The organism is Pseudomonas sp. PS1(2021) (assembly GCF_020405165.1).
GTDB lineage: Bacteria > Pseudomonadota > Gammaproteobacteria > Pseudomonadales > Pseudomonadaceae > Pseudomonas > Pseudomonas aeruginosa.
Genome location: NZ_CP084484.1, coordinates 2,707,593 through 2,817,760, shown reverse-complemented (window position 1 = coordinate 2,817,760; position 110,168 = coordinate 2,707,593). Strand labels below are relative to the sequence as shown.

The following is a 110,168-nucleotide window of genomic DNA, read 5'->3' as shown; positions in this document are numbered from 1 at the left end:
CTACAGGAGGTCCCGGTCGCGCGCGGATGCCTGCGGCCGGGCTGGTTGCTGGTGCGCGAACGCGCCGCGCAGCTGGAACTGCTCGCGGTCCCCCACGAGCCGGCAGAGCTGCAGGTGCCGGGAGAAGAGGCGAGCTGGGTGGAGCAGGCGCATCAGGATCGCCTGGAGCGTTCCGGCTGTGCCTGCCTGGGCCTGGAGCAGGTGCTCACCTGGCACCTGTCCCATGTGCTGCGGGAGTACGCCGAGGATTTCATCGGCATCCAGGAGACGCGCTACCTGCTGGAGCAGATGGAGCAGGGTTACGGCGAGCTGGTGAAGGAGGCGCAGCGGATCGTTCCCCTGCAGCGGATGACCGAGATTCTCCAGCGCCTGGTCGGCGAGGACATCTCGATCCGCAACATGCGGGCGATCCTCGAGGCGATGGTGGAGTGGGGGCAGAAGGAGAAGGACGTGGTGCAGCTCACCGAGTACATCCGCAGCAGCCTCAAGCGCTACATCTGCTACAAGTACTCCAGCGGCAACAATATCCTTCCCGCCTATCTGCTGGACCAGGCGGTGGAGGAGCAGATCCGCGGTGGCATCCGCCAGACCAGCGCCGGCAGCTACCTGGCCCTCGACCCGGCGATAACCCAGGCCTTCCTCGAGCGCGTGCGGCAGACCGTCGGCGATCTCGCGCAGATGCAGAACCGGCCGGTGCTGATCGTTTCCATGGATATCCGCCGCTACGTGCGCAAGTTGGTGGAGAGCGACTATGCCGGGCTGCCGGTGCTGTCCTACCAGGAGCTGACCCAGCAGATCAACATCCAGCCGCTTGGCAGGATCGTGTTGTGAGCGCCGATCCGCTGATTCCCTGGTTTCTCGCCCGCGGCCTGGCGGTGCGTCCGCATTGCCTGCGCGACACCTCGATCGCGCTCGGCTGGCAGGTCCTGGCCCATGGCTGCGAACTGGCCTGGCGCTGCGACGGCGAGCGGGTCTGGATCGTGATGTTGCGTCGGCGGCAGGCGCGCAGCGGATTGGCCAATCCATTCGCCGCGCTGTACCTGCTGGCGGAGGCCACGCTCGATACGCTGGGGCCGCGCCAGCGTCTCTACGGCAAGGTCCTGGCGCTGGCCGGCAGCCCACTGCCTGGCGAGCGCATGGCGCGCTTCTATCGCCGCTGGACCGGCGCCGCCGAGCCCGCCGACGGCTGGTTCGAGCTGGAGGCCGGGCGGGTGGTGACGCAGCGAAGCCTGCGAAAACGACAAAAACCCGACCGTGCCTGACAGGCTCCGGCAACGTCGATCCCTACCATGGGCGACATGAACGAATACACCGAAGACACCCTGCGGGCGACCGTCCAGGCCGCCGAACTGGCGATTCGCGACAGCGAGGAACGCGGCCGCCTGCTGGCGGAAATGTGGCAAGGCCTGGGGCTTGCCGCGGACGCCGGCGAGCTGCTGTTCCAGGCGCCGGAGCGAGAGCTGGCGCGAGCTGCCGAAGAGGAGCTGCTGGCCGAACTGCGGCGCATGCGCAGTTCCCAGCCGACGCAGGGCGAGCAGGGTACCCGGCCGCGGCGTCCGACGCCGATGCGTGGCTTGTTGATCTGAGGAATCACGATGGAAGTCAGAAACCTTAATGCCGCTCGCGAGCTGTTCCTGGACGAGCTCCTGGCCGCGTCGGCGGCGCCTGCCAGTGCCGAGCAGGAGGAACTGCTGGCCCTGTTGCGCAGCGAGCGGATCGTGCTGGCCCACGCCGGCCAGCCGCTGAGCGAGGCGCAAGTGCTCAAGGCGCTCGCCTGGTTGCTCGCGGCCAATCCGTCCGCGCCTCCGGGGCAGGGCCTCGAGGTACTCCGCGAAGTCCTGCAGGCACGTCGGCAGCCCGGTGCGCAGTGGGATCTGCGCGAGTTCCTGGTGTCGGCCTATTTCAGCCTGCACGGGCGTCTCGACGAGGATGTCATCGGTGTCTACAAGGATGTCCTGCAGACCCAGGACGGCAAGCGCAAGGCGCTGCTCGACGAGCTCAAGGCGCTGACCGCGGAGTTGAAGGTCTACAGCGTGATCCAGTCGCAGATCAACGCCGCGCTGTCGGCCAAGCAGGGCATCAGGATCGACGCTGGCGGTATCGATCTGGTCGACCCCACGCTCTATGGCTATGCCGTCGGCGATCCCAGGTGGAAGGACAGCCCCGAGTATGCGCTGCTGAGCAATCTGGATACCTTCAGCGGCAAGCTGTCGATCAAGGATTTTCTCAGCGGCTCGCCGAAGCAGAGCGGGGAGCTCAAGGGCCTCAGCGATGAGTACCCCTTCGAGAAGGACAACAACCCGGTCGGCAATTTCGCCACCACGGTGAGCGACCGCTCGCGTCCGCTGAACGACAAGGTCAACGAGAAGACCACCCTGCTCAACGACACCAGCTCCCGCTACAACTCGGCGGTCGAGGCGCTCAACCGCTTCATCCAGAAATACGACAGCGTCCTGCGCGACATTCTCAGCGCGATCTAGAGGTATCCATGAACCAGCAAGCGACCCCTTCCGACACCGACCAGCAACAGGCGCTGGAGGCCTTCCTGCGCGACGGCGGCACCCTGGCGATGCTTCGCGGACTCAGCGAGGACACCCTGGAGCAGCTCTATGCGCTGGGCTTCAACCAGTACCAGGCGGGCAAGTGGGACGACGCGCAGAAGATCTTCCAGGCACTGTGCATGCTCGACCACTACGACGCCCGCTACTTTCTCGGTCTGGGCGCCTGCCGCCAGTCCCTCGGTCTCTATGAGCAGGCCCTGCAGAGCTACAGCTACGGCGCGCTGATGGACATCAACGAGCCGCGCTTTCCCTTCCATGCCGCCGAGTGCCACCTGCAACTGGGTGATCTCGACGGAGCCGAGAGTGGCTTCTACTCGGCCCGGGCCCTGGCCGCGGCACAGCCGGTGCACGAGGCCCTGGCCGCGCGTGCCGGCGCCATGTTGGAAGCCGTAACCGCGAGAAAGGATCGAACATATGAATCCGATAACGCTTGAACGCGCCGGACTGCCCTACGGGGTGGCCGACGCCGGGGATATCCCGGCGCTCGGCAGGCCGGTCGCGAGGGATGTCGAGAGTCTGCGGGTGGAGCGCCTGGCGGCGCCGGCTGCGGCTTCCGCGAGCGGCACGGGGGTGGCGCTGACGCCGCCGTCCGCAGCCAGCCAGCAGCGCCTGGAGGTCGCCAATCGTGCGGAGATCGCCAGCCTGGTGCAAGCAGTGGGCGAGGATGTCGGACTGGCGCGGCAGGTTGTGCTGGCCGGCGCTTCGACGCTGTTGTCCGCCGGCCTGATGTCGCCGCAGGCGTTCGAGATCGAGCTGGCGAAAATCACCGGCGAAGTCGAGAACCAGCAGAAGAAACTCAAGCTGACCGAAATCGAGCAGGCGCGAAAGCAGAACCTGCAGAAGATGGAGGACAACCAGCAGAAGATCAGGGAATCGGAAGAAGCCGCGAAAGAAGCCCAGAAGTCCGGTCTGGCAGCCAAAATCTTTGGTTGGATCAGTGCAATAGCTTCGATCATCGTCGGCGCAATCATGGTGGCAACCGGCGTCGGCGCGGCCGCGGGTGCACTGATGATCGCGGGCGGTGTCATGGGAGTGGTCTCCCAGTCGGTACAGCAGGCAGCCGCGGACGGATTGATCAGCAAGGAAGTGATGGAAAAGCTCGGCCCGGCACTGATGGGTATCGAGATCGCCGTCGCGCTGCTGGCGGCGGTGGTCAGCTTCGGCGGCTCAGCGGTCGGCGGGCTGGCCAGACTGGGAGCGAAGATCGGCGGCAAGGCGGCCGAGATGACCGCCAGCCTGGCGAGCAAGGTCGCCGACCTGGGCGGCAAGTTCGGCAGTTTGGCCGGCCAATCGCTGTCGCACTCGCTGAAACTCGGCGTGCAGGTTTCCGACCTGACCCTGGACGTCGCCAACGGCGCGGCCCAGGCCACTCATTCGGGATTCCAGGCGAAGGCCGCGAACCGCCAGGCCGACGTGCAGGAATCGCGTGCCGACCTGACCACCCTGCAGGGCGTGATCGAGCGCCTGAAGGAAGAGCTGAGCCGCATGCTGGAAGCATTCCAGGAAATCATGGAGCGGATCTTCGCCATGCTCCAGGCCAAGGGTGAAACCCTGCACAACCTGTCCAGCCGACCGGCAGCGATCTGAGGAGACGTCACATGATCGACACGCAATATTCCCTGGCGGCTACCCAGGCCGCGATCCCCTCCGAGCCGATCGCTCCCGGCGCCGCCGGGCGTTCCGTCGGCACGCCGCAAGCGGCTGCGGACCTGCCGCAGGTGCCGGCCGCGCGGGCCGACCGGGTCGAACTGAACGCTCCGCGCCAGGTGCTCGACCCGGTGCGCATGGAAGCGGCCGGCAGCGAGCTGGACAGCAGCGTCGAGCTTCTGCTGATTCTCTTCCGCATCGCGCAGAAAGCGCGCGAGCTGGGCGTGCTCCAGCGCGACAACGAGAACCAGTCGATCATCCACGCGCAGAAGGCGCAGGTGGACGAGATGCGCAGCGGCGCCACGCTGATGATCGCCATGGCGGTGATCGCTGGCGTCGGCGCATTGGCCTCGGCGGTGGTCGGCAGCCTCGGCGCGTTGAAGAACGGCAAGGCCATCAGTCAGGAGAAGACCCTGCAGAAGAACATCGATGGGCGCAACGAACTGATCGACGCGAAGATGCAGGCGCTTGGCAAGACCTCCGACGAGGATCGCAAGATCGTCGGCAAGGTCTGGGCGGCGGACCAGGTGCAGGACAGTGTGGCTTTGCGTGCGGCGGGCCGTGCCTTCGAGAGCCGCAACGGCGCCCTGCAGGTGGCCAACACGGTGATCCAGTCCTTCGTCCAGATGGCCAACGCCTCGGTCCAGGTGCGCCAGGGCGAATCGCAGGCGAGCGCCCGGGAAGGAGAGGTCAACGCCACCATCGGGCAGAGCCAGAAGCAGAAGGTCGAGGACCAGATGAGCTTCGATGCCGGCTTCATGAAGGACGTCCTGCAGCTCATCCAGCAGTACACCCAGAGCCATAACCAGGCCTGGCGTGCGGCGGCCGGAGTGGTCTGAGCCGTCTCCGCGCGGGAGGAAAAGGCCACAGCGATGTGGCTTTTTTCTTAAAAGAAAAGTCTCTCAGTGACAAAAGCGATGCATAGCCCGGTGCTAGCATGCGCTGAGCTTTAGGAGGCGCCCCCATGGATTTAACGAGCAAGGTCAACCGACTGCTTGCCGAGTTCGCAGGCCGTATCGGTTTGCCTTCCCTGTCCCTCGACGAGGAGGGCATGGCGAGCCTCCTGTTCGACGAACAGGTGGGCGTCACCCTGTTGCTGCTCGCCGAGCGCGAGCGTCTGTTGCTGGAGGCCGATGTGGCGGGCATCGATGTGCTGGGCGAGGGGATCTTTCGCCAGCTCGCCAGCTTCAACCGCCATTGGCACCGTTTCGATCTGCATTTCGGCTTCGACGAGCTGACCGGGAAGGTCCAGTTGTATGCGCAGATTCTCGCAGCGCAACTGACCCTCGAATGCTTCGAGGCGACCCTGGCCAACCTGCTCGACCACGCCGAGTTCTGGCAACGCCTGCTGCCGTGCGACAGCGATCGCGAGGCGGTCGCTGCGGTCGGCATGAGGGTTTGAGTGGCCCCATGAAAATCGAATCGATTTCGCCGGTGCAGCCGTCCCAAGACGCAGGAGCCGAGACGGTGGGGCATTTCGAGGGGCGTTCGGTGACCCGCGCGGCCGTTCGCGGCGACGACCGTTCCAGCGTGGCCGGGCTGGCGCGCTGGCTGGCGCGCAACGTGGCTGGCGATCCGCGCAGCGAGCAGGCCTTGCAGCGCCTCGCCGACGGCGACGGCACGCCGCTGGAGGCGCGCACGGTCCGGCGCAGGTGAGGTGCTGGATGCTGTTGCCGCTGGCGTTGCTGCTCGGCGGTTGCGTCAGCCAGCCCGCGCCGATGTCGCCGAAGGTGACGGTGGGCGGTTCGGTGGGCGGCGTTTCCCTGCAGGCGCGCCAGGCGCAACTCAGGCTGCACCTGTATGCCGTCGTTCAGGGAAGGATGCAAACGATTGCCGAGCGGCGCTACCGGGTGTCCGGGTTGCCGTTGCGCTATGCGTTCGATCTGGAGGTCGACAGGTTGGAGGGCGAGGCATTGTACCTACGCACCGAGCTTTCCTGGGTGGGCGTCGCGGCGGTCCAGGCGAGCGCCTGGCAGCGGGTGGCGGCGGGCGTCGATGAGCGGGTCCGGCTGGTTCGGCGCGACTGTTTTCCGAATTGTACGGCCGCTCGCCCGGAAGAAAGATCTGGCAACGATTGATACATTGCCTGCTGTTTCGGAAAGTGCGTATGGAGATTAAAGAAGTGCAAGTCTCGTTCGTTGTCAGGGAAGGTCTCGAATAATAAAACTGGTACTTTTGTTCCGCTTCTAAAGAAGGCTGGATTAATTGGCGGAAGCCGACTCGCTCTGCGAATCAGCGCACGTCGGATAATCCTGATTATTATAAAATCGACTCCGTGCTCATGGCTTTGAAAATCAATAAAACGGAGCGTATTCATGCCTCTCCGCTAGGCGGGGCATTCAAGGTACGACGGGAAGTGTTGGGGTTCTTATAATATGCAAGGAGCCAAATCTCTTGGCCGAAAGCAGATAACGTCTTGTCATTGGAACATTCCAACTTTCGAATACAGGGTAAACAAGGAAGAGGGCGTATATGTTCTGCTCGAGGGCGAACTGACCGTCCAGGACATCGATTCCACTTTTTGCCTGGCGCCTGGCGAGTTGCTTTTCGTCCGCCGCGGAAGCTATGTCGTAAGTACCAAGGGAAAGGACAGCCGAATACTCTGGATTCCATTATCTGCCCAGTTTCTACAAGGCTTCGTCCAGCGCTTCGGCGCGCTGTTGAGTGAAGTCGAGCGTTGCGACGAGCCCGTGCCGGGCATCATCGCGTTCGCTGCCACGCCTCTGCTGGCCGGTTGCGTCAAGGGGTTGAAGGAATTGCTTGTGCATGAGCATCCGCCGATGCTCGCCTGCCTGAAGATCGAGGAGTTGCTGATGCTCTTCGCGTTCAGTCCGCAGGGGCCGCTGCTGATGTCGGTCCTGCGGCAACTGAGCAACCGGCATGTCGAGCGTCTGCAGCTATTCATGGAGAAGCACTACCTCAACGAGTGGAAGCTGTCCGACTTCTCCCGCGAGTTCGGCATGGGGCTGACCACCTTCAAGGAGCTGTTCGGCAGTGTCTACGGGGTTTCGCCGCGCGCCTGGATCAGCGAGCGGAGAATCCTCTATGCCCATCAGTTGCTGCTCAACAGCGACATGAGCATCGTCGACATCGCCATGGAGGCGGGCTTTTCCAGCCAGTCCTATTTCACCCAGAGCTATCGCCGCCGTTTCGGCTGCACACCGAGCCGCTCGCGGCAGGGGAAGGACGAATGCCGGGCTAAAAATAACTGACGTTTTTTGAAAGCCCGGTAGCGGCTGCATGAGTAGAATCGGCCCAAATTGCAGGCTCTGACGAGCGCGCAATGTAGTGAGGAAGCCAAGGCAGAGAATGGAGCAGGAAGACGATAAGCAGTACTCCCGAGAAGCGGTGTTCGCCGGCAGGCGGGTATCCGTGGTGGGCTCGGACGCCCGCTCGCGGGGTCGGGTGCCGGGTTACGCATCGAGCAGTTTGTATCGTGAGTCCGGAATCATCAGTGCGCGGCAACTGGCGTTGCTGCAGCGGATGCTGCCGCGCCTGCGGCTGGAGCAACTGTTCCGCTGCGAGTGGTTGCAGCAGCGCCTGGCGCGCGGCCTGGCGCTGGGGCGCGAAGAGGTGCGGCAGATTCTCCTCTGCGCGGCGCAGGACGACGACGGCTGGTGCGCCGAACTGGGCGACCGGGTCAACCTCGCCGTGCCGCAGTCGATGATCGATTGGGTCCTGCTGCCGGTCTATGGCTGGTGGGAAAGCCTGCTCGACCAGGCGATCCCCGGCTGGCGCCTGTCGCTGGTGGAGCTGGAGACCCAGTCCCGGCAACTGCGAGTCAAGTCCGAATTCTGGTCCCGCGTGGCCGAGCTGGAGCCGGAGCAGGCCCGCGAGGAACTGGCCAGGGTCGCCAAGTGCCAGGCGCGCACCCAGGAACAGGTGGCCGAACTGGCCGGCAAGCTGGAGACGGCTTCGGCACTGGCGAAGAGCGCCTGGCCGAACTGGCAGCGGGGCATGGCGACGCTGCTCGCCAGCGGCGGGCTGGCCGGCTTCGAGCCGATCCCCGAGGTCCTCGAATGCCTCTGGCAACCTCTCTGCCGGCTGGACGACGACGTCGGCGCGGCGGACGCCGTCCAGGCCTGGCTGCACGAACGCAACCTGTGCCAGGCACAGGATCACTTCTACTGGCAGAGCTGAGCGGCCGGCGAAAGCCGGCCCTACCGAGGAATCATGGATCATCTGTTGAGCGGATTGGCCACTCGCCTGGGCCAAGGGCCCTTTGTTGCCGATCGGACGGGTTCGTACCACCTGCGCATCGACGGACAGAGCGTCCTGTTGCTGCGCCAGGGCGACGACCTGCTGCTGGAAAGCCCGCTGGAGCACGCCCCCCTGGACCCGCAGCGCGACCAGCAGGGGTTGCTGCGGGCGCTGTTGTCGCGGGTCGCCAGTTGGAGTCGGCGCTATCCCCAGGCCATTGTCCTGACGCGGACGGGCGCCTGCTGTTGCAGGCGCGGCTGGGCCTCGACGGCCTCGATCCCGAGCGACTCGAACGGGCCCTGGCCGCCCAGGTGGGGCTGCTCGAGGCGCTGGCGCCGGAGCTGGAACCGCTGCCCCGCGGGTTGCCGCCGCAGGCTCCGGTGTGGCGTCCCTGATGCGCCGCCTGCTGATCGGCGGACTGCTGGCGCTGCTGCCTGGCGCGGTCTTGCGCGCGCAGCCGCTGGACTGGCCCAGCCTGCCTTACGACTATGTGGCGCAGGGCGAAAGCCTGCGCGACGTGCTGGCCAACTTCGGCGCCAACTACGATGCCTCGGTGATCGTCAGCGACAAGGTCAACGACCAGGTCAGCGGTCGCTTCGACCTGGAAAGCCCGCAGGCCTTCCTGCAGTTGATGGCCTCCCTCTACAACCTCGGCTGGTACTACGACGGCACCGTGCTGTACGTATTCAAGACCACCGAGATGCAATCGCGGCTGGTGAGGCTGGAGCAGGTCGGCGAGGCCGAGCTGAAGCGCGCGCTGACCGCCGCCGGTATCTGGGAGGCGCGCTTCGGCTGGCGTGCCGACCCTTCCGGGCGGCTGGTGCACGTGTCCGGTCCGGGGCGCTATCTCGAACTGGTCGAGCAGACCGCCCAGGTGCTGGAGCAGCAATACACCCTGCGCAGCGAAAAGACCGGCGACCTCAGCGTGGAGATCTTCCCGCTGCGCTATGCGGTCGCCGAGGACCGCAAGATCGAGTACCGCGACGACGAGATCGAGGCGCCGGGCATCGCCAGCATCCTCTCGCGGGTGCTCAGCGATGCCAACGTGGTTGCGGTGGGCGACGAGCCGGGCAAGCTGCGCCCGGGACCGCAATCGAGCCATGCGGTGGTCCAGGCGGAACCGTCGCTGAACGCGGTGGTGGTGCGCGACCACAAGGACCGGTTGCCCATGTATCGCCGCCTGATCGAAGCCCTCGACCGGCCCTCGGCGCGGATCGAGGTCGGCTTGTCGATCATCGACATCAATGCCGAGAACCTCGCCCAGCTGGGCGTCGACTGGAGCGCCGGGATTCGCCTGGGCAACAACAAGTCGATCCAGATCCGCACCACCGGCCAGGATAGCGAGGAGGGCGGCGGCGCCGGTAACGGGGCGGTCGGCAGCCTGGTGGACAGTCGCGGGCTGGATTTCCTGCTGGCCAAGGTCACCCTGTTGCAGAGCCAGGGACAGGCGCAGATCGGATCCCGGCCGACCCTGCTGACCCAGGAGAATACCCAGGCGGTGCTCGACCAGAGCGAAACCTACTATGTGCGGGTCACGGGCGAGCGGGTGGCCGAGCTGAAGGCGATCACCTACGGCACCATGCTGAAAATGACGCCGCGAGTGGTGACTCTCGGCGATACGCCGGAGATCAGCCTCAGCCTGCACATCGAGGACGGCAGCCAGAAACCCAATAGCGCCGGCCTGGACAAGATCCCCACGATCAACCGCACGGTGATCGATACCATCGCCCGCGTGGGCCATGGCCAGAGCCTGCTGATCGGCGGCATCTACCGCGACGAACTGAGCCAGAGCCAGCGCAAGGTACCCTGGCTCGGCGACATTCCCTATCTCGGCGCGCTGTTCCGCACTACCGCGGACACCGTGCGCCGCTCGGTGCGGCTGTTCCTCATCGAGCCGCGGCTGATCGACGATGGCGTCGGCCATTACCTGGCGCTGAACAACCGTCGCGACCTGCGCGGCGGCCTGCTTGAAATCGACGAGTTGTCGAACCAGAGCCTGTCGTTGCGCAAGCTGCTCGGTAGCGCCCGCTGCCAGGCGCTGGCGCCGGCCAGGGCCGAACAGGAGCGCTTGCGCCAGGCCGGCCAGGGTTCGTTCCTCACGCCCTGCCGGATGGGTGCGCAGGAGGGCTGGCGGGTGACCGACGGCGCCTGTCCCAAGGACGGCGCCTGGTGCGTCGGCGCGGAGCGCGGGAATTAGCATGGCCTGGAAGATCCGCTTCTACAGCGGGCTGAACCAGGGCGCCGAAGTCTCGCTCGGAGAGGGCCGGGTGGCGCTTGGCAGCGATCCGTTGCAGGCCGACCTGGTGTTGCTCGACGAGGGCATCGCGGCAGTCCACCTGGTGCTCGAGGTCGATGCCCAGGGCGTGCGCCTGCTGGAGTGGGCGGAGGGCTGCGAGCCTCGCCAGGACGGCCAGGCGCAAGTCGCCGGAGCGATCCTGCAGGCGCTTGCCGGGCAGACCTGCGGCCCGCTGCGCTGGGCATTCTGCGACCCGCAGCGGAGTTTTCCCGAGCGTTTCCCCGAAGCCGAGGTGCAGACCGCGCCAGTGCGCCGCAAGTCGTCCGCCCGTGCCGGCGGGGCCTGGCTGCTCGGCGTCAGCCTGGCGCTGGCGCTGTGTCTGCTGGGCATGCTCGTCGAACCCTGGTCGGCCCGCCAGCACGGCATGGCCGGCGAGGAGCCCCTGGCGAAGGTGCGCGCCTACCTGCGCGAGCAGGGCATGAGCGAGGTGGATGTGCAGCGCCAGGGCGACAGTCTCCTGCTCGGTGGCTACCTGGAGGACAACGCCCGGCGCCTGGCGCTACAGCGCTACCTCGATGGCAGCGGCGTGGACTACCGACTAGAAGCACGGAGCATGGAAGACATTCGCCAGGGCGTGGATTTCATCCTGCAGAAATTCGGCTATCGGCAGATCCTCAGCAGCAACGCGGACAAGCCTGGCTGGGTCCGGCTCAACGGCGAACTGGCGGAACAGGACGAACGCTGGGCGCGGATCGACGCATTGCTGGAGTCCGAGGTGCCGGGCCTGCTCGGGGTGGAAAACCAGGTCCGGGTGGCCGGCTCGCACCTGCGCCGCCTCGAGCGCCTGCTGGCGGACGCCGGCCTCGACCGGCAACTGAGTTTCCGCGAGCGCGGCGAGCGCATCGAGTTGAGCGGCACGCTCGACGAGGTCCAGCTCAGCGCCTTCTACCGCCTGCAGCGCGAGTTCCAGCAGGAATTCGGCAACCGCCCGAGCCTGGAGCTGCTCAGTCGCGGCAAGCGCGCCAGCGGCGACGAACTGGAGTTCACGATTCGCTCGGTGTCGCTGGGGCGGGTGCCCTATGTAGTGCTTGGCGACGGCCAGAAATACCCGGTGGGCGCCTCGACATCCCGCGGTGTGCGAATCCTCGCCATCGAGCCGGAGTCGATCCTGGTGGCCCGCGGCAAGCAGCGTTTCATCATCAATCTCAAAGGGGAGGTGCTCCATGATGACAGCCTTGGAAACGCGACTGTCGGTCGCTGACGGCACGCATGCCGCAGCGCTCCGGCAGCGTCTGCAGGCGGCGCTGGCGGAGTGTCGCCGGGAACTGGCCAGAGGCGCCGGCCCGGAGCGCTTCCAGTTCCTGCAACAGCAGGCCCGGGCCCTCGAAGGCGGTCTCGGCATTCTTTCGCAGCTCACAGAGGACTAAGCATGGCGCAGATATTCAACCCCAACCCGGGGAATACCCTCGATACCGTGGCCAATGCCCTGAAGGAGCAGGCCAACGCAGCGAACAAGGACGTCAACGAAGCGATCAAGGCCTTGCAGGGGACCGACAATGCCGATAACCCGGCGCTGCTGGCCGAGCTGCAACACAAGATCAACAAGTGGTCGGTCATCTACAACATCAACTCGACGGTGACCCGTGCGCTGCGCGACCTGATGCAAGGCATCCTGCAGAAGATCTGAACATGGACACTTCACTGATACGCGAATTGGCGGAACTGGCGCTGGCCGGCAGCGGGCAGCACTGCCACGAAGAGGCGCTGTGCATCGCCGAGTGGCTGGAGCGCCTCGGACAGGACGAAGCGGCGCGGCTGATCCGGATTTCCAGCCTGGCCAACCAGGGGCGCTATCAGGAAGCCCTGGCCTTCGCCCATGGCAATCCCTGGCCGGCGCTGGAGCCCTGGTTCGCCTTGTGCGAGTGGCACCTGGGGCTGGGCGCCGCGCTGGACCGCAGGCTGGCCGGGCTGGGCGGCAGCAGCGATCCTGCCCTGGCCGACTTCGCCGCCGGCATGCGCGCCCAGGTGCGGACATGAGCCGCATCGACACGCCGCCGGGATTCGCCGTCTATCCGTCGGCCAGTCCAAAGGCGGCGAACCTGCCGGCTGTCGATCAGGTGCTGGCTTTCGAGCAGGCCCTCGGCGGCGAGCCGCCGGCGGCCGGACGCCGCCTGGCCGGGTTGGAGAACGGCGCTCTCGGCGAGCGCCTGCTGCAGCGCTTTGCCCAGCCGCTGCAAGGGTTGGAGGCGGACCGCCTGGAGCTGAAGGCGATGCTCCGTGCGGAACTGCCGCTGGGACGCCAGCAGCAAACCTTTCTCCTCCAGTTGCTCGGTGCAGTCGAGCATGCGCCGGGCGGCGAATACCTGGCGCAACTGGCGCGTCGAGAATTGCAGGTGCTGATCCCGCTCAACGGCATGCTCGACAACCTCGTGCGCAACAGCCACAAACTCGACCTGGAGTCATGATGGATATCTCTCGGATGGGCGCCCAGGCGCAGATCACCAGTCTCGAAGAACTCTCCGGCGGCCCGGCCGGCGCGGCCCACGTCGCCGAGTTCGAACGGGCGATGGGCGGTGCCGGCAGCCTGGGCGGCGACCTGCTCAGCGAACTGGGGCAGATCAGGGAGCGTTTCAGCCAGGCCAAGCAGGAGTTGCAGGTGGAGCTGTCGACGCCCGGCGACGATCCCAACAGCCTGATGCAGATGCAGTGGTCGCTGATGCGCATCACCATGCAGGAAGAGCTGATCGCCAAGACCGTCGGGCGCATGAGCCAGAACGTCGAAACCCTGATGAAGACCCAATGAGGCGAACGGTGAAAGGTCTGTCGCGCATGGCGCTCCTGGCGCTGGTCCTGGCGTTGGGCGGGTGCAAGGTCGAACTCTATACCGGGATCAGCCAGAAGGAAGGTAACGAGATGCTGGCGCTGTTGCGTTCGGAGGGTGTTTCCGCGGACAAGCAGGCGGACAAGGATGGCACCGTGCGCCTGCTGGTGGAGGAATCGGATATCGCCGAGGCGGTGGAGGTGCTCAAGCGCAAGGGCTATCCGCGGGAGAACTTCTCCACACTGAAGGATGTGTTTCCCAAGGACGGGCTGATTTCCTCGCCCATCGAAGAGCGCGCGCGGCTCAACTACGCCAAGGCCCAGGAGATTTCCCATACCCTTTCCGAGATCGATGGCGTGCTGGTGGCGCGGGTCCATGTGGTGCTGCCCGAGGAGCGCGACGGACTGGGCAGGAAGTCCTCGCCGGCATCGGCCTCGGTGTTCATCAAGCACGCCGCCGACGTGCAACTGGATGCCTACGTGCCGCAGATCAAGCAACTGGTGAACAACGGCATCGAAGGACTCAGCTACGACCGCATCAGCGTGGTGCTGGTGCCGTCGGCCGGGGTCCGCCAGGTCCCGCTGGCGCCACGCTTCGAGAGTGTCTTCTCGATCCAGGTGGCGGAGCACTCGCGCGGACGCCTGCTCGGTCTGTTCGGCCTGCTGCTGGCGTTGCTGCTGGCGAGCAACCTGGCGCAGTTCTTCTGGCGCCGGCAACGGGGCTGAGCGGCGCGATGCCATTGACGGCCTACCAGTTGCGCTTCTGCCCGGCCCGCTACATCCACGAGTCGCACCTGCCCGCGGTATTGCTGCGGTTGCTGCCGGCGCTGCCGGACTGGCGGCGACAGAGCGTTCTCAACGCCTGGCTGCTGGAGCAACTGGAATTGGACTGCGCGTTCCGCATGCCCGCGCAACTGGGCGGGCTGGCCCTTTACCCGCAGGCGGCGCTGGAACGGACCCTGGGCTGGCTCGGCGCGTTGCTGCACGGCCAGGCCTTGCGGCAGGTGCTGGACGGTGCGCGGGTACGGCGCATCCGCGCGCAGATCGGCGAACAGGGCCAGCGTTTCTGCCTGGAGCAGCTCGACCTGCTCATCGGTCGCTGGCCACCCGGCTGGCAGCGGGCCTTGCCGGAAAACCCGGAAGAAGGCTATTTCCGGCGCTGCGGCCTGGCTTTCTGGCTGGCCGCCTGTAGCGATGCCGACTGCGGTTTCTCGCGGCGCCTGCGCCTGCGCCTGGAGGCCATGCCGGCCCCGGCGGACTGGACCTTCGACGAACAACGGCGATCCCTGGCGCGGACCCTGTGCCTGAAGGTCGCCCGACAAGCGAGCGATGAATGCTTCCATTTGTTGAACTAGACGCCAGTCGCGTACGGCTGGCCCCCGGGCAGGCCCTGTTGCGCGCCCGCGACTACCAGGACTACCTCAGCGCCAACCGCCTGGTGGAAGCGGCCCGCGAGCGTGCCGCCGAAATCGAGCGCGAGGCCCACGAGGTTTACCAGGAGCAGAAGCGCCTGGGCTGGGAGGCCGGACTGGAGGAGGCGCGTCTGCGCCAGGCCGGGCTGATCCAGGAAACGCTACTGCGCTGCAATCGCTACTACCGGCAGGTCGATCGCCAGCTTGGCGAGGTGGTGCTGCAGGCGGTGCGCAAGGTGTTGCGCCACTACGACGCTGTCGAGCTGACCCTGGCGGCCACGCGCGAGGCACTGGCATTGGTGAGCAACCAGAAGCAGGTGATCCTGCACGTCCAGCCGGAACAACTGGCCGCGGTGCGCGAGCAGGTCGCCCGGGTGCTCAAGGATTTCCCCGAGGTGGGCTACCTGGAAGTGGTCGGCGATGCCCGGCTGGACCAGGGCGGTTGCATCCTGGAAACCGAGATCGGGATCATCGACGCTTCGCTCGACAGCCAGTTGGCGGCGTTGCAGGCCGCATTGACGGAGAGCGTGGCGCGGAGCGGCGAGGAGGAAGGGGACGCCGGTTGAGGGAACCAGGCGCCGCCCCCGGCCCGGGCGTTGGCTCCGGGCCGAGGGCTGAGACGCTGCCGTTCGCCCGCGGCGGCGACGCTGGCGGTGCGGTCGGCGCCTTCAGAGCAGGGTGAAGCTGCGGCTTTCGGTTTGCGCCGAATCCAGGCCGACGAAGACCTTGAACTCGCCCGGCTCGGCCGTGTGCCTGAGCTGACTGTCGTAGAACTTCAGGTCTGCCTCGCCGAGGCGGAAGACGATCTCCCGCGATTCGCCGGGCTCCAGCATCACCTTGCGGAACCCGCGCAGTTCCTTCACCGGACGGCTGAGGCTGGCGACCGGGTCCTGCAGATAAAGCTGGACCACCGTGGCGCCGGCGCGCTTGCCGCTGTTACTGAGCGTGACCCGCGCTTCCAGGGTAGCGCCGCGGGCCAGCCGTTCGCTGGACAGGCGCAGGGGCGAGAGACTGAACTCGGTGTAGCTGAGGCCGTAGCCGAACGGGTAGAGCGGGCCGTTGGCTTCGTCGAAATAGCGCGAGGTGTATTTGCCGGGGTTGTCGTGGTCCATCGGCCGGCCGGTGTTCAGGTGGTTGTAGTAGACCGGAACCTGGCCCACCGAGCGCGGGAAGGACATGGTCAGCTTGCCGCTGGGGTTGTGCTCGCCGAACAGCACGTCGGCGATGGCGTTGCCGCCTTCGGTGCCACTGAACCAGGTTTCCAGGATCGCGTCGGCGTTTTCCTGCTCCCAGCCCAGCGACAGCGGTCGGCCGTTCATCAGCACCAGCACCAGCGGCTTGCCGGTGGCCTTCAGTGCCTTCAGCAGCCGCCGCTGGCTGGCCGGGATGCGCAGGTCGGTGCGACTGGAGGCCTCGTGGGCCATGCCCTGCGATTCGCCGACCACGGCGACCACCAGGTCGGCGTCGCGCGCGGTGCGCAAGGCCTCCTCGAGCATCGCCTCGGCGGAGCGCGGATCGACCTCGACTTCCGGGTTGTAGCTGTTCAGGTAGTCGAGGATCGCCTGGTCGCCACTGACGTTGGCACCCTTGGCGTAGAGCAGGGTGGCACGCTCGCCGACGGCATTGGCCAGGCCCTGGTAGACGGTTACCGCCTGGCGTGGCACGCCGGCTGCCGACCAACTGCCGATGACGTCGCGCTGGCTCTTGGCCAGGGGGCCGATCACGGCGATCCGCCCCTGTTTCTTCAGCGGCAGCAGACCGTCGCGGTTCTTCAGCAGGACCAGTCCTTCGCGAGCCACCTCGCGGGCGGCCTGGCGGTGCAGGCGGCTCTCGGCGTTGGTGTCGAACGGCGGGTCGTCCGGCTTGCCCAGGCGCCGGTAGGGATCGGCGAACAGGCCGAGGTCGTACTTCGCCGCCAGCACGTCGCGGCAGGCGCGATCGATGTCGGCCTGGTCGATCTCGCCGGCCGCCAGCAGCTTCGGTAGCCAGGTCGAGTAGAGATCGTCGTTCATGTTCATGTCGACACCGGCCTGGATCGCCAGGCGCGTGGCGTCCCGCTCGTTGCCGGCGAGGCCGTGCTTGATCAGTTCCTTCACCGCGCCGTGGTCACTGATGGTCAGCCCCTTGAAGCCCCACTGCTGGCGCAACAGGTCGGTCAGCAGCCAGCGGTTGGCGGTGGCGGGCACGCCGTTGATGGTGTTCAGCGAGACCATCACCGCGCCGGCGCCGGCGTCCACCGCGGCCTTGTAGGGCGGCAGGTAGTCCTGGAACATGCGCGGCAGGCTCATGTCCACGGTGTTGTAGTCGCGGCCGCCTTCGGCCGCGCCGTACAGGGCGAAGTGCTTGACCGCCGCCATGATGCTGTCCGGGGCGGCCAGGTTGGAGCCCTGGTAGGCACGGACCATCACGCCGGACAGCAGCGAGGTCAGGTAGGTGTCTTCGCCGAAGCCTTCCGAGACCCGCCCCCAGCGCGCGTCGCGGGTGATGTCGACCATCGGCGAGAAGCTCATGTCGAGCCCGTCGGCGCTGGCTTCCAGGGCGGAGATCCGCGCGCTGCGGGCGACCACCTCGGGGTCCCAGCTGGCGGCGAGGCCGAGGCTGATGGGAAAGATGGTGCGGTGGCCGTGGGCCACGTCGTAGGCATGGAACAGCGGGATCTTCAGGCGGCTATGGCGGACCTGGTCCTGCATGGCGCGAATGTCCGGGCGGGTCACGGTATTGAATATGGCGCCGACCTTGCCGGCGCGGATATCCGCCATCAGCGCTTCCTTGGGATGGTCGGCGCCGACGCTGACCAGGCGTAGCTGGCCGATCTTTTCCGCGTTGCTCATGCGAGCCATCAGGCTGGCGATGAAACGCTCCTTGTCGGTGGCCGGCGGATTGCCGGATTCGCCCTGGCCAGCCGCCAGTGCCGGGCTCCCGCTCAGCCCGATGAGAAGCCCCAGTACACACAGCCTGTTCATGCATGTTTTCTCGTTATTGGATAGACGCTCGTCGTGGCGGCGTGACATGTCGCGGCATGCCGCCCGGCGGGCGCGACATAAGGTGTTCGCAGCGCGGGCGGAAGTCAACGAGACGGCGATGGGCGAATCTGCCGGTTCTGACAGGTCCCGTGGCGCGCCGCTGGCGGCGCTCAGGCGACGCTGGCGAGCAACTGCTCGGCCGGCATCGGCCTGCCGAGCAGGAAGCCTTGCAGCGAATTGCAGCCGAGGCGGGTCAGGAACTCCTGCTGGGCCTCGGTTTCCACGCCCTCGGCGACGATCTTCAGGTTCAGCGTGCGGCCGAGGGCGACGATCGCCGAGACGATCGCGGCGTCGTCGCTGTCGTGGGCCAGCTCGTTGATGAAGCCACGGTCGATCTTCAGTTCGCTCGCCGGCAGGCGTTTGAGATACAGCAGGCTGGAGTAGCCGGTGCCGAAGTCGTCGATGGAGATGCCGACGCCCATCGCCGACAACTGCTCGAGGATCACCAGGCTGGCATCGGCATCGCGCATGGCGGTCGATTCGGTCACCTCGAGGATCAGGTGGCTGGGCTCCAGGCTGTGGCGCAGGAGTGCGTTGCGTACCGAGTCGACCAGGCCGGCATGGGCGAACTGCAGGGCCGAAAGGTTCACCGCGATGTTCCAGTCCGCATGTCCGCCGTCCAGCCAGAGGCGCATCTGCCGACAGGCTTCGTCGAGCACCCACTCGCCGATCTGCACGATCAGGCCGGTCTTTTCCGCCAGCGGCAGGAACTGGCCGGGGGTGATCAGCCCGTGTTGCGGATGCTCCCAGCGCAGCAGCGCTTCCACGCCGATCATCGGTCCGTTCGGCGCCAGTACCTTGGGCTGGTAGTGCAAGACCAGTTGCCGGCGCTCCAGGGCCTGGCGCAGGTCATGCAGTAGTTGCAACTGTTCCTGGGCGTTGGCGTTCATCGAACTCTCGAAGAAGCAGTAGCCGTTCCGTCCCTGGTCCTTGGCGTGATACATCGCCGCGTCGGCATTGATCATCAGCTCGTGGCGGGTCTGCCCGTCGCCGGGGTAGAGCGCGATGCCGATGCTCGCCGAGATCCGCACCTCGTGGCGGGATATCTGGTACGGCTGGCTGATCCGCTTCACCAGCTTCTCGGCCAGGGTCGCGGCGTCGGCGGGCTCTCGGGCCTCGATCAGCAGGACGAACTCGTCGCCGCCGAGGCGGGCGATGGTGTCCTGGGCGCGGACGTTGGCGCGGATACGCTCGGCGACTTCGATCAGCAACAGGTCGCCGAGGTGATGGCCGTAGGCATCGTTGACCGCCTTGAAGCCGTCCAGGTCCATGAACAGCACGGCGAACCGGCGATCGTCGCGGATCGCCTGCTGGATCGCCTGCTCCAGGCGGTCGTCGAGGAGCATGCGGTTGGGCAGCTTGGTCAGGTTGTCGTGCAGGGCCAACTGGATCAGCTCGCGGTTGGCTCGTGCGAGGGAGGTGGCGAGCACCGAGGTACGTGCCTCGAGGCGCGAGTCCAGCACCGAGACGATCAGGGCGATGGCGATCACCGCCAGGGTGATCACGATGACCAGCACCGCCAGCCAGCCGTTGTCGATGCCTCGGCCGGCGGCGCCGCAGAAGCTGCCCAGGGGGAACTGCGCGGCGGCCATCCCGGTGTAGTGCATGCCGACGATGGCGCAGCCCATCACCAGGGCGGCGCCGGCGCGGACCAGGACGATGCGCCGGCTGCCATGGCGCAGGCGGAAGGCGATCCACAGCGCGGCGCCGGAGGCGATCACCGCGATCAGGATGGAGAGGCCGAGCCACAGCGGGTCGTAGACGATCCCCGGCATCATCAGCAGGGCGGCCATCCCGGTGTAGTGCATGGCGGCGATGCCGCTGCCCATCAGCAGGGCGCCCAGCGCCAGGCGTTGCCAGGGGAGTTCCGCCTGGCACACCAGCCAGAGGGCGAAGGCCGAACTGCCGACGGCCAGCAGCAGCGACAGCAGGGTCAGGCCCAGGTCGTAGCCGAGCGGGATCGGCAGGCTGAAGGCGAGCATTCCGACGAAATGCATCGACCAGATGCCGAAGCCCATGGCGAAAGCGCCGCCGATCAGCCAGGAGAGCGCCTCGCGGCCTTTCGCCAGGGTCACCCGGCCGGCCATGTCGAGAGCGGTGTAGGACGCCAGGATGGCCACAATCAGGGAAAAGGCGACAAGAACCTGGTTGTAGCTGCTGATAAGCATGAAAGCGTCCGAACGGGATAGCGGGAGAGAAGTGGTTGATATCAACCTGATATTATTGCACGAGTCGCTTTCGCCAATGCCATCGGGCAGGACCAACGGTCGCCGGCGCAGGCGGAATCTTGCTCAACGGCCGGGCCTTTTGTACAGCGCTTTGTCTGCCGCCGGTCGCCGCCCGCCGGGGCAGGCGGCGGAAAGCTCGGCAGCGCTGGCAGGTTGACGCTACCCTGAAAGAAGCCATGGTCGTCCGATCTTCCTCTGGCTTGATCAAAAAACTCTCATGATCGCCGACGATGGCTTCAGCTGAATGGGGAATCGGTGAACTTTCTGAATGTCTCGACAGGAGGTGCGTCTCATGGAAAAGCCCTTCTCGGATGATGTCAGCGTGAATGTCCTGCGTCGCATGAAAGAAGGCGGCTTCGACTTCGCGCGCATCCATCCCATCGACTTCTTCGCCATCTTTCCCAGTGAGCGGGAGGCCCGCCAGGCCGCGGGCCAGTTTCGCGGCGAGTCGCTCAGGGCCCAGGTCGTCGCTCGCGACGATGGCTCCTGGAACCTGCAGGTCAGCAAGGTGATGTACGCCACCCATGCCGCCATCGGTGCCTTCGAACACGACCTGGAGGAAGTCGTGGTGCCGCTGGGCGGCGTGCTGGACGGGTGGGGCGTGACCCAGGAGGTCACTTCGCTGCGTCCGTGACGGCGGCGGGACCCCGGCCGCGATCCCGGGCCGGGGCTCCTGCGTCGGGCTTTCCTTCCTCGAAGGCTTTCCTTCAGACTGGGGAAGGAGGTAAGCCATGAGCGATATTCTGATCCTGACCCATGCCGAGTTCTGTCCGCCAGGCCATCTGGGTGCCGTGCTGGCGGAGCGCGGCCTGGACTTCCGCGTGATCCGCGCCGACCTCGGCGAACTCGCCGGTCTCGACGCCGAACGCCCGCGAGCGGTGGCGATCATGGGTGGGCCGATGAGCGTCAACGACGACCTGCCCTGGTTGCGCGACGAACTGGCGCTGCTGCGTCGCTTCATCGAGCGGCGCATCCCGCTGATCGGCCATTGCCTCGGCGGCCAGTTGCTGGCCCGCGCCCTGGGCGCGACGGTGCGGCAACAGCCCTACACCGAAATGGGCTGGCAGCCCATGCAGCGGGAAAGCCGCGACAGTCCATGGCTGGCCGGGCTGCCGGAGCGCTTCTCGATCTTCCAGTGGCATGGCGATGCCTTCGACCTGCCGCAGGGCGCCGAGCGCCTGCTGTCCAGCCCGTGGTGCGAGAACCAGGGGTTTTCCTGGGGTGGTCACGTACTCGGCCTGCAAGGCCATCCGGAAATGACCGAGGAACTGGTGCGGCGCTGGATCGCCGGCTGGCCGCACCTGCTCGATCCCTCCCAGCCCAGCCAGCAATCCGCCGAGGACATGCTGGCCGGGTTGCCTGCCAGGATTGCCGGGCTGAATCGGGTGGCCGAGGGTTTCTACCGTCATTGGCTGTCGCTGATCGATTGACCTTCCCGGCCGCGGGCGCCCCCCTGGCACTACCGCCGGTCCGCTTTATCGCTCGTTCGAGCGAGACGGCTGTCTGCATGGAAGGGAGGGGATAAGCCGTCTCCCTTCCGGGTCTGTTCTAGACTTATCGGTCCCACAGGTCGCTTCGCGATCGGCAGGTCGATGCCGGTCCGTGGCCGCGGGGCGCGCATGCCGTCGAACGGGGCGCCCTTCCTCTCCTTGTGGGCAGGATGCACCAGACTGGGGCGAACCCGCCGCGCCGACCCTGCGAATCGCCGACGAGCCGTGATCCGCGCGCTGGCACGGGCTTTGCGAGTTCCCCATCGTTCGTGACGACAAGGAGTCCGGCATGGCACGCATGTTTTACGACGAGATGCACGATGCTGGCGGCGAATGCCGCTCGCATTATCGGGAATTCGCTCGCTGGCTGGCCGACACCCCTGAAGAGCAACTGCTGCAACGCCGGCGTGAAGCCGACCTGCTGTTCCACCGCGCCGGCATCACCTTCACTCTGTACGGCGACGAGCAGGGCACCGAGCGCCTGATCCCCTTCGACACCATCCCGCGCAGCATTCCCGCGGCGGAGTGGGCGCACATCGAGGCCGGCTGCATCCAGCGCGTCCAGGCGCTGAACCTGTTCCTCGCCGACCTCTACCACGAACAGCGCATCCTCAAGGCCGGGGTGATTCCTGCCGAGCAGGTCCTGGCCAACGACCAGTACCAACTGGCGATGCAGGGACTGGACCTGCCGGGCAACGTCTACGCGCACATTGCCGGGGTCGACCTGGTCCGCGACGGCAGCGGCAACTACTACGTGCTGGAGGACAACCTGCGCACGCCCAGCGGTGTTTCCTACATGCTGGAAAACCGCAAGATGATGATGCGCCTGTTCCCCGAGCTGTTCGTCCGCCAGCGCGTGGCGCCGATCGACCACTACCCGGACCTGCTGCTCGACACCCTAAAGCGGGCCAGTGACGTCGAATCGCCGAGCGTGGTGGTATTGACGCCGGGACGTTTCAACAGCGCCTACTTCGAACACGCCTTCCTCGCCCGCGAGATGGGCGTGGAACTGGTCGAAGGCGCCGATCTGTTCGTCCGCGACGAGCGGGTCTACATGCGCACGACGGCCGGACCGCAACCGGTGGACGTGATCTACCGAAGGATCGACGACGCTTTCCTCGACCCGCTGGCGTTCAACCCGGATTCGCTGCTCGGCGTGCCCGGCCTGCTGGCCGCCTACCGGGCCGGCAACCTGGTGCTGGCCAACGCGATCGGTACCGGGGTGGCCGACGACAAGTCGATCTATCCCTACGTGCCGGACATGATCCGCTTCTACCTCGGCGAAGACCCGCTACTGCACAACGTGCCGACCTGGCAATGTCGCAAGCCGAAGGAACTGGCGCACGTCCTGGCGCACCTGCCGGAGCTGGTGGTGAAGGAGACCCAGGGTTCCGGCGGCTACGGCATGCTGGTCGGACCGGCGGCCAGCCGGGAGGAAATCGAGCTGTTCCGCGAGCGCCTGAAGGCTCGCCCGGAGGCCTATATCGCGCAACCGACGCTGTCCCTGTCGACCTGCCCGACCTTCGTCGAGAGCGGCGTCGCGCCGCGCCATATCGACCTGCGGCCGTTCGTCCTGTCGGCGCCGGATCGGGTTCGCCTGGTGCCTGGCGGGTTGACCCGGGTGGCGTTGCGCGAAGGCTCGCTGGTGGTCAATTCGTCCCAGGGCGGCGGCACCAAGGACACCTGGGTGGTGGAGGAATAAGCATGCTCAGCCGGACCGCTTCCGACCTGTACTGGATGTCGCGCTACCTGGAACGCGCGGAGAACCTCGCCCGCATGCTCGACGTCAGCTACTCGCTGTCGCTGTTGCCGCAGGACCGCAACGGCGGCGGCCTGGACGAACTGGCCATGCCGCTGCTGATCACCGGCACCCTCGACGCCTACCTGGAGCGCCACGGCGAACTGGCCGCCGAGCGCCTGCTGAGTTTCTTCGCCCTCGACCCGGACAACCCGGTGAGCATCTACAGCTGCCTGGCCGCAGCGCGCGCCAGTGCCCATGCGGTACGCGGGCGGATCACCCTGGACATGTGGGAGAACATCAACGCCACCTGGCTGGAAATGCGCGGCATCGCCGCCGAGGGCATCCTGCGCTATGGCATCAGTCGTTTCTGCGAATGGGTGAAGGACCGCTCGCACCTGTTCCGCGGCGCGACCTTCGCCACCAGCATGCGCAACGATGCGTTCCGCTTCATCCGTCTCGGAACCTTCATCGAACGCGCCGACAATACCTTGCGCCTGCTCGATGCGCGCTACCAGACCCAGGGCGAAGCGGCGCTCGCCGGGGCGGACGAGGGCACCGCGCGCGGCTACTACCAGTGGAGCGCGCTGCTGCGGGCGCTATCCGCCTTCGAGGGCTACACCGAGCTGTACCGCGCCTCGCCCAACGCGCGCAACATCGCCGAATTGCTGCTGTTGCGCGAGGACGTGCCACGTTCGCTGCTGTCCTGCATCGAGGAACTGAGCGAGATCCTTTCCGGCCTGCCCGGCGTCAACGGCCGGCCGGCGCAGCGCCTGGCCGCCGAGCTGGAGGCACGGGTGCGCTACACCGGCATCGACGAGGTGCTGGAACAGGGCCTGCATACCTGGATCACCGACTACATCCTGCTGGTTCGCCAGTTGGCCAACGCCATTCACAGCTCCTACCTGGAGGCCGCATGAGACTCTCGATCACCCACGACACCACCTATCGCTACGAAGACCGGGTGCGCGCCAGCATCCAGTACCTGCGCCTGACCCCGCAGGACAGCGAGCGCCAGCACGTGGTCGATTGGCGCCTGGACCTGCCGCGCCCGGCGCGGCCGCTGCGCGATCCGTACGGCAACATCCTGCACGTCCTGACCCTGGACGAACCGCATGAGTCGGTCCTGATCGCCGCCCACGGCCTGGTCGAGATCGACGAGGAGCGCGAGGTGGAGCACGATCGCCAGTCGCCGTTGCCGTTCCTGCGCAGCACCCGCCTGACCGGCGCCGATGCCGAGATGCGCGCCTTCGCCGAACGCGCCATGGGCGGCCGCAAGGACCGCGGCGGCCTGCTCGACCTGATGCATGCGCTGCACGAGCATATCCTCTACCAGCCGGGGGCGACCCGCGTCGACAGCACCGCCATCGAGGCTTTCGGCGCACGCGCCGGGGTCTGCCAGGACCATGCGCATGCCTTCCTCGCCTGCGTCCGCAGCCAGGGCGTGCCGGGGCGCTACGTCTCCGGCTACCTCTACACCGAGGACGATACGCACCTGGCCAGCCATGCCTGGGCCGAGGCCTGGCTCGGCGACGGCTGGTACAGCTTCGACGTGACCAACCGGCTCGGCCGTCCGGAGCGCCATCTCAAGCTGGCCGTCGGCCTCGACTACCTCGATGCCTGCCCGGTGCGCGGCTTGCGCCGTGGCGGCGGTTGCGAGCAGATGCATGCGAGGGTGCTGGTCAGCGCGCCGCTGCTGCAGGTGCAGCAACAGTGACGATCCATTGCGCGCCTGGCGTTATCGGCGATTGCCTTTACGCTTGAGGGGCGGGGACGGACGGAATAAGGAAGATTCGAGATGACCTACTGTGTCGCGATGCACCTGGCCGATGGGTTGGTGTTCGCCTCCGATTCGCGGACCAACGCCGGGATCGACCATATCGCCACCTTCCGCAAGCTGTTCACCTTCGGCACGCCCGGCGAGCGCCTGCTGGTGGTGCAGACGGCCGGCAACCTGGCGACCTCGCAATCGGTGATCAACCTGCTGCAGCAGCGCATCCGCCGGGACGGCGCCAGCCTGCTCAACGTGCCCTCGGTCTACGACGCCACGGCGCTGGTCGCCGAGACCACCCGCGAGGTGCTGGCCCGCGACAGCGGCAATCTGGCCGGCAATACCGACCTGAGCTGTTCCTTCCTGGTCGGCGGGCAGATCGCCGGCGGACCGCCGGCGCTGTACAGCATCTATCCCCAGGGCAACTTCATCCAGGCCACGCCGGACACGCCTTTCCTGCAACTGGGCGAAAGCAAGTACGGCAAGCCGATCCTCGACCGCAACCTGACTTTCGACACGCCGCTGGAGCAGGCCCTGCGCTGCGCGCTGGTGTCGTTCGACTCGACCATCCGCAGCAACCTCTCGGTGGGCATGCCGCTGGACCTGCTGGTCTACCACCGCGACAGCCTGATCCTGCCGGAGGGCTACCGGGTCACCGAGGACGACGCCTATTTCAGCGCCATCCGCCGCCAGTGGAGCGCCGGCCTGCACGACTTGCTGGAGCGCCTGCCGTCGCCGCCCTCGGCGTACAACATCTGACGCCGCTTCAGCCGGCCGCGCCCGCCTTGCGGCCGGCCATGTGGCGCAGGTAGCCGATCAACTGGCGCAACTCCTGGTCGTCGATCACCCGTTCCGGGAACGCCGGCATCTTCGCCTGCGGCCATTGCCGCAGCGCCTGCGGGTCGCGGATGTAGCGGGCGAGGAATTGCGGCTGGAAGTACTCGGTGGGGTTGTACGGCAGGTTCAGGTCCGGGCCGAACTGGGCGTCGCCGGCACCGTTGAGACGGTGGCAGGCCAGGCAGTTCTTCTGGAACACGGCGAAGCCGGCGCGCACCTCCGCGCTGGCGTCAGCGGCCGGCAGCAGGGCCGGGAAGCGTTCGGCCAGAGGGGACTGGTAGCGGATGCGGACGACCTGGAAGGGCCATTGCTCCGGACCGATGCGTTTTTCCTCGGGTTTGCTCCAGACCAGATAGAACGGCCCGGCGGACGGCTTGCCCGCGCCCAGCGGCGGCCAGGGGCGCTGCGGATCCTCTATCGCCAGCCAGGCTTGCGAGCCCTGTTCGGCGAGCAGCGGGGCGGCCGGCAACTCGGCGGCGAAGCCGTCGCTGGCCACGGCCTGCAAATGGTCTTCGGGATGCACGCCTTTCAACAACGCCGCCAGTGGCACGGCGCGGTAGCGCATGTTCCGGCGGTAGGCGACGTCGGCCGGGATGTCCAGGTCGCGGGCCTGCGGATGCCTGAGCAGTTCTTCGCTGCTCCAGGTCTGCGTGCCCCCCGGCAGTTCCAGGCGGAGCTCGGCGGCCCAGGCGGCAGCCACAGGGAAGAGCAGGGCACCTAGCAACGCCAGGCGCGGGAGAGTGACAGGCATGCGGGTTCCTCGTGCATCCGCCGGTTATGGCATGGAGCGAGAGATTGGCACGGAACGGGGGCCTCGCGGTAGCATGCGGGCCATTGCATAGCTGGCTAACCAAGGGGTTCCCGTGCTCGCCGAGTTGTTCGCCGTGATGGCGCCCGTGCTGTTCGGCGCCGGTGTCGGTTACGTCTGGGTCCGTCTCGGACACGCCTATCCGACCGAGTTCGTTTCGCGCATCGTGTTCAACATCGGTTCGCCATGCCTGATCCTCGCCACCCTGGCGCATACCCGGGTGAACCTGCACAGTTTCGGCCGGATGGCCCTGGCCAGCGCGCTGATCTGCGTCTGCATGGCTGCGCTGGGCTGGGCGGCGGCGCGCCTCGGGCGCCAGGAGTGGCAGGTGCTGGTGCCGGCCTACAGCTTCCCGAATGTCGGCAACATGGGCCTGCCGGTGTGCCTGTATGCGTTCGGCGAGGCGGGGATGACCCTGGCGGTGGCGTTCTACCTGATCATGTCGATCGGCAACTTCAGCCTCGGCGTGTTCTGGATGAGCGGCGAGCGCTCCTGGCGCTCGCTGCTGGGCAATCCGATCCTGCTCAGCGTGCTGCTGGCCTTGTTGTTGATGGGGCTCGACCTGCAACTGCCACGCTGGATGGCGAATACCGTCGACCTGATGGCCGGGCTGACCATTCCGCTGATGCTGATCACCCTCGGCGTGTCCCTGGCCAGCATCCGCCCGCGGCAACTGGGCAATGGCTTCTTCTATGGCGGCCTGCGTCTTCTGCTGGGGGCGCTGGTGGGCTGGTCGGTGGCGCTGGCGTTGCAATTGCCGCCGCTGGCGCAGGGGGTGCTGGTGGTGCAGTCGTCGATGCCGGTGGCGGTGTTCAACTATCTCTACGCCTTGCGCGGCAATCGTTCGCCGGATCAGGTCGCCAGCCTGGTGCTGTGTTCGACCCTGCTGTCGTTCGCCTTCATTCCGCTGCTGCTGACCTGGTGGCTGCCTGCGCTGCGCTGACCGCGAGGCGGTGCGCAGCGTGCAGGCAGCGGGTGCCCTAGCGGATCAGACTGTTAAGGTTGGGAAGGATCAGGATGACTGTGGTGGCGAAGACGATGAGGCTCGCTTGCCGCCATCTTTTTGGCTGCTCGTTCAACATGGCCTGTCTGCCTTTCTTGTTGTCGGGTGGCTGCCTGCTCCGCGCTACGGCCCGGCGGAACGGCTTGCCACGCAGTGGCGTACTCTTCGGTCGGCCCGGCATCCCCGGCGTCGACCTCCCTTTCGAACGCTTGCATGAATCAGTCTAAGCCCCGGCCTGCGCGGGCTTAGACCACTTGGATACAAGCTGCTGCGGTCTAGACATATTCCCTCTATATGACAGCGTGGTGACGGCTCTGGCGTGCGTCTCGACCGTTCGTCCGGTGTCCGGGTTTCCGGTCGAAAGATGGCACGGTGCTATCTTCCCGGCGTTGCAGGCTGAGCTGGGCGGTCAATCAGCCTGAGCGGTTCGGTCATTGTCCCGCCGGCGAGCCTGTTTAAGGTAGGCGGAGGCCCGCTCGGCCGGACGAGAACAGGATAAGAGAGACCGCCATGACCGACGCATTCATTTACGACGCCGTGCGTACTCCCCGCGGCAAGGGCAAGAAGGATGGCGCGCTGCACAGCGTCAAGCCGGTGAACCTGATGGCCGGGCTGTTGCGCGCGGTCCAGCGGCGCAACGACCTGGATACCGCCCAGGTCGACGATATCGTGCTCGGCTGCGTGACGCCGGTGGGCGACCAGGGCGCCGATATCGCCAAGACCGCGGCGCTGGTGGCCGACTGGGACGAACAGGTTGCCGGCGTGCAGATCAACCGTTTCTGCGCCTCCGGCCTGGAGGCGGTGAACCTGGGGGCGATGAAGGTACGCTCCGGCTTCGAGGACCTGGTCCTGGTCGGCGGCGTCGAGTCCATGTCACGCGTGCCGATGGGCTCCGACGGCGGCGCCTGGGCACTGGATCCGGAAACCAACCTGCACACCAGCTTCGTCCCGCAAGGGATCGGCGCCGACCTGATCGCCACCCTGGAAGGCTTCAGTCGCGCCGATGTCGATGCCTTCGCCCTGCGCTCCCAGCAGAAGGCCGCCAAGGCCCGCGCCGAAGGGCTGTTCGGCAAGTCGCTGGTGCCGGTCGCCGACCAGAATGGCATCGTCCTGCTCGACCACGATGAGTTCATTCGCGCCGACTCCACCCTGGAAGGGCTCGCCGCGCTCAAACCGAGTTTCGAGATGATGGGGCAGATGGGCTTCGACGCCACCGCGCTGCGCAAGTACAGCCAGGTCGAGCGCATCGAGCACGTGCATACGCCGGGCAACAGCTCGGGGATCGTCGACGGCGCCAGCGCCATGCTCATTGGCTCCGAGGCCAAGGGCCGCGAACTGGGCCTGAAGGCGCGGGCGCGGATCGTCGCTACCGCGGTGACCTCCACCGACCCCACCATCATGCTTACCGGCCCCGCGCCGGCGACCCGCAAGGCCCTGGCCAAGGCCGGTCTGAAGGTGGAAGACATCGACCTGTTCGAAGTCAACGAGGCGTTCGCTTCGGTGGTGATGAAGTTCATGAAGGACATGGGCGTGGCGGAAAGCAAGGTCAACGTCAACGGCGGCGCCATCGCCATGGGCCACCCGCTCGGCGCCACCGGCTGCATCATCCTCGGCACGCTGCTCGACGAACTGGAGCGGCGCAACCTGCGCTACGGCCTGGCCACCCTCTGCGTAGGCGGTGGCATGGGCATCGCCACCATCATCGAGCGCGTGTGAAGGGAGAACCGGAATGACTGACGCTATCCGTTACGAAAAAGGCCAGGACAACGTCGTCGTCCTGACCATGGACATGCCCGGGCAGAGCGCCAACACCATGAACGGTGTCTACCGCGAGGCGATGGCGAAGACCATCGCGCGGCTGGAGGCGGAGAAAGAGGGGATCGCCGGCGTGGTGCTGACCTCGGCGAAGAAGACCTTCTTCGCCGGCGGCGATCTCAACGAGCTGATCAAGGTCACCAAGGCCGACGCCCCGGCCTTCTACCAGGGCATCCTCGAACTCAAGGGCCAACTGCGGCGCCTGGAGACCCTCGGCAAGCCGGTGGTCGCCGCGATCAACGGCGCTGCGCTGGGCGGCGGCTGGGAGATCTGCCTGGCCTGCCACCACCGCATCGCCCTGGACAATCCCGGCGTGCAGCTCGGCCTGCCGGAGGTGACTCTCGGCCTGTTGCCGGGCGGCGGCGGGATCGTGCGCATGGTGCGACTGCTTGGCCTGGAGAAAGCCCTGCCGTACCTCGCCGAAGGCAAGAAGGTGCGTCCGGCGGAAGCGCTCAAGGCCGGGCTGATCCACGAACTGGCCGACAGCCCCGAGGAAATGCTGGAGAAGGCCCGCGCCTGGATCCTCGCCAACCCGGCGGCGAAGCAGCCCTGGGACAGCGCCGGCTACAAGATTCCCGGCGGTACGCCTGCCAGTCCCAACGTGGCGCAGATGCTGGCCATCGCACCGTCGGTGCTGCGCGACAAGACCAAGGGTTGCTTCCCGGCGCCCGAGAAGATCATGTGCGCGGCAGTGGAGGGCGCCCAGGTCGATTTCGACACCGCGCAACTGATCGAGGCGCGCTATTTCACCGAGCTGACCACCGGCCAGGTGGCGAAGAACATGATCGGCACCTTCTGGTTCCAGCTCAACGAGATCAACGCCGGCAAGTCGCGGCCGCAGGGGTATCCGGTGCGGGCGACGAAAAAGGTCGGCGTGCTCGGCGCCGGGATGATGGGCGCGGGCATCGCCTACGTATCGGCGGCGGCCGGCATCGAGGTGGTGCTCAAGGACGTCTCGCTGGAAGCGGCGGAGAAGGGCAAGGCTTATTCGGCCAGGCTGCTGGACAAGAAAGTTGCGCGCGGGCACCTGTCCGCCGAGAAGCGCGACGCCTTCCTCGCGCGGGTCGTGCCGAGCGTCAGCGAAGCCGACTTCGAAGGCTGCGACCTGATCATCGAGGCGGTCTTCGAGGACCGCGCGCTGAAAGGCAAGGTCACCGCCGAGGCCGAGAAGCATGCCCTGGCCGATGCGGTAGTGGCGTCCAATACCTCGACCCTGCCGATCACCGGTCTGGCCCAGGCGGTGGCGCGGCCGGAGAAGTTCATCGGCCTGCACTTCTTCAGCCCGGTGGACAAGATGCCGCTGGTGGAGATCATCCGCGGCGAAAAGACCAGCGACGAAACCCTGGCGCGCGGTTTCGACTACGTACTGCAGATCAAGAAAACGCCGATCGTGGTCAACGACAGCCGCGGCTTCTTCACCTCGCGGGTATTCGGCACCTTCACCAACGAAGGCATCGCCATGCTCGGCGAAGGCGTGAGCGCCGCGATGATCGACAACCAGGCGCGCCAGGCCGGTATGCCGGTGGGGCCGCTGGCGATTTCCGACGAAGTCTCCCTGAGCCTGATGACCCACATCCGCAACCAGACCGCCCGCGACCTCGAGGCCGAGGGCAAGGCTCTGCCGACGCACCCTGCGTTCGCCGTGATCGACCTGATGGTCAATGAGTACAAGCGCCCGGGCAAGGCGGCCGGCGCCGGCTTCTACGACTACCCGGCGAACGGCAGGAAACATCTCTGGGCGGAACTCAAGAGCCGCTTCGAGAAGCCCGATGCGCAAATATCCGCCGAGGACGTACGCGACCGCCTGCTGTTCATCCAGGCCATCGAGACCGTGCGTTGCGTGGAGGAGGGGGTATTGCACTCCACCGCCGACGCGAACATCGGCTCGATCTTCGGTATCGGTTTCGCCGCCTGGAGCGGGGGCGCCTTGCAGTTCATCAACCAGTACGGCCTGAAGGACTTCATCGCCCGCGCCCAATACCTGGTCGAACAGTACGGCGAGCGCTTCGAGCCGCCGGCGCTGTTGCTGGAGAAGGCGGCGAAGGGCGAGCTGTTCTGAGTCCTGGCGTCGCATGGAGAGCCGGCCTTCGGGCCGGCTTTCTCGTGGTCGTGTACCGCGGCGGATGACGCCACCCCGGTATCCCCTGGTTCTTGCCAGCCAGGCCGCCAGGGGTAGGGCGAATAGCGCCATGGGCGCTATCCGCCGATATGCCGAGGTTCGGCGGATAACCGCGATGCGGTTATCCGCCCTACGCCGCGCGTCGGTACAGGCCCTTGCCTCCAGCCGCCATTGGTAGGGCGAATAGCGCCACAGGCGCTATCCGCCGATATACCGAGATTCGGCGGATAACCGCGATGCGGTTATCCGCCCTACGCCGTGCGTCGATACAGGCCAGCCTCCATGCTTGCCTCCAGGCCGCCACGGGCGCTTCCGCCGATGTGCCTACGCGGGACCTGGGTGTTCCTCGCCGGGGTAGCGCAGCAGGTCGATCACGGCGCTCAACGCCGCCGGGTGGTTGCGGCGGTTCGGATAATAGAGATGGAAACCGGGAAAGGGGGCGCACCAATCCGCCAGGACCCGTTCCAGGCGGCCGGCGGCGAGGTGCTCGGCGACTTCCTCCTCGATGGCGAAGGCAATCCCGACATCGGCCAGCGCCGCCTGTAGCATCAGGCGCGGGTCGTCGAGGACCAGCGGTCCGCTCACGGCCACCGAAAGCGCTTTCGTGCCCTTGCTGAATTGCCATTTGTAAAGCTCTCCGGAAGACACCTTGCGCCAGCCGATGCAACGGTGGCCGAGCAATTCCTCCGGGCTACCCGGCCTGCCTTTCCGTCGGAAGTAGGCCGGGGTCGCGACGATGGCCAAGCGCAGGTCCGGGCCGACCCGCACGGCGCGCATGCCGTGCTGGAGGTCTTCGCCGAGGCGGATGCCGGCGTCGAAACCGGCTTCGACGATATTGGCGAAACCCTCGTCCGCCACCACTTCCAGGGTGATGCCGGGATAGTCGCGGGCCAGTTCGCCGAAACGTGGCGCGAGGACGAGACCGATGGCGTTTCGCGGTGCGTTGATTCGTACCAGGCCGTGAGGCGTTTCCCGAAAGCGGTTAAGGCTGTCCAGCGCGGCGGCGATGTCTTCGAACGCCGGGTCCAGGTGTGCCAGCAGGTGCTCGCCGGCCTCGGTCGGCGAGACGTTGCGAGTGGTGCGGTTGAGCAGGCGGATACCGACCTGGGTTTCCAGTTCGCGCAGGGTGTGGCTGAGCGTCGGCGGGGTTACGCCGAGGGTGGCGGCGGCGCGGCGGAAACTGCGTTCGCGAGCGATGGCGACGAAGGCGGCGAGACCGGCGAGATCGGGCTTTTTCATTGGATTATTAAAATAACTCGATCAGTGAAAGAGATTTTTCCAGGATAGTTAGCTATTCGGCAGCAATATAGCATCGTCGGGAAACCTGGCTCATGAACAGGGTGGACCGGGGAAACCGCTCTTTTCAGAGCCTTCCGACGAGGTCGTACGATGCAGCATGTCCGTCTTGGCAATAGCGGCCTGAAAGTCTCCCGGCTCTGCCTGGGGTGCATGACCTATGGCGATCCGGCGTGGCGTCCATGGGTGCTGGACGAGGAACGGGCGCGTCCGTTCATTCGCGAGGCGCTGGAAGCCGGGATCGACTTCTTCGACAGTGCCGATATCTATTCCACCGGCGAGAGTGAGCGGATCCTCGGACGCGCGCTCAGGGACTTCGCGCAGCGCGAGGACCTGGTAATCGCCACCAAGGCGTTCTTTCCCATGAGCGACAGGCCCAACGCCTGCGGCTTGTCGCGCAAGCATCTGCTTGCCAGCGTGGATGCCTCGCTGCGGCGGTTGGGTACGGACTACCTGGATCTCTTCGTGATCCATCGCTTCGATCCGGAAACCCCGATCGAGGAAACCTGCGAAACCCTCGACAGCCTGGTGCGTGCCGGCAAGGTCCGTTACCTCGGCGCCTCGTCGATGCCGGCCTGGCGCTTCATGAAGATGCTCGCCTTCCAGCGCCACCACGGCCTGGCGCAATTCATCTCGATGCAGAGCCAGTACAACCTGATCGTTCGCGAGGACGAGGAGGACCTCGTGCCGCTGTGCCGGGAAGAGGGGATCGCGTTGACGCCCTGGTCGCCGCTGGCGCGTGGGCTGCTGGCCGGAGCGCGAAGCGCCGGCACGCTGCGGACCCGGACGGACGAACAGGCCCCGCGCTGGTACGGCGGCAGGGAGGAAGTCGAGTCGACCCTTGGCGCGTTGGAGAAACTCGCCGCTGCCCGCGGGCTTCCACCGGCGCAACTCGCCCTGGCCTGGCTGCTTGGCCGGAACGGTGTCGCCGCGCCGATCGTCGGCCTGTCCAGGCCGCATCACCTCGAGGATGCCCTCGCGGCGCTGACGCTGGACCTCGCCGAAGAGGAGTGCGCCACGCTGGAGGCGCCGCTCACGGTGCGCGCCCGGACCCCGCGCTGGTAGGGCGCACATCGACGGAGAAAGCATGATGAGACGACAGGCTTCCGTGTTGCTGCTGGTATCCATGGTATCGGCGACCGTCTTGCCGGTTTTCGCCCGTGCGCCGGGCGAGCGCGAGCCGTCCTGCGCCGCGACGAGCATCGTCCTGCCAGCGGGGGCCCGGTATCCCAACGGCATCGCCCATGCCGCCGATGGAACGCTGTACGTCGGCCTGGTCACCAGCGGGCGCATCCTGCGCAAGCCTCCCGGGGGCGAGTGGGAAACCTTCTTCGCCGGCAGCCTGGCGATCTTCGCTGCCACCGCGCTGCGGCTGGACGAGCCGCGTGGCCTGCTCTGGGGCAATTCGCCGGACTTCCTACCCGCTGGCCGGCGCCGGCCGCATGGGGTGTTCGCCCTGGATCTCGCGACCGGTGCCGTGCGCCGATATCTGACCCTGCCCGGCGACGGGATGGGCAACGATCTCGCGGTGGCGCCCGACGGAACGGTCTACCTGAGCGAAACCCGGGATGGCAGCCTGATGCGGTTGCGGCCCGGGGAACCGGCGTTCCAGGTGTTGCTGCGCGACAGCCGCCTGGCCGGCCCCGGCGGCCTGGGCGCGGCGGGCATCGTCCGGGTGGACGACGACACCCTGCTGGTCGGCAACTTCGGTAGCGGGGCGATCCATGTCGTCGAAGGGGTCGCCTCGCGTCCGCGGCTGCGCGAGATGGAGCTGCCCCGAACGCTGGAGAATCCGGACGGCATGGCGCTGGCTCCGGACGGCTCGCTGATCGTGCTGGAGAACGCCATCCGCAGCGGCGCCGGCAAGGTGCTGCGGATCGCCGAGCCGCTCGCTCCAGGGCGGCGCGGCATCGAAGTGATACGCGAGGGCCTGGAGTCGCCGGTCAACCTGACCGTCACCGGACAGGGTTGCGCCTATGTCAGCGAGTCCCGCATTCGCCACCGCCTGTTGCCGGGGCGCGAGGGCGAGGTGCCGGCGCGTTTCCTGATCCACCGGCTGCCCCTGGACGCGGCCGGGGGCCGTTGATCGGCCGCTCAGGCGTTGGCGAAACGACCTTCCAGATAGGCGATGATCTCGCTGGATTCGTACATCCAGCGCACCTGGCCGTTTTCCTCGATGCGCAGGCACGGCACCTTGACCTTGCCGCCGCCTTCCAGCAAAGCCTGGCGGGCCTGCGGATCGTTCATTGCGTCCTTGAGTTGCATCGGCAGGTTCAGCCGGTGCATGGCGCGGCGTGTCTTCACGCAGAACGGACAGGCGCGGAACTGGTAGAGCGACAGGTTCCGCAGCGCCCGCTCGACCTCGGCCTGAGCCTCGGCGCTGCGCTGCAGCTTGCGGGGGCGGCTGACGAAGTCGGCGAGGATAATCGCCTGACCCAGTCCGTTACGTACTGCCTTGAGCAACATGGCGTGTGCCTCGCGGGAAAACCGCCAGTTTACGTGGCGGTTCCGGGCATGGGGAGTCCTTCCGTCTCCTGTGCAGATTTCTTTACGGCTGGGCGTCTCGGGAATCTTTCTGCCGGCTGCTTGTTTTTTGGCGAATCGTCCGGATATTCCTTTCGAGGCCAGGGCGACGGTTCCCTTGCCCGCGCTCCTGTGTTAATTAAATCAAACGAAAACGACAATAACCCCACTTCTTCAGAGAGTCTTTATGTCGCTCCGCATCTGTATCCTGGAAACCGATATCCTTCGTCCCGAGCTGATCGAGCGCTACGAAGGCTACGGCCGGATGTTCCAGCAACTGTTCGCCAAGCAACCGATCGCCGCTGAATTCGTCATCTACAACGTGGTGGAGGGGCGCTATCCGGCGGACGACGAGCGCTTCGACGCCTACCTGGTGACCGGCAGCAAGGCCGACTCCTTCGGTCCCGACCCGTGGATCCAGACCCTGAAGACCTTCCTCCTGGACCGCTACGAGCGCGGCGACAAGCTCCTCGGCGTGTGTTTCGGCCACCAGTTGCTGGCCCTGCTGCTCGGTGGCAAGGCCGAGCGCGCCAGCCAGGGCTGGGGCATGGGCATCCACCAGTACCAGTTGAACGAACGGGCCGACTGGATGAGCCCGGCGCTGCCGGACCTGACCCTGTTGATCAGCCACCAGGACCAGGTCACCCGGCTGCCGGAAAACGCGCGGGTGATCGCTTCCAGCGACTTCTGTCCCTATGCCGCCTACGCCATCGGCGACCAGGTGCTGTGCTTCCAGGGGCATCCCGAGTTCGTCCACGACTATTCCCGCGAACTGCTCGAACTGCGCCAGCAGCACCTGGGCGAGGAACTCTATCGCAAGGGGGTCGATAGCCTGGCGAGGGATCACCAGGGCACCGTCGTCGCCGAATGGATGATGCGTTTCGTCGCGCGCCAGCCGACCGGCGCCTGAGCCGGCCCCGCGCCATGCGAGCGCCGCCAGCCTCCCGGGGTTGGCGGCGTTTTCGTTTCAGGCCGGGCAGTCGAGGATGAAGCGCTCCGGGATCCAGCGCTGCGGGCGTGCCGGCGGGGTGCCGCTCTGCAGCTTCAGCGCCAGGTTGGCCGCCAGCGCGCGGACCATCGCCTGGTTGCATTCGATGGTGCGCGCCAGTGCGCCTGCCGAGCCTTGGGCGAGGCCGAGTAGCGAGTAGCCATTGGTCAATATCGCCAGGGCGGCGACGATCCAGAATTTCCGTGTTTGCCTTCTCATGCTGTTTCCCGGGAAAGAAGCCGGCGTTCAACCGGCGCGTCGACTGTTCAACCCCGAGAGCAGGCCTGGCAGGGCCTGGCCGATCTGGTTGGAGAAGGTCGTGGCGGTGTCGTTGTCCGGTGTGGCGTTCCTGGCGCTTTCGGCGCCGGCGACGAGGCTCAGCACGACCAGCATGAGGATGGCGTACAGACCCAGGGTGGCCAGGGCGGTGTTGCGGGCGTAATGGCGTGGGCTGCGACGTTTCATGGCGGCTTCCGTGATCGATACCTCGGATGGGCATAGGATCGCGGAGAAGAATTCGATTGGATAACGAATTGTCGCGCTATTAACTATCGACAGAAATGATGCTTTGGCCGAACGACCGGTACGGGTTGCGGGGCCCGGGTTCGGGCCCGATGGATCAGGACGAAGTCGGCGCGAGCAGGCGATCGACCACCTGCCGGGCTCGCTCGAAGGAGGGGTAGCCGCTGCGCGCGACCGGCAGCTCGGCGTAGGCCTGGCGATAGGTCTCGGCCTTGGGAATATCGGCGCGCGGCAACAGGAAGGGCTCGGCGTAGATCTTGTAGAGCATCGCGTTGGCCAGCGGGTAGCGTCGCTCGGCGGAACGTTCGAGGAGGCGGGTGATGCGCTCGCAATCGCTGGCCTGGCCGTCGCGGCGAGCGATCAGCACGGCCTGGTAGAAGTCCGCCTCGCCGCTGCGGTCGTCGCGCGCTGCGCGCTCCAGCAGGGCCTGGGCCAGCGGCAGGCGATCGCGGTCGTTGGCGACGATGATCAGTTTCGCCTGCAGCATGTCGTTCTCGTACAGCAGTTTTTCCCTGTCGCTGTCCTGGCGGCAGGTGGCGCAGCTTGCCAACAGCGGGATCAGGCAAAGTGCAATCCATTTCGGCATGGCGGTTGTTTCCTTGTCATGGATGAGACGGCACGAGGCTGGAATCCAATGGAGAGGCGAGGCGCCTCCAAGGTTCCCTCGCATGCAGTCTAGTCGGCCCGTAGCGGATGGGACCGGCCGTTCTTGATACGCATCAACTGGCGCCGGCGGGCAAGGCGTACGGTGAAAGATGCAGGGCGGCGCACGAAGCGCCTGTCCCGAAGCCAAGAAGGAAACGCTCATGATTCGTGAAGTTGAAGGTGACATTCTGCTTTCCGGGGCCCAGGTGATAGCCCACGGCATCGCGCCCCAGGACCATTTCGACAGCGGCCTGGCCCTCGCCTTGCGCGAACGCTGGCCGTCGATGGTTCGCGACTACCGGCATGCCGCCCATGCCAGAGCGCCCGAGCCGGGCGGCATCTGGGTCTGGGCCGGGGTCGACGAGCAGGGCAAGACCCAGTGCATCGTCAACCTGATCACCCAGGGCATGCTGCACAGCGGTCGCAGCGCCAAGCCGGGCAAGGCGAGCCTGGAGGATGTCGGCCATGCCCTGCGCGAGCTGGCCCGCTATGTGCGCAGCGAAGGGGTGAGCAGCCTGGCTCTGCCCTGCGTGGCGACGGGAGTGGGCGGGCTGGACTGGTCCGAGGTCAAGCCGCTGGTGGTTCGCCACCTGGGCGACCTGGAGATCCCGGTGATTCTCTACGAGGTCTATCGCAAGGGCGTGGCGGCCGAGGAAAAGCTGGCCTGAACGAAAAGCCCGGCGTGAGCCGGGCTTTTCAGGGTTGCGGGGAAAAGAAAAACGTTCCTGGCAGGCGGCGTTCAACCCTGCGCATCGGTGTCGCTCGCGGTTGGCGCCGTAGCCTGTTGCTGCTGGGCCTGCTCGATGGCGTGCTGGTTCAGTTGGACCATGCGGTTTTCCATCAGGCTGGATTCGTCGGCGAAGCTGGCTTGCACTGCGAGGGTGGTAGCCATGCCGAGGAGAATGGCGGCGAAGACGTTGCGTTTCATGATGACCTCCGGTTTTCCTTGGGAATGTCATCAGGATAATTCGTAATAATTTTTTAAAAATAGCAGTTATGGAGAGTTACCTTTGCGTAATAAGTAATTATTGGGCGCAAAAAAAGCCCGGTATCAACCGGGCTTTCGCTGGAGCGGGCCTTAGCCCAGGTGCTTCTTGTCCAGCTCGATCGCCTGGTCGAGGGTTTCCAGCAGTGCCTTGCGCACCTTGAGCTTGGTATTGCGGTGCGCGGTCATGTTGAGTTTCTTCAACTGCTGGGCCGCTGCACGCGCGCTTTCCTGCAACTGGTCGGCGCTGACCAGGGTGTCGAGGAAGCCGGCATCCACCGCAGCGGCCGGACTGAACATCTCGGCATTGATGACCGAGCGGGTGAACGCCGACTTGCGCAGGCGATCGCGGGCCAGTTCGATGCCGACATGGTGCATGGTCATGCCGATGGCGACTTCGTTCAGGCCGATCTGGAACGGCCCGTCGACGCCGATCCGGTAGTCGGCCGAGAGCAGCAGGAAGGCGCCCTTGGCTACCGCGTGCCCGGGGCAGGCGACGATCACCGGATAGGGATGGGAGAGCAGGCGGCGAGCCAGGGTCGAGCCGGCGGCGACCAGGTTGACGGCATTCTCCGGGCCGGAGGTCATGACCTTCAGGTCGTAGCCACCGGAGAGGATGCCCGGCTGGCCGGTGACGATGACCACGGCCTTGTCCTGCAGGGCCTGGTCGAGAGCCTGGTTGAAGGCGTCGATCACCGCCGGGGAGATGGCGTTCACCTTGCCGTTGTTGAGGGTCAGGGTGGCGATGCCGTCTTCGAACTGGTAGCTGATCAACTCGCTCATGGCAGGATTCCTTTTGGTGGAGTGGCGCAGACCTTACTGATGGGCGTCGTCGGCGTAAAGCGCTTTGGCTGACCCGCGGGTCATGCGCGATTGTGCTTGCGCGGGCCTCCCGAGCAGGGCTCCAGTGACGCCTGCGCGTTCCTGGCAGAAGAAACGGTTGAGTCTGGCCGGGGAAGACAGCAATATGGGCCCTATCGTTAGTCCGGCCTTGCATGCGGTGCAGGTCACCCGTTTCGAGGATGTCCGCCAGGCGCGCTCAGCCGCCGGGACGAGAACGGACGAAGTTATCCGGCGGCCTGCTGAAGGCCGGTACGCGGGGGCATCCTCGCGAGGAACCCTATCAATCAGGCGCGGGTCGGGTTACGAACCCGTTGAGGAGATCCAAAGTGAGCGAGTCCCTGTCCATCCATCATGACGTGGGCGGCCATCAGTTCGAGACGACGGTGGATGGCCATCGTGCCTATCTGGCGTATATGGACCTGGGCAAGCAGACGCTGGACATCTACCGGACCTTCGTACCGGATTCGCTGCGGGGTCGCGGTATCGCCGCCGCGCTGACCGAACACGCCCTGCAGTACGCCGACCGCATGGGCTACAGCGTGATCCCGTCCTGCTCCTACGTGGAGCGTTACATCGAGCGTCGCCAGCGTCAGGCCGATCCGGCCGCCTGAGCAGGCGCGCAATGAAAAACGCCGGGCATCAGCCCGGCGTTTTCGTTTCCGCCTCGCTCAGCCGCGCTGGCGTTTCGGCAGCACGTCCTTGAGCTTGGCGTGCATGCTGCGGATGCTCTTCTCGGTGGTCGCCCAGTCGATGCAGGCGTCGGTGATGGAGACGCCGTACTGAAGTTGGTCGAGATCCTTCGGAATCGGCTGGCTGCCCCAGCCCAAGTGGCTTTCCACCATCAGGCCGACGATCGAGTTGTTGCCTTCGACGATCTGGTTGCTGACGTTGTCCATCACCAGCGGTTGCAGGGCCGGGTCCTTGTTGGAGTTGGCGTGGCTGCAGTCGACCATGATGTTCAGCGGGATTTTCGCCTTGTTCAGGTCCTGCTCGCAGAGCGCGACGCTGACCGAATCGTAGTTCGGCTTGCCGTTGCCGCCGCGCAACACCACGTGACCGTAGCGGTTGCCCTTGGTGGTGACGATGGATACGCCGCCCTGCTGGTTGATGCCGAGGAAACGATGCGGGCTGGAGACCGACTGCAGGGCATTGATCGCCACGGTCAGGCTGCCATCGGTGCCGTTCTTGAAGCCGACCGCGGAAGACAGGCCGGAGGCCATCTCGCGGTGGGTCTGCGATTCGGTGGTACGGGCGCCGATCGCCGACCAGCTGATCAGGTCCTGCAGGTACTGCGGGGAAATCGGGTCGAGCGCTTCGGTGGCGGTGGGCAAGCCTTTCTCGGCGAGGTCGCGGAGCAGTTGGCGGCCGATGTGCAGGCCATCCTGGATCTTGAACGAGTCGTCCAGGTACGGATCGTTGATCAGGCCTTTCCAGCCCACCGTGGTACGCGGCTTCTCGAAGTACACGCGCATCACCAGGAACAGCGTATCCGCCACTTCGGCCGCGAGCGCCTTGAGGCGGTCGGCGTATTCGTGGGCGGCCTTGATGTCGTGGATGGAGCAGGGGCCGATCACCACGAACAGACGGTGGTCCTTGCCATCCAGAATGTCGCGCACCACCTGGCGACCATGGGCCACGGTCTGCAGCGCCTTGTCGGTCAGGGGAATTTCACGCTTGAGCTGCTCCGGCGTGATCAGGGTCTCGTTGGAGGCAACGTTAAGGTCGTCGATCTGTAAATCAGCCATCGTGGTACTCAATCAGGTCACGGGCGCCGGCCGCCGGGAGGCCCCCTGCGAAAGGGCGCAGGCATGAAGTTCGCAAACGGGGAGACGAACCTTAACGTGTCGGGCCGGGCCTAGACAATGGGCGGGACGCGGTTCGCCGGTGTTTTCCCCGCTCTGCGCACGTTTTCTTCGTTGCTCCGGGCCAAGGCTGCCAGCGGAGTTGCAGGCGAGGCCGCCGCGGACGATATTGTGCAGGTGCTGCGGAGGGGCGGGCCCTGCCCGGATCCGCTGGCCGAGGAGGGCGCCAGCGCTATCGCAGGAGCCGAAGCATACGGATGATGGTCGGGCCCCATTTCTTCCTTTCTATCGAGGTCAGCAGCGTGCCGTCCCTGGAACTCACCGATCTGGACGCCGACCGGCAGTTGCTTGCCCTGGAAGGGGTTTCGCTGTTGGTATTCACCAGCGAAGGCTGCGCGTCGTGCCGCTGGGCCCGGCGCCATCTCCCCGCGATGGACCTGCCCATCGAGCGCCTGTGCTGGGTGGACGCCGGCCGCAATGGCGGCCTGGTGGAACGCTACGGCGTTTTTCACCTGCCGGCCCTGTTCATGGTCCGCGACGGCCGCTTCCATGGCGCACTGAACGTTCCGCTGCACCAGGAAGCCTTGCGGGGTGCGGTGCTGGCGGGGTCGACCGCTTTACCTGAGGAGTTGCCCTGATGGATTCAAAGCAGCAACGGATCGGCGTCATCGGTACGGGAGCCATCGGCGGCTTCTATGGATTGATGCTGGCGCATGCCGGCCACGACGTGCATTTTCTCCTGCGCAGCGAGTTCGAGGCGGTCAATCGCGCCGGACTCAGCCTGAATAGTGCGGTGCATGGCTTCCGGCGCCTGGCGCCGGTCCAGGCCTACCATTCGGCGCAGGACATGCCGCCCTGCGACTGGTTGCTGGTGGGCGCCAAGACCACCGGCAATGACGAACTGGCACCCCTGATCCGCGCAGCGGCGGCGCCGGGTGCCAAGGTTCTGCTGCTGCAGAACGGTCTGGGCGTGGAGGAGCGGCTGCGGCCGTTGCTGCCGGAAAGCCTGCATCTGTTGGGCGGCCTCTGCTTCATCTGTGTGCATCGCGGCGAACCGGGCGTGATCGAGCACCAGGCCTACGGCGGAGTGAATCTCGGCTATCATTCCGGACCGGCCGACGAGCGACGCCGGCGCGAGATCGTCGAGGAGGGTGCCGCGCTGTTCCGCGAGTCCGGGCTGGAGTCCACGGCGATGCCCGACCTGGAGCAGGCGCGCTGGCAGAAGCTGGTCTGGAACATCCCCTACAACGGGCTGTCGGTATTGCTGAAGAGCAGCACCGCGCCGCTGATGGCCAACGCGGACAGTCGGTCGCTGATCGAGGCGATCATGGAGGAAGTCATCGGGGCTGCCGGCGCCTGCGGCTTCATCCTGCCTGAGGGCTATGCGGACCAACTGTTGGCGGCGACCGAGCGGATGCCCGACTATCGGCCGAGCATGTACCACGACTTCGCCCATGGGCGGCCACTGGAGCTGGCGGCGATCTATGCCGCGCCCCTGGCCCGCGCTGCTGCTGCGGGCTACCGGATGCCCAGGGTCGAGGCGCTGCACCAGGCGTTGCGCTTCCTCGAAGCGCAACCGCGCTGAAGGGCCGAGCGCGGCGACCAGCCGGCGCCGCGCTCGCAGGGAGAAAAGGGATTTACCCCAACGGGCCGGAAAAAGCCCGAAACAGCAGGGAACGCTAGGAGAATGGATGCTTGCTGCTAATCTGCTAATGAGGCCCGCCGCGCAGGCTGTCGAGGAGGCCGCATGATTCGTTCGATTCTCTATGCCACCGATCTGGGGCTCTATGCTCCCTATGTCCTGCAACACGCCCTGTCGCTGACCCGCGCCTACAACGCCGAGCTCTATGTCGTCCATGTGGTGGAGCCCCTCGGGCTGTTCGCCGAGTCAGTCCTGCAGACCTACCTTGACACCGAGCGTCTCCAGGACCTGCGGGCGCAAGGGCTGGACAACGTCATGGAAAGCATCGAGAAACGGGTCCTGGAAGGGTTTCGCGATGAACTCGGCGAGTTGCCCCAGGATGCGGCGCTGGTCAAGAGCGTGCGGGTGGTGCAGGGCGACCCGCCGCAGATGATCCTCGATGAGGCGGAAAAGCTGGCCGTGGACCTGATCGTCGCCGGCAGCCATAGCCACGGCACCCAGCTCGACACGCCGCTGGGCCGGACTGCCGCGCGTCTGGTGCAACTGGCGGAGGTACCGGTGTACCTGGTGCCGATGTTGCAGCACCGTAGTCGCGACCTGTAGGCCAGCAGTCGGCTGGTGAAAAAGCGTGCAAAATCAAAAAAAACGTCTAATTTTATTCCTCAAACCATTAATATGGTTATATACCTTCGGTTCTTGATCGCCGGTCGCGACAACCTTTTCGAGGAATCTCCATGAAGCTTCAGCAATTGCGCTATATCTGGGAGGTTGCGCACCACGACCTCAACGTCTCCGCCACGGCGCAGAGCCTCTATACTTCGCAGCCGGGCATCAGCAAGCAGATCCGCCTGCTGGAGGACGAACTGGGCGTCGAGGTGTTCGCTCGCAGCGGCAAGCACCTGACCCGTGTGACGCCGGCGGGGGAGCGGATCATCCATACCGCCGGCGAGATCCTGCGCAAGGTCGAGAGCATCAAGCAGATCGCCCAGGAATTCTCCAACGAGAAGAAGGGCACGCTGTCCATCGCCACTACCCACACCCAGGCGCGCTATGCGCTGCCCAACGTGATCAGCGGCTTCATCAAGCAGTACCCGGACGTCTCCCTGCACATGCACCAGGGCACGCCGATGCAGATCGCCGAAATGGCCGCCGACGGCACCGTCGACTTCGCCATCGCCACCGAGGCGCTGGAGTTGTTCGGCGACCTGATCATGATGCCCTGCTACCGCTGGAATCGCTGCGTCATCGTGCCCCACGGGCATCCGCTGACCAAGCTGCCGAAACTGACCCTGGAAGCCCTGGCCGAGCAGCCGATCGTCACCTACGTGTTCGGCTTCACCGGCCGCTCCAAGCTCGACGAAGCCTTCAGCCAGCGCGGCCTGGTGCCCAAGGTGGTATTCACCGCGGCCGATGCCGACGTGATCAAGACCTACGTGCGGTTGGGCCTGGGGGTCGGCATCGTGGCGCACATGGCGGTCGATCCGAAGCTCGACAACGACCTGGTGATCCTCGACGCCAGCCACCTGTTCGAGTCCAGCGTGACCAAGATCGGCTTCCGCCGCGGCACCTTCCTGCGCGGCTTCATGTGCGACTTCATCGAGAAATTCGCTCCGCACCTGACCCGCGAGCTGCTGGCCAAGGCCGTGCAATGCCACAACAAGGCCGAGCTGGACGAGTTGTTCGACGGCATCGAACTGCCGGTCTACTGATCGCCTCGGCCCATGAAAAAGCCCGGCCTGGTGCCGGGCTTTTTCATGGCTGGCCCTCAGAGCATGTCGAGATTGTCGCGTCCGGCCAGCCTGGCCAGCGCTTCGCGATCAGCGTCCGCGGACTGCTCGGCTCGCGGTTCGAGGACTTCATGGAGGAAGCTCATGAACACGGTGTAGACCTGTTCGCGCCCGTCGTCGTGGCGAACCACGAAGAACGGCGCGGTCTCTACGCCATATTGGGCGGCGACCATCCAGCCTGCGCTGTTCGGGTCGCGTTCGTCGGCCACCAGGGTGCGATGGATGCGCGGCAGGTAGCCGCCTTGTTCCAGGCGTTGCCGGACTTCCTTGCACTTGCGGCAGTCCTCGCCGTTGGCGAGGACTTTCTTGACCATGGTGATGCGCATGCTGGGTCTCCGCTCGGGGTTCGACCTGCACTTTACCCCGATTGCATACGCTCTATCGACGGTTTCAGGCCTTGCTGATCAGGTTGCCGGCGTGCAGCCCGCACTCCTTGTGGGTGGCTTCCTCCCACCACCAGCGGCCCTCGCGCTCGTGCTGGTTGGGCAGCACCGGACGGGTGCAGGGTTCGCAGCCGATGCTGATATAGCCGCGTTCGTGCAGGCTGTTGTAGGGCAGTTCGAGCATGCGGATATAGCCCCAGACCTCCTCGCTGGTCATGGACGACAGCGGGTTGAATTTGTACAGCGGCTTTTCCGGCGTGGAAAAGGCACCGTCGATTTCCAGCACCGCCACCTGGCTGCGCGTGCCGGGGCTCTGGTCGCGGCGTTGGCCGGTGGCCCAGGCGCGCACGCCGGCGAGCTTGCGCTTGAGCGGTTCGATCTTGCGGATGCCGCAGCACTCGCCGTGGCCGTCCCGATAGAAGCTGAACAGGCCCTTTTCCTTCACCAGGGGTTCGAGCAGGCGCGGGTCGGGGGAAAGCACGTCGATGGCGATGCCGTAGTGTTCGCGGACCTGGTCGATGAAACGATAGGTTTCCGGGTGCAGGCGACCGGTGTCGAGGCTGAACACCTTCACGTTGCGGTTGAGCTTCCAGGCCATGTCTACCAGGACGACGTCCTCGGCGCCGCTGAAGGAGATCCACAGCTCGTCGCCGAAGTGCTCGAAGGCGGCTTTCAGGATGTCCTGGGGGGATTTGTCGGCAAGGCTGGAGGCGAGGGCGGGAAGGTCGAAAGGCTGGCTCATCGGGCTGGGGTCCTGGTGCTGGGCGGCGCTGTTGCGCTCTGTGGCGGGAATGGTAGCAAAGGGCGGCATATGGCCCTAAATAACCATTTACCCCTGTCGACCTTGATTCCAGGAATAAGCCGGCGTTGCCTTGCCCTCGGCGAGGGGCTAGAGTGCCGCGTCCGTCGTCACCCCATCGTTCAGAGAATTTCGAGGAGAGTCCTGTGGAAATTGCCTGTCTTGACCTGGAAGGCGTGCTGGTTCCGGAAATCTGGATCGCGTTCGCGGAAAAAACCGGTATCGACGCCTTGAAGGCGACCACCCGGGACATTCCGGACTACGACGTGCTGATGAAGCAGCGCCTGCGCATCCTCGACGAACATGGCCTGAAGCTGGGCGACATCCAGGAGGTGATCGCCACCCTGAAGCCGCTGGAGGGGGCGGTGGAATTCGTCGACTGGCTGCGCGAGCGCTTCCAGGTGGTGATCCTCTCCGACACCTTCTACGAGTTCTCCCAGCCGCTGATGCGCCAGCTGGGCTTCCCGACCCTGTTGTGCCACAAGCTGGAGATCGACGACAGCGACCGGGTGGTCGGCTATCAATTGCGCCAGAAGGATCCCAAGCGGCAGTCGGTGATCGCCTTCAAGAGCCTCTACTACCGGGTGATCGCCGCAGGCGACTCCTACAACGACACCACCATGCTTTCCGAGGCCCACGCCGGCATCCTGTTCCATGCCCCGGAAAACGTGATCCGCGAGTTTCCCCAGTTCCCCGCAGTGCATACCTACGAAGACCTCAAGCGCGAGTTCCTCAAGGCTTCCAGCCGTTCGCTGAGCCTGTAGCCGCGCCGCCGATGAAAGAGCCCGCGGAACGCGGGCTCTTTTCTATTCCGGGGACGCTGTCCCGGCCATTCCTTCCAGGGTTTCCAGTAGCACCCGGACCTTGTCCAGGGTTTCCTGGTACTCGTCCTCCCAGTGCGAGTCGGCGACGATGCCGCCGCCGCCCCAGCAACTGACCTGGCCGTCCCTGACCAGCAGGGTGCGGATGGCGATCGAGCTGTCCATCTCGCCGCGCACGTCGAGGTAGAACAGGCTGCCGCAGTAGATGCCGCGTCGGCTCGGTTCCAGCTCGTCGATGATCTGCATGGCGCGAATCTTCGGCGCGCCGGTGATCGAGCCGCCGGGGAAGCTGCCTTCCAGCAGGTCGAGGGCGTCCTTGCCCGGCGCCAGTTCGCCGGTGACGCTGCTCACCAGGTGATGCACGTTGGGATAGCTTTCCAGGGCAAACAGCTCCGGTACCCGTACGCTGCCAGGTTGGCAACTGCGTCCGATGTCGTTGCGCAGCAGGTCGACGATCATCAGGTTTTCCGCGCGGTCCTTGGGGCTGGCCAGCAGCGACGCCGCCAGCGCCATGTCCTCCTCGGGCGTCTTGCCGCGCGGGCGGGTGCCCTTGATCGGCCGGGTTTCCACCTTGCCCTTGCCGAGCTTGAGGAAGCGCTCCGGCGACAGGCTGAGGATCGCGCCGTCGGCCAGTCGCAGGTAGCCGGAGAACGGCGTCGGGCAGGCCTCGCGCAGGGCGCGATAGGCCGGCCACGGCGAGCCGCTGCAAGCGGCCTGGAAGCGCTGGCTATAGTTCACCTGGTAGCAGTCGCCTGCCTGGATGTAGTCCTGGATGCGGCGGATCGCCTGCCGATAGTCGGATGCGCTGATGCTCCGTCGGAATTTTCCCAGAAGCTTGAAGTTGCCGGCCGTGCCTTGCGCTTCCTCGCTGAACAGGGCGATCAGGCGCTGGCGTTCGCGCTCGTCCAATCGCGGGTGGAATACCAGTTGGCTGGTGCCGGCCTGGTGGTCGCTGATCAGCGCCCAGGCATACAGGCCGACGGAGGCCAGCGGCAGGCCCAGGTCATCGCGGGCGTGTTCGCCGATGCGCTCGATGCGCCGACCCAGGTCGTAGGATAAATAGCCCAGCAGACCGCCGGCGAAGGGCAGTTCGTACGGCGCTGGCAGCTGCGCGGGGCCCAGGCTTCCGGCCGCTTCGCGTAGGCGGGCGAAGAAGCGGTTGGCCGATTCGTCGGGCAGCGGCGCCAGTTCTGCCAATGGCCAGGCGCTCATAAGGTCATAGCGTCCACGGGTAGCGATGGGGCGACCCGAATCGAGCATCACCGCACCGGGCGCCTCATGGATGATGGCAAAGAGACAGCTTGGATCGCTATGGTAGGGCAGGGGGTGAACATGACAACTGGGCATGGAAAGTGGGGGTAGTGGGACAGTCAGGAATTCTAGTTCGCCGGAATCGTCGATCCTAGATCCATTTCTTCAGTTTACGTAAGAAGGGTGATCTGCTAATTATGGAAATATCCCACGGAGATTTGGCTCCGTACCACAATGATAATGACACAGGGATACAGGCCGTGGATGCAGTACAGAATCCAGCAGCCGGCAGCCTTTCGCGCTCCAGAATAGTGCCGCCTCAGGTGCCAGCCGAATATTCTCTTCGCCCCGCGATCCGCAACCTGCTGGATCGCAATCCCCATTCACGCGTTCTGATGTTTTCCGCACCTGCCGGCTTCGGCAAGACCTGCGCGCTCGCCGCCCTGGCCAGGGAGCGCACTGTAGCAGACCAGGCGGTGGCCTGGCTCTCGCTTGCCGAAGAAGACGACGACCCCGCCCGTTTCTGCCGGCAGCTGATCGAGGCGCTGGGCGAAGCCGTGCCGCAGCTTGGCGACGATGCCCAGACCTACCTGCAGAACACCATGCGGGTCCCGGTGGTGGCGGTGATTGAAAGCCTGCTCGGCGATCTCGATCGCTATGCGCGGCCGTTGCTGCTGGTGCTCGACGACCTGCACCTGGTTAGCAACCCGGACATCTTCACCGGCCTCAACCGCCTGGTGCAGTACGCGCCGCCCGGGCTGGTCCTGGCCCTGGGCACGCGTTCGCAGCCGGCGCTGAGCCTGGCTACCTGGCGGGCCAAGGGGCTGTTGCTGGAAATCGGCCTCGAGGAGCTGCGCCTCGGCTTCGAGGAAACCCGCGAATACCTCGAGCGCAGCGGTCTCTATCTGGACGAGCCCTGCCTGAAGGCGCTCTATGGCCAGACCGAAGGCTGGGTGGTGGGCGTGCATCTCGTCAGCCTGTGGCTGCGCCAGCAACCGCAGGTGCAGGAAATGGCCCTGCTCGACGGCGACAAGCAGGCGGTCAGCGCCTATCTGCTGGCGGCGGTCTTCGAACGCTTGCCTGGCGACCTGCAGGAAGCGCTGCTGGCCCTTGGCGTTGCCAGCCAATTGAGCGGCGACCTGGCCAACGCCCTGACCGGGCGCCAGGACGGCCAGGCGCTGCTGGAGCGCCTGGAGTCCATGCAATTGTTCCTCCTGCCGCTGGATCGCGAACGCCAGTGGTATCGCTTCCACCTGCTGTTCGCCGATTTCCTCCGCAACCGCCTGCGCGACTCCGATCCGGACCGTTTCAAGCAACTGCATTTCAACGCCAGCCTGTGGTTCACCAACCACCACATGCCGACGTTCGCCATCGAGCATGCCTGTGCGGCGGAAGACCCGGAGATGATCGCCGCGCTGGTCGACGGATGCGGACTGGAGCTGATCAACCGCGGCCAGCTCAGCCTGATCTACCGTTGGCGCAAGCATGTGCCGGACGAAATCGCCGAGCGCTATCCGATCCTGGTCCTTACCGATGTCTGGTCGCGGGCCAGCGACCTCAGCCTGGGCGAGGCCAACCGGATCATCGACGAACTGCTGGCGCGCTGGGGGGAGAGCCGCGGCGATGGGCCGATGGGCGACCAGTACCTCTCCGCGCTGGCGGTGAAGGCGGTGGTGGCGTTGCAGAAGGACGATCTGGAACTGTGCATCGCCCTGGCTCGCCGGGTCGAGGTCCAGCTCGGGCAGAACGCTGCCTTCCTCGAAGTGGCGGTGTTGATCACCGCCGCGCTGGCCCAGGTGGTCCGTGGCCAGGGCGACCAGGCGCGGCGCCTGCTGGGGCTGGCGCAGCAGCGCAATCATTTCCTCGAAGGGCGCTACCTGGACATGCAACTGGCCAACGTCGAGGTGATCCTCGCACTCGAGCAGGGCCAGGTGAAGCAGGCGCAACTGCTCATCGAGCGGCTCCGCCAGCGCGCCCGGCCGCTGTTCGAGAAGTCCAGGAGCGCGCTGGCGCTGCCGACCATCACCGAGGCCCTGACCGCCTACTACAGGATCGAGCTGGACGGGCTGGAAGAGCGCCTGGGCTGGGCGCTCGGGCATGTGGATGTGATCAATCCGATCGATTTCTATGCCCAGGGACAGATCTGCCTGGCGCGCACCCAGCGCCTGCTGGGACGGCCGAAGGAGGCGCTGGCCAGCCTGGCGGCGATGCAGGCCCTGGCCTCGCGCAATCAGTCGTGGCGCTTCTTCGCCCAGGCCATGGCCGAAGAGATCAACCTGATCCTCCAGGACAGCGGCCCCGACCGCCTGAAGCGCGCCGAGCAGCGGTTGAAGAGCGTGGACTGGAACAAGATGGCGGCACACTACCGCAACATGGCCTTCAACCCGGTCAACTGGTCGCTGGGCGTGAGCCGCGTGCGCCTGTTGCAGGGGCGAGGACATTTCAGCGAGGCGCTGCACGAGATCACTCAGTTGCGCGGCACCTTGCAGCCCGGCTGGCACGGCCTGCAGCGCCTGCGCCTGGATATCCTGGCGGCGCTCAGCTATCAGCGCCTGGGCTACCAGGAACGGGCCAACAGCCTGCTCGGCGAATGCCTGATCAATGCCGAACGGGAAGGGGTGCGCAGCCTCTTCATCGAGGAAGGCGACGGCATTCGCCAGTTGCTCCAGCAACTCGAATCCACCGAGCGCCAGCCGGCGCTACAGACCTTCATTCGCGGCCTGCTCGGCATCTGGCCCGGGCAGGGCGTGCGCAAGCCCCAGGATGCGCTCGAGGAAGGCCTGACGGAGCGCGAGCGCGAAGTGGTCTGCCTGGCCGCACAGGGCCTATCCAACGAAGAAATCGGCCAGCGCCTGTCGCTGGCCCTGGGGACCGTCAAATGGCATCTGCACAACATCTACGAAAAGCTCAAGGTGCGCAATCGCACCCAGGCGATCCGGCGAGCCCGCGAGCTGAGCCTGCTCTGACCATGGGCCATCGCGACGGGGTTCCCGCCAGCACCATCCCGCTGTTGCAGACCAAGCTGTTCCCGCCAGGCGCCGGAGGGTTGCCGCTGCTTCCCCGCCAGGCGCTGATCGACCGCCTGTACGAGGCCCGCGGGCGACGCGCGATGGTGCTCAGCGCGCCGGCCGGCTTCGGCAAGAGCACCATCCTCTGCCAGTTGCGCCTGCGCCTGCTGGAGCAGGGCGCGGCGGTGGCATGGTTGTCCTGCGACGAGACCGACAGCGAACCGCAGCGTCTGATCCAGTACCTGCTGGCGAGCATCCAGCGAGTGGTCCCGGCATTCGGCGGCAATACCGCCAATCTGCTCGGCACCGACGTCGCGGTGCCGCTGGAGGGTATCCTGGATGCCTTCCTCGCCGACCTGCGTCGCCTGGAAGGCCCCTTGTACCTGTTCCTCGACGATTTCCACCGCATCCGCCACGCCGCCTTGCCGCATGGGGTTCGCTACCTGATCGAGAACCTGCCCGATCACGTGCGGGTGGTGGCCTCGACCCGCTTCCGCCCGCGCTTCCTGGTCGACGAGCCGACCCTCAAGCCCTGGACCTTCTGTCTGAGCGCGGAAGACCTGCGGCTATCGCGCGAGGAGAGCGATGCGTTTCTCCTCGACCTCAAGGGGCTGGAGCTGGGCGAGCGCGAGCTGAAGCTGCTGTTCAAGCGCACCGAAGGCTGGATCACGGCGTTGCACCTGGCGGCCCTGGCCCTCAGTCGCAATACCGACCGGGAAGGTTTCCTCCGCGGGCTCTCCGGGACCGAACGGAACATCGCCGACTACCTGGCGGAAGACGTGCTGGCCAGCCTGCCCGCCGACCTGCAGCTGTTCCTCGACCAGACCTCGGTGCTCGACGAGTTCAATGCGGAACTGTGCAATGCGCTGACCGGGCGTCGCGACGGCCTGGACATGCTCATGCGCCTGCAGAACGAGCAGTTGTTCGTCATCGCCCTGGACGACCAGCGCGAATGGTTCCGCTACCACCATCTGTTCGCCGAGTTCCTCCAGGGGCGGCTGTCCCGGCATGCCGATCCGACCCCGTTGCTGCATGCGGCGGCGCGCTGGTGCGAGGGGCGCGACCTGGCCGACCGGGCGATCAAGTACGCCCTTCGCGCCCGCGACTACCTGTTCGCCGCCGAGTTGCTGGAGCGCCAGGGCGCGCGCCTGATCGCCGGTAACCGGGTGTACGGCATCCTCGGCATGCTCAACGGCATTCCCGCCGAGGTGATCCGCGAGCATCCGGTGTTCCAGATCTTCTACGCCTGGCAACTGGCGTTCGAGCAACGCTTCGCCGAGGCCGAGGCGTTGATCGAGGAGGTCAGCCACCGCCTCTTGCAGGGGCGCGGCAAGGTCATGCACTTCGGGCTCGGCGAGTTGCTCGCCGCCGCCCAGGTGCTCAAGGCCCTGGTGTTGCTCTACCAGGACAAGCTCGAAGCCTGCCTGAAGGTCGCCCGCCACTGGCTGTCCATGGTCCCGAGCAACCAGCCGGTGTTCCGCGCCAGCCTGCTCTGCGTGCAGGCTTCGGCGCATGCGCTGCTCGGCGACTACGCCGAGGCCGCCGGCGCCATCGGTTCCGCGCGGGAGGACCTGAAAGTCGCCGACAGCGAGTACCTGCAGGTGGTGACCAGCCTGATCGAATCCCTGATCTGCAAGGAGAGTGGCGACCTGGAGCGGGGCAGGGCGATCGCCGAGTCGGCGCGCAACCGGGTCGAGCAGGTATTCGGCCGGCGCAGCCGGGTCGGCGGGCCCTTGTCGCTGGCCTATGCCGACCTGCTCTACGAGCAGGACCGGCATGCCGGCGTGCTCGCCGAACTACCGCTGGCGACGGTCTGGCGGGATGTCGCGACGCCGGTGGAACTGCTCAGTCGCGGCCAGTTGGTCATGGCCAAGGCGCGCTTCTTCTCCGGCGCCGCCGAGCAGGGGCTGGCGCAACTCGACGAATGGCTGAGCGGTCTGCTCTCGCCCGGCTACGAGCGTGTCTATGCTCACGCCATGAGCTGCAAGGTGCAGTTCCTGCTGTGGCTGCGCCGTCCGAACGAAGCCGAACGGGTCTGCCTGCAACTGGAGCGGCATCTTGCCGGGCTCTCCGGCGAGCGGCATGCCGACGCACAGACCGCCCTGGTCCTGGCGGAGGCTCGGCTGGCATTGTCCGAGCGTCACGCGGAACGCGCGCAGAGCAAGCTGGAAAGCTGTCTGGCCGGCTACTCTTCCGCTTACCAGAGGGATCGGCGGCTGCGTTTGTCCTTGTTACTTTCTGTGGCGTATTGGCAGAAAGGTAACAGCGAAAAAGCCATCGGCCTGTTCCTCGCCACGCTCGAGGAAGCCTGGAATCTCGGCTACCGCCGGCTGTTCCAGGACGACGCGTTGTGGCTGTTGCCGATGTGGGAAAGCTGGAGGGAAGCGGAACCCAAGCGTGCCGCGGCCTGGCAGGGGCTGGCCGACCTGCTCCGCGAACAGTGCCGGAAGCTCTCCGTGGACCCGGAAAGTTTCGATGAAAATCAGGATGTTAGCCATCGCGAACGGGAAATCCTGCGGCTGGTGGCGGCGGGCTTGTCGAACCGCGATATCGCGCAGGCGGTGCACCTGTCGGAAGCCACCATCAAGTGGCACCTGCACAACCTGTTCGCCAAGCTGGGTGTGAAGAGCAGAACGCAAGCCGTACTAAAGGGTAAAAGCCTGGGACTGCTGAGCGAGGCGTGAGCGGCAGCCGCCATCGCTCCATCCCTTGGATGGGCTGGCGGCGGAAGGGGTGGCCCAGTAGCTTGGAATCCAGGACGAGAGAGCATGAGGCTCTACCGAATCCATGTCCGGGACGCCTAGGGAAGCAGTACCGGACCTGGAGACCGGCGAGATGCCGGTCGATCTGCCGGGGACAGGATGCAAACGGCAGTGCCCTGGGGCAAACCACACCTGAACACTGGAGAAATAACAATGAAAAAGCACCTGTTCCTTGCAACTGCTGTTCTGGCTGCTCCCTTGCTGGCGCATGCCGACCTGAAAGCCATGGACGATGGCGCGCTGTCCGACGTGACCGGCCAGGCAGGCATCAGCATTTCCGGTACTTTCCAGGGCTCCGTCGGGGCCGTGACCTACACCGATACCGACACCAACGGCGGCTCCCTGCGGCTGGAGAACATCAGCCTGCCGGCGCTGACCATCGACGATACCAAGCCGCTGACCATCGACGTCGTCACCACCGATATCGGCGGCAAGTCGACCCAGCAACTGGCCATCGGCCTGCCGGCCATCACCGGCGACGTGACCGTTGGCGCCATCAAGGTGGGCGACACCAGCGCCGCCAGCATCGGCTCGCTGACCGTCTCCGGGCTGAACATGGCCGGTTCCACCATCAAGGTCTGGGGTCACTGATCCAGGAACCGAGTCGAGACGCGAAGACCTCGCCGAGGCATCGGCGGGGTCTTTCTCCGAAAGAGGTACGACGGGGCGATGTTCGAGATTTTGCTGGGAAGTCTGATCGGGCTGTTCGGGTTCACCCAGACGGTCGATACCAAGCCGCAACCGCAGGGCACGGTCAACCTCAGCCAGCCTCTGACCCCCAATGGACCCTACCGCGAATCGGTGCAGCTGGAGCCGATGAGCCAGTTGCAGTTCCGCAACGTCATCCGCCAGGCCTATGACTACAGCTGCGGCTCGGCGGCGCTTACCACGCTGCTGGACTACTACCTCGGGCGCAACCTCGAGGAACGCCAGGTCATGGAAGGGCTGCTGCGCTATGGCGAGGCCGATAAGATCGTGCAGCGCCGCGGTTTCTCGCTGCTCGACATGAAGCGCTACGCCGCTGCGCTGGGCTACAAGAGCGGTGGTTTTCGCGCCGAGTTCAGCGACCTGGACGCTCTCGAGCATCCGGCGCTGGTCCCCATCCACTATGCCGGCTTCAAGCATTTCGTGGTGGTGCGCGATGTCTACAACGATCACGTCTTCGTCGCCGATCCGGCCTTGGGCAACATCAGCTTCACCCGGACGCGCTTCGAGGAAATCTGGGACCAGAACGTCCTGTTCGTGATCTTCCCGAGTGGGCAGGAGCCCCGCAACGCGCTGGCGCTGAACGATCGCGACATGCGCCTGGTGGACGACCGCACCGTCAGCCTGCTGGCGTTCCGCGAGTTTCCGCAGATCAACAAGATCACTGAAAACCAGGTCCGTGAGCTGGGCACTGGTGGCGACGTCATACACCTGCGCACCAAGTAGCAGATACCCAAAAACAAGAACAATCTCTGGGGATAGCGCCATGAGAATCAGGGGGTACACATGCGCGGCGGCGCTGATGCTGTCTATCAGCGGTTTGTCCGTTGCCGAGGAAGCCTCGGTCGACCAGGCCCGTGACGCGCTGGCCAAGAAGAATGACGATGCCGACAGCGCCAAGGCGCTGGAGGAGGTCTTCCAGGCCGCCGAGAAGAGCTACACCTTGCTGAAGAAGGGCGAGCGGACCCTGACCTACGGTTTCGACTACGCGCTGGTGCGCGACCAGCGGCTGACCCTGGTGCCGCTGACCAAGACCAGTGGCGGCACGCAGATCTACGGCCTCGCCGGCCGGCAGAGCCAGTCCCAGCACACCTTCACCAACTCCTTCACCTTCGACTACGGGATCTGGGACAACCTCACCTTCAGTTTCCGCCTGCCGCTGGTAGCCAAGTACGACACCGAGATGGATACCCACGCCTACAGCCTCGGCGACGTTTCCGCGACCTTGCGCTGGCAGCCCTGGGCGGCGGTGCGCGGGCGGCCGGTCACCACGCTGTATACCACCATCGGCCTGCCGACCGGCGACAGTCCCTACAAGACCAACCTGGACAAGGACATCTCCACCGGCAACGGCTACTACAGCCTGGGCTTCGGCGCGAACATGTCCTATGTGATCGACCCGGTGGTCCTCTACGGCTCGCTCGGCTACACCTGGAACCTGCCGGTGGACGACGTGCACCAGACCCTGGCCGACAACTCCCAGCTGGAGAAGGTCTCGCCCGGCAACACGATCAACTTCAACATGGGCATGGCCTACGCGCTGTCCTACGACGTCTCGCTGGCGACTTCGTACCAGATGGCCTACACGCTGAAGAACCGCTACCACACCACTGCCGGTACGTTCGAGTCGTCCGAACAGACCAGTAGCATCATGAACTTCTCGCTCGGCTTGCGGACGTCACCGGACTACATCGTCAACGTCAACGCCGGTTTCGGCCTCACGGAAGACTCGCCGGATGTACTGCTGGGGTTATCCGTACCCCTCGATATCAAAGGGCTGAAGGCCCAGTAACCCGCGAGCGAGGCCTGTTATGAAGATGCGCATTGCGCCGCTCTGGCTGGCGCTGGCAGGGGTGTGCCTGGCCTGGATTCCGCCGGCCGGCGCGCAGATGGCCAACGACCTGACCATCGGCAACCCGAAAGCCATGGCCCTCGGCAACGCCGTGACCGCCGACGAGACCGGCATCGATTCGGTGCACTACAACCCGGCGGCGCTGACCAGGATGAAGGGCCGCCAGGCGACCGTGAAGCTGCTCACCGGGGTGATGGACATCCGCGCCGGCTTCAAGGCGCCGCCGAACTACGGCGAAGGCACCTTCGGCCTGCGCGACGACCCGGTCGCCAACAGCCACAGCCGGACCCTGACCCCGACCATGTACCTGCCCGGTCTCGGCGGCATGACCGACGTGCCGTTGCTGGTGGCGCCGCTGGCCGGAATCTCGATCAACCCGCCGGGCTCCAAGTTCACCTTCGCCACCAACGTCTACACCCCGCAAGCGCTGGGCTACAGCCGCGATTCCGATAGCGATCCGGCGCGCTACCAGGGACGCGAGGTGTCGTTGCAGCGGCTCACCTACTTCTCGCCGACCCTGGCCTACCAGGTCAACGACGAGCTGTCGGTCGGCCTGTCTGTGGGTTTCTCCCACCAGGCAGTAGCGTTGAACGAGGATTTCCGGGCGCCGAACCAGTTGCTCGGGCTGTTGCAGCAGACCAAGGAGATCGGTTGCCTGCCGGGAATGCAGGAGATCCTCGAGGTGTTCTTCAACGTCTGCGGCGGCAATATCGGTCCGTTCCAGAACCTGGCCAATATCGACCTGGACATGCAACAGTCGCTTTCGCCCAGCTTCAACCTCGGCGTGCTCTGGGAGCCCACCGACTGGTTCGCCTGGGGCGCGACCTACCAGAGCGAGTCGCGGATGAAGCTCAAGGGCAAGTACCGGGTCGACTACGGCCAGGGCTGGCAGGGTTTCTGGACCGGGGTGCACAAGTCGCTCGGCGGTGCGATCCTCGGCCAGATGTTCCCCTACGGGAACGTCGACGAAGAGCATGGCAACGCCACGATGAACATGGTCTATCCGGATGCCTTCTCCACCGGCGTGAAGCTGCGCCCGTTCAAGAAGTGGCAATTCAACTTCGACCTGAAATGGAACGGCTACAGCGACTGGAACGAGTTCAAGATCGAGTTCGACCGCGAGCTCGACCTGCTGCGCATCGCCAAGTACCTCGACTCGAAGGACGCCACCAGCCACAGCATCACCCTCGACCGCGGCTACCGCGATACCTGGAGCTGGGCCATGGGCGTGCAGTACGACGTCAACGACCGTTTGCAGCTGCGCGCCGGCTACGAATACCGGCCTTCGGCGATCCCCAAGGGCCAGGCGGATATCCTGGTGCCGATCGGCGATGCCAATCTCTACGGCCTGGGGCTGGGCTACCAGTGGGACAAGGACACGGTGATCGATGTCGGTTTCAACTACTTCGTCACCAAGCAGAGCGTCAAGGCCGATACCAGCTGCAACCTGAACTGCACCGGGCTCGACAACCTGGTGTACAACCCCTACGCGGGACTGGACGTGGACACCACGGTGAAAGCCTATATTTTCGCCATGACCTACCGTACGACCTTCTGAGGGCTGGAGCATGATGCGCGCATCCATCGTACTTTGCGTCTTCTCCCTGGCGCTGCCGGCATCTTCGCCGGGCTGGGCCTCCGGCGGGCGCTACCTGACCTGGGTGGACGACAATGGCGGGGTGCACAACACCTTCGTCGACGGCCAGTTCGACCGCCAGCAGCGCCAGGCGCGACAGCGCATCGGCCAGAGCGACCAGGCGCGGGTGCTGAACAAGGCGGACAACGCCACGCAGTGGCCGGGGAACAGCAGCGGAGGGGAGAGCAAGCGTCGCTACTACACCTGGATCGATGCTAACGGCAACGTGCAGAACAGCTTCTATGCCGGCGCCCAGGTCGCCGGCCAGCGCGCCGACTACGTCCTGCCCAACGGCGAACACTCCGCCGAATACATCGACGCCGAGGCCTTCGAGGGCAAGGGTTTCGTTCGCAGCGAGAACGGCAGTCCCTACTACACCTGGGTGGACGAGAAGGGCCGCATGCACAACTCGCAGATCCCGCCCGAGGAGCGCGCGGCGCGCTTCAAGCGGGAGGCGGCGCCTTCGTCGCAGATCGCCTTCACCGAGGGCCGGCAGATCGAGTTCAAGCAGCGTCCGGCGGCGTTGCCCGGCCTGGATGGCGCCGGCCAGCAGAGCGATGCGCTGAAGGCTTTGCTCAAGGGCACCGAGATGACCATCGACGATCTCTACCAGGACCTGCAACGGCGCTGCTGCGAGCAGATCGCCGAGAGCGACTTCACCGAACTGGATGCCGACGAACCGCGCTACGAGGAGTTGAACCGCTTCTCGCCGAGCTTCGACTTTCCCATGGGCAGGAGCTTCTACGCGGCGATCCGGCTGCCGCGCTCCCAGGGGGTCTACGGCCTGCGCATCCGCAGTTTCGCCAACCGCCAGGTGGTCTACCCGTCGCTGCTGTTCCTCGACGAGCACAAGCGGCCGACCCGGCTGGTCAGCGACGCGGTGTACAAGCTGAACCCGGAAACCTGGTATCGCTACGCTTTCATCGAGGGTACGGTGCCGGTGCGAGCCAATCGCGGCGAGCGCTACGTGCTGCTGCTGACCACCGACGAGGACCGCTCGCTGCAAACCCTCGACAACAAGCCGTTCAAGCGTCCGCTACAGGGCCTGGCGGTGAACGAGGCGGGTATGCAGGTGCATGAGCACGCCCGGCAGGGCGGCTTCGAGCTGGCCGTGGTGCGTTGAAATCCGAGACATGAAAAAGCCCGGCCGGAGCCGGGCTTCTTCATACCGGAAGCACGTCAGCCCTGGTGCTGCTGGACGTGGCCGAACAGCTGCTGGGAGAAGCGTACGCGCTCTTCCGCGGACTCTTCGATGCCTTTCGCCTTGAGTTCTTCCAGTCGCGCCTCGACGGCGTGGCAGCGGTGCACCAGGCCGCTGTCGTTGGCGATCTGGATGTTCAGGCCCGGGCGGGCGTTGAGTTCTAGGATCAGCGGGCCTTTCTCCTGGTCGAGAACCATGTCCACGCCGATGTAGCCGAGGCCCGACAACTCGTAGCAACCGGCCGCCAGCTTCATGAAGCCGTCCCAGTTCGGCAGTTGCACACCGTCCACCGCGTTGGTGGTGTCCGGGTGCTTGGCGATCTTGTTGTTCAGCCAGGTGCCGCGCAGGGTGACGCCGGTGGCCAGGTCGACGCCCACGCCGATGGCGCCCTGGTGCAGGTTGGCCTTGCCGCCCGACTGCCGGGTCGGCAGGCGCAGCATGGCCATCACCGGGTAGCCCATCAGCACGATGATGCGGATGTCCGGCACACCTTCGTAGCTGATGCTCTTGAAGATCTGGTCGGGGGTCACCCGGTACTCGATCAGTACGCGGTCGCGATGACCGCCGAGGGAGTAGAGGCCGGAGAGGATGCTCGAGATGTGGTGCTCGATCTCCTCGTGGCTGACGATCTTCCCCGACACGGTCTTGTAGCGGCCCTCGAAGCGGTCGGCGATCACCATGATGCCGTCGCCGCCGGCGCCCTGCGCCGGCTTGATGACGAAATCGTTGTGCTCGCCGATGATCTCGTTGAGCTTGTCGATGCCTTTCTCGGTCTCGATGATGCCGTACATCTCCGGCACGTGGATGCCGGCCTCGAGCGCGCGTTCCTTGGTGATGATCTTGTCGTCCACCACCGGATACAGGTGCCGCTTGTTGTACTTCAGGACGTAATCGGCATTGCGTCGGTTGATGCCCATCACGCCTTTCGCGGTCAGGTCTTTCCAGGTCTTCCAGATCGACATGGTTCAGTCCTTGAGCAGGGCCTTGAAGCGGAACAGCTCGGTCAGGCGGTAGCCGCGGTAGCGGCCCATGGCGAGCATGAAGGCGACCAGGATCAGCAGCACGGCCGGGAAGGTGAAGATGAAGTACACCAGTTCCGGGATGCGCATAAGGATGTGCGCCAGCGATGCCGCGAAAAGGGTGCCGATGGCCACCTTCATCGCATGGCCGCCGCCGCGCTCTTCCCAGGTGATCGACAGGCGTTCGATGGTCATGGTCAGGATCACCATCGGGAACAGGGCGATCGACAGGCCGCTCTCGAAGCCGAGCTTGTGGCTGAACAGGCTGATCACCGCGATCATCACCACCACGAAGGTCAGCACCACCGAGAGGCGCGGCAGCATCTGCAGCTTCAGGTGCTCGAGATAGGAGCGCAGCGACAGGCCCAGGGCGGTGATCACGGTGAACAGGGCGATACCCCATTGCAGGCCGGTCTCGCGGAAGGCCAGGGCGATCAGCACCGGGGTGAAGGTGCCGAGGGTCTGCAGGCCGATCAGGTTGCGCAGGATCAGGATCACCAGCACGCCGATCGGGATCATGATCATGATCTGGAAGGTCTGCTGGGTGGACAGCGGCAGGCCGTACAGGGAGTACTCGAGGAAGGCCGCCTCGGTGTTCTCGTCGGACAGCTTGGCCAGGCGGATGGCGTTCATCTCGCTGCTGTTCAGGCTGAAGCTGACCTGGGCCTTCTTGCCGCCGTCGATGGTCATCAGCGGCTCATCGCCAAGCCACCAGATCAGGCGATCGGAGGGCAGGCCCTGTTCGCCGGTGACCACGTTGAAATACAGCCAGTTCTCGCCGTTGAAGCTGCGCAGCCACAGTTCCGGGCTCTGTTGCAGGTCGGCGACCAGGCGGATGGTATGGACCCGCTCCATCGGCACGTGGGCGATGGACAGCAGGGTTTCGACGATATGCGCTTTCTTTTCCAGGCTGGTGTCGCCGGCCATCAGCAGCTTGACGTTGTCGTCGTTGCCGTTGTTGGCGCGCTTGATGGCTTCGCTGACGAAGGTCTCGACGTCGGCCGAGTGCTGGCGAATGGGGGCCAGCAGGGCTTCTGCGGCGATCTTCTCCGGGCCTTCCAGAGGCAGGCTGTCGCGGAAGATCGGACCTTTCTCCTTGGTCTTCTCGCCGGTGTAGCGCTTGGTCAGCACCAGGCGGTAGTACAGGGTCTGCTTGCCGTTGGCGCGGCGGGCGGACCAGGTCACCTTGCGATTGCCGTCGGCGCGATTGATGCTGACGCCGTAATTGTTGGAGACGAAGCTTTCGTTGAGGCTGACGTAGTCCTGGCTCAACGGCGGAACGAACATCTGCACCTTGACCGGGGTTTTCGGCGTGGCGACGAAGTCGACCTTGGCATCGATGTTCCAGAGGTCATCGGTTTCGGCTTCGGTAACGGGAATACCCTGGACGAAAATCTGATAGGCGGTGATCGCCACACCCAGGGTCAGCAGGATGGCGATCAGGACTTTCAGATGCAGGTTGAGAGAGCGCATGTCGTTTACTCAGCAGGTTTTGCATCAGGTTTGCAGCCGGGTTTCCCGGCCGAGTATTTCAAACTCGGATCGACCAGTGCGTCGAATTTCTTCAAGGCCTCCGAGCCGATCAAAAGCGGGTATTGGAATGCACTTCGGTCGGTCAGGTTCACTTCGATGGTGCGAATCGCCTTGCCCATGCAGACCTGCAGCTCGATCACCGGACGGGCGGTATAGGCCTTGCCCTCGTCGGGGTTGAAGTCGCCGTGGCGGCGCTTGATCTTGCTGATCCGCGCCAGGGGCTTCTCGATCGGGGTGTCGTCGGCGTTGTCGGTGGCCAGGTAGAAGCGCACCCAGGTTTCGCCGTCGCGCTTGAAACGCTTGATGTCGCGGGCGCTGAGGGAGGCGGTCTTGGCGCCGGTGTCGAGCTTGGCGGCCAGCTGGATGTCCGGGTCGTTGATGCGCGCGTATTCGTTCAGGCCGTAGACCGTCTTTTCGGCGGCTACGCTCAGGCCTGGTACGGCGATGAATAGGCAGAGCAGGGGAGCTAAGGGCTTGAGTTTCATAAGTCCTGGTTGGTGTCGCGTTCGGCGGGTCGATCTTGCGATCGCTGTCCAGTCCGTGACGGAAAACCCTGCGTCATCGACCTGCGCTCGGCAGGCCGGGCATGCCGGGCGCCCCGCCAGGCGCATGCGGGCCGCATTCTATCACGCGGTTTTTCGGCAGCGACAGCCGCTTATACCACTTGGTCGGGGTTTTGCCCCTGGGATGAAACGAAATTCCATCCAGGGGCTCGAAGCGTTACCGGAAGCGGGCAAGGGACCTTGGCGGTGCCGAGCCGCTGGCCCCGGAGCGGTTATTTGAAGCGCCGTTCCACGCCTTTTTCGACGAGGATCTTTGCGGAAATCTCCTCTACCGAGAAATGCGTGGAGTTGATGTAGGCGATGTTTTCGCGGCGGAACAGGCTTTCGACCTCGCGTACCTCGAATTCGCACTGGGCGAAGCTGGCGTAGCGACTGTTGGGCTTACGCTCGTTGCGGATCGCGGTGAGGCGATCGGGGTCGATGGTCAGGCCGAACAGCTTGTGCTTGTACTGCTTGAGGGCGTTCGGCAGTTGCAGGCGCTCCATGTCCTCTTCCGTCAACGGGTAGTTGGCGGCGCGGATGCCATACTGCAGGGCCATGTACAGGCAGGTGGGCGTCTTGCCGCAGCGCGAGACGCCGACCAGGATCAGGTCGGCCTTGTCGTAGTAGTGGGTGCGGGCGCCGTCGTCGTTGTCGAGGGCGAAGTTCACCGCCTCGATGCGATCCATGTAGTTGGAGTTGTGGCCGATGGAGTGGGACTTGCCGACCGAATAGGACGAGTCGGCCGAAAGCTCCTGTTCCAGAGGCGAAAGAAAGGTGGCGAAGATATCGATCATGAAACCGTTGGATTGCGCCAGGACCGCCCGGATGTCGCGGTTCACGATGGTATCGAAGATGATCGGGCGGGCCCCGTCCGACTCGGCAGCATTATTGATTTGCTGTACCATGGCGCGCGCTTTTTCTTCGGTATCGATGTACGGTCTCGTCAGTTTGACGAAGCTGATGTTCTCGAACTGTGCCAGAAGGCTTTGGCCCAGGGTTTCGGCGGTGATACCGGTGCCGTCCGAGATGAAGAATGCGGTTCGTTTCATTTGCACCGAAAGCCTTAAGGTAGGAACGATTCTTGGCTATGATAGGCCGCGCGTTGTCAGAGGCCTTTCTGTCGCAGCATTGTCACTTATTTCTAAGGGCCAGGCCAGAATCCAGCGGAGCTGCTCCTGGCCCCGCTTGAGCTTTTCCAATTCAATAGTGGAGAGATCACCTTGGTAGAGTACGTAGTTTCCCTCGATAAGCTCGGCGTCCATGATGTAGAGCATGTGGGGGGCAAGAACGCATCCCTCGGCGAGATGATCAGCAACCTGGCCGGTGCCGGCGTTTCCGTACCCGGCGGATTTGCCACCACCGCCCAGGCCTACCGTGACTTCCTCGAGCAGAGTGGCCTCAACGACCGTATCCACGCGGCCCTGGACGCCCTGGACGTCGACGACGTCAACGCCCTGGCCAAGACCGGCGCGCAGATCCGCCAGTGGGTGATGGAAGCCGAGTTCCCGGCCCGTCTCGACAGCGAGATCCGCCAGGCCTTCGCCGCCCTGGCCAACGGCAACGACAACCTCGCCGTGGCAGTGCGTTCCTCCGCTACCGCCGAAGACCTTCCGGACGCCTCGTTCGCCGGCCAGCAGGAAACCTTCCTCAATATCCGCGGCGTGGACAATGTGATCCGCGCAGCAAAAGAGGTCTTCGCCTCCCTGTTCAACGACCGCGCCATCGCCTACCGCGTGCACCAGGGCTTCGATCACAAGCTGGTCGCCTTGTCCGCCGGCGTGCAGCGCATGGTCCGCTCGGAAACCGGCACCGCCGGGGTGATGTTCACCCTGGACACCGAATCCGGCTTCCGCGACGTGGTCTTCATCACCGGTGCCTACGGCCTGGGCGAGACCGTGGTCCAGGGCGCGGTGAACCCCGACGAGTTCTACGTCCACAAGCCGACCCTGGAAGCCGGGCGTCCGGCCATCCTGCGCCGCAACCTGGGTAGCAAGGCGATCAAGATGATCTACGGCGACGAAGCCAAGGCCGGTCGCTCGGTCAAGGTAGTGGACGTCGATCGCGCCGATCGCGCCCGCTTCGCCCTGAGCGACGCCGAGGTCACCGAGCTGGCCAAGCAGGCCATGATCATCGAGAAGCACTATGGCCGCCCGATGGACATCGAATGGGCCAAGGACGGTGACGACGGCAAGCTGTACATCGTCCAGGCACGCCCGGAAACCGTGAAGAGCCGCGCCAGCGCCACGGTCATGGAGCGCTACCTGCTGAAAGAGAAGGGGACCGTCCTGGTGGAAGGGCGTGCCATCGGCCAGCGCATCGGTGCCGGTCCGGTCAAGGTGATCAACGACGTGTCGGAAATGGACAAGGTCCAACCGGGTGACGTCCTGGTCTCCGACATGACCGACCCGGACTGGGAGCCGGTGATGAAGCGCGCCAGCGCCATCGTCACCAACCGCGGCGGGCGTACCTGCCACGCGGCGATCATCGCTCGCGAACTGGGCATCCCGGCGGTGGTCGGTTGCGGCAACGCCACCCAGATCCTGCAGGATGGCCAGGGGGTGACCGTTTCCTGTGCCGAAGGCGATACCGGCTTCATCTTCGAAGGCGAACTCGGTTTCGATGTGCGCAAGAACTCGGTCGACGCCATGCCCGACCTTCCGTTCAAGATCATGATGAACGTCGGCAATCCCGATCGCGCTTTCGATTTCGCCCAGTTGCCGAACGAAGGCGTGGGCCTGGCCCGCCTCGAATTCATCATCAACCGCATGATCGGCGTGCATCCCAAGGCGTTGCTGAACTTCGCCGGCCTGCCGGCGGACATCAAGGAAAGCGTGGAGAAGCGCATCGCCGGCTATCCCGATCCGGTCGGCTTCTACGTCGAGAAACTGGTGGAGGGCATCAGCACCCTGGCCGCGGCGTTCTGGCCGAAGAAGGTCATCGTGCGCCTGTCCGACTTCAAGTCCAATGAGTACGCCAACCTGATCGGCGGCAAGCTCTACGAGCCGGAAGAAGAGAACCCGATGCTCGGCTTCCGTGGCGCCTCGCGCTACATCAGCGAGTCGTTCCGCGACTGCTTCGAGCTGGAGTGCCGTGCGCTGAAGAAGGTCCGCAACGAAATGGGCCTGACCAACGTCGAGATCATGGTGCCCTTCGTGCGCACCCTGGGCGAGGCGAGCCAGGTCGTCGAGCTGCTGGCCGGGAACGGCCTGAAGCGCGGCGAGAACGGCCTGAAGGTCATCATGATGTGCGAACTGCCGTCGAACGCCCTGCTGGCCGACGAGTTCCTCGAGTTCTTCGATGGCTTCTCCATCGGTTCCAACGACCTGACCCAGCTGACCCTGGGCCTGGATCGCGATTCCGGCATCGTTGCCCACCTGTTCGACGAGCGCAATCCGGCGGTGAAGAAGCTGCTGGCCAACGCCATCGCTGCCTGCAACAAGGCCGGCAAGTACATCGGCATCTGCGGCCAGGGTCCGTCGGACCACCCGGACCTGGCCCGCTGGCTGATGGAGCAGGGCATCGAGAGCGTCTCGCTGAACCCCGACTCGGTGCTGGATACCTGGTTCTTCCTTGCCGAGGGGCAAGACCAGGCCTGATCGGTCCTCGCTGTATCCGGAAAGGGCGGGTAACACCGCCCTTTTTCGTGCCTCCTGTACAAGACAAGCATGCAAAGCAGTAGTCGCCTCTTTCCTGTCGCCCTGGTCAGCGCCGAGTTGCGCGCCGACCTTACCGAAGACATCTACCGCCTGAAGCCCGGCAACAGCCCCGATGCCAGCGTCGAGCTGGTCGTAACCCGGCTTGGACAGCAGGCCGCCGGCGAGCGGCGCGGACCGCCTGTGATCCTCCTGCACGGGAGTTTTTCCAACCGCCGCTTCTGGTACTCGCCGCGTGCGCTCGGACTAGGTCCTTACCTGGCGCGGGCGGGGTTCGATGTCTGGCTGCCGGAAATGCGCGGCCATGGCCTGTCGATTCGCAACGATGGTTACCGGGACAACCGGGTCGCCGACTACGCGCGCTACGACCTGCCGGCGCTGGCCTCCTTCATCCACGAGCAGTGCGGGCAGCCGGCGCACTGGATTGGCCACTCCCTCGGTGGGGTGGTGCTGGCGGCGGGACTGGGCGGGGGCTACCTGGACCAGGCGCGGATCGCTTCCGTGGCGTTGTTCGGTAGCCAGGTCAGCACCGCGCACTGGCTGTTCAGGTTGCCCATGGCAGGCATCCTCGCGCGCCTGCTGCTGCGCCGCGTCGATGCGCTGTCCGGAAGCCGTTGGCGGCAGGGGCCGGAAGACGAGCCGGTCGGCCTGGCGCTGGAGGTCCTGCGTTGGCATGGGCTGTTCGGCCGCTTCGGCGAGCCGGGCAACGACTGGTGGAAGGGGCTCGCCGCAGTCGACGTACCGCTATTGGCGGTCGCCGGGGCTGGGGACCGGCAGGACCCGTCCTGGGCCTGTCGCAAGTTGTTCGAGCAGTTCGCCTCGTCCGAGCGCGAATACCTGTTGCTCGGACGCGAGGCTGGCTACGCCGAGGACTACGGGCATATCGAGATGCTGATCGGCAAGGCGGCCCAGCTAGAGGTCTGGCCCTTGGTGGAGCGCTGGCTGCGCCAGCGATCGCCAGCGGGCGACGAATCCGCGTGGAGCGAGGCGCTAGACGTATCGGAAGCCGGAATCAGCGGCTAACATGTGACGCAAATGGCGGCTCCGGTCACGCCGGCGCCGCCGGGGCGGGCGGCCGATGTTCCTCCGGAGCTGCCCGAGCCGATCCCTTCACCCACAGGAGCTTCCCATGCATTACGTCACTCCCGATCTGTGCGATGCCTATCCTGAGCTGGTCCAGGTCGTCGAACCCATGTTCAGCAACTTCGGCGGCCGCGACTCCTTCGGCGGCGAGATCGTCACCATCAAGTGCTTCGAAGACAATTCGCTGGTCAAGGAGCAGGTCGACAAGGACGGCAAGGGCAAGGTCCTGGTCGTCGATGGCGGTGGTTCGCTGCGCCGCGCCCTGCTGGGCGACATGCTGGCCGAGAAAGCGGCGAAGAACGGCTGGGAAGGGATCGTCGTGTATGGCTGCATCCGTGACGTCGACGTGATCGCCCAGACCGACCTCGGCGTCCAGGCCCTGGCCAGTCATCCGCTGAAGACCGACAAGCGCGGCATCGGCGATCTGAACGTCGCCGTGACCTTCGGCGGCGTCACCTTCCGCCCCGGCGAGTTCGTGTATGCCGACAACAACGGCATCATCGTTTCTCCGCAGGCCTTGAAGATGCCCGAATAGGGCTTTTTAACAGCCGTTCCGGCCCCGGTGACGCAGGCAGCGTCCCGGGGCTTTTTGCTGGAATGAACCCGGGGTGCGCATACGGGTCTCAGGACTGGCTTTAAGGTTGTGCCGCAAGTCCATGAATTGACTGGTACCGGACTTGTGTTTTTACTGTCGAAATGGTCGTTTTACCAAGGGAAGCGCAATGCAAGCGTACGAGTCGGGTGACGAGCGCGGCCTGATCTATGGCTACGTCCTCAACGGGCGCGGCGGCGGACGCCGTGTCGGACGCAACCAGATAGCGGTGCTCGACCTGCTGCCGGAGGAAAGCCTTTGGCTGCACTGGGACCGCGGCGTGCCGGAAGCGCAGGCCTGGCTGCGGGATTCCGCGGGGCTCAGCGAGTTCGCCTGCGATCTGCTGCTGGAGGAGGCGACCCGCCCCCGTTTGCTCGATCTCGGGGCCGAAAGCCTGCTGGTGTTCCTCCGTGGAGTGAACCTGAATCCGGGCGCGGAGCCGGAAGACATGGTTTCGCTGCGGGTATTCGCCGACGCGCGCCGGGTGATCTCGCTGCGCCTGCGGCCGCTGAAGGCGGTGGCCGATCTGCTCGAGGACCTGGAGGCGGGGAAAGGGCCGAAGACAGCATCCGAGGTCGTGTACTACCTCGCGCACTACCTGACCGATCGCGTCGACACGCTGATCAGCGGGATAGCCGACCAGCTCGATGCTGTCGAGGAGCTGGTCGAGGCGGACGAGCGCGCCAGTCCCGACCAGCACCAGTTGCGTACCCTGCGCCGCCGGTCGGCGGGGTTGCGGCGCTACCTGGCGCCGCAGCGGGACATCTACTCGCAACTGGCGCGCTACAAGCTGTCCTGGTTTGTCGAGGACGACGCCGATTACTGGAACGAGCTGAACAACCGGCTGACGCGGAATCTCGAAGAACTCGAGTTGATACGGGAGCGCATCAGCGTCCTGCAGGAAGCCGAGTCGCGGCGAATCACCGAACGGATGAACCGCACCATGTATCTCCTTGGTATAATCACCGGCTTTTTCCTGCCGATGAGCTTCGTCACCGGCCTGCTGGGAATCAATGTCGGCGGCATTCCAGGGGCGGATGCACCGCATGGGTTCTGGCTGGCCTGCCTGCTGATCGGCGGGGTCGCCACCTTCTAGTGGTGGGTATTTCGTCGGCTGCGCTGGCTCTGACGTGACCTGGAGTGAGGAGAGGGCGTCACTCCCTCGTACAGACATGAGGTGCGCATGCACGATCCGTTCGAAGAGTCCCTGCGGGACCTGCTCAAGGCTTCGGCTCCCCAGCCGGACGACGACGCGCGTCTGGGACGGGTGCTGAAGACCGCCAATCGCCAGGTCGGCGCCGGTGACCTGTTCAGCCTCATGGGGCACTGGCTGCAGGCGCTGATGATCGGCATCAACAACGGTTCGCCGCATCTGGCGCCGGTTTCCCGTATTTCCGCGAAAAACGCATCTTCTGCTGACAAGGCTGAGTGAACATGCAATTCGATATCTGGACCCAGAGCTTGCTGACCGCGATGAACACCCTGTGGGGCAAGCTGGCAGGCTTCATCCCCAACCTGCTCGGCGCCCTGGTGGTCGTTCTGCTCGGCTTCGTCATCGCCAAGCTGCTCGATGCGCTGCTTTCCAAGCTGCTGGCCAAGCTGGGCCTGGACCGGCTGATGGGTGGCACCGGCCTGACCAAGCTGCTGGCCCGGGTCGGCATCCAGGTTCCGGTCTCGACGCTGGTCGGCAAGATCGTCTACTGGTTCGTACTGCTCGTCTTCCTCGTATCCGCCGCCGAGTCGCTCGGCCTGCAGCGGGTATCCGCCACGCTGGACGTCCTCGCCCTGTACCTGCCCAAGGTGTTCGGCGCGGCCCTGGTGCTGATCGTCGGCGTGCTCCTGGCGCAACTGGTGAACAGCGTCGTGCGCGGCGCGGCGGACGGCGTCGGTCTCGAATACGCGAACGGCCTGGGGCGGATCGCCCAGTGGCTGGTCATCATCATCAGCATCTCGGTGGCGGTGGGGCAGCTCGAGGTCAAGACCGACCTGCTCAACTACATCATCGCCATCGTCCTGATCACCGTCGGCCTGGCCGCTGCGCTGGCCCTGGGCCTGGGCAGCCGCGAGGTCGCCGGGCAGATCATTGCAGGAATCTACGTCCGCGAGCTGTATCAGGTCGGACAACAGGTGAAAGTGGGTGACGTTGAAGGCACTATTGAAGAGATAGGTACGGTCAAGACCATCCTGCTGACGGAAGAGGGAGAGCTTGTGTCGCTGGCCAACCGTCTACTGCTCGATCAGCGAGTTACCAGCCGCTGATCCGGGAGAGATAATGGACGTGGCTGCTCTGCAGGGCGGCCCGGCTTACGATATGACTGGCCTGATCTCACTTGAATAAGCCTCACCCCCTGTCACAGCGGTATGACCCACGCCAGCTTTCCGATGAAGAGCTGGTCGAGCGTGCGCACTCGGAGCTGTTCCACGTGACGCGCGCCTATGAAGAATTGATGCGGCGTTACCAGCGCACGCTGTTCAACGTCTGTGCCCGCTACCTGGGCAACGACCGCGACGCGGACGACGTGTGCCAGGAGGTGATGCTGAAAGTTTTGTACGGGTTGAAGAACTTTGAGGGCAAGTCGAAGTTCAAAACGTGGCTATATAGCATCACGTACAACGAGTGCATCACGCAGTACCGCAAGGAGCGCCGCAAGCGCCGATTGATGGATGCGCTCAGCCTCGACCCGCTGGAGGAGGCTTCCGAGGAGAAGTCGCCGAAGGTTGAGGAGCGGGGCGGATTGGATCGTTGGCTCGTCCATGTCAATCCGATAGATCGGGAGATTCTGGTTCTTCGCTTCGTCGCGGAACTGGAGTTTCAGGAGATAGCGGATATCATGCACATGGGTCTGAGTGCGACGAAAATGCGCTACAAGCGGGCACTGGACCGCCTGCGCGAAAAGTTTTCAGATGCGACCGAAACATAGTTGGGTAAATATTGTCTCTCTATGCGGGAAGTTCTGATAAACTTGCCACCCAAGTTGTGCGGCTGATTGTTGGACAACTAACTGACCATCAAGATGGGGATTTAACGGATGAAACTGAAGAACACCTTAGGCGTTGTCATCGGCTCGCTGGTTGCCGCTTCGGCAATGAACGCCTTTGCCCAGGGCCAGAACTCGGTAGAGATCGAAGCCTTCGGCAAGCGCTACTTCACCGACAGCGTTCGCAACATGAAGAACGCGGACCTGTACGGCGGCTCGATCGGTTACTTCCTGACCGACGACGTCGAGCTGGCGCTGTCCTACGGTGAGTACCATGACGTTCGTGGCACCTACGAAACCGGCAACAAGAAGGTCCACGGCAACCTGACCTCCCTGGACGCCATCTACCACTTCGGTACCCCGGGCGTAGGTCTGCGTCCGTACGTGTCGGCTGGTCTGGCTCACCAGAACATCACCAACATCAACAGCGACAGCCAAGGCCGTCAGCAGATGACCATGGCCAACATCGGCGCTGGTCTGAAGTACTACTTCACCGAGAACTTCTTCGCCAAGGCCAGCCTCGACGGCCAGTACGGTCTGGAGAAGCGTGACAACGGTCACCAGGGCGAGTGGATGGCTGGCCTGGGCGTCGGCTTCAACTTCGGTGGTTCGAAAGCCGCTCCGGCTCCGGAACCGGTTGCCGACGTTTGCTCCGACTCCGACAACGACGGCGTTTGCGACAACGTCGACAAGTGCCCGGATACCCCGGCCAACGTCACCGTTGACGCCAACGGCTGCCCGGCTGTCGCCGAAGTCGTACGCGTACAGCTGGACGTGAAGTTCGACTTCGACAAGTCCAAGGTCAAAGAGAACAGCTACGCTGACATCAAGAACCTGGCTGACTTCATGAAGCAGTACCCGTCCACTTCCACCACCGTTGAAGGTCACACCGACTCCGTCGGCACCGACGCTTACAACCAGAAGCTGTCCGAGCGTCGTGCCAACGCCGTTCGTGACGTACTGGTCAACGAGTACGGTGTAGAAGGTGGTCGCGTGAACGCTGTTGGTTACGGCGAGTCCCGCCCGGTTGCCGACAACGCCACCGCTGAAGGCCGCGCTATCAACCGTCGCGTTGAAGCCGAAGTAGAAGCTGAAGCCAAGTAATCGGCTGAGCCTCTAAGGAAAAACCCGGCTCAGGCCGGGTTTTTCTTTGCCTGGAAAAAGACCGCTCGTCAGGCGCTCAGGGAAATCGGTTGCGACACGATGTCGCGGGTTACTTCGCCGATCACCAGGATCGCCGGGCTTTTCAAGGCGAAACGTCCGGCGTCCCGCAGTAGCTCGCCGAGGTTGCTGCGGCATTCGCGCTGGTTGCCCAAGGTGGCGTTCTCGATCATCGCCAGCGGCGTATCCTCGGCCATGCCTCCAGCCAGCAGCCCGGCCTGGATCTCTGCGAGACGGGCGACGCCCATGTAGACCACCAGCGTGGTACCGCTGCGTGCCAGGGCTTCCCAGGCCAGCCGGCTGTCGTCCTGGGTATGCGCGGTCACCAGGGTCACGCCGCGGCTGATGCCGCGGTAGGTAAGCGGTATACCGCAGGCAGTGGCGCCAGCCAGCCCGGCGGTGATGCCGTTCACTATCTCGCTGTCTATCCCGTGCCGGGCCAGCCATTCGGCTTCTTCGCCGGCGCGGCCGAAGATGCATGGATCGCCGCCTTTCAGGCGCACCACGCTGCGTCCCTGGCGGGCATGCCGCAGCATCAGGCGCTGGATGAAGTCCTGCGGTGTGGAGCGGCAGCCGCCGCGTTTGCCGACCCGGACCAGCCGGGCGGACGGACAGTGCTCCAGTATGCTCGGGTTGACCAGATCGTCGACCATCACCACATCCGCGTCCTGCAGGGCGCGAACTGCCTTCAGGGTCAACAGTTCCGGATCGCCGGGACCCGCACCCACCAGCCAGACCTTACCGCTCATCGTCGTTCTCCTCAGGCATTCGCCGCCATGGGCCGGGGGGCCGCCAGCAGTCTCTTGATTTCCGGTACGCAGGAGCCGCAGCCGGTGCCGCAGCCGAACTCGCGCTTCAATCCGTCCAGGTCCAATCCGCGGGCGATGCCGCCGAGCACCGTTTGCTGGCTGACGTTCTGGCAACTGCACAGGGTCTTGCCGCCCGCACCCTGGCTGGGTCGTCCCGGTGCCGCGCCGAGTGGGGCGAGCAGCCAGCGGCGTAGCTCGCTATCGGCCCGGCCGGTAAGCCAGAGCTCTTTCAACCAGTCTCGGGCGAGGGTTTCGCCGGCGAGCCGGACGGCGACGATGCGCCCGTCTTCGAGGCGCACGCGTTTGCCGATGGCGCGCCGTGGGTCGTCGTAGGCGAGGATCGGCCCGTCGAGCAATTCGAGTTGGCGATCTATCCGCTCCAGCAGGTCTGCGCCAGGTGCCTCATGGTGTGCGGCGCTGACCAGCAGGGCGGGGCGCTCGCGTCCGGCGAGGCTGAAGCTGGCGTGGTCGAAGACTTCGCACAGCGCACGGAGGGCCTCGAAACGCGCCTGGATATCGGTTTCCACCAGCGCGAACAGGCGCCAGGGCAGTTCGACGGACTCGACCTGAACCCCGGCGTGCTTGAGTTCGGGTTGTTTCGACAGGGGGTCGAACGCCGGCAGGGTCAGGACATTGCAGCCCAGGCCCTTGAGGAAGCGATCGCCCCAGTGCATCGGCAGGAAGGCCTGGCCGGGGCGCACCGAGTCGTCTGCGCTCACCGGCAGGACCAGCGCGCCACGCCGGCTCTTCAGGCGCACGAGCTGCCCGTCCCGCAGTTGGCGGCGGCGCAGTTCCTCGGGATGCAGGTGCACCAGGGCCTCCTCTTCATGGCCGAACAGGCGTGCGCAGGTGCCGGTCCGGCTCATGCCGTGCCACTGGTCGCGCAAGCGTCCGGTATTGAGGGTCAGCGGGTAGCGCGCGTCGCGTTTTTCCTGGGCGGCGCGGTAGGGTTCGGCGACCAGTTGCGCGCGTCCCGAGGCGGTAGGGAAGCGGCCGTCTGCATAGAGCCGTGCGGTGCCTTGCTCCGCGCCAGTGGGAAATGGCCATTGCTGCGGCCCCAGGCGGTCGAGCAGTGCGTAGCTGAGGCCGGAAAGATCGAGGTCGCGCCCGGCGGTGAGCAGCTTGTATTCGTCGAACAGGCTGCGGCTGTCGGCAAAGGCGAACAGGCCGGGTTTAGCGGGCCGCAGGTGCCCTTCCAGGCGGCGCGCGAAGTCGCAGACGATGTTCCAGTCCTGGCGTGCTTCCCCGGGGGGCGGAACGGCCCGACGGACATGACTGACCCGCCGTTCCGAATTGGTCACGGAGCCTTCCTTTTCTCCCCAGGATGCGGCTGGAAGCAAAAGGTCGGCGTATTGGCAGGTTTCCGTGCCGGCGAAGGCTTCCTGGACCACCACGAAGGGACAGCGGGCAAGGGCCTCGTGGATCTTGCGCTGGTCCGGCAGCGATTGCGCGGGGTTGGTACAGGCGATCCAGAGCGCCTTGATCCGGCCGTCGTGGACCGCATCGAACAGCTCGATGGCGCTGAGACCGGGGGACGTGGGCAACTGTTCCACACCCCAGTAGTGCGCCACCTCGGCGCGATGGCCGGGATCGGCGGCTTCGCGGTGGCCGGGCAGCAGGTTGGCCAGGCTGCCGGTCTCGCGACCGCCCATGGCGTTCGGCTGGCCGGTGAGGGAAAACGGTCCGCATCCGGCGCGGCCGATCTTGCCGGTGGCCAGGTGCAGGTTGATCAGTGCGCTGTTCTTGGCGCTGCCGGCGCTGGACTGGTTGAGCCCCATGCACCAGAGCGAAAGGAAGCGCGGCGAACGGCCGATCCATTCGGCGCAGCGCTGCAGGTCGGCGCGGTCGATGCCGCAGATGTCGGCGACGGCGGCCGGGGTGTAGTCGCGCACCAGTTCCTTCAGGTCGGCGAAACCCTCGGTATGCTCGGCGATGAACGAACGGTCGATCCAGTCCTCCCAGAGCAGGATATGCAGGATGCCGTGGAACAGTGCGACGTCGGTACCGGGCAGCAGCGCCAGGTGCAGGTCGGCCAGCTCGCAGGTGTCGGTGCGCCGCGGGTCGATCACCACGATGCGCATCTCCGGCCGAGCGGCCTTGGCGGCTTCCAGGCGACGGAACAGGACCGGGTGGGCGAAGGCCATGTTGCTGCCGGCGATCAGCACGCAATCGGCGCAGTCGAGGTCTTCGTAGCTGCACGGCGGTGCGTCGGCGCCCAGGCTGCGCTTGTAGCCGACCACCGCCGAGGACATGCACAGGCGCGAATTGCTGTCGATGTTGTTGGTGCCGACCAGGGCCCGCGCCAGCTTGTTGAAGGCGTAGTAGTCCTCGGTCAGCAACTGGCCGGAGATATAGAAGGCCACGCTGTCCGGCCCGTGTTCGCGAATGGTCTCGGCGAAACGCCCGGCGGCATGTTCCAGGGCACTCTCCCAGTCGCTGCGAGCCCGCGCCAGTTGCTTGCCGAGGCGCAGTTGGGGGTACAGCGCGCGGGCCTGGAGGTCGCCGGTCAGGTGCAGGCTGGCGCCTTTGCTGCAGAGTCTGCCGAAGTTGGCCGGGTGCCGAGGATCGCCTTGCACGCCGAGGATGCGTTCGCCGTCGTGTTCGATCAGGACGCCACAACCCACGCCGCAGTAGCAGCAGGTCGAAGCGGTGGTGCGCAGCGGGGAATCTGTCGACATGCTCGGCTCCTGTTATCGGCGAGAGATCAGGCGCACAGCGCCACGCTGTCCAGGCCGAGCAGCACCCGCCCGTTCTCCACCCGCACCGGGTGGCGATGGGCGCAGCCCTGGTCCGGGGCCACGGCTTCGCCGCTCTCCAGTTCGATCTGCCAGTTGTGCAACGGACAGGCCACTCGCTTGCCGTAGATCAGGCCCTGGGACAGCGGGCCGCCCTTGTGCGGGCAGCGGTCATCGAGGGCGAAGACCTGGTCGTCGGCGGCGCGGAAGATGGCGATGTCGCCTTTCGGGCCGGCGACCACGCGCGAGCCCAGCGGGTTGATTTCATCGAGGGAGCAGATATCCAGCCAGTTCATCGGTTCACTCCGGTAGGGGGAGGGCCGCCGTGGGACGGCCCGGGCAAGGGATTCAGACGTTTTCCAGTTGCTTGAGCGGAATCCGTTCGAACTCCTTCTTCAATTGCGGCTGTTCGATGCGCTGCTTCCATGGGTCCTGCTCGAAGGACAGGGCGAATTGCAGGCGGTCGTTGAGCGCCTTGCGGTTTTCCGCGTCCTCGACCACCGTCTTGCGGATGTGCTCCATGCCGACCCGCTGCAGGTAATGCACCGTGCGCTCCAGGTAGAAGGCTTCCTCGCGGTAGAGCTGGAGGAAGGCGCCGTTGTATTCGCGCACTTCTTCGGCGGTCTTGAGCTTGACGAAGAACTCCGCGACCTCGGTCTTGATCCCGCCGTTGCCGCCGATGTACATCTCCCAGCCGGAGTCCACGCCGATGATGCCGACGTCCTTGATCCCGGCCTCGGCGCAGTTGCGCGGGCAGCCGGAGACCGCCAGCTTGACCTTGTGCGGCGACCACATGTTGAACAGGTCGTGTTCCAGATCGATGCCCAGCTGCGTCGAGTTCTGCGTGCCGAAGCGGCAGAACTCGCTGCCGACGCAGGTCTTCACGGTGCGGATGGATTTGCCGTAGGCATGTCCGGAGGGCATGTCGAGGTCTTTCCAGATGGCCGGCAGGTCGTCCTTCTTCACCCCCAGCAGGTCGATGCGCTGGCCACCGGTGACCTTGACCATCGGCACCTGGTACTTGTCGGCGACGTCGGCGATGCGCCGCAACTCGGCGGCGTTGGTCACGCCGCCCCACATCCGCGGTACCACCGAGTAGGTGCCGTCCTTCTGGATGTTGGCGTGGGCGCGTTCGTTGATCAGGCGCGACTGCGGATCGTCCTTGGCTTCTCCCGGCCAGGTCGAGATCAGGTAGTAGTTCAGGGCCGGGCGGCAGGTGGCACAGCCGTTCGGGGTCTTCCAGTCCATGAAGCGCATGGCGGCGTCGAGACTGGTCAGCCGGTGTTCGCGAATGGCCTTGCGGATCTGCCCGTGGTTGAGGTCGCTGCAGCCGCAGATGGCCTTCTCGCTCTTCGGCTTGACGTCGGCGGCGCCGCCGACGGTGCTGATCAGGATCTGTTCCACCAATCCCGCGCAGGAGCCGCAGGAGCTGGCGGCCTTGGTGTGTTTCTTGACTTCGTCGACGCTGAACAGGCCGTGTTCTTGTATGGCCTTGACGATGGTGCCCTTGCAGACGCCGTTGCAGCCGCATACTTCGGCCGTGTCGGGCATGCTCGCGGCGCTGTTCTGGCCCTGGTGGCCGACATCGCCGAGGGCGTTCTCGCCGAACATCAGGTGGTCGCGGATCTGCGCGACGTTGTGGTTCTCGCGGATCTGCCGGAAGTACCAGCCGCCGTCGGCGGTGTCGCCGTAGAGACAGGCGCCGACCAGTACATCGTCCTTGATCACCAGTTTCTTGTAGACGCCGCCGATGGGGTCGGAAAGGGTGATGGTCTCGCTGCCTTCGCCGCCGATGAAGTCGCCGGCGGAGAACAGGTCGATACCGGTCACCTTGAGCTTGGTCGAGGTCACCGAGCCCTGGTAGCGGGCGTAGCCGAGATGAGCCAGGTGGTTGGCGCAGACCTTGGCCTGCTCGAACAGCGGCGCAACCAGGCCGTAGGCGATGCCACGGTGGTTGGCGCATTCGCCGACCGCATAGATGCGTGGGTCGTAGGTCTGCAGGGTGTCGTTGACCAGGATGCCGCGGTTGCAGGGGATGCCCGCGCTTTCGGCCAGCTCGGTATTGGGGCGGATGCCGGCGGCCATTACCACCAGGTCGGCGGGAATCACGTCGCCGTCGTTGAACTGCACGGCACAGACCCGGCCGCTGCCGTTGTCCATCAGTTCCTGGGTCTGGGTGTTCAGGCGGAAGCGGATGCCGCGGGCTTCCAGCGCGCCTTGCAGGAGTTTGCCGGCGGTGCGGTCCAGTTGGCGTTCCAGCAGCCAGTCGGAGAGGTGCACGACGGTCACGTCCATGCCGCGTTGCTTGAGGCCGTTGGCCGCCTCCAGGCCGAGCAGGCCGCCGCCGATCACCACCGCGTGGCTGTGGGTCCGGGCGCAGTCGATCATGGCCTGGGTGTCGGCGATGTCGCGGTAGCCGATCACGCCCTGCAGGCGATTGCCGGGTATCGGCAGGATGAAGGGGAGCGAGCCGGTGGCCAGCAGCAGGCGGTCGTACTCGGCCTCGCTGCCGTCCGCGGCGACCACCCTGCGGCGAAGCCGGTCGATCTGCACCACCTTGCGGTCGAGGAGGAGCTTGATGCCGTTTTCCGCATACCAGTTGAGGTCGTTGAGGACGATTTCCTCGAAGGTCTGCTCGCCGGCCAGCACCGGGGACAGCAGGATGCGGTTGTAGTTGGGATGGGGCTCGGCGCCGAACACCGTGATGTCGTAGAAGTCCGAGTTGAGCTTGAGCAGTTCTTCCAGGGTACGGACCCCGGCCATGCCGTTGCCGACCATCACCAGCTTGATCTTCTTCATGCGGAGGAGCTCCTGCATAAGGTTGGCGCAAACAAAAAAGGCGTCCCGCTGTTGCCAGCAGGACGCCTTTGTCCAGGTCCCGTTCGGTCGGGAAACGCCGCCTCGTCGTTGAGGCAGGCGCTTTGTTGTCGATTGTCGGGAGAACCAAAGCAGGCGCCGTGCCAACTTGCGCTATTGCCTATCTCCATGGCCTTGCAGGGATAACGCGGGGGCTCCCCACGGTCTTTCTGCTCCGTGCCGGGGCGTGTCGCACCGGGCTGGTGCCACTCAGCCCTTCAGCCAGACCAGGAGTAGCGCCAGGTTGGCGGCCAGGGACAGCAGGGCGATGGCGCGCCAGGTCTGCAGCGGTTCGCGCTCCAGCAATGGGCGGGGCGCCGCGACCGGCAACGCTTCTCCCTGTTGCAGCGAGAGCAGCCATTCCTCGGCGGTCTCGAAGCGCTGTGCGGGGTCGCAGGCGACGGCGCGCAGCAGCAGGTCGTCGATCCAGGCCGGCAGGTCGGGGCGATAGCGGCTGGGCGGGACGGGGCGACCGAAGCGCGGGTGCTGGAAGGCTTCGATCTCGCCATAGGGATAGCGCCCGGTCAGCGCCTGGTAGAGGCAGACGCCGGTGGCGTAGAGATCCTGGCGCACCGAGGGCGAGGTGCCGGAGAAGCACTCCGGCGCCAGGTAGCTGGGCGTACCCGGTAGCAGATGGGGGTCTTCGCGCGACAATCCCGGACACCAGGCCAGGCCGAAATCCAGCAGGCGCAGCTCGCCGTCGCGGCCGAGGTGGAGATTTTCCGGCTTGAGGTCGCGGTGCAGCAGGTTGCGTCGATGCAACTGGCCAAGCCCGCGCAGCAGCTGGTTGGCCAGCCCCAGCCACTCCGGCAGCGACAGCGGGCCATGGTTGCGCAAGCGCTCGGCGAGAGTCTCTCCAGGGTGCTCGCGCATCAGGTAATACAGATGCTGGCGTTGCGCCAATCCGTGCAGCTCGGGGAAATGCCGGCCCTGGACGCGGCGCAGGAACCATTCCTCGAGCAGCAGGGCCTGGGTTGCCAGCGGATCGTCGGCACGTGCGGCGGGAAGGGTCTTCAGCAGCCAGGGTTGGCCCTGGCCATCCTCGACCCGGTAGAGCAGGGACTGGCGGGTTTCGCCCAGCAACTGCCGGACCCGCCAGCCTTCGAAGAGCTGGCCGGGCTTCAGCGGCGGCGGCAGTGGCCAGTGGCCCAGTTGCGCGAGGGCGTCGCCGAGGCTGCCTGCGGGCACGGCTTCCACGCGCACCAGCAGGGCGCTGGCGTTGTCCTGGCTGCCTGCCAGGTGGGCGGCGCGAACCAGAGCCTCGGCGCTGCGCTGCGGCTCTTCGGCGTTGCGCAGGATGCTGCGGATGCCGCTGTCGCCCAGCGTCGCCCAGACGCCGTCGCTGACCAGTAGCCACTGGCTGCCGGGCTCCAGATCGCCTTCCAGATAGTCGACCACCAGATGCTGGTCCAGTCCCAGGGCGCGGGTCAGCACGTGTTGCATGTGCGGCTGTTCCCAGACGTGGTCGCTGGTCTGCCGGAGCAACTCGCCGTCGCGCCACAGGTAGGCCCGGCAATCGCCGACGTGGGCCAGGGTGTAGCGGGTGCCGCGCAGCACCAGGGCGGTGAGGGTGGTGAGCAGCGGCTGGCCGCCGCCGTTGGCCTGTAGCCAGCGGTTCTGCGCCAGCAGCAGGCGGTCCAGGGACTGCACGATGGCCCAGGTTTCCGGAGTCGCATAGTAATCCAGGGCCAGCGCTTGCAGGCTGCTGCGCGCCGCCAGGCCGCCATCGGCGCACTGGCTGACACCGTCGGCGATGGCCAGCAGGTGTCCCTTGCTGGCGGCCAGGGCCGGCGCCGGGGTGACCACCCGCAGCGCATCCTGGTTTTCCGTGCGAGGCCCGCAGGCGCTGGCCTCGCCAATGCTCAGTCGCAGCCCCACGCTCAGACCCGCGCGGCGGTGACCGCGGCCGAGCCCCAGGTGGTGCGCCAGCGCCGCTTCACCCCGTGGAGGCCGAACCAGGCCAGCACGCCGAGACTGGCGAACAGCCACAGGCCGAGCTGGTAGTCGCCGGTGCTTTGCTTGATCGCGCCGAGGCCGGCAGTCAGGCAGAAGCCGCCGATGCCGCCGGCCATGCCGATCAGCCCGGTCATCACGCCGATTTCCTTGTGGAAGCGCTGCGGTACCAACTGGAACACCGCGCCATTGCCGGCACCGAGACTGAGCATGGCGACCACGAACAGGCCGAGGGCGGCCATCGCGCTGGACAAGTGGAAACCGACCGCGGCGATGCAGATGGCGGCCAGGGTGTACACCATCAGCAGGCTGCGGATGCCGCCGATGCGATCGGCGAGGGCGCCACCGAGCGGGCGCATCAGGCTGCCGGCGAAGACGCAGGCGGCGGTGTAGTAGCCGGCGGTCACCGGGTTCAGGCCGTACTGGTCGTGGAAATAGCCGGGCAGGGTGCTGGCCAGGCCGAGGAAGCCGCCGAAGGTGACGCTGTAGAAGAACATGAACCACCAGCTGTCGCGGTCGCCGAGGGCTTTCAGGTAATCGCCCATGGCCTTGGGCGCCGGCCGCTGCGGGGCGTTGCGCGCGACCATGGCGAACACCAGGAGGGTCAGGACGAGCGGCAGCAGGGCGAAGCCGAACACGTTGTTCCAGCCGAACGCGGCGGCCAGGCCGGGGGCGAAGAGGGCGGCGAGCACGGTGCCGGAGTTGCCCGCGCCGGCGATGCCCATGGCCTTGCCCTGGTGTTGCGGCGGGTACCATTGCGATGCGAGCGGCAGGGCCACGGCGAAGGATGCCCCGGCGAAGCCGAGGAACAACCCCAGCAGCAGTGCCTGCTCATAGCTGTTCACGCCCAGCAGCCAGGCGGCCGCGAGGGCGGCGATGACGATGACCTGGGCGAGGATGCCGGCGCTCTTCGGCGACCAGCGATCGGCCAGCAGGCCGAGCAGGAAGCGCAGTACGGCGCCGGCGAGGATCGGCGTGGCGACCATCATCGCGCGCTGCTGGGTGCTCAGTTGCAGGTCGCCGGCAATCTGCACCCCCAGCGGGCCGAGCACGTACCAGACCATGAAGCTCAGGTCGAAATAGAGAAACGCCGCGAACAGGGTCGGCGCATGGCCGGCCTTCCAGAAGCTGTTGTTCATCGAACACCTCGTATCCAGCGGAATCGGGGCGGAACGGCCGCCCGGCGGAAGTTGCATCGCTACAAGGTGAGCGTCCGACAGCGGACCACCCACCCGCCCCGACGCTGGGGCGAAACGACGAAGACGCCACGGGCCTCTGCCGGGAAGGAGAGGCCGCGCGACGTCTTTGTCGGGGATGGGTAACCGCCGTTGGCTACCGTCTGGCAGGACGTAGCAAGCTCTTTGCCAAGTTGTCGAAAGCGCGGCGTAGAGCGGTTGCAGGGACAACCATGGCGTCGGGCGTGCACGCCGCGGTGGCAGGCGTCGGGGGCTTGCACAGGGCTGGGGCGGCGCGTCCGTGCGCCGTCGGCGGTTCAGCGATGGGCGGTGTTCAGGTGGTAGATGGTCACGCGGCTGCCTTCGCCGCTGTCGCCGGCGTTGTCGTTCACGTAGGCGCCGGCCTTGAAATAGAGCAACTGGTCGTTCCAGGCGCTGCCGAGGGTCTGGTAGTAAGCGTCCTCTTCGCCGTCCTGGCTGCGTGCGCGCACCGCCAACTCGCCGCTGGAGGTGACGCGCAGGCTGTAGTTGAAGCGCTCGCCCAGGCGTACCTGCTCGAGGATCGACACGTTGCGGCTATAGGAATCGTCCGGGTGGTTGCGTACCAGCGCCTCGACCCGGCCGAGGCCTTCCTCGGGCTTGTAGTAGTACTGCAGCTTCACCAGAGGTTCGCCGTCGTCGGTCTGTGGCGACTTGCTGTGGATCTGGCCGATGATCACCTTGTTCTTCGAGGGGACCTTCTCGACGCTCATGGTCACCCGCAATTCGTTGTCGGCCTGCCAGTAGTACCAGTTGTCGAGGCTGCCGTCGGCCTGGGTTTCGCGCAGTTCGGTGCGAGGATAGGTGCTGTCCTCGGTGTGCGAGCCGTCGATGGGCACCCAGAAGACCAGGCCGCCATCGTTGCCTTGCTGGAAGTACCGGCTCTGGTAGCCGTTGTTGAGTTGCTGGGTGGTGATCACCTGCGGGGTGGGTTCGGTGGGAATGGTAAGGTTCCAGGTGCTGAGATCGATCATGCTGAGCATCTCCTGACCGCTGAGTCGGCGGTGCGGTTCGGGCGGACGCCTGCGGCTCCTAGCCCTGGGCGTCCACTGCGGGCCTCCCTGGTCATGCTAGTCGAGGGTGGCGAGGGGGTAGCTCCCAGAACGGATAGGGCCGTTCCGGGCGCACGAGCATAGCCGCGCCGCTCTGCGCCGGGGGCCAGCAGGGTGGCTGGCGATATGATCGCCAGCTGCCCAGCCGGATTCAGCCGCCGAGCATGTCGTGCATGGCGATGATCTGCTCGGCGACCTGGATCAGCTTCTGCTGGCGGCTCATGGCCTGGCGCCGCATCAGCGTGTAGGCCTCCTCCTCGCCGCAATGCTTCATCTTCATCAGCAGGCCCTTGGCCAACTCTATGCGCTTGCGCTCGGCCAGCTGCGCCTCGCGCGCCTGCAGTTGAGCGCGCAGCGCCTGGTCGCTCTCGAAGCGCGCCATGGCGACGTCGAGGATCGGTTGCAGGCGGCTGGCCTGGATGCCTTCGACGATGTAGGCGCTGACCCCGGACTGGATGGCGCGGCGCATCACTCCCGGATCGTGCTCGTCGGTGAACATCACGATCGGGCGCGGCTGGTCGCGGCTGACCAGGCAGACCTGCTCCATCACGTCGCGGCCGGGAGACTCCGTGTCGATCAGGATCACGTCGGGACGCAGCGCTTCGACGCGCGCCGGCAGGTCGATGGTCAGCCCCGACTCGTCCACCACTTCGAAACCGCTCTCGAGCAGGGCGGCCCTGAGGCGTCCGACTTTCTTCGGCGTGTCGTCGATCAGCAGGATACGCAGCATGGCGGGCGCACCAGGGTCAGGGGGCGATGCCCTGGCCGGTTTCGGCCAGGGCGTGGATCGGGAAGCTGCGGGCGTAGCCGGCGGGGTCGCTGCCGTCCCAGGTGCGCCCGTCGATCAGTGTCGAGCGGCGCATGTCGGCGCCGTCCAGGCACAGGCCAAGGGCCGTCGCGGCATCGCGGTACAGCGCGGTCTGCTGGACCCTGCGGGCGATGCCCAGGTAGTCCGGGTCTTCGCGCAGCAGGCCCCAGCGGCGGAATTGGGTCATGAACCACATGCCATCCGAGAGCCAGGGCCGGTTGACTTCGCCGTCGGCATAGAAACGCAGCGGATGCGGGTCCTGCCAGGCGTTGCCGAGGCCGTCCTGGTAGCGGCCGAAGAAGCGCGGCTGGATCGCGCCGAGCGGAGCGTCGACATAGTCGCGGCCGCTGATCAGTTGCGCGGTGCCCAGGCGGTTCTCGGCGTTCTGTTCGATGAAGCGGCTGGCGTCGAGGACCGCCATGACCAGCGCGCGGGCGGTGTTCGGGTAGGCGTCGACGAAGGCGCGGGTAGTGCCGAGGACCTTTTCCGGGTGGTCCGGCCAGATCGCCTGGCTGGTGGCGATGGTGAAGCCCTGGCCCTGGTCCACGGCCAGGGCGCCCCAGGGTCCGCCGGCGCAGAACCCGTCGATGCGCCCGGCCTGGAGATGGCCGACCATCTGCGCCGGTGGAACCACCACGCTGTGCACGTCGTGCAGCGGATGCAGACCGATGCTCGCCAGCCAGTAGTTCAGCCAGAGCGCGTGGGTACCGGTGGGAAAGGTCTGCGCCAGGGTCAGGCGTGCACCATTCTGGCGCCGATGCCGGAGCAGTGCCTCCGCACTGGTCACGCCAGCCTGCTTCAGCGGTTCGGAAAGATTGATCGCCTGGCCGTTCTGGCACAGTCCCATGAGCACCGCCATCTCGCTTGCCGCGCTGCCGCCGAGGCCGAGCTGGACGCCGTAGACCAGCCCGTACAGGCACTGCGCGGCATCCAGCTCGCCGCTGAGCAGCTTGTCGCGCAAGGTGGCCCAGGACGGTTGGCGCCTGAGATTGAGCGTGAGGCCGTAGGGCTGGGCGAAGCCCTGGGTGGCGGCCACGATCAGCGAGGCCGAATCGGTCAGCGCCATGAAACCGATGTCCAGGGCGCTCTTTTCCGGTGCGTCGGAACCGCCGGCCCAGGCCTGGCTGCGTATTGCTCTGTCTGTCATCACCACCTCGAGTGCGGGAGGGCGGCGCGGGCCGTCCCGTTTTCCAGTGCGCAGGCGCCGTCGTCGGCGCGCTTTTCCATAGCTGCCACAGCAAGCGCTATGCCAGGCGGCGCGGGGGTTTTCGCCGGGCAAGAAAAAGCCCCGCACGGGGCGGGGCTTGTTCGACGCGTCGCTGGATCAGGCCTGGACGACCGGGATCTTGGCGTTCGCAGCCGCTTCGCGGAACTCGGCGATCTGGTCGAAGCTCAGGTAGCGGTAGACGTCGGCAGCCATGCTGTCGATGTCCTTCGCGTAGGCCATGTACTCCTCCACGGTCGGCAGTTTGCCGAGGATCGAGGAGACCGCCGCCAGCTCGGCCGATGCCAGGAACACATCGGTGGCATCGCCCAGACGGTTCGGGAAGTTACGGGTCGAAGTGGAGACCACGGTGGAACCGGTCTGGACGCGAGCCTGGTTGCCCATGCACAGCGAGCAGCCCGGCATTTCCATGCGCGCGCCAGCCTTGCCGTAGATGCCGTAGTAGCCTTCCTCGGTCAACTGGTGGGCGTCCATCTTGGTCGGCGGAGCCAGCCACAGACGGGTCGGGATACCGCCCTTGACCTTGTCCAGCAGCTTGCCGGCGGCGCGGAAGTGACCGATGTTGGTCATGCAGGAGCCGATGAACACTTCATCGATCTTGCGGCCCTGTACGCTCGACAGCAGACGCGCGTCGTCCGGATCGTTCGGCGCGCAGAGCACCGGCTCCTTGACGTCGGCCAGGTCGATCTCGATCACCGCGGCGTACTCGGCGTCCTTGTCGGCTTCCAGCAGCTCCGGCTTGGCCAGCCAGGCTTCCATCGCCTGGGCGCGACGCTCCAGGGTGCGCGGGTCGCCGTAGCCTTCGCCGATCATCCAGCGCAGCAGGGTGATGTTGGACTTCAGGTACTCGGCGATCGCCTGTTCCGGCAGCTTGATGGTGCAGCCGGCGGCGGAACGCTCGGCCGAGGCGTCGGACAGCTCGAAGGCCTGCTCCACGGTCAGGTCGTTGAGGCCTTCGATCTCGAGGATGCGGCCGGAGAAGATGTTCTTCTTGCCTTTCTTCTCGACGGTCAGCAGGCCCTGCTGGATCGCGTAGTAAGGGATCGCATGGACCAGGTCACGCAGGGTGATGCCCGGTTGCAGCTTGCCCTTGAAGCGCACCAGCACCGACTCCGGCATGTCCAGCGGCATCACGCCGGTGGCGGCGGCGAAGGCCACCAGGCCGGAGCCGGCCGGGAACGAGATGCCGATCGGGAAGCGGGTGTGCGAGTCGCCGCCGGTACCAACGGTATCGGGCAGCAGCATGCGGTTCAGCCAGCTGTGGATGATGCCGTCGCCCGGGCGCAGCGACACGCCGCCACGGGTCATGATGAAGTCGGGCAGGGTGTGGTGGGTCTTGACGTCGATCGGCTTCGGATAGGCCGCGGTGTGGCAGAAGGACTGCATCACCAGGTCGGCGGAGAAGCCGAGGCAGGCGAGGTCCTTCAGTTCGTCGCGGGTCATCGGGCCGGTGGTGTCCTGGGAACCGACGGTGGTCATCTTCGGTTCGCAGTAGGTGCCCGGGCGCACGCCCTGGCCTTCCGGCAGACCGCAGGCGCGGCCGACCATTTTCTGTGCCAGGGTGAAGCCCTTGCCGCTATCGGCCGGTGCTTCCGGCTTGCGGAACAGGTCGGAGGCGCCCAGGCCCAGCTCGGCGCGGGCCTTCTCGGTCAGGCCACGGCCGACGATCAGCGGGATACGGCCGCCGGCGCGGACTTCGTCGAGCAGGACTGGGGTCTTCAGCTCGAAGGTGGTGACCACTTCGCCGCTGTCGTGGCGAACGACCTTGCCTTCATAGGGGTATACGTCGATGACGTCGCCCATGGCCAGGTTGGTGCAGTCGAACTCGATCGGCAGGGCGCCGGCATCTTCCATGGTGTTGTAGAAGATCGGTGCGATCTTGGTGCCGAAGCAGAAGCCGCCGGCACGCTTGTTCGGCACGAACGGAATGTCGTCGCCGAAGAACCACAGCACCGAGTTGGTGGCGGATTTGCGCGAGGAACCGGTGCCGACCACGTCGCCGACGTAGGCGACCGGGAAGCCCTTGGCCTTGACCGCTTCGATCTGCTTCAGCGGACCGACCGAACCCGGCTGGACCGGCTCGATGCCGTCGCGGGCCATCTTCAGCATGGCCAGGGCGTGCAGCGGGATGTCCGGGCGCGACCAGGCGTCGGGGGCCGGGGAGAGGTCGTCGGTGTTGGTTTCGCCGGGGACCTTGAATACGGTGAGAGTCAGCTTTTCCGGGACTTCCGGCTTGGCCTTGAACCACTCGCCATCGGCCCAGGATTGCAGCACGGACTTGGCCGCGGCATTGCCCTTCTTGGCGCGCTCGGCGACGTCGTGGAAGGCGTCGAACATCAGCAGGGTGTGCTTCAGCTGTTCGGCGGCGGTGTTGGCCAGTTCGGCGTCGTCCAGCAGCTCGACCAGGGTGGCGATGTTGTAGCCGCCCTGCATGGTGCCCAGCAGCTCGGCGGCACGTTGCTTGTCGATAAGGGGGGAGGTGGCTTCGCCCTTGACGATGGCGGAAAGGAAACCGGCCTTGACGTAGGCGGCTTCGTCGACGCCCGGCGGTACGCGGTTGGTGATCAGGTCAAGGAGGAATTCTTCTTCGCCGGCCGGCGGGTTCTTCAGCAGCTCGACCAGGCCTGCGGTCTGTTCGGCGTTCAGCGGTTGGGGCACGACACCCTGGGCGGCACGCTCTTCTACGTGTTTGCGGTAGGCTTCAAGCACAGTATTTCCCTCATCAGTGGTCCCGGGGGACACGTATCCAGGAACCGACGCAGATCCGCTCGTCAGGCCCAGGTGGACGGTAATCCACCAACCTACGAGGGCATCGGCAGGTTCCAGACAGAAGCTGTTTTCAAAGTTTTACGCCGGCGGGCTGGGGTGGGGCTGGCGAGACGCTTGAGGGAGGCGCCGTCGCCAGCGTACCTGCCGGAAACTGTGCTCGTGACGCTTTGAAAACAGCTTCTAACGGACATTGGCGCCTAAAAAGGCGGGCCAATGTTACTGGAAACTCGACGCAAAGTTAAGTCGGAAACCCTAGGAACCACGGGGTGAACTTGATTAGACAAAGGGCTAAGATGCCGCTTTGTTTTCGTTGTCCCGGCCATGTCTTCGCAAAGAATCAAAACCCCCTGCGTAGGGCTTTGCTCCACGGTATACGGCGACCTGGTATGCCGTGGCTGCAAGCGTTTCCACCATGAGGTGGTCAACTGGAACCTCTACGACGCCGAGGAAAAGCGGGCTGTCTGGAGTCGCCTTGAGCAGTTGCTGGCCCAGGTGATGGCCGCCAAGCTGGAAGTCTTCGACGCCGCGCGCCTGCGCCTGCAACTGGAGCAGCGGCAGATCCGTTTCGTCCCCGAGCAGTCCCCCTATTGCTGGGCCTACCAGTTGATCGCCCGCGGTTCCCGGCTGATCAACCAGATCGAAGCCTACGGCGTGGCACTGCTGCCGGAATTCCGCGACTGGAGCCTGCCGGACCTGCGCGATGCCATCGACCGGGAATTCTTCCTGCTGTCGGAAGCGCATTACCAGCGCTACATCGCGCCCTCGTTCCTGCAGGCGATCGACAGATAGGCGGTGTCTCCAGCGAAAAAGCCGCCCTTGGGCGGCTTTTTCGTCCGACCAGCGGTCACTCCTTGCTGGCCAGCTCCTCCAGGTGGGCGATGATGTCGTCCGGCTTCAACACCAGCACGTCGCTTTCCAGGGTATCCAGCACCACTTCCGCGGTATTGCCGATCAGCGCGCCGGACAACCCTGTGCGCGCCACGGTGCCGATCACGGTGACCACCGCGTCGAGCTTCTGCGCGGTGCGCGGGATCAGCACGTCGGCCGGACCTTCCTCGATGTGCAATTGTTCGTCGCTGAAACCGTACTCGGCCTGGAAGGTGCGGCAGGCCTCGCGATAGCGGGCCTCGATGGTTTCGCTGAGCTGGAAGGTCGGGTCGGCAGAGGAGAGCATCGGCGAGGGGTGGGCGCTGATCACGTGCAGCGTGGCCTTGGCCAGGCCGGCGATGTCGTAGGCATGGCTGATGATCCCGGCGTGCAGGGAGCGGTGCTCGCCGTCGTTGTTGCCGACGTCGACCGCGGCGAGGATCTTTCCTCCCGTCCAGGGCCGGGCGGTCTTGGTCATCAGTACCGGACAGGGCGCGAAGCGCAGCAGCTTCCAGTCGTCCGGGGTGAGGATGGCCTTTTTCAGCGGGTTGTCGGGAAAGTGCTGCTTGATGATCAACCCGCAGCCTTCGGCCTGTTGCTCGGCGATGATGGTCTGGTGCAGGGAGTCCTTCCAGGCCTGGTTGGTCGAGACGCTGTAGCCTTCCTCGCGCAGCTCCTGGGCCAGGTCGTTGAGAGCGGCGCTGTGGTCGCGGCGCTTCTCGCAGACCAGCAGGTGCAGGTGCGACTGGGTCACGCCGGCGATCAGTTGTGCCCGTTTCAGGGCGAGACCTTCCAGCTGGTCCGGTTCAATCACCACGAGGATGCTGCGAATGGCTTGCATGATCGTCTCCCTGAGTGCTTGTGGTTATCGCTGAAACAACTCTAGACGCAATCCAGCCGCTGCTCTTGATGCATATCAAACGGGTCGGCCTGCCCGACCGCCGCAGCTTCCGTATAATGCTCCGCCTTTCCTGCCCCGACCAGCGTCATGGCAGGCCCTTTCCAGAATGAGTGACCTGCACCATGTTGCCCGAGATCGACCAATTCCTTGCCTGTTCCACTCCCGCCGCCTGGGTCGAGGCGGCCCTGGAGCGCCAGGACGTCATGCTGCTGGACCACAAGGCCTGCGAGATGAAGGCCGCGGCGACGGCGATGCAACTGATCGGCAAGTACTCCGGCCGCCTGGACCTGGTGAACAAGATGAGCCGCCTGGCGCGCGAGGAGCTGCGCCACTTCGAGCAGGTGCTGGCGATCCTGAAGAAACGCGGTATCCGGGTGGTCAATGTCAGCGCCTCCCGCTACGCCTCGGCGCTGCGCGACCTGGTGCGCAAGCAGGAGCCGCAGCGGCTGACCGATACGCTGGTGGTCGGCGCCTTCATCGAGGCGCGTTCCTGCGAGCGCTTCGCCGCCCTGGTGCCGCACCTGGACGCGGAGCTGGCGAAATTCTACGGCGGTTTGCTGAAGTCCGAGTCGCGGCATTTCCAGGACTACCTGAAGCTGGCCTACCAGTACGGCGACGAGGCCGACGTGGAGCGGACGATCGAGGTGGTGCGGGCCAAGGAGGCCGAGCTGATCAGCAGTCCGGACAACGAATTCCGCTTCCACAGCGGCCTCCCGGTGGACCTGGTGGCCTGAGTCGGAAACAAGAAAGCGCCCCGCGGGGCGCTTTTTTTGCTGCCTGGATCAGTCCTTGACCTTGAGGTCGAGGGCCAGGTCGCGGGCGGCCTTGGTCGCCAGAACGCCCATCAGCTGGCCGATCTCGTCCTGGCGGCTCGCCGCGCCGTTGGCGCCGGCGCCCATCATTACGCTGGGGACGGGGGCCTGGGCGGCGGCTTCGGCCCAGACCTTGTTGATCGCGATCAGCGCGTCGAGCTTCGGCTGCAACGCGCCGTCCGCCTTGATCACCGCTTCGCGGGCGTAAGCCTCGGCGTCGGCGGTGATCTTGGTGGCCTGGGCGGTCACCGTGGCCTTGTCGCGCAGCAGTTCGGCGGTCTGCTTCTCGATCTCGGCGCGCTGCTTCTCGCGCTCGGCGTTGATCACCGCCAATTGCTTGTCGGTTTCCGCCTGGGTGGTGCGTTCGATCTGGTCGCGCAGGGTTTCCTGGCGCTTGGCCTCGACTTCCTTCTCGCCGCGGGCGGTGACCAGCAGCTTTTCCTCTTCTTCCTTCAGGCGGTTCTGCCGCGCCACCGCCAGCTCGGCGAGCGCCTGCTGGACCTTGACCATGCGCTGCTTGTACTGCGGGTTGGGATCGACGTTGGTGATCCGCGCTTCCACCACCTCGACGCCGAACTTGCGGAACTGCTGTTGCTTGCGTACCGGGATGCCCTTGGCATCGGTGACCTTCTCGGTGACGAACTGGCTGGCGTTGTTGTCGCCGAACGCTCCCTGCTCGGTGCCGGCCTGGAGGATCGCGGTCTGGTGCGGAATGGCGCCGCGCGGCCCGCGGACTTCCTTGCGCTTGATCAGGTACAGGCCGTCGTTGAGCTGGTTCTCGAACTCGGCGGCGAATTCGCTGCGGGCTCCGGCGTAGTAGTCGTCGGCGCTCATCAGCGAAGCGGTGGCCTGGAGGGTTTCCTTGATCGCCGGCACCAGTGCGGTGCGGATGAAATTGTCCGGGTTGCGGTATTCCTGGGCCATCTTCAGGAACGGCTCGCCGCCGGGTAGGCGAAAGCGCGCGGAAGATTCGACCTTGGCGTCGACGTTGCCGAGGAACACGATCGGGAAAGCCTCGATGGTGGCGCCGAGGCCGTCGTTGTCCGGATTGGTGTCGTTATCGTCCATGACCAGCACGGACTGCACGCTGATGGCCTTCTTCCAGGTGGTGGCGCGACCGAACCACTTGGTCGCGTAGCCGACGTCATCGACGATCTTCTCGTCGCCGAAGATGGTCCTTACGTGGGTCATGAAGCCGGCTTCGTTATAGAAGAACACGCCGTTGAACAGGCCGAAGCCGAGGGCGAGCATGCCGAGGGGGGCGGCGACGAACTTGATCAGGTTTCCCTTCGAGATGATCACGATCATTCCTTGATGCGGGGTGGGGGAGCGCGATCCTGCTGAAAGGTGGCCCGCGACGTCAAGATGGACAGCGGAAAAAATGCGAATCGCATAATGCTTCGCTGAAAGGCCCGCATGGCGGGCCTGGGGTGGGTCAGAGCGGGAAGGGCGCCTGGCGATGGCCGTTGGCGTCGATCTCCAGGGCCCAGCCCTGGCGGTCCCAGTCGCCGAGCACGATGCGCCGGGCGGGCTGGCCGTCGATGTCCAGCGGGTGTTCGGCCGGCCGATGAGTGTGGCCGTGGATCAGGGTACGCACGCCATGCCCGCGCATGACCCGGGGCACTTCTTCGGGCGTGACATCGATGATGTCGACGGCTTTCATGCGGGTCTGCGCGCGGCTTTCCTTGCGCAGCTTGCGTGCCAGCTTGTGCCGGGTGGCCAGTGGCAGGTGGCGCAGTACCCAGAGCGTGAGCGGGTTGCGCAGCCAGCGGCGCAGGCGCATGTAGGCCTCGTCTCGGGTGCACAGGCTGTCCCCGTGCATCAGCAATACCGGCTCGCCGTACAGGTCGATCACGCTCGGGTCGGGCAGCAGCGTGCATCCGGCCTCGCGGCAGAACGCCTTGCCAATGAGGAAGTCGCGATTGCCGTGCATCAGGTAGATGCGCGTACCGCCGTCGGCCACCTGGCGCAGGGACTGGGCGATGGAGCGCTGGAAGGCGTCCATGCCGTCGTCGCCGATCCAGGCTTCGAAGAAGTCGCCGAGGATGTACAGGGCCTCGGCCCGGCGGGCGCGCTCATCGAGGAAAGACAGAAACGCCCGGGTGATGTCCGGGCGTTCCGCTTCGAGATGCAGGTCCGAGATGAACAGGACGCTCATCGCTTCATTCTTCGACGATTTCGGCCTTCTCGATGATCACGTCCTCGGCCGGCACGTCCTGGTGGCCGCTGCGCATGGTGGTGGCCACGCCCTTGATCTTGTTGACCACGTCCATGCCCTCGACCACTTCGCCGAAGACGGCATAGCCCCAGCCCTGGGTGGTGGGGGCGGTATGGTTGAGGAAATCGTTGTCGGCGACGTTGATGAAGAACTGCGCGCTGGCCGAATGCGGGTCCATGGTACGAGCCATGGCGATGCTGCCGACCTTGTTGGTCAGGCCGTTGTTGGCTTCGTTCTTGATCGGTGCGCGAGTGGGCTTCTGCTTCATGCCCGGCTCGAAACCGCCGCCCTGGATCATGAAGTTGTTGATCACGCGGTGGAAGACGGTGTTGTCGTAGTGGCCGCTTTTCACGTACTCCTTGAAGTTCGCCGCGGTTTCCGGGGCTTTCTCTTCATCGAGCTTCAGGGTGATGACGCCATGGTTGGTATGCAGCTTGATCATGTGGGTAATCCGCTTTGTCGTGAAAATCGAAGGCCTGTCAGGGGGTTGACAGCTTCGGCTATGATAAGCGCTTTGATTTGCCCGGCCTACCCTGGTCGGGCGAGAGCATGACCAAGGATCCCATGAGCAAGCCAGAGACCACCGCCGCCCCGAACTTCCTGCGCCAGATCGTTCAAGCCGACCTGGATGCCGGCAAGCACGCGAAGATCGTCACCCGTTTCCCCCCGGAGCCCAACGGTTACCTGCACATCGGCCACGCCAAGTCGATCTGCCTGAACTTCGGCCTGGCCCAGGAATTCGCTGGCGATTGCCATCTGCGCTTCGATGACACCAACCCGGCCAAGGAAGACCAGGAGTACATCGATGCCATCGAGGCCGACATCAAGTGGCTGGGCTTCCAGTGGTCCGGCGAGGTCTGCTATGCCTCCAACTATTTCGACCAGTTGCATGCCTGGGCCATCGAGCTGATCAAGGCCGGCAAGGCGTTCGTCTGCGACCTCGGTCCCGAGGAAATGCGCGAATACCGCGGCACCCTCACCGAGCCGGGCCGCAACAGCCCTTACCGTGACCGTTCGGTGGAGGAGAACCTCGACCTGTTCGCCCGCATGAAGGCCGGTGAGTTCCCCGACGGCGCCCGTTCGCTGCGGGCGAAGATCGACATGGGTTCGCCGAACATGAACCTGCGCGATCCGATCCTGTACCGCATCCGCCATGCGCATCACCACCAGACCGGCGACAAGTGGTGCATCTACCCGAGCTACGACTTCACCCACGGTCAGTCGGACGCCATCGAGGGCATCACCCATTCGATCTGCACCCTGGAATTCGAAGACCATCGTCCGCTCTACGAGTGGTTCCTGGCCAACCTGCCGGTACCTGCGCAACCGCGCCAGTACGAATTCTCCCGGCTCAACCTGAACTACACCGTGACCAGCAAGCGCAAGCTCAAGCAATTGGTCGACGAAGGCCATGTCAGCGGCTGGGACGATCCGCGCATGTCGACCCTGTCCGGCTATCGCCGCCGCGGCTACACCCCGGAGTCGATCCGCAACTTCTGCGAGATGATCGGGGTGAACCGTGCCAGCGGCGTGGTCGACATCGGCATGCTCGAGTTCAGCATCCGCGACCACCTGGACGCCACCGCGCCGCGTGCCATGTGCGTGCTGAAACCGCTCAAGGTGGTGATCACCAACTACCCCGAAGGGCAGGTGGAGAACCTCGAGTTGCCGCGTCATCCGAAGGAAGACATGGGAGTGCGCGTACTGCCGTTCGGTCGCGAGCTGTTCATCGATGCCGGTGACTTCGAGGAAGTCCCGCCGGCCGGCTACAAGCGCCTGATCCCCGGTGGCGAGGTGCGTCTGCGCGGCAGCTACGTGATCCGTGCCGACGAAGCGATCAAGGATGCCGACGGCAATATCGTCGAACTGCGCTGCAGCTACGATCCGGACACCCTGGGCAAGAACCCGGAAGGCCGCAAGGTCAAGGGCGTGATCCACTGGGTGCCGGCCGAGGGCAGCGTCGAGTGCGAAGTGCGCCTGTACGATCGGCTGTTCCGCTCGGCCAATCCGGAGAAGGCGGAAGAGGGCGGCAGCTTCCTCGACAACATCAACGCCGACTCCCTGCAGGTACTGGCCGGCTGTCGCGCCGAGCCGTCGCTGGGCCAGGCGAACCCGGAGGATCGCTTCCAGTTCGAGCGCGAAGGCTATTTCGTCGCCGACCTGAAGGACTCCAGGCCGGGCAAGCCGGTGTTCAACCGTACCGTCACCCTGCGTGACTCCTGGGGACAGGGCTGAGGAAAGACCGTGCTGCAGATCTACAACACGCTGAGCAAGACCAAAGAAGTCTTCACGCCGCTGGTCGGCAACCAGGTACGCATGTACGTGTGCGGCATGACCGTGTACGACTACTGCCATCTGGGCCACGGCCGCAGCATGGTGGCGTTCGACGTGATCACCCGCTGGTTGCGCCACCGTGGCTACGACCTGACGTACGTGCGCAACATCACCGATATCGATGACAAGATCATCAATCGCGCCAACGAGAACGGCGAGCCGTTCGATGTGCTGACCGAGCGCATGATCGCGGCGATGCACGAGGACGAGGCCCGGCTGAACATCCTCAAGCCGGACCAGGAGCCACGCGCCACCGATCACATCGCCGGCATGCACGCGATGATCCAGACCCTGATCGACAAGGGCTATGCCTACGCGCCGGGCAACGGGGACGTGTACTACCGGGTCGGCAAGTTCGCTGGCTACGGCAAGTTGTCGCGGCGGCGGGTCGAGGACCTGCGCATCGGTGCGCGGATCGAGCCGGGCGAAGCGAAGGAGGATCCGCTCGATTTCGTGCTCTGGAAGGGCGCCAAGCCTGGCGAACCGAGCTGGTCGTCGCCCTGGGGCGAGGGGCGCCCGGGCTGGCACATCGAATGCTCGGTGATGTCCACCTGCTGCCTGGGCGATTCCTTCGACATCCATGGCGGTGGCAACGACCTGGAGTTCCCTCATCACGAGAACGAGATCGCCCAGAGCGAGGCCGCGACCGGCAAGCCCTACGCCAAGTCCTGGCTGCACTGCGGGATGATCACCATCAACGGCGAGAAGATGTCCAAGTCGCTGGGCAATTTCTTCACCATCCGCGAAGTGCTGGAGAAATATCACCCCGAAGTGGTGCGTTACCTGCTGATCGCCAGCCATTACCGCAGTCCGATCAACTACTCGGAGGAGAACCTGCGCGAGGCCAAGGCGGCCCTGGACCGTTTCTACAACGCGCTCAAGGGGCTGCCCGAGGCGGCGCCGGCGGAAGCGGCGGAGTATGTCGAGCGCTTCGCCGCGGCGATGGACGACGACTTCAATACCGCGGGTGCCTGCTCGGTGCTGTTCGAGCTGGCGCGGGAGGTCAATCGTCTGCGCGAAAGCGACCTGTCGGCGGCGGCCGCGCTGGCCGCGCGCCTGAAGCAGTTGGCTGGCCTGCTGGGGGTGCTGCAACTGGAGCCGGAAGCCTTCCTGCAGGCGGGCGCCGAGGGCAAGGTCGATGCGGCCGAGGTCGAGGCGCTGATCCAGGCGCGCCTGGAGGCGCGGGCGGCGAAGAACTGGGCGGAGTCCGACCGGATTCGCGATCGGCTCACCGCCATGGGCGTCGTGCTGGAGGATGGCAAGGGCGGCACTACCTGGCGCCTGGCCGACTGAACCCGCAGCGATAAATGAAAAGCCCCGCGAACGCGGGGCTTTTCATTACCGGCGACCTCAGTCGTGCAGGTGTTCGGCGGCGTGCAGGGTATTTTCCAGCAGGCAGGCGCGGGTCATCGGCCCGACGCCGCCCGGCACCGGGGTGATCCAGCTGGCGCGTTGCGCTGCCACTTCGTATTCCACGTCGCCGACCAGGCGGCCGTCGGCCTGGCGGTTGATGCCGACGTCGATGACGATGGCGCCTTCCTTGATCCACTCGCCCTTGACCAGTCCCGGCTTGCCGGCAGCGACCACCACCAGGTCGGCGCGCGACACATGGTCGGCCAGGTCGCGGGTGAAGCGGTGGGTCACGGTGACGGTGCAGCCACCCAGCAGCAACTCCAGAGCCATGGGCCGGCCGACGATGTTCGAGGCGCCGACCACGACCGCATCCATGCCGTACAGGTCGGCGCCGGTGCTGGCGAGCAGGGTCATGATGCCTTTCGGGGTGCAGGGGCGCAGGAGGGGCATGCGCTGGGCCAGGCGGCCGATGTTGTAGGGATGGAAACCGTCCACGTCCTTGTCCGGGTGGATGCGCTCCAGCAGCAGGGAGGCGTCCAGGTGGGCGGGCAGGGGTAGCTGGACCAGGATGCCGTCGATGGCGGGGTCGTCGTTCAGGCGGTCGATCAGGGCCAGCAGGTCGTCCTGGCTGGTTTCGGCGGGAAGATCGTAGGCCTGGGAGAGAAAGCCGACTTCCTCGCAGTCCTTGCGCTTGTGCGCCACATAGACCTGAGAGGCCGGATCGGTGCCGACCAGGATCACCGCCAGGCCGGGAACGCGCAGGCCTTGCTGGCGGCGCTCGGTCACGCGTTGGGCTATCTGCTGGCGAAGGTTGGCGGCGATCGCTTTGCCGTCGATCAGTTGTGCGGTCATGTCGGAAGGGTAACCATCGAATCGGGTGGAAAAAGGACGCGCATTTTCGCATGGACGCCGCCCGGGGCAAAGGAGGCGACCCGTGGATTTGCCGTAACTCCTTTATATAGCTGAATTTTTTTAAAAAACCCGTTGACGGCCTTTCGCCCCCTGTATAACATGCGCCCCGCTTGCCGAGCACAGCCGGACGCAGGGTATGAGGTAAAGCAAGTCGGTTGCTGACTTTGTGATTGCCAGAGCTTAAAGTTTGCGCTCAGCATTGAATGCAGATGAATAAAGCGCCCGTAGCTCAGCTGGATAGAGCATCCGCCTTCTAAGCGGATGGTCGCAGGTTCGAGTCCTGCCGGGTGCGCCATTCGGCGAATCGGCAAGAAGCAGGCGATGTTTTACCGCAAGTCGTAATATGGTGGGCGTAGCTCAGTTGGTAGAGCACAGGATTGTGGCTCCTGGTGTCGTGGGTTCGATTCCCATCGTCCACCCCATATTCCGAAGCGCCAGGCCCGGGGCCTGGCGTTTTCATTTCCAAGCAGTGTCCCGCGGACGTGGTGGAATTGGTAGACACACTGGATTTAGGTTCCAGCGCCGCAAGGCGTGAGAGTTCGAGTCTCTCCGTCCGCACCACCTTCTAAATCAAGTGTTTACGAGCTTCAGCGGCCCTCCATGTAGATGCGCTGGATTATCAGCGTGAACAGAACGTGAAATGCGGCCTTCACGGACTTGATCAAGAACCCCTACAGCATCCCTTACTCTGGCCGGAGCAAGGTGGGCATATCGTTCAGTCATCGCGACTGTCGAGTGTCCGAGCAGATCCCGAACATCCGCCAACGGAACGCCGGCGCTTACCAGCCATGCCGCGCAGGTGTGGCGCAGGTCGTGAATCGTAAAGTCCACAATCTTCGCTGCCTGGCAGGCCTGCTTGAAGCCGGCTGATAGCGAAACCACTCGATCTCCGTTGGCTCTGGCAAAAACCCAGGGGCATTCCGGACTGGTCTCGGATCTGAATGCCATTCGTCGCTTTAACGCTGCCATCGCACCTTCGTTGATCGGTATGCTCCGGCGCTTGCCTGCCTTCGTGTGGGATGCCTCCAAGTAGATCAGTCGATTGGCGAAATCCACTCTGCGCCACTCCAGGCCAAGCATTTCCTCCCGCCGGCATCCGGTGTTTACCGCTAGGCGGATGAAATCCTCGAGCATCGGGCCAAACTTCTGGACGCGCGCGGCGCGGCACAGGGCCTCGACCTCTGCCCTGGTCAGCCAACGATCACGTCCCTCCGCCTCGCGCATCTTCCGCCCCTTCACCGGGTTAGGAAGGTCCCACTCCAGTTCCGTGTTGCAGTGGTTGATCGCCGCGGACAGTGCTGCGAGTTCTCGGTTGATAGTTGCCGGGGATGCGCCGGCATCCAGCCTGTGCTCTCCGTATCCCCGTATGTCCTGGCCCCCTAGATCGTTGACCACGCGTCCGGCAAAATACTCGCGCAGCGGCTTTATGCGGTGCACGGTCGTTTCGTAGCTGCGCTGATGCTGGCGAGCGTGTTGCAGGTACGGAATGATCACCTCCTCAAAGGTCCTGGGCGGATTCACGCCCATTTCCTTTTCCTTCCACGCTTTCGCGCGCTCCTGTTGCTCTAGTGCTTTCGCCGCCGAGTAGTCGGCAGTTCCAGAAGAGCGTCTAACAAGCTTTCCTGTTGCTGATTTGAAAGAGATCCACCAGTAGGCGGAGTCGTTTCTCTTGTACGGCATACTTCCTCCGGTACGCCGACCGCGTCGCGCATGCTAGCAGCGGCTTCCTCTTCAAGCATCTGTTCGAGCTTTTCCTTGTGTATCCGGATGGTCTTTTTGAACCTGACCACCGGGATCAGCTTTTCGTCCGCGTAGCGGTACGCGGTCCTGCGGCTCACGCCGAGAATGCCGGCGGCCGCCTCAACTGAAATCAAAGACATAGCGAGACCTTGGCCGATCAACGGCATCGGGTTGGCGGGTAGAATTCGTGGAGGCTTGGCCGGGCAGGGCGCCCGCATCGGGCAATATGGGGGTTAACTGCTCGGTCAGGCCTTCTGGTAGGATTTGTTGCCCAGCCGGGCGGGCCTCAGGACGAGGCCCTAGTGGGCTCGGCTGGGCTACTTCGGTTGTTTCTGCTTGTTGCGGCGAGCGATGATCAGTTGCTTGGACGCCGTGGCAACTCCCTTTACAACGTCTTCCGGGAGAAGCGCCTCATTGCAGTGCGGGCAAAGCGGAGCCATCTTCGTACTGCGCCACGCTTCGTCGATCACCTTGGCTGCCCGGCTGCGGATTGCAAACTGCTCTGCCTCATGAAGTTCTCGGCGGCGCCTGTTCAAGTCCTTCAAGCCGCCGTCGAATACCTGCACCAGGTGCATGAAGGCATCAAACGGCTCGACCTCCGTTTCACAATCGCTGCACCAGATGCGGCGCTCCTTTTCGTCGTAGACCATTTTCCTGTGACGGCAGGATGAAACGGGGCGTCGGGTAAGCCCTCGTGCCACCCGCAAGTCCTCGATCTGGACGACCTTTACGCCGTAGAGGTATTCATGGGGTTCAATGGGTGCGTCGCTCACTCCCAACCTCCCATAGACTTGCCGATCTCGGCGGCGGCCTCGGTGATTGCCAGCCTGGTTGCTGCCATCTCGCCTAGCTGATCCCAATAGATCGCGCAGTATTCATGACCTGCTGAGTTCGATACCAGAGTCCGCTGGTTATCTCGGTCTGGGGTGACTACGAGTCCGAGCCTCACAGCCAGCCGCAGCGCATGACTGTCATCGGTGAGAGAATTCCAGGCGGTACAGCCACCAAGAAGGCAAAGGCTTGCGGTAGCAGGGTCAACTATAGAGTCGCGTTCGGACTGGAATTTTTCATTGACCCTGTACCTCGCCGCCCGCGCCGCCAGTTCGAGTAGTTCGCGGTCGTTCATTGCGTTGCTCCTTCTAGGGCTGCGTCGATATTTGTGTCAAGTTTGCTAGGGGAGACAAAGCCTTGGCGATAAAAACGATACCGCTCTGCGTCCTTCCGCATGGACTCATAGTCTTCAGCGAAGAACGGCAGTAGTGTTTCGTGCCGTAGTGGCACCCCATTGGCCGCATCGGAAGCGTTGTCCAGAACGTTCTCTGGGGCGTCCAGAGCGCCGAGCACTTGATATGCCTCGCCGGCGAACCTGCGCAGTGCCTCAATTTCCGCCTTGATCTGGTCTTTCTCTCGCGTCCATTCCAGCCATGCGTCTAGGTCGAAATCGCCTTTTAGTCCGATGCGCAGGCGTTCCACCTCGGCAATCAGCTTGAGAATGGCTTGTGGATTGGCGGCGGCGATGAAGGATGCCTTGATCGGATCATCCTCGCCCGTCTCACAAACGAAATCGTTCGCGCAATCGCGCACTTGGTCGATTCCGTTCTCCACGAACCATTCCCCTGGTGCAAATGGAAGAGCACGCACCGCCAGTTCCCTCAGCTTGTTGATATCGGTCATGGCTTGTCTCCTTCCAGGGCTGCTCCGATGATCCTTTCGATCTCGTCGCAGTGTTCGTAGATGTCATTCGGGTGGCTGCCGTTCTTTAATCCGCTAACCATGTTCACGAGGTCGCGGGTAAGTGGGCGGAGATTCCCGTCGACTTCGGCTTCCACGGCCTGTAGCGCTCCCCTCAGCGCATCGTTCTCCGCCTTGAGCTGATCGCGTTCTTCAGTTCTACGCTTGGCTGCCTCGCGCCAATACCCACATCCGCCCGGATGTTCGGTGCATGCGGATAGCTCGTCGAGCAGACTTTCGTTCTCCGCCTTGAGCCTGTCGATATCGTCCAGCAGGGCGAGGACGGTCTTGGGGTTGGCGGCTGCGATGTAATCCACGTCTCCACCTGCGTGCTCGCAGACAACGAATTCGCCGGACAAAACGCAGTCAGGAAGCGAATCGTCGCCGTCCCCGGTTCGCCATTCCCCAGGCGTTGCCACCTCAGCCAGCCTCCGCAGCTCTGCGTGGTCGGTCATGGCTTAACCCTCATTTTCTTCTCAGGCCGCATCCCCTCTTCGCGCAGTACCCGCATTGCCCTGGCCTGGGCTCGCGGAGATGGATTCTGCATGTCGCGCAGGAGACGCCGCGCTCTTTTGCTACCGTGATACAGGTCTATTCCAAGCTCGCAGCAATTAATCGCAACGGGCTCCCAGCCAACGCCGTTGTCCACATAATGGAACGGGTCGCACTTGCAGAATGGGCATTTCATGGCATCTCCCTGATCGCATTCTCGGTGTAAGCGGGTTGCGCGTATCCGGAGACAGTAAATGCCTGCGCTCCCTCTCCGGCGCGTTGAACCATCACAACAACACACCCACCATCGGCAATCGGGTATTCGGCGTTCTGTCGTTCATACCGCTCCGCCCATTCCCTGGCCGCTGCGGCATGGTCATAAGCGTCGCGGATGTGCATCGCGTCGTCTTCTTCATGACCGTAGTCAGGGCACCAAACTCGAAAGTCGCTCATTCACTTCACCTCGATTCCGGCTTGCTGGAGGATGACCTTGATCATCGACGCGTTGTAGATCGGCGTATCCTCGAATAGGTCGCCGGCATTCAGCTCAGGAGGCAACTCCACCCTCAAAGCCGCGCGGCTGGCTTGCCAGGTTTCCCAGCGCTGCGAGCATTGGCCTTGCCCATAGGCACCTTCGCCCAGGTCCTCGTTTCCCCGGGTGATATAGCCATGCTTGGCCAGATGCCACGCTTCAAACTCTTCTCGAATGTCGGTCATGGCCGAATCTCCAGGGCACCCTTGAGCAGCCAGCGGGCCAGACGCTCACGCCAAGTCATGAACCTGGACTTGCCGCGCGCATTGATGATCAGCAGGCCATCGCGCTTCTGGTGTACGCGAACCGCGTGGCTGTCCAGCATGTGCGATGCCTCATGCAGGACGTGCTTCGCCTCGGCCTCATGCTTCGGGCCGTTGTAGCTCAGGCACCGGGCGACTCCCTGGCACTTGCTTGCCAGCCTCGATTCGTAGTGTTCCTCACTCATGACCTACCTCCTTGCCGGCCGCGGCCGCGCGGTCCAGGCGCTCGATCTCGGCCAGGATCAAGGCGCCGGCACGCACGTAGTTGGATCGCGCGTCTCTCGGCTTCCACCACTTCGCCGAGAACGGCCAGATAGCTGGCGCCTCGTCGTTGGCTCCGTTGAGAATGTATGCCGCTGCGGCTCGCGGAAGTTCGGCGGCGCAATAGAGGTCGTCGTGCTCCGGTGTCCAGCCCTCGGCGGTGATCTGCCGGCGTCGCTCTGCCTGCACGTCGAGCCATGCTTGCGGCACTTCTTTTCCTGATACGAAGTCCTCAGCTCGAACCAGAAGCTCCGGCACGCAGTGCTGAGCCTGGGTGGTTTGTGCAGCCAGTTCCACGGCAGTGTCACACCCTGGTTCAGTGGTGAAGACTGCATTCTGCGCAGCTTTCAGCCTCTCCATTGCGAGAGAAATGGACCGGTCATAAATTTCTTTGTTGTCTGACTTGTCGCGGTCGCTGCGCATCCTATCAATGTCGCGTTCTACATAACAAAGAAGCGAATTCAGCAATGACCTAAGTCCTGCGACTTCGGCCAGGGCGGCGTCATGTGCCTCGCACTTTTCCAGCATGTAGCGCAGCGAATCCAGCAACTCTTCTTTGTCAGGGTTTATTCCGGTGTCATGGCCGATGGCTTCCCACGCCTCCAGAACGGTGATCACCTCGGAGCGGAACCCGGAATACCAGAGCTTTACCGCTTCTTCCTTGTGCAGCGGGTAGCCGAGCCCGGCTGCTTCAAGCTCGTCCTCGGTTGGCCCCTCCGGCCGCTCCGCCTCTGCCTGTTCCGCTTGCTCTGCCTGCCCTGGCGTTTCGAGCTGCTGGAGAGTCCGTTCGAATCGCTGCCATGCTTTTTCTATCATGCTATCCGGCACTTCGATTTCTGGAACATCAAGGCCAAGCAAGTCTTCACCCTGCTGGCTGATTTCCCAAAGTGCGGGGCTGCGCTGAACCCGGTTGAGAAGCCCTAGTTGGGTAAGTAGATCGAGCCAGTGCCTGCCGATATCGACGCCGCCAGAGTCGGAGTCCTCGGCGCACTCGTTGAAGCGGCGAAGCTTGGCCAGCACCTTCTCCGCGAAAGGCGGTAGCGTCGGGGAGGGTTGCGCTTGCGCAGTGACGCGCATATTTGGGCAAGGTAATCCGCTATTGCCGTGATAGCCTCCGCACGCAAGACAACGCATAGGGGAGGGTTGCGCCAGGGCGGCGCGGGCACGGGAAGCGTCGGCAGCGCATTCCGAGCAGAGCCCAGGTCCGCCGCACCGCATTTTCACTCCGTCAGCCCGTGGGAATACGTGGCCGTGCCCGACGTTTGTGCCCACCTGCTCTACCGGTGCCGGATGCGCCGGAGAGGGTTGCGCCAGGGCGGCGCGGGCTTGCCACCCCGCCCATGCATCATTGGTGAACTTGGCGTCCCAGTTCACAGCGATATGCGCCGGCATGCCGCAGTGCTTGCGCACGAAGAGTTCGAACGTCGCGCGCTCATCCACGCCTACCTGCTCTACCGCAGGATGTGCCGGGCACGGATGGACGAGGGAGCCGTCGCCAGAAGGGCAGGTGCATTCATTTGCTTTGTTCATGGGAGCTTTCTCCAGGCCTCGGTTTCGAGGTCAGAAACGGTTATCAGTCGGCGCCGGCGCTCGATGTTTTCGAGTTGCAGGACATTGCCCAGGCTGTCGATGACGACCCAGTGAATGCCGGTGGGAATGTGCAGGTAGCGTGCTGGCGCGGGGGAGCAGAGGGCGTTTATGCGGCGGACTGCGGGGCTTTCGTCGAATGGCATGGCTCATCCTCCGGGTAGACCCGAACGCCATCGGCGCCCTGGGCTTGGTTGATCGCTATCTGCCTCACCGCTCTCGCGAATAGCAGAATGTCGTCTGGGGTCATAAGCTGGCTTTCTTCAGGCCAGCCGGTGACCGTCACACCGCAAGGGCGGTGATTCGCTGTTAGCTGGTGCATGGGGTTATTCCTGTTTTGAGGGCGGCGCTAACGATGCCCAAATTTGATGCCGTGTTCGGCGGCGATCTTGCGGACAGTGGCGCGGTCGAGGTCCATTGCATCTGCGGTGGCAGAGATAGTCATGCCCTTATCCGCGCAGTAACGGACTGTTTGCGATAGCAGCCTGCGATTCTCTCGGCGGTTGCGTTCGAATGCGGAGTGTGCGGCGTCGGTCTGACCCGGCTTAGCTTTTCGTGCCGGTCTGCTGTTCGGCTGGGCGCCCCTGTCTCCCGACATGCCGATTGGGATAGATGCGATCTTTCCGCCGCCCGCCAGGAACGCATCTACCTGGCTGGCTATTTCGTCTCGATGCACATCTACAGGATGACGGCTGAAGTCGATCTGGCTCATGCCGCCTTCTCCCGAAGCTTTGCCTCGTACTCGTCGACCAGCAGCTTGAACTGCCACAGGTCTTCCTCCAGAGCTTCGATGTAGTCGTCGTCGCGCTTGAACTCTCGCCACCAGAGTTGACGGCCTACAGGCTCCAGTGCAGGGCAGTACATGCCGACGTGCCAGAACTTGCGGCCAGTGATCCACATGCATCCTTGAACCTGATCCATGATTCCGCTGGCGTCGTTGTCGATGTGGAAGGCGCGTAGCTTCTCGGGAGCGAGAAAGCACTTGTACTCGCTGCCGCCATCCTCGCCGATCAGTCCGTCAGCACTGGCGCCGAAACAGCCGTCGTCGGTTGTCACGAAGCCGGCGCGCTGGATGATCAGGCCTGTCTGAATCTCGTGCTCCATGCGGGCCTCTGGTTCCAGTTCGTGACCACGCTTCATCTGCCAGGTCTCGAATCCTCCATCTAGCGGCTGCCCGCTGATACGCTCAACGGCCAGCTTGAAGGCGTAATCCAGAGCGGCGGAAGTCGGCTGGCCTTTGTTGGCGCCAGATTTAAGCCTTGCGCGGGCATCGCCGAACATACTGGCGGTGATGCACCCGGCCCTGGCCTGGTGCCATTCGGGGCTTCCTTGGTCGCAGGTGATAATAATCATTTCTCTGTCCCCTCAAGAGCCTTGCCACGTTCGGCCGCAGCCGCTTTAACGCGCTCATAGCCAGTCGTGTCGCCGGCCGCGCGAAGCACCCCGACAGCCGCCTTCCAGATCGCGGCGAGTTCGTCCTTATCCTTGGCCTCGTCAATGCGCTCCAGAATGTCGATAACGACCTGCTGATCCAGAGCGGGCTGCTGCGATACGGCGTTGAACGCGTCATCGTCTTCGCCGTGGGTTGTGTAGTTGAGCAGGGCGCCTGCTGTGTAGCGCTTGCCGTAGCTGACCGAACTGGCCACAGCCTGGACGGCGTTCTTGTTGCCGCTGGTGTCTGCCGGAAGCAGCATCGAGGTGCGCTCGCTGTGACCGCCGCGGTGACTGAGGACGCCTTCAACTTCGACGCCTTTCTCATTGCGCGGGGTGCGGAATGTCAGGGCAAATCCGTGCTTGGCCAGGATCGGCTTTAGGCGCTCGTTGATGTCCTCCCAGAGCGCGTAGCTGTAGCGGCCATTCGCGTCTCCACGCTCCGCAATTGCGGGCAGTTCTTGCTGCATTGCAGCTAGCGCCTCGGTGTACTGCTGCTCTGCCTGTCTGGCCTGGAATCGCTCGTGCATCTGCATCAGCCGCTCCATCTTCTCGATGTCGCACGCAGGGTCAGCAGCGGCACGCTGGATAACCTGCAAGATGGTGGCAGACTCTCCTGCCTGAACGATTGGCGCCGACTCTTGGCGTTTGGCGATCTGGTTCATGTCGACCTCATTAGGAAGTTAAATATGAATTTGCGTATCTAGTCCGCAGTGCACGAGCTACGATGGGGTTTTTCTCAATCGAGGCGTACTCGCATGCCAGCTCATTCTTTCTAGCCTTCCATGCTGAGTGAGCTTCGTGTTCACTGTCGAAGTAACCGAGATTTTCAGTCTTCCCGCTGAATGGGTTTTTGCAGCGCGCATGGAATTTTTTTCGCCACTTATTCCAGCAAACACCTACCGCCCAGGGTCCTCGGCTTGATTTGTTTTCGGTCAGAAATGAGTTGACTTCGGAAGGCAGAAACACACATGTGTCTGGCCCATATATCTTGTTTCCAGGGACAAGAAGATCTTTATCTAGCTGCTTCCCTGCGTAGTCCTGCGTCATCATCCATGACCGGAACCCTGAGAAAACTTTCCATTCGGGAACAACCTCACAGCCCGCGTATGTCGGACATCTCTTCTGGAACTCCCTGCTGTAGCAGCGCTCGATAACATGCTTCCATGTCGAATAAATCGGGCAAACCCACACCTGTTTTTTTCGACCAGAGACCGTTTCATTTATCGTTACTGTGTAATCGGCGTCGTTTATTCCTACTCCGCTAACCAGAACAGATCTGTTGTTCATTCGCGACCTCAATAATAAATGTGGACGCCAGGAATTTTCCGTTGGGCTATCAATGTGACCGCCCGTCTCGCGGATGACTCATCCATGCCACCAGCGACGAACGCCGCCAGCGCTTCGTTGTTGATGGCTTTCTTGTGGGCCTTGTCGGCTTCTCGGGCTGCTGCCTCGCGCTCGATCCTGACCTGCTCGTCTGCCTGCCGTTGGCGCTCTGCGGCAGCGGCTTCTTCGGCGCGCCGATGTGCATCACGCTCTGCTTGTTCTGCGCGCTGCTTGGCTTCAATGGCTTCGCGTTCGGCGCGCTCGGCGGCAAGCTTAAGTTCAAGTTCGCGGCGCTCTGCTGCGGCCTGTGCTTCGGCTTCACGGCGTACTGCGGCGTCGCGTTCTGCCTGGGCCTTGGCCTCTTCCTGACGCCGTGCCTGCTCTGCTGCTTCGCGGGCAATGCGCTCCTCGCGCTCTTTCTGCTCGCGTGCTGCTGCTTCGGCGCGCAGGCGTTCCAGTTCGGCCTGCTCGGCTTCGAACTTCTCACGGGCAACCAGGGATTCTCGGAGAGCGATCAAAGCCTCATCTTTGGCGCGAGCAGCCTCTGCCTCGAACTCTTCCCAGGCTTCGCTGATGGCCAGGCCTTCCAGCCAAGCTATGTTGGCCTTGAGTTCGGCCGAGTCCAGGTCGCGGCATTCCAGGCGCAGGTTGATCTTGTCGATCTCGCCCTGATGGCGAGCAACCCGCGCCGCTTCCGCCTCTTCCCACTCTGTCAGCGGCTTGCGAACCTCAGCCTGCCAGCTGTCCAGCAGATCGCGCATCCGCTTACGCTCGGCATCGATCTTCTTCGGAACCTCCTTCAGCTCAGCGACCAATTCCTTGCCCACGTTGTCCAGCGCCGTCTTGGAGCGGGCTACCTTGTAGGCGATGGAAGCGATGGCTTCTCGACCCTTGCGAGTGCTTACGTCCGGCACGAATGAGTCGATCTCTTCGCGAATCTTGGCCAGGAAAGGATCCAGGCCATTGGCTGCCGAGTAGACTTGCAGAGCGGTTTCTTTGGCCGGCACTTCGACCAGTTGGGTTTCTGCGGACATGAGTGATCCTCGCCGCGCATGCGCAGCCAGTGAAGGGAGGGTTAGGCGGTTGGTGTTTCTGGCTTGCTGAAGGTGCGGATAGTCACGGTCTTCTGTTCCTCAACGCAGTCAAGGAAGTAAGCCTTATCCATCCAGTCGATGGCCTCTGGCTCGCCGTGCTTTCCGCCACCATACCAGTAGGTCCAGCCGACCCATTGGCCATTGACCTGAGTGGCGACTGATTTCGACTCGTAGTGACGCGAGTAATCAGGCTCGATGTTCGTCTCGACGTCACCCACACGAACTTCGCTTCTGGCATCCCAGTGGGCGTCTTGTTCGACGAGGGCGTCATAGCGCGCTTCAACCTCATCAGGCGAAAGATCGCTCTGGAGTTCGGCGTTGTCCCAGCGTGCAGTGGTTTGGAGGATGGCGAGTTTGATGAACTGTTCGGGAGTCATATCGTTCTCCAGGTAGAAGGGGAAAGGCGCTTACGGCGCCACTCGGCAGCGTCACCCCTGCGGGATAGTTGCTTGCGCTAGAAGCCGCTGCTGCGGGTGTTTTCTTCATGCCGCCCACCGCCCGCTGGGGAAGCCGCAGTTATCCCCTATGGGCCTGCTGCGGACAGGTGCGTAGCTTCTGCGGTGATGATGCCGCCCCAGATCGGGCCGGCTGCCAGGATGAAGAGGTACAGCAGTCCGCCGAAGAGGCTGCCGAGCCAGATTGCTGTGCGTCGTGGGTTCATTCCTCTTCCTCCTCAAGCTTTGTCAGCCGAGCCAGCATTTCACTGGTTAGCTGCTCATGGTCCTCTTGGCTAAGGACAGGCATGGGCACGAACAGAACGCCCGTATTTTTGAGCACCTGGGCGGCCTCTATGGCCTTGCGAAGTAAATCGACTGGTGCGCGCTTCATAGTCCCGCTACCTCAACAAACGCCACTGCGAAGGCCAGAATGCTGCCCAAGAAAAAGGCCGCGAAGAACGTTGTCTTGGCGGCCTTGGTCAGATCGATGGTGATCGTCATGTGCGTCTCTCCCTAACCATTCGTTCAGCGTTCTCGATAAGCTTGGATTCGAATGCGCGGAACCAGATGCGTTGTGCCAGTTCCAGATCGCCACGGCGCACTGCAAGCAGTAGCTGAGTCATCGGGCACTCTTTGCTGTCGACCTCTGCAAGCCACTCAGGGACGAATCCGGCGAATCCGTAGACCGTAAACTCAGGTCCGATAAAGGGCCTTTCTTTCCGATCATGGAACGGCACGCAATCACCGTCCTCGCAGTTCAACAGCTTGCCGACTTGCTCAGTGACATACTCGCGGTCGCCTTCATCGTCGGGCGGTAGCGCGTTGTCCCAGCGTTCCTGGGCGTATTTCAATGCGGTGTTCATGTTTCACCTCGCGTTCGCGTGCATGCGGCTGCCCTGGTCTTGGATGGATACCCACCTACACAGCCGGATTAGGTGGCAATCAGTGGGCGCCAGGGCATGCGCATACAGGCGATGGAAAGTGAAAGCCCGGCAACGTCTGCGCCGGGCTTTCTGATTGGCGTGTTGTTTTTGGCGGGAAGCGATGCACCGGATTGCATTTGGCTCCCCGGTGGTACATCGCCCTAACCAATGCCGACGCATCGGCCTGCCAGCGGTTCGGGTACGCCATTCAGGTTGCGCCGATTCCGGCAGCGCAAATGAAAGCGTGATCCCGATCAGGATGATCAGAAGCATGTCGATTCCTTGGCGAAAAAATGCCCGGACTTGCCGGGCTAAGAGGGGTAGGGTGGGGATGCCGGAGCTGATCCCGGCCTCTGCGTGGTCCGCAAATTGCAGGTGCGTTGAACAGTCGGTGAAGTGCCGAAGCATCTAGAGCCCGACTCCCGCAGTGCTCTAGGGACTGCCCGCCTGCACGGGTTCCCTATCGTTAGCTTGTCAGCACCAAGCGTACATCCCCATTGAAGGGTGGCGTTAGGCGGTGGCCTTTGCGATTGCGGCTCGGGCTTGATCGGGAACATCGTCCGCAGAACAGAGCGCCGTGATCTGCTGGATGCAGGATTGAAGAGCCTCAAGCAGCTCGGGCGCGGCCTGCATCAGTTGTGCAACAGCTTCAAGTTCAGACTTTGGCGTGTGAGCGCCATGAATCTGAGCAGAAAACCGGTTGAAGTTGTGAGGGTTCAAGGCATAAACGGTCGTTCCGTCTCGATACCAAGGACCTGGCGTATGCTTGCTCATTCTGTTCTCCTGCCTGTCAGGCGTTTAGGTCTGGTAGGCTCATCCAGCGAAAAGGAACTTTCATGTCGTAGTCGTAACTATCAACAACCCATCCTTTTCTGTTATCCCAGTATAGAGCTGAGGTAGCGAACCCCCACCTTAGGCCATGATTTGCCAGCCCCAATACGCCGACACCTGCGCGTTCAGATCCATCAACTAAGACAGGAACATCGGGTTCTGGAAGTTCTTCTTTACAATCGATCCACTCACTCATCTCTCACCTCACCAATACATAGTCAGAAACAGAACCACGAACAGCGCTGCGAACTCGCCAAGGTCTGGCATGGATTCCTCTCTTACCCGGGGCTTGTGATTGGCTGTATGGGGGAGTGGTCTGGCCGGTGCTGATATCCGGCATTGGTCGGCTCAGTACTGAGGCATACAGGTGCCGATTCCATGAGCATGCGCATCAGCCTGCGCATTCAGACCGCTCCCCTCATGACTCCAAGTGAATGCCCTGCGGGAGGGGCGCATCTCAACGATTTAGCGGTAATTTCGGAATTTCCGAATTTCCTGCTGTGCCACACAAAAGTCTGTTTCAGCTTGACTTCTGGTAGCCCTGATAGGGGCATCATCCGCATGGGTAGATGTAAATCCGACTGGTCCTAGTGGGTTGAATCGCCCAACCGCAATGGCAGCATTTGAAGGGTGTGTCTGTAGGCATTCGGGGCAAATTTTTGTTGCCATGGCTTGCTCCTGGTTGTCATCCCAAAACGCCCGATCTCTCAGGCGCTTCAGCGATGCTTTCCCGCCGCGCTCAGCAATCTGGCGTCTCGCGCGGCGTAGTGCTGTCCTCACCACTACCGATGGCAGCTCGGACTCGATGTGTTTGGCCTTGGGCTTCCCTCGCAGCGCCTTCAATCGGCATACAGCGCTGGTCATGGGGTATCAGTGTTACTCCGCGCTTGAGTGCAGCCCGGCGGCCCGTTGAGTAGGGCACGTACGCGCGGATTGCCGACCCGTGTCGTCGGCTGGGCTTAGTGCTTCATGGGCT

General features: G+C 64.6%; 115 protein-coding genes, 3 tRNA genes and 1 pseudogene (1 of these 119 only partly in view). 64 read left to right on the top strand and 55 right to left on the bottom strand.

Translation table 11 applies throughout. The annotated features are described in order from the left end of the window. The 23 genes and pseudogenes from pcrD to pscL all read left to right on the top strand — a co-directional run. On the top strand, positions 1-831 hold the end of the coding sequence (gene pcrD, locus LE197_RS13465; protein ID WP_023108979.1) for a SctV family type III secretion system export apparatus subunit PcrD. Its footprint begins 1,290 nt before the window's first position; the window shows 831 of its 2,121 coding nt (coding positions 1,291-2,121); its start codon lies beyond the left edge, outside the window; it ends in the stop codon at positions 829-831. After that, complete coding sequence (gene pcrR / locus LE197_RS13460; RefSeq protein ID WP_003100791.1) at positions 828-1,262, top strand: LcrR family type III secretion system chaperone PcrR; 435 nt, start codon at positions 828-830, stop codon at positions 1,260-1,262. Before pcrD ends, pcrR begins: the two co-directional genes overlap by 4 nt. 27 nt (positions 1,263-1,289) lie before the next feature. Beyond that, complete coding sequence (gene pcrG / locus LE197_RS13455; protein WP_003100790.1) at positions 1,290-1,586, top strand: LcrG family type III secretion system chaperone PcrG; 297 nt, start codon at positions 1,290-1,292, stop codon at positions 1,584-1,586. Between the two features lie 9 nt (positions 1,587-1,595). Then, a complete protein-coding gene (gene pcrV, locus LE197_RS13450; protein ID WP_003100789.1) occupies positions 1,596-2,480 on the top strand; it encodes a type III secretion system needle tip protein PcrV in 885 nt (294 codons plus the stop codon). An 8-nt stretch (positions 2,481-2,488) separates the two neighbouring features. Continuing rightward, positions 2,489-2,995 carry a SycD/LcrH family type III secretion system chaperone PcrH gene (pcrH, locus tag LE197_RS13445; RefSeq protein ID WP_023108978.1) on the top strand — a complete coding sequence of 169 codons (507 nt, stop codon included), beginning with the start codon at positions 2,489-2,491 and terminating at the stop codon, positions 2,993-2,995. Next, complete coding sequence (gene popB / locus LE197_RS13440; protein ID WP_004342870.1) at positions 2,976-4,148, top strand: type III secretion system translocon subunit PopB; 1,173 nt, start codon at positions 2,976-2,978, stop codon at positions 4,146-4,148. Before pcrH ends, popB begins: the two co-directional genes overlap by 20 nt. A gap of 11 nt (positions 4,149-4,159) precedes the next feature. Next, complete coding sequence (gene popD / locus LE197_RS13435) at positions 4,160-5,047, top strand: type III secretion system translocon subunit PopD (protein ID WP_003113550.1); 888 nt, start codon at positions 4,160-4,162, stop codon at positions 5,045-5,047. Positions 5,048-5,172: 125 nt separating this feature from the next. Further along, positions 5,173-5,610: a type III secretion system regulatory chaperone ExsC gene (gene exsC, locus LE197_RS13430; RefSeq protein ID WP_003100769.1), complete on the top strand. Its 438-nt coding sequence runs from the start codon at positions 5,173-5,175 to the stop codon at positions 5,608-5,610. Positions 5,611-5,618: 8 nt separating this feature from the next. Then, positions 5,619-5,864, top strand: coding sequence for a T3SS regulon translocated regulator ExsE (exsE, locus tag LE197_RS13425; protein ID WP_003117722.1), 246 nt, complete (start codon positions 5,619-5,621; stop codon positions 5,862-5,864). A gap of 8 nt (positions 5,865-5,872) precedes the next feature. Then, positions 5,873-6,286, top strand: coding sequence for a YscW family type III secretion system pilotin ExsB (gene exsB, locus LE197_RS13420; protein ID WP_023108977.1), 414 nt, complete (start codon positions 5,873-5,875; stop codon positions 6,284-6,286). Positions 6,287-6,583: 297 nt separating this feature from the next. After that, the gene (exsA, locus tag LE197_RS13415) at positions 6,584-7,420 is read left to right on the top strand and encodes a T3SS regulon transcriptional activator ExsA (protein WP_003120334.1); all 837 of its coding nucleotides are present in this window, start codon (positions 6,584-6,586) and stop codon (positions 7,418-7,420) included. Between the two features lie 97 nt (positions 7,421-7,517). Continuing rightward, complete coding sequence (gene exsD, locus LE197_RS13410) at positions 7,518-8,348, top strand: T3SS regulon anti-activator ExsD (RefSeq protein ID WP_003124833.1); 831 nt, start codon at positions 7,518-7,520, stop codon at positions 8,346-8,348. Between the two features lie 33 nt (positions 8,349-8,381). Next, positions 8,382-8,803: pseudogene (gene pscB / locus LE197_RS13405) on the top strand (YscB family type III secretion system chaperone PscB). Further along, entirely contained in the window at positions 8,803-10,605 is a 1,803-nt protein-coding gene (gene pscC, locus LE197_RS13400; RefSeq protein WP_003100753.1) for a SctC family type III secretion system outer membrane ring subunit PscC, read from the top strand. Before pscB ends, pscC begins: the two are co-directional and overlap by 1 nt. A 1-nt stretch (position 10,606) precedes the next feature. Continuing rightward, positions 10,607-11,905: a SctD family type III secretion system inner membrane ring subunit PscD gene (gene pscD / locus LE197_RS13395; protein ID WP_003100752.1), complete on the top strand. Its 1,299-nt coding sequence runs from the start codon at positions 10,607-10,609 to the stop codon at positions 11,903-11,905. Beyond that, positions 11,868-12,071: a YscE family type III secretion system co-chaperone PscE gene (gene pscE, locus LE197_RS13390; RefSeq protein WP_003100751.1), complete on the top strand. Its 204-nt coding sequence runs from the start codon at positions 11,868-11,870 to the stop codon at positions 12,069-12,071. Before pscD ends, pscE begins: the two co-directional genes overlap by 38 nt. A gap of 2 nt (positions 12,072-12,073) precedes the next feature. Beyond that, positions 12,074-12,331 carry a type III secretion system needle filament protein PscF gene (gene pscF, locus LE197_RS13385; RefSeq protein ID WP_003117718.1) on the top strand — a complete coding sequence of 86 codons (258 nt, stop codon included), beginning with the start codon at positions 12,074-12,076 and terminating at the stop codon, positions 12,329-12,331. A 2-nt stretch (positions 12,332-12,333) separates the two neighbouring features. Next, positions 12,334-12,681, top strand: a complete 348-nt coding sequence (gene pscG / locus LE197_RS13380) for a YscG family type III secretion system chaperone PscG (protein WP_003100735.1) — start codon at positions 12,334-12,336, stop codon at positions 12,679-12,681. Further along, a complete protein-coding gene (pscH, locus tag LE197_RS13375; RefSeq protein WP_003100725.1) occupies positions 12,678-13,109 on the top strand; it encodes a YopR family T3SS polymerization control protein PscH in 432 nt (143 codons plus the stop codon). The genes pscG and pscH overlap by 4 nt, the downstream gene beginning before the upstream one ends. Beyond that, complete coding sequence (pscI, locus tag LE197_RS13370; protein ID WP_003120330.1) at positions 13,109-13,447, top strand: SctI family type III secretion system inner rod subunit PscI; 339 nt, start codon at positions 13,109-13,111, stop codon at positions 13,445-13,447. The genes pscH and pscI overlap by 1 nt, the downstream gene beginning before the upstream one ends. Beyond that, positions 13,444-14,190: a SctJ family type III secretion inner membrane ring lipoprotein Psc gene (gene pscJ, locus LE197_RS13365; protein WP_031638030.1), complete on the top strand. Its 747-nt coding sequence runs from the start codon at positions 13,444-13,446 to the stop codon at positions 14,188-14,190. Before pscI ends, pscJ begins: the two co-directional genes overlap by 4 nt. A gap of 8 nt (positions 14,191-14,198) precedes the next feature. Beyond that, positions 14,199-14,819 carry a SctK family type III secretion system sorting platform protein PscK gene (gene pscK, locus LE197_RS13360; protein WP_003100720.1) on the top strand — a complete coding sequence of 207 codons (621 nt, stop codon included), beginning with the start codon at positions 14,199-14,201 and terminating at the stop codon, positions 14,817-14,819. Beyond that, positions 14,798-15,442 carry a SctL family type III secretion system stator protein PscL gene (gene pscL / locus LE197_RS13355; protein ID WP_003120328.1) on the top strand — a complete coding sequence of 215 codons (645 nt, stop codon included), beginning with the start codon at positions 14,798-14,800 and terminating at the stop codon, positions 15,440-15,442. Before pscK ends, pscL begins: the two co-directional genes overlap by 22 nt. Positions 15,443-15,544: 102 nt before the next feature. On the opposite strand, the gene bglX is transcribed toward pscL, so the two are convergent. Beyond that, positions 15,545-17,839 carry a beta-glucosidase BglX gene (bglX, locus tag LE197_RS13350; protein ID WP_003113557.1) on the bottom strand — a complete coding sequence of 765 codons (2,295 nt, stop codon included), beginning with the start codon at positions 17,837-17,839 and terminating at the stop codon, positions 15,545-15,547. Between the two features lie 170 nt (positions 17,840-18,009). After that, entirely contained in the window at positions 18,010-20,067 is a 2,058-nt protein-coding gene (locus LE197_RS13345) for a putative bifunctional diguanylate cyclase/phosphodiesterase (RefSeq protein WP_003113558.1), read from the bottom strand. 352 nt (positions 20,068-20,419) lie between these two features. On the opposite strand from LE197_RS13345, the gene LE197_RS13340 reads away from it, so the two are divergent. The 6 genes from LE197_RS13340 (at position 20,420) to LE197_RS13315 (ending at position 25,885) form a co-directional block, all read left to right on the top strand. Then, positions 20,420-20,761, top strand: a complete 342-nt coding sequence (locus tag LE197_RS13340) for a ribonuclease E inhibitor RraB (protein ID WP_003087738.1) — start codon at positions 20,420-20,422, stop codon at positions 20,759-20,761. A gap of 97 nt (positions 20,762-20,858) precedes the next feature. After that, a complete protein-coding gene (locus LE197_RS13335) occupies positions 20,859-21,557 on the top strand; it encodes a GMP synthase (RefSeq protein ID WP_003100718.1) in 699 nt (232 codons plus the stop codon). 349 nt (positions 21,558-21,906) lie between these two features. Further along, complete coding sequence (locus tag LE197_RS13330; RefSeq protein ID WP_003087741.1) at positions 21,907-23,319, top strand: circularly permuted type 2 ATP-grasp protein; 1,413 nt, start codon at positions 21,907-21,909, stop codon at positions 23,317-23,319. Positions 23,320-23,321: 2 nt separating this feature from the next. Beyond that, positions 23,322-24,275: an alpha-E domain-containing protein gene (locus tag LE197_RS13325; RefSeq protein ID WP_226034075.1), complete on the top strand. Its 954-nt coding sequence runs from the start codon at positions 23,322-23,324 to the stop codon at positions 24,273-24,275. Continuing rightward, on the top strand, positions 24,272-25,072 hold the full coding sequence (locus tag LE197_RS13320) for a transglutaminase family protein (RefSeq protein ID WP_003100717.1): 801 nt from the start codon (positions 24,272-24,274) through the stop codon (positions 25,070-25,072). The genes LE197_RS13325 and LE197_RS13320 overlap by 4 nt, the downstream gene beginning before the upstream one ends. Before the next feature lie 81 nt (positions 25,073-25,153). Then, positions 25,154-25,885 carry a hypothetical protein gene (locus LE197_RS13315; protein ID WP_003113561.1) on the top strand — a complete coding sequence of 244 codons (732 nt, stop codon included), beginning with the start codon at positions 25,154-25,156 and terminating at the stop codon, positions 25,883-25,885. Between the two features lie 7 nt (positions 25,886-25,892). Here LE197_RS13315 and LE197_RS13310 read toward each other — a convergent pair whose 3' ends face one another. Continuing rightward, positions 25,893-26,714, bottom strand: a complete 822-nt coding sequence (locus LE197_RS13310) for a cytochrome c (RefSeq protein WP_003100707.1) — start codon at positions 26,712-26,714, stop codon at positions 25,893-25,895. Between the two features lie 112 nt (positions 26,715-26,826). Between LE197_RS13310 and LE197_RS13305 the strand changes: the two genes are divergently transcribed. The 3 genes from LE197_RS13305 to LE197_RS13295 all read left to right on the top strand — a co-directional run bounded on the left by LE197_RS13305 (position 26,827) and on the right by LE197_RS13295 (position 31,648). Beyond that, a complete protein-coding gene (locus LE197_RS13305; protein ID WP_023108974.1) occupies positions 26,827-27,714 on the top strand; it encodes an AEC family transporter in 888 nt (295 codons plus the stop codon). A 570-nt stretch (positions 27,715-28,284) separates the two neighbouring features. Further along, positions 28,285-29,490, top strand: a complete 1,206-nt coding sequence (locus LE197_RS13300) for an acetyl-CoA C-acetyltransferase (RefSeq protein ID WP_003087747.1) — start codon at positions 28,285-28,287, stop codon at positions 29,488-29,490. Positions 29,491-29,503: 13 nt separating this feature from the next. Next, on the top strand, positions 29,504-31,648 hold the full coding sequence (locus LE197_RS13295; RefSeq protein WP_023108973.1) for a 3-hydroxyacyl-CoA dehydrogenase NAD-binding domain-containing protein: 2,145 nt from the start codon (positions 29,504-29,506) through the stop codon (positions 31,646-31,648). 384 nt (positions 31,649-32,032) lie between these two features. On the opposite strand, the gene LE197_RS13290 is transcribed toward LE197_RS13295, so the two are convergent. After that, a complete protein-coding gene (locus LE197_RS13290) occupies positions 32,033-32,947 on the bottom strand; it encodes a LysR family transcriptional regulator (protein ID WP_023108972.1) in 915 nt (304 codons plus the stop codon). Positions 32,948-33,097: 150 nt separating this feature from the next. Between LE197_RS13290 and LE197_RS13285 the strand changes: the two genes are divergently transcribed. Continuing rightward, the gene (locus tag LE197_RS13285; protein ID WP_003117709.1) at positions 33,098-34,069 is read left to right on the top strand and encodes an aldo/keto reductase; all 972 of its coding nucleotides are present in this window, start codon (positions 33,098-33,100) and stop codon (positions 34,067-34,069) included. A 22-nt stretch (positions 34,070-34,091) separates the two neighbouring features. Next, positions 34,092-35,090, top strand: coding sequence for a hypothetical protein (locus tag LE197_RS13280; RefSeq protein WP_023108971.1), 999 nt, complete (start codon positions 34,092-34,094; stop codon positions 35,088-35,090). A gap of 8 nt (positions 35,091-35,098) precedes the next feature. On the opposite strand, the gene LE197_RS13275 is transcribed toward LE197_RS13280, so the two are convergent. Continuing rightward, positions 35,099-35,470, bottom strand: coding sequence for a glutaredoxin family protein (locus tag LE197_RS13275; RefSeq protein ID WP_003087752.1), 372 nt, complete (start codon positions 35,468-35,470; stop codon positions 35,099-35,101). A 244-nt stretch (positions 35,471-35,714) separates the two neighbouring features. On the opposite strand from LE197_RS13275, the gene LE197_RS13270 reads away from it, so the two are divergent. Further along, positions 35,715-36,437: an amidotransferase gene (locus tag LE197_RS13270; RefSeq protein WP_003087753.1), complete on the top strand. Its 723-nt coding sequence runs from the start codon at positions 35,715-35,717 to the stop codon at positions 36,435-36,437. 57 nt (positions 36,438-36,494) lie between these two features. On the opposite strand, the gene LE197_RS13265 is transcribed toward LE197_RS13270, so the two are convergent. From LE197_RS13265 to LE197_RS13255, 3 genes are all read right to left on the bottom strand, one after another. Then, complete coding sequence (locus LE197_RS13265) at positions 36,495-36,734, bottom strand: hypothetical protein (protein WP_003087754.1); 240 nt, start codon at positions 36,732-36,734, stop codon at positions 36,495-36,497. A 27-nt stretch (positions 36,735-36,761) separates the two neighbouring features. Continuing rightward, positions 36,762-36,980 (bottom strand): hypothetical protein, encoded by a 219-nt coding sequence (locus LE197_RS13260; RefSeq protein ID WP_003098091.1) that lies wholly within the window; start codon positions 36,978-36,980, stop codon positions 36,762-36,764. Positions 36,981-37,134: 154 nt separating this feature from the next. Beyond that, entirely contained in the window at positions 37,135-37,623 is a 489-nt protein-coding gene (locus LE197_RS13255) for a hypothetical protein (RefSeq protein WP_003087756.1), read from the bottom strand. Between the two features lie 220 nt (positions 37,624-37,843). On the opposite strand from LE197_RS13255, the gene LE197_RS13250 reads away from it, so the two are divergent. Next, on the top strand, positions 37,844-38,350 hold the full coding sequence (locus LE197_RS13250) for a macro domain-containing protein (protein WP_003087757.1): 507 nt from the start codon (positions 37,844-37,846) through the stop codon (positions 38,348-38,350). 71 nt (positions 38,351-38,421) lie between these two features. Here the strand turns inward: LE197_RS13250 and LE197_RS13245 are convergent, their stop codons facing one another. Both LE197_RS13245 and LE197_RS13240 read right to left on the bottom strand, forming a co-directional pair. Continuing rightward, entirely contained in the window at positions 38,422-38,610 is a 189-nt protein-coding gene (locus tag LE197_RS13245; protein ID WP_003087758.1) for a hypothetical protein, read from the bottom strand. 150 nt (positions 38,611-38,760) lie between these two features. After that, a complete protein-coding gene (locus LE197_RS13240; RefSeq protein ID WP_003087759.1) occupies positions 38,761-39,450 on the bottom strand; it encodes a crotonase/enoyl-CoA hydratase family protein in 690 nt (229 codons plus the stop codon). Positions 39,451-39,836: 386 nt separating this feature from the next. Here LE197_RS13240 and LE197_RS13235 point away from each other — a divergent pair, with 386 nt between their 5' ends. Then, complete coding sequence (locus LE197_RS13235; protein WP_003087762.1) at positions 39,837-40,121, top strand: GNAT family N-acetyltransferase; 285 nt, start codon at positions 39,837-39,839, stop codon at positions 40,119-40,121. A 57-nt stretch (positions 40,122-40,178) separates the two neighbouring features. On the opposite strand, the gene LE197_RS13230 is transcribed toward LE197_RS13235, so the two are convergent. Further along, positions 40,179-41,255 (bottom strand): 3-deoxy-7-phosphoheptulonate synthase, encoded by a 1,077-nt coding sequence (locus LE197_RS13230; RefSeq protein WP_003087765.1) that lies wholly within the window; start codon positions 41,253-41,255, stop codon positions 40,179-40,181. Between the two features lie 317 nt (positions 41,256-41,572). Between LE197_RS13230 and LE197_RS13225 the strand changes: the two genes are divergently transcribed. The 4 genes from LE197_RS13225 to cysB all read left to right on the top strand — a co-directional run bounded on the left by LE197_RS13225 (position 41,573) and on the right by cysB (position 44,663). Further along, positions 41,573-41,950 carry a thioredoxin family protein gene (locus tag LE197_RS13225; protein ID WP_003120319.1) on the top strand — a complete coding sequence of 126 codons (378 nt, stop codon included), beginning with the start codon at positions 41,573-41,575 and terminating at the stop codon, positions 41,948-41,950. Further along, positions 41,950-42,897 (top strand): putative 2-dehydropantoate 2-reductase, encoded by a 948-nt coding sequence (locus LE197_RS13220; protein ID WP_003113573.1) that lies wholly within the window; start codon positions 41,950-41,952, stop codon positions 42,895-42,897. The genes LE197_RS13225 and LE197_RS13220 overlap by 1 nt, the downstream gene beginning before the upstream one ends. 162 nt (positions 42,898-43,059) lie before the next feature. Next, positions 43,060-43,557, top strand: a complete 498-nt coding sequence (locus LE197_RS13215) for a universal stress protein (RefSeq protein WP_003087770.1) — start codon at positions 43,060-43,062, stop codon at positions 43,555-43,557. Positions 43,558-43,688: 131 nt separating this feature from the next. Continuing rightward, on the top strand, positions 43,689-44,663 hold the full coding sequence (cysB, locus tag LE197_RS13210) for an HTH-type transcriptional regulator CysB (protein WP_003087775.1): 975 nt from the start codon (positions 43,689-43,691) through the stop codon (positions 44,661-44,663). A gap of 56 nt (positions 44,664-44,719) precedes the next feature. Here the strand turns inward: cysB and LE197_RS13205 are convergent, their stop codons facing one another. Beyond that, complete coding sequence (locus tag LE197_RS13205) at positions 44,720-45,067, bottom strand: hypothetical protein (RefSeq protein WP_003098081.1); 348 nt, start codon at positions 45,065-45,067, stop codon at positions 44,720-44,722. Positions 45,068-45,131: 64 nt separating this feature from the next. Further along, the gene (locus LE197_RS13200; RefSeq protein ID WP_003087779.1) at positions 45,132-45,866 is read right to left on the bottom strand and encodes a phosphoadenylyl-sulfate reductase; all 735 of its coding nucleotides are present in this window, start codon (positions 45,864-45,866) and stop codon (positions 45,132-45,134) included. A gap of 203 nt (positions 45,867-46,069) precedes the next feature. Between LE197_RS13200 and thrH the strand changes: the two genes are divergently transcribed. Continuing rightward, positions 46,070-46,687, top strand: a complete 618-nt coding sequence (gene thrH / locus LE197_RS13195) for a bifunctional phosphoserine phosphatase/homoserine phosphotransferase ThrH (RefSeq protein WP_003098078.1) — start codon at positions 46,070-46,072, stop codon at positions 46,685-46,687. Between the two features lie 42 nt (positions 46,688-46,729). Here the strand turns inward: thrH and pabB are convergent, their stop codons facing one another. Further along, positions 46,730-48,091: an aminodeoxychorismate synthase component I gene (gene pabB / locus LE197_RS13190; RefSeq protein ID WP_009314634.1), complete on the bottom strand. Its 1,362-nt coding sequence runs from the start codon at positions 48,089-48,091 to the stop codon at positions 46,730-46,732. A gap of 164 nt (positions 48,092-48,255) precedes the next feature. Between pabB and LE197_RS13185 the strand changes: the two genes are divergently transcribed. The 7 genes from LE197_RS13185 (at position 48,256) to LE197_RS13155 (ending at position 59,081) form a co-directional block, all read left to right on the top strand. Further along, positions 48,256-50,961 carry a helix-turn-helix transcriptional regulator gene (locus LE197_RS13185; RefSeq protein WP_017002214.1) on the top strand — a complete coding sequence of 902 codons (2,706 nt, stop codon included), beginning with the start codon at positions 48,256-48,258 and terminating at the stop codon, positions 50,959-50,961. Positions 50,962-50,963: 2 nt separating this feature from the next. Then, positions 50,964-53,687, top strand: a complete 2,724-nt coding sequence (locus LE197_RS13180; protein ID WP_003087788.1) for a helix-turn-helix transcriptional regulator — start codon at positions 50,964-50,966, stop codon at positions 53,685-53,687. Positions 53,688-53,918: 231 nt separating this feature from the next. Next, on the top strand, positions 53,919-54,356 hold the full coding sequence (locus LE197_RS13175; RefSeq protein WP_003098074.1) for a DUF6160 family protein: 438 nt from the start codon (positions 53,919-53,921) through the stop codon (positions 54,354-54,356). A 78-nt stretch (positions 54,357-54,434) separates the two neighbouring features. Next, complete coding sequence (locus tag LE197_RS13170; protein WP_003098072.1) at positions 54,435-55,196, top strand: C39 family peptidase; 762 nt, start codon at positions 54,435-54,437, stop codon at positions 55,194-55,196. Between the two features lie 40 nt (positions 55,197-55,236). Then, complete coding sequence (locus LE197_RS13165; protein ID WP_003120313.1) at positions 55,237-56,262, top strand: transporter; 1,026 nt, start codon at positions 55,237-55,239, stop codon at positions 56,260-56,262. Between the two features lie 19 nt (positions 56,263-56,281). Beyond that, on the top strand, positions 56,282-57,880 hold the full coding sequence (locus tag LE197_RS13160; RefSeq protein WP_003117704.1) for an outer membrane protein transport protein: 1,599 nt from the start codon (positions 56,282-56,284) through the stop codon (positions 57,878-57,880). 13 nt (positions 57,881-57,893) lie between these two features. Further along, entirely contained in the window at positions 57,894-59,081 is a 1,188-nt protein-coding gene (locus LE197_RS13155) for a MalM family protein (RefSeq protein ID WP_003122846.1), read from the top strand. 56 nt (positions 59,082-59,137) lie between these two features. On the opposite strand, the gene LE197_RS13150 is transcribed toward LE197_RS13155, so the two are convergent. From LE197_RS13150 to LE197_RS13135, 4 genes are all read right to left on the bottom strand, one after another. Further along, complete coding sequence (locus LE197_RS13150; protein ID WP_003087807.1) at positions 59,138-60,121, bottom strand: alpha-L-glutamate ligase-like protein; 984 nt, start codon at positions 60,119-60,121, stop codon at positions 59,138-59,140. A 3-nt stretch (positions 60,122-60,124) separates the two neighbouring features. After that, positions 60,125-61,651 carry an inactive transglutaminase family protein gene (locus LE197_RS13145; RefSeq protein WP_003087809.1) on the bottom strand — a complete coding sequence of 509 codons (1,527 nt, stop codon included), beginning with the start codon at positions 61,649-61,651 and terminating at the stop codon, positions 60,125-60,127. 5 nt (positions 61,652-61,656) lie between these two features. Continuing rightward, positions 61,657-62,196 (bottom strand): ATP-dependent zinc protease, encoded by a 540-nt coding sequence (locus LE197_RS13140; RefSeq protein ID WP_003087811.1) that lies wholly within the window; start codon positions 62,194-62,196, stop codon positions 61,657-61,659. 290 nt (positions 62,197-62,486) lie between these two features. Further along, the gene (locus LE197_RS13135) at positions 62,487-63,305 is read right to left on the bottom strand and encodes a pyruvate, water dikinase regulatory protein (RefSeq protein ID WP_003087813.1); all 819 of its coding nucleotides are present in this window, start codon (positions 63,303-63,305) and stop codon (positions 62,487-62,489) included. 171 nt (positions 63,306-63,476) lie between these two features. Between LE197_RS13135 and ppsA the strand changes: the two genes are divergently transcribed. The 8 genes from ppsA to oprF all read left to right on the top strand — a co-directional run bounded on the left by ppsA (position 63,477) and on the right by oprF (position 71,666). Beyond that, positions 63,477-65,852: a phosphoenolpyruvate synthase gene (gene ppsA, locus LE197_RS13130; protein WP_003098065.1), complete on the top strand. Its 2,376-nt coding sequence runs from the start codon at positions 63,477-63,479 to the stop codon at positions 65,850-65,852. 69 nt (positions 65,853-65,921) lie between these two features. Next, complete coding sequence (locus LE197_RS13125; RefSeq protein WP_003120309.1) at positions 65,922-66,932, top strand: alpha/beta fold hydrolase; 1,011 nt, start codon at positions 65,922-65,924, stop codon at positions 66,930-66,932. Between the two features lie 106 nt (positions 66,933-67,038). After that, positions 67,039-67,527 (top strand): ribonuclease E activity regulator RraA, encoded by a 489-nt coding sequence (rraA, locus tag LE197_RS13120; RefSeq protein WP_003087823.1) that lies wholly within the window; start codon positions 67,039-67,041, stop codon positions 67,525-67,527. Positions 67,528-67,714: 187 nt separating this feature from the next. Then, positions 67,715-68,680, top strand: coding sequence for a zinc transporter ZntB (locus tag LE197_RS13115; protein ID WP_132507972.1), 966 nt, complete (start codon positions 67,715-67,717; stop codon positions 68,678-68,680). A gap of 81 nt (positions 68,681-68,761) precedes the next feature. Then, positions 68,762-69,016 carry a hypothetical protein gene (locus tag LE197_RS13110; protein WP_003120308.1) on the top strand — a complete coding sequence of 85 codons (255 nt, stop codon included), beginning with the start codon at positions 68,762-68,764 and terminating at the stop codon, positions 69,014-69,016. A 2-nt stretch (positions 69,017-69,018) separates the two neighbouring features. Further along, positions 69,019-69,843 (top strand): mechanosensitive ion channel family protein, encoded by an 825-nt coding sequence (locus LE197_RS13105; protein ID WP_003087830.1) that lies wholly within the window; start codon positions 69,019-69,021, stop codon positions 69,841-69,843. Between the two features lie 71 nt (positions 69,844-69,914). Continuing rightward, complete coding sequence (sigX, locus tag LE197_RS13100) at positions 69,915-70,505, top strand: RNA polymerase sigma factor SigX (protein ID WP_003098059.1); 591 nt, start codon at positions 69,915-69,917, stop codon at positions 70,503-70,505. Between the two features lie 108 nt (positions 70,506-70,613). Beyond that, positions 70,614-71,666, top strand: coding sequence for an outer membrane porin OprF (oprF, locus tag LE197_RS13095; protein WP_003087843.1), 1,053 nt, complete (start codon positions 70,614-70,616; stop codon positions 71,664-71,666). Positions 71,667-71,734: 68 nt separating this feature from the next. On the opposite strand, the gene cobA is transcribed toward oprF, so the two are convergent. From cobA to acnB, 10 genes are all read right to left on the bottom strand, one after another. Continuing rightward, positions 71,735-72,472 (bottom strand): uroporphyrinogen-III C-methyltransferase, encoded by a 738-nt coding sequence (cobA, locus tag LE197_RS13090; RefSeq protein ID WP_023108968.1) that lies wholly within the window; start codon positions 72,470-72,472, stop codon positions 71,735-71,737. Between the two features lie 11 nt (positions 72,473-72,483). After that, entirely contained in the window at positions 72,484-75,210 is a 2,727-nt protein-coding gene (locus LE197_RS13085) for a nitrate reductase (protein WP_003144730.1), read from the bottom strand. Between the two features lie 26 nt (positions 75,211-75,236). Further along, positions 75,237-75,563, bottom strand: a complete 327-nt coding sequence (gene nirD, locus LE197_RS13080; protein ID WP_003087853.1) for a nitrite reductase small subunit NirD — start codon at positions 75,561-75,563, stop codon at positions 75,237-75,239. Between the two features lie 52 nt (positions 75,564-75,615). Then, complete coding sequence (gene nirB / locus LE197_RS13075; protein WP_226034074.1) at positions 75,616-78,066, bottom strand: nitrite reductase large subunit NirB; 2,451 nt, start codon at positions 78,064-78,066, stop codon at positions 75,616-75,618. Positions 78,067-78,333: 267 nt separating this feature from the next. Beyond that, on the bottom strand, positions 78,334-79,929 hold the full coding sequence (locus LE197_RS13070) for a bifunctional protein-serine/threonine kinase/phosphatase (protein ID WP_023108967.1): 1,596 nt from the start codon (positions 79,927-79,929) through the stop codon (positions 78,334-78,336). Between the two features lie 74 nt (positions 79,930-80,003). After that, positions 80,004-81,215: an MFS transporter gene (locus tag LE197_RS13065; RefSeq protein ID WP_003120302.1), complete on the bottom strand. Its 1,212-nt coding sequence runs from the start codon at positions 81,213-81,215 to the stop codon at positions 80,004-80,006. 353 nt (positions 81,216-81,568) lie between these two features. Continuing rightward, positions 81,569-82,264, bottom strand: coding sequence for a polysaccharide lyase family 7 protein (locus tag LE197_RS13060; protein ID WP_003087865.1), 696 nt, complete (start codon positions 82,262-82,264; stop codon positions 81,569-81,571). A gap of 229 nt (positions 82,265-82,493) precedes the next feature. After that, complete coding sequence (locus LE197_RS13055; protein WP_003087868.1) at positions 82,494-83,072, bottom strand: ANTAR domain-containing response regulator; 579 nt, start codon at positions 83,070-83,072, stop codon at positions 82,494-82,496. A gap of 16 nt (positions 83,073-83,088) precedes the next feature. Then, complete coding sequence (locus LE197_RS13050) at positions 83,089-84,297, bottom strand: CmpA/NrtA family ABC transporter substrate-binding protein (protein ID WP_014603053.1); 1,209 nt, start codon at positions 84,295-84,297, stop codon at positions 83,089-83,091. A gap of 177 nt (positions 84,298-84,474) precedes the next feature. Continuing rightward, complete coding sequence (acnB, locus tag LE197_RS13045) at positions 84,475-87,084, bottom strand: bifunctional aconitate hydratase 2/2-methylisocitrate dehydratase (RefSeq protein WP_003087875.1); 2,610 nt, start codon at positions 87,082-87,084, stop codon at positions 84,475-84,477. 381 nt (positions 87,085-87,465) lie between these two features. On the opposite strand from acnB, the gene LE197_RS13040 reads away from it, so the two are divergent. After that, positions 87,466-87,933, top strand: a complete 468-nt coding sequence (locus LE197_RS13040) for a DUF1289 domain-containing protein (RefSeq protein ID WP_003098041.1) — start codon at positions 87,466-87,468, stop codon at positions 87,931-87,933. A 55-nt stretch (positions 87,934-87,988) separates the two neighbouring features. On the opposite strand, the gene LE197_RS13035 is transcribed toward LE197_RS13040, so the two are convergent. Then, positions 87,989-88,852 carry a universal stress protein gene (locus LE197_RS13035; RefSeq protein ID WP_003087881.1) on the bottom strand — a complete coding sequence of 288 codons (864 nt, stop codon included), beginning with the start codon at positions 88,850-88,852 and terminating at the stop codon, positions 87,989-87,991. 170 nt (positions 88,853-89,022) lie between these two features. On the opposite strand from LE197_RS13035, the gene LE197_RS13030 reads away from it, so the two are divergent. Then, on the top strand, positions 89,023-89,646 hold the full coding sequence (locus LE197_RS13030) for a tRNA isopentenyl-2-thiomethyl-A-37 hydroxylase MiaE (protein WP_003122839.1): 624 nt from the start codon (positions 89,023-89,025) through the stop codon (positions 89,644-89,646). Positions 89,647-89,694: 48 nt separating this feature from the next. On the opposite strand, the gene LE197_RS13025 is transcribed toward LE197_RS13030, so the two are convergent. From LE197_RS13025 to LE197_RS13015, 3 genes are all read right to left on the bottom strand, one after another. Further along, positions 89,695-91,026, bottom strand: coding sequence for an SPFH domain-containing protein (locus tag LE197_RS13025; protein WP_003120298.1), 1,332 nt, complete (start codon positions 91,024-91,026; stop codon positions 89,695-89,697). A gap of 133 nt (positions 91,027-91,159) precedes the next feature. Then, complete coding sequence (lpxH, locus tag LE197_RS13020) at positions 91,160-91,882, bottom strand: UDP-2,3-diacylglucosamine diphosphatase (RefSeq protein ID WP_003113585.1); 723 nt, start codon at positions 91,880-91,882, stop codon at positions 91,160-91,162. 4 nt (positions 91,883-91,886) lie between these two features. Then, the gene (locus LE197_RS13015; protein ID WP_003087890.1) at positions 91,887-92,384 is read right to left on the bottom strand and encodes a peptidylprolyl isomerase; all 498 of its coding nucleotides are present in this window, start codon (positions 92,382-92,384) and stop codon (positions 91,887-91,889) included. 122 nt (positions 92,385-92,506) lie between these two features. Between LE197_RS13015 and LE197_RS13010 the strand changes: the two genes are divergently transcribed. Beyond that, on the top strand, positions 92,507-94,177 hold the full coding sequence (locus LE197_RS13010) for a glutamine--tRNA ligase/YqeY domain fusion protein (RefSeq protein WP_003098032.1): 1,671 nt from the start codon (positions 92,507-92,509) through the stop codon (positions 94,175-94,177). Positions 94,178-94,186: 9 nt separating this feature from the next. Further along, on the top strand, positions 94,187-95,569 hold the full coding sequence (cysS, locus tag LE197_RS13005) for a cysteine--tRNA ligase (RefSeq protein WP_003120296.1): 1,383 nt from the start codon (positions 94,187-94,189) through the stop codon (positions 95,567-95,569). 57 nt (positions 95,570-95,626) lie between these two features. Here the strand turns inward: cysS and folD are convergent, their stop codons facing one another. Then, on the bottom strand, positions 95,627-96,481 hold the full coding sequence (gene folD / locus LE197_RS13000) for a bifunctional methylenetetrahydrofolate dehydrogenase/methenyltetrahydrofolate cyclohydrolase FolD (protein WP_003087898.1): 855 nt from the start codon (positions 96,479-96,481) through the stop codon (positions 95,627-95,629). Between the two features lie 278 nt (positions 96,482-96,759). Between folD and LE197_RS12995 the strand changes: the two genes are divergently transcribed. The 3 genes from LE197_RS12995 to LE197_RS12985 all read left to right on the top strand — a co-directional run bounded on the left by LE197_RS12995 (position 96,760) and on the right by LE197_RS12985 (position 97,102). Beyond that, positions 96,760-96,836: transfer RNA gene (locus tag LE197_RS12995), tRNA-Arg, on the top strand. 51 nt (positions 96,837-96,887) lie between these two features. After that, positions 96,888-96,963, top strand: a tRNA-His gene (locus LE197_RS12990). Positions 96,964-97,017: 54 nt separating this feature from the next. Next, a tRNA-Leu gene (locus LE197_RS12985) sits at positions 97,018-97,102 on the top strand. 9 nt (positions 97,103-97,111) lie between these two features. Here the strand turns inward: LE197_RS12985 and LE197_RS12980 are convergent. The 22 genes from LE197_RS12980 to LE197_RS12875 form a co-directional block, all read right to left on the bottom strand. Beyond that, a complete protein-coding gene (locus tag LE197_RS12980) occupies positions 97,112-98,068 on the bottom strand; it encodes a tyrosine-type recombinase/integrase (protein WP_096305921.1) in 957 nt (318 codons plus the stop codon). Positions 98,069-98,106: 38 nt separating this feature from the next. After that, positions 98,107-98,421: a helix-turn-helix domain-containing protein gene (locus LE197_RS12975; RefSeq protein WP_196718099.1), complete on the bottom strand. Its 315-nt coding sequence runs from the start codon at positions 98,419-98,421 to the stop codon at positions 98,107-98,109. Positions 98,422-98,598: 177 nt separating this feature from the next. Next, positions 98,599-99,054 carry a hypothetical protein gene (locus LE197_RS12970; RefSeq protein WP_033942993.1) on the bottom strand — a complete coding sequence of 152 codons (456 nt, stop codon included), beginning with the start codon at positions 99,052-99,054 and terminating at the stop codon, positions 98,599-98,601. Beyond that, positions 99,051-99,407, bottom strand: a complete 357-nt coding sequence (locus LE197_RS12965; protein WP_033997148.1) for a hypothetical protein — start codon at positions 99,405-99,407, stop codon at positions 99,051-99,053. Before LE197_RS12965 ends, LE197_RS12970 begins: the two co-directional genes overlap by 4 nt. Further along, positions 99,404-99,955 carry a hypothetical protein gene (locus LE197_RS12960; protein ID WP_181016888.1) on the bottom strand — a complete coding sequence of 184 codons (552 nt, stop codon included), beginning with the start codon at positions 99,953-99,955 and terminating at the stop codon, positions 99,404-99,406. Before LE197_RS12960 ends, LE197_RS12965 begins: the two co-directional genes overlap by 4 nt. After that, positions 99,952-100,467 (bottom strand): ead/Ea22-like family protein, encoded by a 516-nt coding sequence (locus LE197_RS12955; protein WP_226034073.1) that lies wholly within the window; start codon positions 100,465-100,467, stop codon positions 99,952-99,954. The genes LE197_RS12960 and LE197_RS12955 overlap by 4 nt, the downstream gene beginning before the upstream one ends. A gap of 229 nt (positions 100,468-100,696) precedes the next feature. Further along, complete coding sequence (locus tag LE197_RS12950) at positions 100,697-100,957, bottom strand: hypothetical protein (protein WP_226034072.1); 261 nt, start codon at positions 100,955-100,957, stop codon at positions 100,697-100,699. Beyond that, on the bottom strand, positions 100,958-101,221 hold the full coding sequence (locus LE197_RS12945) for a hypothetical protein (RefSeq protein ID WP_226034071.1): 264 nt from the start codon (positions 101,219-101,221) through the stop codon (positions 100,958-100,960). Beyond that, the gene (locus LE197_RS12940; RefSeq protein ID WP_226034070.1) at positions 101,218-101,484 is read right to left on the bottom strand and encodes a hypothetical protein; all 267 of its coding nucleotides are present in this window, start codon (positions 101,482-101,484) and stop codon (positions 101,218-101,220) included. Before LE197_RS12940 ends, LE197_RS12945 begins: the two co-directional genes overlap by 4 nt. Continuing rightward, complete coding sequence (locus LE197_RS12935; protein WP_226034069.1) at positions 101,477-103,090, bottom strand: hypothetical protein; 1,614 nt, start codon at positions 103,088-103,090, stop codon at positions 101,477-101,479. Before LE197_RS12935 ends, LE197_RS12940 begins: the two co-directional genes overlap by 8 nt. After that, positions 103,087-103,293, bottom strand: a complete 207-nt coding sequence (locus tag LE197_RS12930) for a hypothetical protein (RefSeq protein WP_003140732.1) — start codon at positions 103,291-103,293, stop codon at positions 103,087-103,089. The genes LE197_RS12935 and LE197_RS12930 overlap by 4 nt, the downstream gene beginning before the upstream one ends. 203 nt (positions 103,294-103,496) lie before the next feature. Continuing rightward, on the bottom strand, positions 103,497-103,859 hold the full coding sequence (locus LE197_RS12925; RefSeq protein WP_226034068.1) for a hypothetical protein: 363 nt from the start codon (positions 103,857-103,859) through the stop codon (positions 103,497-103,499). Beyond that, entirely contained in the window at positions 103,856-104,500 is a 645-nt protein-coding gene (locus LE197_RS12920) for a lambda exonuclease family protein (protein ID WP_033997144.1), read from the bottom strand. Before LE197_RS12920 ends, LE197_RS12925 begins: the two co-directional genes overlap by 4 nt. Next, entirely contained in the window at positions 104,497-105,243 is a 747-nt protein-coding gene (locus LE197_RS12915) for an ERF family protein (protein WP_121142390.1), read from the bottom strand. The genes LE197_RS12920 and LE197_RS12915 overlap by 4 nt, the downstream gene beginning before the upstream one ends. Before the next feature lie 10 nt (positions 105,244-105,253). Continuing rightward, on the bottom strand, positions 105,254-105,868 hold the full coding sequence (locus tag LE197_RS12910; RefSeq protein ID WP_023081937.1) for an AP2 domain-containing protein: 615 nt from the start codon (positions 105,866-105,868) through the stop codon (positions 105,254-105,256). 8 nt (positions 105,869-105,876) lie between these two features. After that, positions 105,877-106,941, bottom strand: a complete 1,065-nt coding sequence (locus LE197_RS12905) for a hypothetical protein (RefSeq protein ID WP_226034067.1) — start codon at positions 106,939-106,941, stop codon at positions 105,877-105,879. A 41-nt stretch (positions 106,942-106,982) separates the two neighbouring features. Continuing rightward, the gene (locus LE197_RS12900; RefSeq protein WP_003097963.1) at positions 106,983-107,378 is read right to left on the bottom strand and encodes a hypothetical protein; all 396 of its coding nucleotides are present in this window, start codon (positions 107,376-107,378) and stop codon (positions 106,983-106,985) included. Between the two features lie 146 nt (positions 107,379-107,524). Then, positions 107,525-107,662 (bottom strand): hypothetical protein, encoded by a 138-nt coding sequence (locus LE197_RS12895; protein ID WP_226034066.1) that lies wholly within the window; start codon positions 107,660-107,662, stop codon positions 107,525-107,527. Further along, complete coding sequence (locus LE197_RS12890) at positions 107,659-107,829, bottom strand: DUF1382 family protein (protein WP_165948179.1); 171 nt, start codon at positions 107,827-107,829, stop codon at positions 107,659-107,661. Before LE197_RS12890 ends, LE197_RS12895 begins: the two co-directional genes overlap by 4 nt. Before the next feature lie 106 nt (positions 107,830-107,935). Beyond that, positions 107,936-108,301 carry a hypothetical protein gene (locus LE197_RS12885; protein ID WP_132450378.1) on the bottom strand — a complete coding sequence of 122 codons (366 nt, stop codon included), beginning with the start codon at positions 108,299-108,301 and terminating at the stop codon, positions 107,936-107,938. Positions 108,302-108,871: 570 nt separating this feature from the next. Further along, positions 108,872-109,135 carry a hypothetical protein gene (locus LE197_RS12880; RefSeq protein WP_034027201.1) on the bottom strand — a complete coding sequence of 88 codons (264 nt, stop codon included), beginning with the start codon at positions 109,133-109,135 and terminating at the stop codon, positions 108,872-108,874. A 16-nt stretch (positions 109,136-109,151) separates the two neighbouring features. Continuing rightward, positions 109,152-109,388 (bottom strand): DUF551 domain-containing protein, encoded by a 237-nt coding sequence (locus LE197_RS12875; protein ID WP_226034065.1) that lies wholly within the window; start codon positions 109,386-109,388, stop codon positions 109,152-109,154. Between the last annotated feature and the right edge of the window lie 780 nt (positions 109,389-110,168).

Bases quoted from the DNA above. Each gene is read 5' to 3' on its own strand.
- oprF (WP_003087843.1), top strand. From the start codon at position 70,614: ATGAAACTGAAGAACACCTTAGGCGTTGTCATCGGCTCGCTGGTTGCC.
- pcrH (WP_023108978.1), top strand. From the start codon at position 2,489: ATGAACCAGCAAGCGACCCCTTCCGACACCGACCAGCAACAGGCGCTG.
- exsC (WP_003100769.1), top strand. From the start codon at position 5,173: ATGGATTTAACGAGCAAGGTCAACCGACTGCTTGCCGAGTTCGCAGGC.
- LE197_RS13055 (WP_003087868.1), bottom strand. From the start codon at position 83,072: ATGCTGCGTATCCTGCTGATCGACGACACGCCGAAGAAAGTCGGACGC.
- LE197_RS13175 (WP_003098074.1), top strand. From the start codon at position 53,919: ATGAAAAAGCACCTGTTCCTTGCAACTGCTGTTCTGGCTGCTCCCTTG.
- LE197_RS12910 (WP_023081937.1), bottom strand. From the start codon at position 105,868: ATGAACAACAGATCTGTTCTGGTTAGCGGAGTAGGAATAAACGACGCC.
- LE197_RS13330 (WP_003087741.1), top strand. From the start codon at position 21,907: ATGGCACGCATGTTTTACGACGAGATGCACGATGCTGGCGGCGAATGC.
- LE197_RS13290 (WP_023108972.1), bottom strand. From the start codon at position 32,947: ATGAAAAAGCCCGATCTCGCCGGTCTCGCCGCCTTCGTCGCCATCGCT.
- LE197_RS12975 (WP_196718099.1), bottom strand. From the start codon at position 98,421: ATGTCTTTGATTTCAGTTGAGGCGGCCGCCGGCATTCTCGGCGTGAGC.
- LE197_RS13200 (WP_003087779.1), bottom strand. From the start codon at position 45,866: ATGAGCCAGCCTTTCGACCTTCCCGCCCTCGCCTCCAGCCTTGCCGAC.
- pscD (WP_003100752.1), top strand. From the start codon at position 10,607: ATGGCCTGGAAGATCCGCTTCTACAGCGGGCTGAACCAGGGCGCCGAA.
- bglX (WP_003113557.1), bottom strand. From the start codon at position 17,839: ATGAACAGGCTGTGTGTACTGGGGCTTCTCATCGGGCTGAGCGGGAGC.
- LE197_RS13125 (WP_003120309.1), top strand. From the start codon at position 65,922: ATGCAAAGCAGTAGTCGCCTCTTTCCTGTCGCCCTGGTCAGCGCCGAG.
- LE197_RS12960 (WP_181016888.1), bottom strand. From the start codon at position 99,955: ATGACCGATATCAACAAGCTGAGGGAACTGGCGGTGCGTGCTCTTCCA.
- nirD (WP_003087853.1), bottom strand. From the start codon at position 75,563: ATGAACTGGCTGGATATCTGCTCCCTCGATGAAATCAACCCGCTGGGC.
- popD (WP_003113550.1), top strand. From the start codon at position 4,160: ATGATCGACACGCAATATTCCCTGGCGGCTACCCAGGCCGCGATCCCC.
- lpxH (WP_003113585.1), bottom strand. From the start codon at position 91,882: ATGAGCGTCCTGTTCATCTCGGACCTGCATCTCGAAGCGGAACGCCCG.
- LE197_RS13245 (WP_003087758.1), bottom strand. From the start codon at position 38,610: ATGAAACGCAACGTCTTCGCCGCCATTCTCCTCGGCATGGCTACCACC.
- LE197_RS12875 (WP_226034065.1), bottom strand. From the start codon at position 109,388: ATGAGTGAGTGGATCGATTGTAAAGAAGAACTTCCAGAACCCGATGTT.
- LE197_RS13295 (WP_023108973.1), top strand. From the start codon at position 29,504: ATGACTGACGCTATCCGTTACGAAAAAGGCCAGGACAACGTCGTCGTC.
- folD (WP_003087898.1), bottom strand. From the start codon at position 96,481: ATGACCGCACAACTGATCGACGGCAAAGCGATCGCCGCCAACCTTCGC.
- exsE (WP_003117722.1), top strand. From the start codon at position 5,619: ATGAAAATCGAATCGATTTCGCCGGTGCAGCCGTCCCAAGACGCAGGA.
- LE197_RS13215 (WP_003087770.1), top strand. From the start codon at position 43,060: ATGATTCGTTCGATTCTCTATGCCACCGATCTGGGGCTCTATGCTCCC.
- LE197_RS13065 (WP_003120302.1), bottom strand. From the start codon at position 81,215: ATGAACAACAGCTTCTGGAAGGCCGGCCATGCGCCGACCCTGTTCGCG.
- LE197_RS13165 (WP_003120313.1), top strand. From the start codon at position 55,237: ATGAGAATCAGGGGGTACACATGCGCGGCGGCGCTGATGCTGTCTATC.
- LE197_RS12935 (WP_226034069.1), bottom strand. From the start codon at position 103,090: ATGAACAAAGCAAATGAATGCACCTGCCCTTCTGGCGACGGCTCCCTC.
- LE197_RS12890 (WP_165948179.1), bottom strand. From the start codon at position 107,829: ATGAAGCGCGCACCAGTCGATTTACTTCGCAAGGCCATAGAGGCCGCC.
- popB (WP_004342870.1), top strand. From the start codon at position 2,976: ATGAATCCGATAACGCTTGAACGCGCCGGACTGCCCTACGGGGTGGCC.
- pabB (WP_009314634.1), bottom strand. From the start codon at position 48,091: ATGCCCAGTTGTCATGTTCACCCCCTGCCCTACCATAGCGATCCAAGC.
- cysB (WP_003087775.1), top strand. From the start codon at position 43,689: ATGAAGCTTCAGCAATTGCGCTATATCTGGGAGGTTGCGCACCACGAC.
- pscH (WP_003100725.1), top strand. From the start codon at position 12,678: ATGAGCCGCATCGACACGCCGCCGGGATTCGCCGTCTATCCGTCGGCC.
- LE197_RS12895 (WP_226034066.1), bottom strand. From the start codon at position 107,662: ATGAACCCACGACGCACAGCAATCTGGCTCGGCAGCCTCTTCGGCGGA.
- LE197_RS13140 (WP_003087811.1), bottom strand. From the start codon at position 62,196: ATGAAACTCAAGCCCTTAGCTCCCCTGCTCTGCCTATTCATCGCCGTA.
- pcrV (WP_003100789.1), top strand. From the start codon at position 1,596: ATGGAAGTCAGAAACCTTAATGCCGCTCGCGAGCTGTTCCTGGACGAG.
- LE197_RS12905 (WP_226034067.1), bottom strand. From the start codon at position 106,941: ATGTCCGCAGAAACCCAACTGGTCGAAGTGCCGGCCAAAGAAACCGCT.
- LE197_RS13180 (WP_003087788.1), top strand. From the start codon at position 50,964: ATGGGCCATCGCGACGGGGTTCCCGCCAGCACCATCCCGCTGTTGCAG.
- exsA (WP_003120334.1), top strand. From the start codon at position 6,584: ATGCAAGGAGCCAAATCTCTTGGCCGAAAGCAGATAACGTCTTGTCAT.
- LE197_RS13040 (WP_003098041.1), top strand. From the start codon at position 87,466: ATGTCTTCGCAAAGAATCAAAACCCCCTGCGTAGGGCTTTGCTCCACG.
- LE197_RS13145 (WP_003087809.1), bottom strand. From the start codon at position 61,651: ATGCGCTCTCTCAACCTGCATCTGAAAGTCCTGATCGCCATCCTGCTG.
- pscG (WP_003100735.1), top strand. From the start codon at position 12,334: ATGGACACTTCACTGATACGCGAATTGGCGGAACTGGCGCTGGCCGGC.
- LE197_RS13160 (WP_003117704.1), top strand. From the start codon at position 56,282: ATGAAGATGCGCATTGCGCCGCTCTGGCTGGCGCTGGCAGGGGTGTGC.
- pscE (WP_003100751.1), top strand. From the start codon at position 11,868: ATGATGACAGCCTTGGAAACGCGACTGTCGGTCGCTGACGGCACGCAT.
- LE197_RS12930 (WP_003140732.1), bottom strand. From the start codon at position 103,293: ATGCCATTCGACGAAAGCCCCGCAGTCCGCCGCATAAACGCCCTCTGC.
- exsD (WP_003124833.1), top strand. From the start codon at position 7,518: ATGGAGCAGGAAGACGATAAGCAGTACTCCCGAGAAGCGGTGTTCGCC.
- LE197_RS13250 (WP_003087757.1), top strand. From the start codon at position 37,844: ATGATTCGTGAAGTTGAAGGTGACATTCTGCTTTCCGGGGCCCAGGTG.
- LE197_RS12925 (WP_226034068.1), bottom strand. From the start codon at position 103,859: ATGAGCCAGATCGACTTCAGCCGTCATCCTGTAGATGTGCATCGAGAC.
- pscC (WP_003100753.1), top strand. From the start codon at position 8,803: ATGCGCCGCCTGCTGATCGGCGGACTGCTGGCGCTGCTGCCTGGCGCG.
- LE197_RS12965 (WP_033997148.1), bottom strand. From the start codon at position 99,407: ATGAACGACCGCGAACTACTCGAACTGGCGGCGCGGGCGGCGAGGTAC.
- LE197_RS13035 (WP_003087881.1), bottom strand. From the start codon at position 88,852: ATGCAAGCCATTCGCAGCATCCTCGTGGTGATTGAACCGGACCAGCTG.
- LE197_RS12950 (WP_226034072.1), bottom strand. From the start codon at position 100,957: ATGAGCGACTTTCGAGTTTGGTGCCCTGACTACGGTCATGAAGAAGAC.
- LE197_RS13240 (WP_003087759.1), bottom strand. From the start codon at position 39,450: ATGAGCGAGTTGATCAGCTACCAGTTCGAAGACGGCATCGCCACCCTG.
- LE197_RS13300 (WP_003087747.1), top strand. From the start codon at position 28,285: ATGACCGACGCATTCATTTACGACGCCGTGCGTACTCCCCGCGGCAAG.
- nirB (WP_226034074.1), bottom strand. From the start codon at position 78,066: ATGAAGAAGATCAAGCTGGTGATGGTCGGCAACGGCATGGCCGGGGTC.
- LE197_RS12880 (WP_034027201.1), bottom strand. From the start codon at position 109,135: ATGAGCAAGCATACGCCAGGTCCTTGGTATCGAGACGGAACGACCGTT.
- LE197_RS13155 (WP_003122846.1), top strand. From the start codon at position 57,894: ATGCGCGCATCCATCGTACTTTGCGTCTTCTCCCTGGCGCTGCCGGCA.
- LE197_RS13220 (WP_003113573.1), top strand. From the start codon at position 41,950: ATGGATTCAAAGCAGCAACGGATCGGCGTCATCGGTACGGGAGCCATC.
- cobA (WP_023108968.1), bottom strand. From the start codon at position 72,472: ATGAGCGGTAAGGTCTGGCTGGTGGGTGCGGGTCCCGGCGATCCGGAA.
- LE197_RS13085 (WP_003144730.1), bottom strand. From the start codon at position 75,210: ATGTCGACAGATTCCCCGCTGCGCACCACCGCTTCGACCTGCTGCTAC.
- LE197_RS12955 (WP_226034073.1), bottom strand. From the start codon at position 100,467: ATGACCGACCACGCAGAGCTGCGGAGGCTGGCTGAGGTGGCAACGCCT.
- LE197_RS13230 (WP_003087765.1), bottom strand. From the start codon at position 41,255: ATGGCTGATTTACAGATCGACGACCTTAACGTTGCCTCCAACGAGACC.
- LE197_RS13135 (WP_003087813.1), bottom strand. From the start codon at position 63,305: ATGAAACGAACCGCATTCTTCATCTCGGACGGCACCGGTATCACCGCC.
- LE197_RS13060 (WP_003087865.1), bottom strand. From the start codon at position 82,264: ATGATCGATCTCAGCACCTGGAACCTTACCATTCCCACCGAACCCACC.
- LE197_RS13115 (WP_132507972.1), top strand. From the start codon at position 67,715: ATGCAAGCGTACGAGTCGGGTGACGAGCGCGGCCTGATCTATGGCTAC.
- LE197_RS12945 (WP_226034071.1), bottom strand. From the start codon at position 101,221: ATGACCGACATTCGAGAAGAGTTTGAAGCGTGGCATCTGGCCAAGCAT.
- pscI (WP_003120330.1), top strand. From the start codon at position 13,109: ATGGATATCTCTCGGATGGGCGCCCAGGCGCAGATCACCAGTCTCGAA.
- LE197_RS13150 (WP_003087807.1), bottom strand. From the start codon at position 60,121: ATGTCGATCTGGAAGACCTGGAAAGACCTGACCGCGAAAGGCGTGATG.
- LE197_RS12885 (WP_132450378.1), bottom strand. From the start codon at position 108,301: ATGAACACCGCATTGAAATACGCCCAGGAACGCTGGGACAACGCGCTA.
- pscK (WP_003100720.1), top strand. From the start codon at position 14,199: ATGCCATTGACGGCCTACCAGTTGCGCTTCTGCCCGGCCCGCTACATC.
- LE197_RS13265 (WP_003087754.1), bottom strand. From the start codon at position 36,734: ATGAGAAGGCAAACACGGAAATTCTGGATCGTCGCCGCCCTGGCGATA.
- pcrG (WP_003100790.1), top strand. From the start codon at position 1,290: ATGGGCGACATGAACGAATACACCGAAGACACCCTGCGGGCGACCGTC.
- LE197_RS13280 (WP_023108971.1), top strand. From the start codon at position 34,092: ATGATGAGACGACAGGCTTCCGTGTTGCTGCTGGTATCCATGGTATCG.
- LE197_RS13205 (WP_003098081.1), bottom strand. From the start codon at position 45,067: ATGCGCATCACCATGGTCAAGAAAGTCCTCGCCAACGGCGAGGACTGC.
- LE197_RS13105 (WP_003087830.1), top strand. From the start codon at position 69,019: ATGCAATTCGATATCTGGACCCAGAGCTTGCTGACCGCGATGAACACC.
- LE197_RS12920 (WP_033997144.1), bottom strand. From the start codon at position 104,500: ATGATTATTATCACCTGCGACCAAGGAAGCCCCGAATGGCACCAGGCC.
- LE197_RS13255 (WP_003087756.1), bottom strand. From the start codon at position 37,623: ATGCCGAAATGGATTGCACTTTGCCTGATCCCGCTGTTGGCAAGCTGC.
- LE197_RS13320 (WP_003100717.1), top strand. From the start codon at position 24,272: ATGAGACTCTCGATCACCCACGACACCACCTATCGCTACGAAGACCGG.
- LE197_RS13015 (WP_003087890.1), bottom strand. From the start codon at position 92,384: ATGATCAAGCTGCATACCAACCATGGCGTCATCACCCTGAAGCTCGAT.
- LE197_RS13225 (WP_003120319.1), top strand. From the start codon at position 41,573: ATGGTCGGGCCCCATTTCTTCCTTTCTATCGAGGTCAGCAGCGTGCCG.
- LE197_RS12940 (WP_226034070.1), bottom strand. From the start codon at position 101,484: ATGAGTGAGGAACACTACGAATCGAGGCTGGCAAGCAAGTGCCAGGGA.
- LE197_RS13345 (WP_003113558.1), bottom strand. From the start codon at position 20,067: ATGCTTATCAGCAGCTACAACCAGGTTCTTGTCGCCTTTTCCCTGATT.
- LE197_RS13310 (WP_003100707.1), bottom strand. From the start codon at position 26,714: ATGCCTGTCACTCTCCCGCGCCTGGCGTTGCTAGGTGCCCTGCTCTTC.
- LE197_RS13010 (WP_003098032.1), top strand. From the start codon at position 92,507: ATGAGCAAGCCAGAGACCACCGCCGCCCCGAACTTCCTGCGCCAGATC.
- LE197_RS13285 (WP_003117709.1), top strand. From the start codon at position 33,098: ATGCAGCATGTCCGTCTTGGCAATAGCGGCCTGAAAGTCTCCCGGCTC.
- rraA (WP_003087823.1), top strand. From the start codon at position 67,039: ATGCATTACGTCACTCCCGATCTGTGCGATGCCTATCCTGAGCTGGTC.
- LE197_RS13270 (WP_003087753.1), top strand. From the start codon at position 35,715: ATGTCGCTCCGCATCTGTATCCTGGAAACCGATATCCTTCGTCCCGAG.
- pscF (WP_003117718.1), top strand. From the start codon at position 12,074: ATGGCGCAGATATTCAACCCCAACCCGGGGAATACCCTCGATACCGTG.
- LE197_RS13050 (WP_014603053.1), bottom strand. From the start codon at position 84,297: ATGACAGACAGAGCAATACGCAGCCAGGCCTGGGCCGGCGGTTCCGAC.
- LE197_RS13315 (WP_003113561.1), top strand. From the start codon at position 25,154: ATGACCTACTGTGTCGCGATGCACCTGGCCGATGGGTTGGTGTTCGCC.
- LE197_RS13275 (WP_003087752.1), bottom strand. From the start codon at position 35,470: ATGTTGCTCAAGGCAGTACGTAACGGACTGGGTCAGGCGATTATCCTC.
- pscL (WP_003120328.1), top strand. From the start codon at position 14,798: ATGCTTCCATTTGTTGAACTAGACGCCAGTCGCGTACGGCTGGCCCCC.
- LE197_RS13340 (WP_003087738.1), top strand. From the start codon at position 20,420: ATGGAAAAGCCCTTCTCGGATGATGTCAGCGTGAATGTCCTGCGTCGC.
- LE197_RS12915 (WP_121142390.1), bottom strand. From the start codon at position 105,243: ATGAACCAGATCGCCAAACGCCAAGAGTCGGCGCCAATCGTTCAGGCA.
- LE197_RS13260 (WP_003098091.1), bottom strand. From the start codon at position 36,980: ATGAAACGTCGCAGCCCACGCCATTACGCCCGCAACACCGCCCTGGCC.
- LE197_RS12900 (WP_003097963.1), bottom strand. From the start codon at position 107,378: ATGACTCCCGAACAGTTCATCAAACTCGCCATCCTCCAAACCACTGCA.
- LE197_RS12980 (WP_096305921.1), bottom strand. From the start codon at position 98,068: ATGGGCGTGAATCCGCCCAGGACCTTTGAGGAGGTGATCATTCCGTAC.
- pscJ (WP_031638030.1), top strand. From the start codon at position 13,444: ATGAGGCGAACGGTGAAAGGTCTGTCGCGCATGGCGCTCCTGGCGCTG.
- LE197_RS13335 (WP_003100718.1), top strand. From the start codon at position 20,859: ATGAGCGATATTCTGATCCTGACCCATGCCGAGTTCTGTCCGCCAGGC.
- exsB (WP_023108977.1), top strand. From the start codon at position 5,873: ATGCTGTTGCCGCTGGCGTTGCTGCTCGGCGGTTGCGTCAGCCAGCCC.
- LE197_RS13170 (WP_003098072.1), top strand. From the start codon at position 54,435: ATGTTCGAGATTTTGCTGGGAAGTCTGATCGGGCTGTTCGGGTTCACC.
- LE197_RS13325 (WP_226034075.1), top strand. From the start codon at position 23,322: ATGCTCAGCCGGACCGCTTCCGACCTGTACTGGATGTCGCGCTACCTG.